Origin of the sequence: Marinobacter sp., assembly GCF_039977835.1 — a bacterium.
Classification (GTDB): domain Bacteria; phylum Pseudomonadota; class Gammaproteobacteria; order Pseudomonadales; family Oleiphilaceae; genus Marinobacter.
In genome coordinates this window covers 1-114414 of record NZ_JBDWCL010000013.1, presented here as the reverse complement: position 1 = coordinate 114414, position 114414 = coordinate 1, and the positions used below count along the sequence as shown (strand labels likewise).

General features: G+C 58.4%; 106 protein-coding genes and 2 pseudogenes (1 of these 108 only partly in view). 50 read left to right on the top strand and 58 right to left on the bottom strand.

What is annotated here, in order from left to right; all coding sequences use genetic code 11:
* Window positions 1-191 carry the 3' end of a lipocalin-like domain-containing protein gene (locus ABJM11_RS05745; RefSeq protein WP_348295956.1) on the top strand. It extends 910 nt beyond the left edge of the window, so 191 of the gene's 1101 nt are visible here — the last part of the coding sequence; the start codon falls outside the window, past its left edge; its stop codon occupies window positions 189-191.
* Window positions 192-206: 15 nt separating this feature from the next.
* Here the strand turns inward: ABJM11_RS05745 and ABJM11_RS05740 are convergent, their stop codons facing one another.
* The 6 genes from ABJM11_RS05740 to ABJM11_RS05715 form a co-directional block, all read right to left on the bottom strand.
* A complete protein-coding gene (locus tag ABJM11_RS05740) occupies window positions 207-932 on the bottom strand; it encodes a proteasome-type protease (protein WP_348295955.1) in 726 nt (241 codons plus the stop codon).
* Window positions 933-1024: 92 nt separating this feature from the next.
* Window positions 1025-1810 carry a transglutaminase family protein gene (locus tag ABJM11_RS05735; protein ID WP_348295954.1) on the bottom strand — a complete coding sequence of 262 codons (786 nt, stop codon included), beginning with the start codon at window positions 1808-1810 and terminating at the stop codon, window positions 1025-1027.
* Complete coding sequence (locus ABJM11_RS05730) at window positions 1807-2745, bottom strand: alpha-E domain-containing protein (RefSeq protein ID WP_348295953.1); 939 nt, start codon at window positions 2743-2745, stop codon at window positions 1807-1809. The genes ABJM11_RS05735 and ABJM11_RS05730 overlap by 4 nt, the downstream gene beginning before the upstream one ends.
* The gene (locus ABJM11_RS05725; RefSeq protein ID WP_348295952.1) at window positions 2739-4178 is read right to left on the bottom strand and encodes a circularly permuted type 2 ATP-grasp protein; all 1440 of its coding nucleotides are present in this window, start codon (window positions 4176-4178) and stop codon (window positions 2739-2741) included. The genes ABJM11_RS05730 and ABJM11_RS05725 overlap by 7 nt, the downstream gene beginning before the upstream one ends.
* A 206-nt stretch (window positions 4179-4384) precedes the next feature.
* Complete coding sequence (locus ABJM11_RS05720; RefSeq protein WP_348295951.1) at window positions 4385-5593, bottom strand: ammonium transporter; 1209 nt, start codon at window positions 5591-5593, stop codon at window positions 4385-4387.
* Window positions 5594-5755: 162 nt separating this feature from the next.
* Complete coding sequence (locus ABJM11_RS05715) at window positions 5756-6181, bottom strand: DUF1232 domain-containing protein (protein ID WP_348295950.1); 426 nt, start codon at window positions 6179-6181, stop codon at window positions 5756-5758.
* Window positions 6182-6288: 107 nt separating this feature from the next.
* On the opposite strand from ABJM11_RS05715, the gene ABJM11_RS05710 reads away from it, so the two are divergent.
* Window positions 6289-7044 carry a fructosamine kinase family protein gene (locus tag ABJM11_RS05710; protein WP_348295949.1) on the top strand — a complete coding sequence of 252 codons (756 nt, stop codon included), beginning with the start codon at window positions 6289-6291 and terminating at the stop codon, window positions 7042-7044.
* A 9-nt stretch (window positions 7045-7053) separates the two neighbouring features.
* Here the strand turns inward: ABJM11_RS05710 and ABJM11_RS05705 are convergent, their stop codons facing one another.
* From ABJM11_RS05705 to ABJM11_RS05665, 9 genes are all read right to left on the bottom strand, one after another.
* On the bottom strand, window positions 7054-7533 hold the full coding sequence (locus ABJM11_RS05705) for a DUF6231 family protein (protein ID WP_348295948.1): 480 nt from the start codon (window positions 7531-7533) through the stop codon (window positions 7054-7056).
* Window positions 7534-7563: 30 nt separating this feature from the next.
* On the bottom strand, window positions 7564-8892 hold the full coding sequence (locus ABJM11_RS05700; RefSeq protein WP_348295947.1) for a DASH family cryptochrome: 1329 nt from the start codon (window positions 8890-8892) through the stop codon (window positions 7564-7566).
* A gap of 91 nt (window positions 8893-8983) precedes the next feature.
* The gene (locus tag ABJM11_RS05695) at window positions 8984-9700 is read right to left on the bottom strand and encodes an ABC transporter ATP-binding protein (protein ID WP_348295946.1); all 717 of its coding nucleotides are present in this window, start codon (window positions 9698-9700) and stop codon (window positions 8984-8986) included.
* Window positions 9697-10440: an ABC transporter ATP-binding protein gene (locus tag ABJM11_RS05690; protein WP_348295945.1), complete on the bottom strand. Its 744-nt coding sequence runs from the start codon at window positions 10438-10440 to the stop codon at window positions 9697-9699. The genes ABJM11_RS05695 and ABJM11_RS05690 overlap by 4 nt, the downstream gene beginning before the upstream one ends.
* Before the next feature lie 13 nt (window positions 10441-10453).
* Window positions 10454-11431 carry a branched-chain amino acid ABC transporter permease gene (locus ABJM11_RS05685; protein WP_348295944.1) on the bottom strand — a complete coding sequence of 326 codons (978 nt, stop codon included), beginning with the start codon at window positions 11429-11431 and terminating at the stop codon, window positions 10454-10456.
* Window positions 11421-12293, bottom strand: a complete 873-nt coding sequence (locus tag ABJM11_RS05680) for a branched-chain amino acid ABC transporter permease (RefSeq protein WP_348295943.1) — start codon at window positions 12291-12293, stop codon at window positions 11421-11423. The genes ABJM11_RS05685 and ABJM11_RS05680 overlap by 11 nt, the downstream gene beginning before the upstream one ends.
* A gap of 100 nt (window positions 12294-12393) precedes the next feature.
* Window positions 12394-13653, bottom strand: coding sequence for an amino acid ABC transporter substrate-binding protein (locus ABJM11_RS05675; RefSeq protein ID WP_348295942.1), 1260 nt, complete (start codon window positions 13651-13653; stop codon window positions 12394-12396).
* Window positions 13654-13921: 268 nt separating this feature from the next.
* The gene (locus tag ABJM11_RS05670) at window positions 13922-15043 is read right to left on the bottom strand and encodes an alkene reductase (RefSeq protein ID WP_348295941.1); all 1122 of its coding nucleotides are present in this window, start codon (window positions 15041-15043) and stop codon (window positions 13922-13924) included.
* 75 nt (window positions 15044-15118) lie between these two features.
* Window positions 15119-15706 carry a TetR family transcriptional regulator C-terminal domain-containing protein gene (locus ABJM11_RS05665; protein WP_348295940.1) on the bottom strand — a complete coding sequence of 196 codons (588 nt, stop codon included), beginning with the start codon at window positions 15704-15706 and terminating at the stop codon, window positions 15119-15121.
* Window positions 15707-15795: 89 nt separating this feature from the next.
* On the opposite strand from ABJM11_RS05665, the gene ABJM11_RS05660 reads away from it, so the two are divergent.
* Together ABJM11_RS05660 and ABJM11_RS05655 are read left to right on the top strand one after the other, a co-directional pair.
* A complete protein-coding gene (locus ABJM11_RS05660; protein WP_348295939.1) occupies window positions 15796-16908 on the top strand; it encodes an S-(hydroxymethyl)glutathione dehydrogenase/class III alcohol dehydrogenase in 1113 nt (370 codons plus the stop codon).
* A gap of 51 nt (window positions 16909-16959) precedes the next feature.
* The gene (locus tag ABJM11_RS05655; RefSeq protein ID WP_348295938.1) at window positions 16960-17406 is read left to right on the top strand and encodes a thioesterase family protein; all 447 of its coding nucleotides are present in this window, start codon (window positions 16960-16962) and stop codon (window positions 17404-17406) included.
* Between the two features lie 16 nt (window positions 17407-17422).
* Here the strand turns inward: ABJM11_RS05655 and ABJM11_RS05650 are convergent, their stop codons facing one another.
* Complete coding sequence (locus tag ABJM11_RS05650) at window positions 17423-18106, bottom strand: type 1 glutamine amidotransferase domain-containing protein (protein ID WP_348295937.1); 684 nt, start codon at window positions 18104-18106, stop codon at window positions 17423-17425.
* Between the two features lie 319 nt (window positions 18107-18425).
* On the opposite strand from ABJM11_RS05650, the gene ABJM11_RS05645 reads away from it, so the two are divergent.
* The 4 genes from ABJM11_RS05645 (at window position 18426) to ABJM11_RS05630 (ending at window position 20364) form a co-directional block, all read left to right on the top strand.
* Window positions 18426-19091 (top strand): transporter substrate-binding domain-containing protein, encoded by a 666-nt coding sequence (locus tag ABJM11_RS05645; protein ID WP_348295936.1) that lies wholly within the window; start codon window positions 18426-18428, stop codon window positions 19089-19091.
* Window positions 19092-19103: 12 nt separating this feature from the next.
* Window positions 19104-19502, top strand: coding sequence for an MBL fold metallo-hydrolase (locus tag ABJM11_RS05640; protein ID WP_348295935.1), 399 nt, complete (start codon window positions 19104-19106; stop codon window positions 19500-19502).
* A 23-nt stretch (window positions 19503-19525) separates the two neighbouring features.
* The gene (locus ABJM11_RS05635) at window positions 19526-19831 is read left to right on the top strand and encodes an MBL fold metallo-hydrolase RNA specificity domain-containing protein (RefSeq protein ID WP_348295934.1); all 306 of its coding nucleotides are present in this window, start codon (window positions 19526-19528) and stop codon (window positions 19829-19831) included.
* A gap of 104 nt (window positions 19832-19935) precedes the next feature.
* Window positions 19936-20364, top strand: a complete 429-nt coding sequence (locus ABJM11_RS05630) for a hotdog fold thioesterase (RefSeq protein ID WP_348295933.1) — start codon at window positions 19936-19938, stop codon at window positions 20362-20364.
* Here ABJM11_RS05630 and ABJM11_RS05625 read toward each other — a convergent pair.
* Complete coding sequence (locus ABJM11_RS05625; RefSeq protein ID WP_348295932.1) at window positions 20329-21666, bottom strand: HD-GYP domain-containing protein; 1338 nt, start codon at window positions 21664-21666, stop codon at window positions 20329-20331. The genes ABJM11_RS05630 and ABJM11_RS05625 overlap by 36 nt on opposite strands.
* Window positions 21667-21857: 191 nt before the next feature.
* On the opposite strand from ABJM11_RS05625, the gene ABJM11_RS05620 reads away from it, so the two are divergent.
* Window positions 21858-22538 (top strand): hypothetical protein, encoded by a 681-nt coding sequence (locus tag ABJM11_RS05620; protein ID WP_348295931.1) that lies wholly within the window; start codon window positions 21858-21860, stop codon window positions 22536-22538.
* A gap of 9 nt (window positions 22539-22547) precedes the next feature.
* On the opposite strand, the gene ABJM11_RS05615 is transcribed toward ABJM11_RS05620, so the two are convergent.
* Entirely contained in the window at window positions 22548-23279 is a 732-nt protein-coding gene (locus tag ABJM11_RS05615) for a sulfite exporter TauE/SafE family protein (protein ID WP_348295930.1), read from the bottom strand.
* 101 nt (window positions 23280-23380) lie between these two features.
* Between ABJM11_RS05615 and ABJM11_RS05610 the strand changes: the two genes are divergently transcribed.
* Together ABJM11_RS05610 and rarD are read left to right on the top strand one after the other, a co-directional pair.
* Window positions 23381-23839 (top strand): YchJ family protein, encoded by a 459-nt coding sequence (locus ABJM11_RS05610; protein ID WP_348295929.1) that lies wholly within the window; start codon window positions 23381-23383, stop codon window positions 23837-23839.
* A gap of 57 nt (window positions 23840-23896) precedes the next feature.
* Window positions 23897-24787: an EamA family transporter RarD gene (rarD, locus tag ABJM11_RS05605; protein WP_348295928.1), complete on the top strand. Its 891-nt coding sequence runs from the start codon at window positions 23897-23899 to the stop codon at window positions 24785-24787.
* Between the two features lie 7 nt (window positions 24788-24794).
* Here the strand turns inward: rarD and ABJM11_RS05600 are convergent, their stop codons facing one another.
* On the bottom strand, window positions 24795-25148 hold the full coding sequence (locus ABJM11_RS05600) for a DUF393 domain-containing protein (protein ID WP_348295927.1): 354 nt from the start codon (window positions 25146-25148) through the stop codon (window positions 24795-24797).
* A complete protein-coding gene (locus ABJM11_RS05595) occupies window positions 25129-26508 on the bottom strand; it encodes a CHAD domain-containing protein (RefSeq protein ID WP_348295926.1) in 1380 nt (459 codons plus the stop codon). Before ABJM11_RS05595 ends, ABJM11_RS05600 begins: the two co-directional genes overlap by 20 nt.
* A gap of 229 nt (window positions 26509-26737) precedes the next feature.
* Here ABJM11_RS05595 and ABJM11_RS05590 point away from each other — a divergent pair, with 229 nt between their 5' ends.
* The 7 genes from ABJM11_RS05590 (at window position 26738) to ABJM11_RS05560 (ending at window position 35785) form a co-directional block, all read left to right on the top strand.
* Window positions 26738-28414, top strand: coding sequence for a methyl-accepting chemotaxis protein (locus tag ABJM11_RS05590; protein WP_348295925.1), 1677 nt, complete (start codon window positions 26738-26740; stop codon window positions 28412-28414).
* Window positions 28415-28517: 103 nt separating this feature from the next.
* The gene (locus tag ABJM11_RS05585; protein WP_348295924.1) at window positions 28518-29588 is read left to right on the top strand and encodes a TRAP transporter substrate-binding protein; all 1071 of its coding nucleotides are present in this window, start codon (window positions 28518-28520) and stop codon (window positions 29586-29588) included.
* The gene (gene potA / locus ABJM11_RS05580) at window positions 29585-30712 is read left to right on the top strand and encodes a spermidine/putrescine ABC transporter ATP-binding protein PotA (RefSeq protein ID WP_348295923.1); all 1128 of its coding nucleotides are present in this window, start codon (window positions 29585-29587) and stop codon (window positions 30710-30712) included. Before ABJM11_RS05585 ends, potA (ABJM11_RS05580) begins: the two co-directional genes overlap by 4 nt.
* Window positions 30705-31565 (top strand): spermidine/putrescine ABC transporter permease PotB, encoded by an 861-nt coding sequence (potB, locus tag ABJM11_RS05575; protein ID WP_348295922.1) that lies wholly within the window; start codon window positions 30705-30707, stop codon window positions 31563-31565. The genes potA (ABJM11_RS05580) and potB overlap by 8 nt, the downstream gene beginning before the upstream one ends.
* The gene (potC, locus tag ABJM11_RS05570; protein ID WP_348295921.1) at window positions 31562-32332 is read left to right on the top strand and encodes a spermidine/putrescine ABC transporter permease PotC; all 771 of its coding nucleotides are present in this window, start codon (window positions 31562-31564) and stop codon (window positions 32330-32332) included. Before potB ends, potC begins: the two co-directional genes overlap by 4 nt.
* Window positions 32329-33372, top strand: coding sequence for an extracellular solute-binding protein (locus tag ABJM11_RS05565; RefSeq protein WP_348295920.1), 1044 nt, complete (start codon window positions 32329-32331; stop codon window positions 33370-33372). Before potC ends, ABJM11_RS05565 begins: the two co-directional genes overlap by 4 nt.
* A 139-nt stretch (window positions 33373-33511) precedes the next feature.
* The gene (locus ABJM11_RS05560) at window positions 33512-35785 is read left to right on the top strand and encodes a GGDEF domain-containing protein (protein WP_348295919.1); all 2274 of its coding nucleotides are present in this window, start codon (window positions 33512-33514) and stop codon (window positions 35783-35785) included.
* Here the strand turns inward: ABJM11_RS05560 and ABJM11_RS05555 are convergent.
* The 5 genes from ABJM11_RS05555 to dctP form a co-directional block, all read right to left on the bottom strand.
* Window positions 35782-37194, bottom strand: coding sequence for an alanine/glycine:cation symporter family protein (locus ABJM11_RS05555; RefSeq protein ID WP_348295918.1), 1413 nt, complete (start codon window positions 37192-37194; stop codon window positions 35782-35784). The genes ABJM11_RS05560 and ABJM11_RS05555 overlap by 4 nt on opposite strands.
* A gap of 34 nt (window positions 37195-37228) precedes the next feature.
* Window positions 37229-37669 carry a universal stress protein gene (locus ABJM11_RS05550; protein ID WP_348295917.1) on the bottom strand — a complete coding sequence of 147 codons (441 nt, stop codon included), beginning with the start codon at window positions 37667-37669 and terminating at the stop codon, window positions 37229-37231.
* 32 nt (window positions 37670-37701) lie between these two features.
* Entirely contained in the window at window positions 37702-38985 is a 1284-nt protein-coding gene (locus ABJM11_RS05545; RefSeq protein ID WP_348295916.1) for a TRAP transporter large permease, read from the bottom strand.
* A 34-nt stretch (window positions 38986-39019) separates the two neighbouring features.
* Entirely contained in the window at window positions 39020-39613 is a 594-nt protein-coding gene (locus tag ABJM11_RS05540) for a TRAP transporter small permease (protein ID WP_348295915.1), read from the bottom strand.
* 108 nt (window positions 39614-39721) lie between these two features.
* Complete coding sequence (gene dctP / locus ABJM11_RS05535; RefSeq protein WP_348295914.1) at window positions 39722-40750, bottom strand: TRAP transporter substrate-binding protein DctP; 1029 nt, start codon at window positions 40748-40750, stop codon at window positions 39722-39724.
* A 183-nt stretch (window positions 40751-40933) separates the two neighbouring features.
* Here dctP and recC point away from each other — a divergent pair, with 183 nt between their 5' ends.
* The 4 genes from recC to ABJM11_RS05515 are packed head-to-tail and all read left to right on the top strand — an operon-like array spanning window position 40934 to window position 50860.
* Window positions 40934-44533: an exodeoxyribonuclease V subunit gamma gene (gene recC, locus ABJM11_RS05530; RefSeq protein ID WP_348295913.1), complete on the top strand. Its 3600-nt coding sequence runs from the start codon at window positions 40934-40936 to the stop codon at window positions 44531-44533.
* A complete protein-coding gene (gene recB, locus ABJM11_RS05525; RefSeq protein WP_348295912.1) occupies window positions 44530-48231 on the top strand; it encodes an exodeoxyribonuclease V subunit beta in 3702 nt (1233 codons plus the stop codon). The genes recC and recB overlap by 4 nt, the downstream gene beginning before the upstream one ends.
* Window positions 48228-50366, top strand: coding sequence for an exodeoxyribonuclease V subunit alpha (gene recD / locus ABJM11_RS05520; protein ID WP_348295911.1), 2139 nt, complete (start codon window positions 48228-48230; stop codon window positions 50364-50366). Before recB ends, recD begins: the two co-directional genes overlap by 4 nt.
* Window positions 50367-50401: 35 nt before the next feature.
* A complete protein-coding gene (locus tag ABJM11_RS05515) occupies window positions 50402-50860 on the top strand; it encodes an META domain-containing protein (RefSeq protein WP_348295910.1) in 459 nt (152 codons plus the stop codon).
* A gap of 11 nt (window positions 50861-50871) precedes the next feature.
* On the opposite strand, the gene ABJM11_RS05510 is transcribed toward ABJM11_RS05515, so the two are convergent.
* From ABJM11_RS05510 to ABJM11_RS05495, 4 genes are read right to left on the bottom strand one after another with little or no spacing between them, the layout of a single operon-like run.
* The gene (locus ABJM11_RS05510; RefSeq protein ID WP_348295909.1) at window positions 50872-51402 is read right to left on the bottom strand and encodes a YqiA/YcfP family alpha/beta fold hydrolase; all 531 of its coding nucleotides are present in this window, start codon (window positions 51400-51402) and stop codon (window positions 50872-50874) included.
* A gap of 21 nt (window positions 51403-51423) precedes the next feature.
* Window positions 51424-52440, bottom strand: coding sequence for an LLM class flavin-dependent oxidoreductase (locus ABJM11_RS05505; RefSeq protein WP_348295908.1), 1017 nt, complete (start codon window positions 52438-52440; stop codon window positions 51424-51426).
* A gap of 56 nt (window positions 52441-52496) precedes the next feature.
* Window positions 52497-54776, bottom strand: a complete 2280-nt coding sequence (locus tag ABJM11_RS05500) for an ATP-dependent DNA helicase (protein WP_348295907.1) — start codon at window positions 54774-54776, stop codon at window positions 52497-52499.
* Window positions 54773-56479: a VRR-NUC domain-containing protein gene (locus ABJM11_RS05495; protein WP_348295906.1), complete on the bottom strand. Its 1707-nt coding sequence runs from the start codon at window positions 56477-56479 to the stop codon at window positions 54773-54775. The genes ABJM11_RS05500 and ABJM11_RS05495 overlap by 4 nt, the downstream gene beginning before the upstream one ends.
* A gap of 69 nt (window positions 56480-56548) precedes the next feature.
* On the opposite strand from ABJM11_RS05495, the gene ABJM11_RS05490 reads away from it, so the two are divergent.
* Window positions 56549-57088 (top strand): glutathione peroxidase, encoded by a 540-nt coding sequence (locus ABJM11_RS05490; RefSeq protein ID WP_348295905.1) that lies wholly within the window; start codon window positions 56549-56551, stop codon window positions 57086-57088.
* A 10-nt stretch (window positions 57089-57098) separates the two neighbouring features.
* On the opposite strand, the gene ABJM11_RS05485 is transcribed toward ABJM11_RS05490, so the two are convergent.
* The 4 genes from ABJM11_RS05485 to ABJM11_RS05470 all read right to left on the bottom strand — a co-directional run bounded on the left by ABJM11_RS05485 (window position 57099) and on the right by ABJM11_RS05470 (window position 60696).
* A complete protein-coding gene (locus ABJM11_RS05485) occupies window positions 57099-57728 on the bottom strand; it encodes a metallophosphatase domain-containing protein (protein ID WP_348295904.1) in 630 nt (209 codons plus the stop codon).
* A complete protein-coding gene (locus ABJM11_RS05480) occupies window positions 57725-58540 on the bottom strand; it encodes a crotonase/enoyl-CoA hydratase family protein (RefSeq protein WP_348295903.1) in 816 nt (271 codons plus the stop codon). Before ABJM11_RS05480 ends, ABJM11_RS05485 begins: the two co-directional genes overlap by 4 nt.
* 122 nt (window positions 58541-58662) lie before the next feature.
* Window positions 58663-59718, bottom strand: coding sequence for an NAD(P)-dependent alcohol dehydrogenase (locus ABJM11_RS05475; RefSeq protein ID WP_348295902.1), 1056 nt, complete (start codon window positions 59716-59718; stop codon window positions 58663-58665).
* A gap of 102 nt (window positions 59719-59820) precedes the next feature.
* A complete protein-coding gene (locus tag ABJM11_RS05470; protein ID WP_348295901.1) occupies window positions 59821-60696 on the bottom strand; it encodes an AraC family transcriptional regulator in 876 nt (291 codons plus the stop codon).
* Window positions 60697-60845: 149 nt separating this feature from the next.
* Here ABJM11_RS05470 and ABJM11_RS05465 point away from each other — a divergent pair, with 149 nt between their 5' ends.
* From ABJM11_RS05465 to ABJM11_RS05405, 13 genes are all read left to right on the top strand, one after another.
* Window positions 60846-62336, top strand: coding sequence for a CoA-acylating methylmalonate-semialdehyde dehydrogenase (locus tag ABJM11_RS05465; protein WP_348295900.1), 1491 nt, complete (start codon window positions 60846-60848; stop codon window positions 62334-62336).
* A gap of 9 nt (window positions 62337-62345) precedes the next feature.
* Entirely contained in the window at window positions 62346-63512 is a 1167-nt protein-coding gene (locus tag ABJM11_RS05460) for an acyl-CoA dehydrogenase family protein (RefSeq protein WP_348295899.1), read from the top strand.
* Window positions 63513-63540: 28 nt separating this feature from the next.
* Window positions 63541-64320 (top strand): enoyl-CoA hydratase, encoded by a 780-nt coding sequence (locus tag ABJM11_RS05455; protein WP_348295898.1) that lies wholly within the window; start codon window positions 63541-63543, stop codon window positions 64318-64320.
* Between the two features lie 54 nt (window positions 64321-64374).
* Window positions 64375-65460, top strand: coding sequence for an enoyl-CoA hydratase/isomerase family protein (locus tag ABJM11_RS05450; RefSeq protein ID WP_348295897.1), 1086 nt, complete (start codon window positions 64375-64377; stop codon window positions 65458-65460).
* A gap of 47 nt (window positions 65461-65507) precedes the next feature.
* Window positions 65508-66401, top strand: a complete 894-nt coding sequence (mmsB, locus tag ABJM11_RS05445) for a 3-hydroxyisobutyrate dehydrogenase (RefSeq protein WP_348295896.1) — start codon at window positions 65508-65510, stop codon at window positions 66399-66401.
* 156 nt (window positions 66402-66557) lie between these two features.
* A complete protein-coding gene (locus ABJM11_RS05440; RefSeq protein ID WP_348295895.1) occupies window positions 66558-68207 on the top strand; it encodes an AMP-binding protein in 1650 nt (549 codons plus the stop codon).
* Window positions 68204-68620, top strand: coding sequence for a PaaI family thioesterase (locus ABJM11_RS05435; protein ID WP_348295894.1), 417 nt, complete (start codon window positions 68204-68206; stop codon window positions 68618-68620). The genes ABJM11_RS05440 and ABJM11_RS05435 overlap by 4 nt, the downstream gene beginning before the upstream one ends.
* Window positions 68621-68624: 4 nt before the next feature.
* Window positions 68625-69434, top strand: coding sequence for an alpha/beta hydrolase (locus ABJM11_RS05430; RefSeq protein WP_348295892.1), 810 nt, complete (start codon window positions 68625-68627; stop codon window positions 69432-69434).
* A 71-nt stretch (window positions 69435-69505) separates the two neighbouring features.
* Window positions 69506-70282, top strand: coding sequence for an ABC transporter ATP-binding protein (locus ABJM11_RS05425; protein ID WP_348295891.1), 777 nt, complete (start codon window positions 69506-69508; stop codon window positions 70280-70282).
* Window positions 70279-71001, top strand: coding sequence for an ABC transporter ATP-binding protein (locus tag ABJM11_RS05420; protein WP_348295890.1), 723 nt, complete (start codon window positions 70279-70281; stop codon window positions 70999-71001). Before ABJM11_RS05425 ends, ABJM11_RS05420 begins: the two co-directional genes overlap by 4 nt.
* A gap of 103 nt (window positions 71002-71104) precedes the next feature.
* On the top strand, window positions 71105-72319 hold the full coding sequence (locus tag ABJM11_RS05415) for an ABC transporter substrate-binding protein (RefSeq protein WP_348295889.1): 1215 nt from the start codon (window positions 71105-71107) through the stop codon (window positions 72317-72319).
* Between the two features lie 118 nt (window positions 72320-72437).
* Window positions 72438-73325, top strand: coding sequence for a branched-chain amino acid ABC transporter permease (locus ABJM11_RS05410; protein ID WP_348295888.1), 888 nt, complete (start codon window positions 72438-72440; stop codon window positions 73323-73325).
* A 2-nt stretch (window positions 73326-73327) separates the two neighbouring features.
* Window positions 73328-74323 carry a branched-chain amino acid ABC transporter permease gene (locus ABJM11_RS05405; RefSeq protein WP_348295887.1) on the top strand — a complete coding sequence of 332 codons (996 nt, stop codon included), beginning with the start codon at window positions 73328-73330 and terminating at the stop codon, window positions 74321-74323.
* Here the strand turns inward: ABJM11_RS05405 and ABJM11_RS05400 are convergent.
* The 6 genes from ABJM11_RS05400 to ABJM11_RS05375 all read right to left on the bottom strand — a co-directional run bounded on the left by ABJM11_RS05400 (window position 74320) and on the right by ABJM11_RS05375 (window position 81179).
* The gene (locus tag ABJM11_RS05400) at window positions 74320-76248 is read right to left on the bottom strand and encodes a hypothetical protein (RefSeq protein WP_407069969.1); all 1929 of its coding nucleotides are present in this window, start codon (window positions 76246-76248) and stop codon (window positions 74320-74322) included. The two genes, ABJM11_RS05405 and ABJM11_RS05400, sit on opposite strands and share 4 nt — an antisense overlap.
* A 134-nt stretch (window positions 76249-76382) precedes the next feature.
* The gene (locus tag ABJM11_RS05395; protein WP_348295885.1) at window positions 76383-77204 is read right to left on the bottom strand and encodes an ABC transporter permease subunit; all 822 of its coding nucleotides are present in this window, start codon (window positions 77202-77204) and stop codon (window positions 76383-76385) included.
* A complete protein-coding gene (locus ABJM11_RS05390) occupies window positions 77197-78126 on the bottom strand; it encodes an ABC transporter permease subunit (RefSeq protein ID WP_407069967.1) in 930 nt (309 codons plus the stop codon). The genes ABJM11_RS05395 and ABJM11_RS05390 overlap by 8 nt, the downstream gene beginning before the upstream one ends.
* A 4-nt stretch (window positions 78127-78130) precedes the next feature.
* Window positions 78131-79249, bottom strand: a complete 1119-nt coding sequence (gene potA, locus ABJM11_RS05385) for a polyamine ABC transporter ATP-binding protein (RefSeq protein WP_348295884.1) — start codon at window positions 79247-79249, stop codon at window positions 78131-78133.
* A 3-nt stretch (window positions 79250-79252) separates the two neighbouring features.
* Window positions 79253-80359 carry a polyamine ABC transporter substrate-binding protein gene (locus ABJM11_RS05380; RefSeq protein WP_348295883.1) on the bottom strand — a complete coding sequence of 369 codons (1107 nt, stop codon included), beginning with the start codon at window positions 80357-80359 and terminating at the stop codon, window positions 79253-79255.
* Between the two features lie 262 nt (window positions 80360-80621).
* Entirely contained in the window at window positions 80622-81179 is a 558-nt protein-coding gene (locus tag ABJM11_RS05375; protein ID WP_348295882.1) for a DinB family protein, read from the bottom strand.
* A gap of 212 nt (window positions 81180-81391) precedes the next feature.
* Here ABJM11_RS05375 and ABJM11_RS05370 point away from each other — a divergent pair, with 212 nt between their 5' ends.
* Complete coding sequence (locus ABJM11_RS05370; protein ID WP_348295881.1) at window positions 81392-82756, top strand: glutamine synthetase family protein; 1365 nt, start codon at window positions 81392-81394, stop codon at window positions 82754-82756.
* Between the two features lie 6 nt (window positions 82757-82762).
* Here the strand turns inward: ABJM11_RS05370 and ABJM11_RS05365 are convergent, their stop codons facing one another.
* Entirely contained in the window at window positions 82763-84280 is a 1518-nt protein-coding gene (locus tag ABJM11_RS05365) for an aldehyde dehydrogenase (protein WP_348295880.1), read from the bottom strand.
* 180 nt (window positions 84281-84460) lie between these two features.
* Here ABJM11_RS05365 and ABJM11_RS05360 point away from each other — a divergent pair, with 180 nt between their 5' ends.
* The gene (locus ABJM11_RS05360; RefSeq protein ID WP_348295879.1) at window positions 84461-85744 is read left to right on the top strand and encodes an FAD-binding oxidoreductase; all 1284 of its coding nucleotides are present in this window, start codon (window positions 84461-84463) and stop codon (window positions 85742-85744) included.
* Between the two features lie 94 nt (window positions 85745-85838).
* On the opposite strand, the gene ABJM11_RS05355 is transcribed toward ABJM11_RS05360, so the two are convergent.
* On the bottom strand, window positions 85839-86585 hold the full coding sequence (locus ABJM11_RS05355; RefSeq protein WP_348295878.1) for an NAD(P)H-dependent oxidoreductase: 747 nt from the start codon (window positions 86583-86585) through the stop codon (window positions 85839-85841).
* Between the two features lie 121 nt (window positions 86586-86706).
* On the opposite strand from ABJM11_RS05355, the gene ABJM11_RS05350 reads away from it, so the two are divergent.
* Window positions 86707-87624, top strand: a complete 918-nt coding sequence (locus ABJM11_RS05350; RefSeq protein ID WP_348295877.1) for a LysR substrate-binding domain-containing protein — start codon at window positions 86707-86709, stop codon at window positions 87622-87624.
* A 3-nt stretch (window positions 87625-87627) separates the two neighbouring features.
* Here the strand turns inward: ABJM11_RS05350 and ABJM11_RS05345 are convergent, their stop codons facing one another.
* Window positions 87628-88263, bottom strand: a complete 636-nt coding sequence (locus ABJM11_RS05345; RefSeq protein WP_348295876.1) for a glutathione S-transferase family protein — start codon at window positions 88261-88263, stop codon at window positions 87628-87630.
* Between the two features lie 147 nt (window positions 88264-88410).
* On the opposite strand from ABJM11_RS05345, the gene ABJM11_RS05340 reads away from it, so the two are divergent.
* Window positions 88411-89367: a YafY family protein gene (locus ABJM11_RS05340; protein WP_348295875.1), complete on the top strand. Its 957-nt coding sequence runs from the start codon at window positions 88411-88413 to the stop codon at window positions 89365-89367.
* A 4-nt stretch (window positions 89368-89371) separates the two neighbouring features.
* On the opposite strand, the gene ABJM11_RS05335 is transcribed toward ABJM11_RS05340, so the two are convergent.
* The 5 genes from ABJM11_RS05335 to ABJM11_RS05315 all read right to left on the bottom strand — a co-directional run bounded on the left by ABJM11_RS05335 (window position 89372) and on the right by ABJM11_RS05315 (window position 94190).
* Window positions 89372-90997, bottom strand: coding sequence for an NAD(P)/FAD-dependent oxidoreductase (locus tag ABJM11_RS05335; RefSeq protein WP_348295874.1), 1626 nt, complete (start codon window positions 90995-90997; stop codon window positions 89372-89374).
* On the bottom strand, window positions 90994-91632 hold the full coding sequence (locus tag ABJM11_RS05330; RefSeq protein WP_348295873.1) for a TetR/AcrR family transcriptional regulator: 639 nt from the start codon (window positions 91630-91632) through the stop codon (window positions 90994-90996). Before ABJM11_RS05330 ends, ABJM11_RS05335 begins: the two co-directional genes overlap by 4 nt.
* Window positions 91633-91709: 77 nt before the next feature.
* The gene (locus ABJM11_RS05325) at window positions 91710-92144 is read right to left on the bottom strand and encodes a hypothetical protein (protein ID WP_348295872.1); all 435 of its coding nucleotides are present in this window, start codon (window positions 92142-92144) and stop codon (window positions 91710-91712) included.
* A 109-nt stretch (window positions 92145-92253) separates the two neighbouring features.
* Window positions 92254-93021, bottom strand: coding sequence for a hypothetical protein (locus ABJM11_RS05320; RefSeq protein WP_348295871.1), 768 nt, complete (start codon window positions 93019-93021; stop codon window positions 92254-92256).
* Between the two features lie 158 nt (window positions 93022-93179).
* On the bottom strand, window positions 93180-94190 hold the full coding sequence (locus ABJM11_RS05315; RefSeq protein WP_348295870.1) for an AraC family transcriptional regulator ligand-binding domain-containing protein: 1011 nt from the start codon (window positions 94188-94190) through the stop codon (window positions 93180-93182).
* An 85-nt stretch (window positions 94191-94275) separates the two neighbouring features.
* Here ABJM11_RS05315 and ABJM11_RS05310 point away from each other — a divergent pair, with 85 nt between their 5' ends.
* The 4 genes and pseudogenes from ABJM11_RS05310 to ABJM11_RS22465 form a co-directional block, all read left to right on the top strand.
* A complete protein-coding gene (locus ABJM11_RS05310; protein ID WP_348295869.1) occupies window positions 94276-95889 on the top strand; it encodes an FAD-dependent oxidoreductase in 1614 nt (537 codons plus the stop codon).
* A gap of 5 nt (window positions 95890-95894) precedes the next feature.
* Window positions 95895-97082, top strand: a complete 1188-nt coding sequence (locus tag ABJM11_RS05305) for an L-lactate dehydrogenase (RefSeq protein WP_407069966.1) — start codon at window positions 95895-95897, stop codon at window positions 97080-97082.
* A 2-nt stretch (window positions 97083-97084) separates the two neighbouring features.
* Entirely contained in the window at window positions 97085-98743 is a 1659-nt protein-coding gene (locus ABJM11_RS05300; RefSeq protein ID WP_348295867.1) for an acetolactate synthase large subunit, read from the top strand.
* A gap of 684 nt (window positions 98744-99427) precedes the next feature.
* Window positions 99428-99514, top strand: a pseudogene (locus ABJM11_RS22465) (PEP-CTERM sorting domain-containing protein); the annotation flags it as partial.
* A 70-nt stretch (window positions 99515-99584) separates the two neighbouring features.
* Here the strand turns inward: ABJM11_RS22465 and ABJM11_RS05290 are convergent.
* Window positions 99585-100610, bottom strand: a complete 1026-nt coding sequence (locus tag ABJM11_RS05290) for a DUF2235 domain-containing protein (RefSeq protein ID WP_348295865.1) — start codon at window positions 100608-100610, stop codon at window positions 99585-99587.
* A gap of 167 nt (window positions 100611-100777) precedes the next feature.
* Between ABJM11_RS05290 and ABJM11_RS05285 the strand changes: the two genes are divergently transcribed.
* Entirely contained in the window at window positions 100778-102460 is a 1683-nt protein-coding gene (locus ABJM11_RS05285) for an NAD-dependent malic enzyme (protein ID WP_407069965.1), read from the top strand.
* Here the strand turns inward: ABJM11_RS05285 and ABJM11_RS05280 are convergent.
* From ABJM11_RS05280 to hmpA, 7 genes are all read right to left on the bottom strand, one after another.
* On the bottom strand, window positions 102457-103764 hold the full coding sequence (locus ABJM11_RS05280) for a short-chain fatty acid transporter (RefSeq protein ID WP_348295864.1): 1308 nt from the start codon (window positions 103762-103764) through the stop codon (window positions 102457-102459). The two genes, ABJM11_RS05285 and ABJM11_RS05280, sit on opposite strands and share 4 nt — an antisense overlap.
* An 86-nt stretch (window positions 103765-103850) precedes the next feature.
* The gene (locus tag ABJM11_RS05275) at window positions 103851-104336 is read right to left on the bottom strand and encodes a VOC family protein (RefSeq protein WP_348295863.1); all 486 of its coding nucleotides are present in this window, start codon (window positions 104334-104336) and stop codon (window positions 103851-103853) included.
* Window positions 104337-104360: 24 nt separating this feature from the next.
* Window positions 104361-105182, bottom strand: a complete 822-nt coding sequence (locus tag ABJM11_RS05270) for a YciI family protein (protein ID WP_348295862.1) — start codon at window positions 105180-105182, stop codon at window positions 104361-104363.
* Window positions 105179-106342, bottom strand: a complete 1164-nt coding sequence (locus ABJM11_RS05265; RefSeq protein ID WP_348295861.1) for a nucleoside hydrolase — start codon at window positions 106340-106342, stop codon at window positions 105179-105181. Before ABJM11_RS05265 ends, ABJM11_RS05270 begins: the two co-directional genes overlap by 4 nt.
* Window positions 106343-106592: 250 nt before the next feature.
* Window positions 106593-107543 (bottom strand): ribose-phosphate diphosphokinase, encoded by a 951-nt coding sequence (locus ABJM11_RS05260; protein WP_348295860.1) that lies wholly within the window; start codon window positions 107541-107543, stop codon window positions 106593-106595.
* A gap of 142 nt (window positions 107544-107685) precedes the next feature.
* Complete coding sequence (locus tag ABJM11_RS05255; protein WP_348295859.1) at window positions 107686-108939, bottom strand: HPP family protein; 1254 nt, start codon at window positions 108937-108939, stop codon at window positions 107686-107688.
* Between the two features lie 119 nt (window positions 108940-109058).
* Entirely contained in the window at window positions 109059-110240 is a 1182-nt protein-coding gene (hmpA, locus tag ABJM11_RS05250) for an NO-inducible flavohemoprotein (protein ID WP_348295858.1), read from the bottom strand.
* 249 nt (window positions 110241-110489) lie between these two features.
* On the opposite strand from hmpA, the gene ABJM11_RS05245 reads away from it, so the two are divergent.
* The 4 genes from ABJM11_RS05245 (at window position 110490) to ABJM11_RS05230 (ending at window position 112283) form a co-directional block, all read left to right on the top strand.
* Window positions 110490-110849 (top strand): NIPSNAP family protein, encoded by a 360-nt coding sequence (locus ABJM11_RS05245; RefSeq protein WP_348295857.1) that lies wholly within the window; start codon window positions 110490-110492, stop codon window positions 110847-110849.
* Between the two features lies 1 nt (window position 110850).
* Window positions 110851-111198 (top strand): antibiotic biosynthesis monooxygenase, encoded by a 348-nt coding sequence (locus ABJM11_RS05240; protein ID WP_348295856.1) that lies wholly within the window; start codon window positions 110851-110853, stop codon window positions 111196-111198.
* The gene (locus tag ABJM11_RS05235) at window positions 111195-111896 is read left to right on the top strand and encodes a helix-turn-helix transcriptional regulator (RefSeq protein WP_348295855.1); all 702 of its coding nucleotides are present in this window, start codon (window positions 111195-111197) and stop codon (window positions 111894-111896) included. Before ABJM11_RS05240 ends, ABJM11_RS05235 begins: the two co-directional genes overlap by 4 nt.
* 126 nt (window positions 111897-112022) lie before the next feature.
* Entirely contained in the window at window positions 112023-112283 is a 261-nt protein-coding gene (locus ABJM11_RS05230; protein WP_348295854.1) for a hypothetical protein, read from the top strand.
* 9 nt (window positions 112284-112292) lie between these two features.
* Here the strand turns inward: ABJM11_RS05230 and ABJM11_RS05225 are convergent, their stop codons facing one another.
* Together ABJM11_RS05225 and ABJM11_RS05220 are read right to left on the bottom strand one after the other, a co-directional pair.
* Window positions 112293-112979, bottom strand: a complete 687-nt coding sequence (locus ABJM11_RS05225) for a DUF2959 domain-containing protein (RefSeq protein ID WP_348295853.1) — start codon at window positions 112977-112979, stop codon at window positions 112293-112295.
* A gap of 129 nt (window positions 112980-113108) precedes the next feature.
* A complete protein-coding gene (locus ABJM11_RS05220) occupies window positions 113109-113903 on the bottom strand; it encodes a helix-turn-helix transcriptional regulator (protein WP_348295852.1) in 795 nt (264 codons plus the stop codon).
* 128 nt (window positions 113904-114031) lie between these two features.
* Between ABJM11_RS05220 and ABJM11_RS05215 the strand changes: the two genes are divergently transcribed.
* Entirely contained in the window at window positions 114032-114307 is a 276-nt protein-coding gene (locus ABJM11_RS05215; RefSeq protein ID WP_348295851.1) for a hypothetical protein, read from the top strand.
* Between the two features lie 2 nt (window positions 114308-114309).
* Here ABJM11_RS05215 and ABJM11_RS05210 read toward each other — a convergent pair.
* Window positions 114310-114414, bottom strand: a pseudogene (locus ABJM11_RS05210) (IS110 family transposase); the annotation flags it as partial.

The window sequence follows — 114414 nt, the reverse complement described above, 5'->3', positions numbered from 1 at the left end:
CCTCGGAACAAGGCCGGGTGCCTGTTGAGTGGCGTTTGACCATTCCCCGGCATGGTGTGGACCTGACGATCGCAGCGCCGCCCGGCAATTACTGGAATACCGGGCTTTATCCGTACTGGGAAAGCCCGGTTTCGGTCACCGGATCTCACCAGGGGGTGGGTTATATGGAACTGACCGGCTACAGCGAATAGATAGCGCGGGAGGCTTTACCGAATGACCGGGGGCTGGAGCCCGGAGACCAGTTCCTGGATGCCCTGGTGCCATTGCTGGCGGAGCTGATGGAAGTACTCGTTGTGTTCATCCACCTGGTCAATGAAACAGGGTTTCAGTTCGTTATTACGGTAGATCGCCACATCCAGGGGCATACCCACGGACAGATTGCTTTTCATGGTGGAATCGAACGAGATCAGCGCGCATTGGTAGGCCCGGTCCAGGGAGGACTGGTAATTCACCACCCGGTCCAGAATAGGTTTGCCGTACTTGGACTCGCCGATCTGGAAATAGGGGGTTTCTTTGGTAGCTTCGATGAAGTTGCCTTCCGGGTAGATGTTGAACAGCCGCGCTTCTTCGCCGCGAATCTGGCCGCCCAGTATCAGTGAACAACTGAAATCCACATGGTTGACCTTGCCTTCCGGGTTGTCGCGGTGGATAACTTCACGAATGGTCTTGCCAACAATTTCTGCGGTTTCGAACATGGACGCAGCGGAAAAAACGTTGGGCACTTCGGAGCCTGCGCGTTTCTCCAGCAGGCTGATCACGCTCTGGCTGGTGGCGAGGTTGCCGGCAGACAGAATCACCAGTTCCCGCTCCCCGGGCTGCTCGAAGACATGCATTTTGCGGAAGGTCGAGATCTGGTCAAAGCCTGCGTTGGTGCGGGAGTCGGATGCGAATACCAGACCATCGGCCAGCCGCATCGCCACACAATAAGTCATCGGGCTACCCTCGGGTGATTCGGAATTCGCCCAGTTTACCCCTTTCGCTGCAGAAAACATGGGGTGATGTGTCGTTTTTGCCGGGCTTTTTGTTACTGGCTCTCCCCCGCCCTGGTCACCCACGCCCGTGTCTGCAGATGCTCCATTCCGCCGCCGCTGCGGATACCTCGCACCGGAGCAGCATCCCGGTAATCCAGTCCCGTAGCCAGTTTGATATGGCTTTCTGCCACGTTCAGCAGGTTCACCACGTCAAAGGTTTGCCAGTTGCGGCCCAGCCAGGCCTCCGCCCAGGCGTGGGTGGCCAGATGATCCTCGCTGAATGTGTGGATATAACCACTGACGTAACGCACCGGAACCCCGATGTGGCGGCAACAGGATATGAAAATGTGGGTATGGTCCTGACAGACCCCGGCTTTCTGTCTGAAGGCTTCGGCGGCGGTGTGGGTCACGGTGGTGACGCCGGGGGTAAACTGTATGTGCTCCAGTATGCGGTTCATCATCCGGACAAGGCTGCGTTTGTTGGGCGTGAACTGGTTGGCAAAGGCTTTGATGGCCTTGTCGGCCTCCGTCAGCGGCGTGTGGCGCAGGAACACTTCCGGCGGGAAGGGAGAGTCGTCCCGGGTCAGGGGTTTGCCGGTGAGGTCTACCACTCCTTCGGCTGTCAGGGTAATTTTCGAGACGGTCTTGTCCATGGTCATCACCGTGACCTGGTTGCCGAAACCGTCGATCATCTGGCTGGTCTCGCCGGGGGTGCTCAGGTGCCATTCCAGAATTCGCTGTTGGGGCGTGTTGCGGGGTGTCAGCCGCAGGTACTGGATGCTGTTATGCATTGGCGCATCGTAGGAGTAGGTGGTGTCATGGCGGATGTTCAGTTTCATTGTTTCCACCCCATATAATCCTTCTGGATCTGACCGGAGATGCGCTGGATGCGAGCCAGGAAATCCGTCAGGTACTCGTGGAGGCCACGCTCTGCAATGTACTCCCGGTCGCCGTAGCGAATGTTGGCGTACAGACTGGTGGCCAGACGCCTGGCACGGCGGGCCTCACCGCTCTCGATCTGTTCCAGCAGGTCGGCAATTTCCTGCAGGCAGGCGTGGAGCGAGCGCGGAACATCCGGTTTGAGTATCAGCAGTTCCGCCACGTTCATCGGTTCGATGTTGTGACCGTAGGTATGCTGGTAGGCCTCGAAGGCAGCCAGTGAGTGCAGCAGGGCGGTCCATTCGAAGAACGATTGCGTGGGATGACCTTCGAGGGATTTGGTGGCCATGTGATGGCGTATATCGAGAACCCGCGCGGTGGTGTCGGCCCGCTCGATGAAAGTGCCCAGGCGCAAAAAATGGAAGGCATCGTTACGGAGCAGCGTGCCGTAAGCGGCCCCGCGGAACACATGGGAGCGCTCCCGGGTCCAGTCGAACACCCGGCTGGCGTTGGATTCGGTCACACCCGTGTGGTGCAGCTCCTTCAGTTCCATCCAGGCCAGGTTGATGCTTTCCCAGACGTCAGCCGAGAGGTTGCCCCGCACGTGCAGGGCATTGTCCCGGGCGCTGCGTATGATGTTGAACACGCTGGCGGGGTGACGGTCGTCCAGCAGCAGAAAGTCGATGAGATTCTGGGGAGTGATATCGTTGTACAGTCCGTCGAACACCTCGCGGGTGCCGGTGACCAGAAGTGGAACAGACAGCTGCTCCTCGCGGTCTTCGGGAACGTCAATCAGTGCCATGGTCAGGCTGACGTCCAGAAGACGGGCCTGGGTTTCGGCACGCTCCAGGTAACGGGCCATCCAGAACAGACTCGATGCGGCGCGGCTCAGCATTCGTCGCCCTCCAGTACCCAGGTGTCCTTGGTGCCGCCGCCCTGGGACGAGTTCACCACCAGTGACCCTGCTTTCAGGGCCACCCGCGTCAGCCCTCCGGGCACCATCTGTACTTTCTTGCCGGAGAGTACGAAGGGCCGCAGATCCAGGTGCCGGGGTGCCACACCCTCGTCCACAAAGGTGGGGCATGTGGACAGACTCAGGGTAGGCTGGGCGATGTAGTTGTCCGGCCGTGCTTTCAACAGCGTGCGGAAGTGGCTGAGCTCCTTTTTACTCGCTTTGGGTCCGATCAGCATGCCATAGCCACCCGCGCCCTGGGTTTCCTTGACCACCAGTTCTGGCAGGTGCTCCAGCACGTACTGCAGGTCCTTGGGCATACGGCACTGCCAGGTGGGCACGTTCTTCAGGATAGGCTCTTCATTGAGGTAGAAGCGGATCATGTCCGGCACGTAGGGGTAGATGGATTTGTCATCCGCCACGCCGGTACCCATGGCATTGGCCAGCACCACATGGCCGCTGCGGTAGGCCGCGTAGAGGCCGGGGACGCCGAGCATGGAATCCGGATTGCCAGCCAGGGGGTCCAGGAAGTCGTCGTCAATACGCCGGTAAATGACATCCACCTGCTGGGGGCCGACGGTGGTCTTCATGTAGACCCTGTTCTGGCGCACAAACAGATCAGCACCTTCCACCAGCTCGATGCCCATCTGGCGCGCCAGGAAGGCATGCTCGAAGTAGGCGCTGTTAAAGCGGCCTGGTGTCAGCACCACCACCGTGGGGTTGGGGTTCAGAGACGCGGCCCGGAGGGTTTCACCCAGCAATGCCGGGTAGTGTTCCACGGGCGCAACCGGCGCCTGGGCAAACAGCTCCGGGAACAGTCGCATCATCATGCGGCGGTTCTCCAGCATGTAGGAGACCCCGCTGGGGCAGCGGAGGTTGTCCTCCAGCACGTAGAAATCGCCATCGTTGTGACGGATCAGGTCGATGCCGGCAATGTGGGAATACAGGTTGCGCGGCAGCTTCAGGTTCTGCATGCCGGGCTGGTACTGGGGGTTGGCGAACACCTGTTCGGCGCTGATAACACCGGCGCGGATGATGTCAAAATCGTGGTAGATATCGAACAGGAAGCGATTGAGGGCCTGCACCCGCTGCCGCAGCCCGGCCTGCATGCGTTGCCAGTCGCTGGCGGAGATCACCCTGGGTATAAGGTCGAAGGGGATAAGGCGGTCTGCGCCCTGGTCTTCGCCATAGACATTAAAGGTGATGCCCAGGCGCTGGAAAAGGACATCGGCTTCGCGGCGTTTTTCGGCCAGCAGGTCCTCATCAGAGCTGATCAACCAGTCTTCCAGCATCCGGCAGCTGGCCCTTACCCGGTTATTCTCGTCGAACAGCTCGTCGTAAATACCCTCGGGTGGGGTTTGTATCAGCATAACCATGACCCTCTCCTGAACACGCCGCCCACCGGATGTGAGAAGTCGATATCCAGCTGTCCCCTGTGCTTGAAGGACTAGCAAAAGCCAGGCCACTCTGGCGGTGGTGCTCTTATTCTGGTCAGAGCGGGCTATTTAAGAAAAGGCCAGGAAAGAGAAAGTGTCAATAAAAGAGACTGTCAGCCGCCGCAGTGGCGGCTGACAGGCAGGGTTTACTCCAGGGATGTAGCGCCAATGCGGTGAATACTGACATCCGCACCGTTGAACTCTTCTTCCTCGGACAGGCGCAGCCCGGAGATGGCGCGGACAACACCATAGACAATCAGGCCGCCCACAAACGCCACGGCAACGCCGGCGATGGCACCGATAATCTGTGACATCAGGCTGACACCGCCCAGGCCCCCGAAGGCTTCCTGACCGAAGATGCCGGCCGCAATCGCGCCCCATACACCACAAACACCGTGCAGGGGCCAGACGCCCAGTACGTCGTCCAGCCGTTCGATTTTGTCCTGGGCCCATTCGAACATGTACACAAAGACAGCACCGGCAATGCCACCGGTTATCAGTGCACCAACCGGGTGCATCAGGTCCGATCCGGCGCATACGGCTACCAGGCCGGCGAGCGGGCCGTTGTGGATAAAGCCCGGGTCCTTGCGGCCGACCAGCATGGCTACGAGAACGCCGCCCACCATGGCCATCAGGCTATTCACTGCCACCAGGCCACTGATGCCGTCCAGAGTCTGGGCAGACATAACGTTAAAGCCGAACCAGCCCACGGTGAGAATCCAGGCGCCCAGTGCCAGGAACGGAATGTTGGAAGGGGCGAAAGCCACCACCCTGCCATTGCGGTAACGGCCCTGTCGCGCCCCGAGAAGCAGAACGGCAGCGAGGGCTATCCAGCCACCGACGGCGTGCACTACAACGGAGCCGGCAAAGTCGTGAAACGCTGCACCAAACTGGTTCTCCAGCCAGGCCTGGAAGCCATAATTGCCGTTCCAGATCATCCCCTCAAAAAACGGGTACACAAACGCCACAATCAGGCCAGAGGCAATCAGCATTGGGTAGAATTTTGCACGCTCGGCAATACCGCCGGAGACAATGGCGGGAATGGCCGCTGCGAAGGTCATCAGGAAGAAAAACTTGACCAGGTCATAGCCATTGGCGGCGGTCAACTCCGTGGCGCCGGCCATGAAGTGGCTGCCATAGGCAATGTAGTAGCCGATGAAGAAGTAGGCGACGGCGGAGATGCCGAAGTCGGTCATGATCTTGACCAGAGCATTGACCTGGTTCTTGTGGCGCACAGTGCCCACTTCCAGGAAGGCGAAGCCGGCGTGCATGGCCAGCACCATAATGGCACCGATAAGAATGAACAGCGTGTTGGCGCTTTCGGTCAGGGTATGTACTGCACTCGTGATATCCACGGGTTGGATGCTCCTGGTTATGCATTGATAGCGTGCACACCAAGCAAGGAGTGTTCCGTTATGAAGCAAAATCAGGAGGGGTAGTGGATTAGAGGATTTTTGCGCCCGATAAAAGGGCAACCGGAGAAGGATCCCGGTTTATCGCTGCCCTGATGTTGTGCGTCATTGGTGGCCCTGCACCATTGTGGTAGCCGTTTGTTCGGTCCGTTCCTTCCAGGCCGCATACCGAAGCAGGTCTGATTCGACGAAGGTCAGGCAGGCTGCCACCACGCCGGCGTCGTCCAGGAAACCAATTCCCAGAAGCAGGTCCGGAATCAGATCCAGGGGGTTAAGCACATAGATCAGGGCGCCGGCGATGGCCGCAATACTTTTCCACGGTACTTGCCGGTAATTTCCCCGCCAATAGTCCCCCAGCATCGAAAACATCAGGCGGATGTCAGTGCTGAAGCGGTTTAGCTTGCCGCTGTTCCGGACCTTGTCTTCGATGGCCTTCTGACGGCTCAGCAGGTCAGCCACATCATCGCGGCGAACCTTGCCGGCCTCGGTGTTCAACTGTTCGTTTGCCTTGCTTTCGCTGAAAGTAGCCATGAGCAGTTACCTGTATTGAAGTGCCTTTCCCGATCCATGATCCACCAAGGCTGCGGCAAAACCAAGGGGTTTGCGGGTTACATCCGGGTCATGGTTATACTGTGGGGATGGCCGATTACGTCAAAAACAATCCTACGTCTTTTCCCGGTGCCCTGTTGTACGAGGCCAGGGGACTCGAGCTGTTGGCAGAAACACTGAAAGAAGCCGGTGTCAGCAAGTTGCGTGTTCCGCAGGTAAAGTCGGTGTCGGAACGGCAACTGGTGATTCCACGCATCAGTCCGGCACCGGCAAGTGAGGCAGCAATGACAATGCTGGGGGAGGGGGTGGCGCGTATGCATGCCGTTCGTCAGCCTCAGTATGGGTTTGAGAGTGACAACATGATCGGGTTGTCACCACAGAAGAATCGCCTGACGGACGACTGGGGCGATTTTTTCCTGAAGGATCGCCTCGGTGTTCAGGTCGCAATGATTCGTAACCGGCAGGTGAGGAATGAATTCAAGGCCGTGCTTGAGCGGAAGGGCGATGTCCTGGCGCAGTTCCTGAACAGGTACTGTGAGCACCCCAGCCTGCTGCATGGCGACCTATGGTCGGGCAATGTGCTGTTCGACAATACCGGCCCCTGGATGATTGATCCGGCCGTTTATTACGGCGACCGGGAAGCGGACATCGCCATGACAGAACTGTTTGGTGGCTTCTTGGCCGCCTTTTATCGCGCCTATGATCGGGCTTATCCAAGAACAGAGGTTTACGATACCAAGCGGGCGATCTACAACCTCTACCACACCCTCAACCACTACAACCTGTTCGGGGCGTCCTATCTCGATGCGTGCAGGCGTAACCTGAGAGTAATGGAAGCGCTGTGATGGGGGTGGCTACCACCGAGCCTTGTCCCACATCTCCGGATTGGCCCAGTTGTCCGGATTGTTCCAGGCGCGTTTATGGTTGTAGCTGTCGATATTGTAGGTGTAAAGGGTTAACGTGTTGGTGCCATCCCCCAGATCTGCCTGGCGGCGAAAGCCCAGGCCAATGAAGTCGGTAAACGTCCATTCCGGACAGTTCGCCACCACTACAGCAATCTGGTGGGTGCCGTAGTTGCGAAGCTGACCCAGCAGAACTTCTCCCTGTTCATGGCTCAGATGCTCCAGCGTGCCGGTAACAAGTGCCAAATCCTGGGTTTCAGGGAGCGGGAAAGCATTGTTGGGCGCCTCGGGGTCCAGCGTTGTCATGGCCGATTCGCTGTGGTGGTGGCACCAGTGCTCACCCACCTGGCCAGCTACCTTGCCACAGACCACCAGAGTAGTGGGTTGGCAGGTGTCGATAATGCGGGCCAGGGCCTGGTGGGGAGTTGTCATGGTAGAGTGTGTCCTGTCGGGGGTGAGCCGTCAGTATCCCACTGGCCAGTCTGCGGCATCAACCAGGTGCAGACCAACCGGCTGGGCCGCGTTTCCCCGCCAGCGCTCCACAAAGTCTCCGTCGGGATCGAATTGCCGCGCCTGCTTTTCCAGGTTGAAGTGCCGGGGCCCCTTGGGGTCGGCACCGACTCCGGCCTGGTACTGCCAGTTGCCGTAATTGCTGGCAACGTCATAATCCACCAGTTGCTCTTCGAACCAGGCGGCGCCGTAGCGCCAGTCCAGTTCCAGTTCGTTCACCAGGCAACTGGCGACAATCTGTCGGCTGCGGTTACTGATGTAGCCGGTCTCCCGCAACTGATTCATGGCTGCGTTCACCAGAGGGTATTCGGTGGTGCCTGCACACCAGGCCTTGAAGCGATGGGGGTAGAAGGAGGCAGAGCGTTTTATCTGCTGGACCCCGTCCCGGCGAAACAGGTTAGAGCCGTGTTGTAGTGCGTACCAGTAGAAGTATTCCCGCCACAGCAACTCGAACCACAGCCAGTAGGTGGATTCGTTCCTGACGTGCCTTTTTTCATACCTACTGATGGAGTCGGCCACTTCCCGGATGGACAACGATCCGTTTGCCAGCCAGGGTGACAAACGGGAAGAGCCCTCGGTATCGTCCAGCGCATCGCGGGTCTCCTTGTAGGAGGCGATGTGGTGATTGACGAAGAGATAGTCGTGAAGGCGTTTAAGGCCCGCCGACTCACCACCGGTAAACGGGACAGGCTGTCGGGGTTCGGGAATGGCAGGGCATTCACCCCGGTTGTCTTCCGGGTAGCCGGGTGCCGGCGGCAGCGCCGTCAAAGTGCGTATGCGCAGGCTTCCGGAGTTGCGCTCGCCGGTCTTCTCAATCTGTTTGCGGAAACCGGAAAAGGTGCCTGGCAGACTCTCGATCGTCATTGGCAGAGCGCGCTCGGTGAACAGGCTGAGGGTTTCGAACTGATGGAAAACCGTCTCCGGAAGCCTGGCTTTGATAGCCTGCCATTCACCTGCTTCCCGTGTGCCTGGCAGGCGCGAGCGTATCACTCGCCCGATCCGGTGATTACGTACCAGTTCCGGGATCACCGCTTCGGGCTCACCGAAGGCGATGTGTAACCGTTGCCCCATTGACCTGAGGCTGCGTTCCAGCTCCATCAGGCTTTGCCACAGAAAACGCCAGCGGTGATCACCCATGGTTCTGCACTGGAATGGACCTGGTGCAAACCAGCGCGGGTTGACCACATACACGCAAAGCAGCATGTCCGACTTTGAGGCGGCCAGCAGGGCTGCGTTGTCATGGAGTCGCAGGTCCCGTGTGAACCAATAGAGAGTGGTCAAGATCAGAGAACCTCATCGAATAACATGGACGAGGAATAGTACGTTATGTGTGTGGTGATGGATTGGCACGACAAAATCGGAGTGGTTCGCCTCAGGTGCCGCCCATATAAATCGACATTAAATGATTGTCGTCCCGGATGTCCTCTTGGGTACCCGCAAATTTACGCTTACCACCTGCGAAAATATAAACACTGTCGGCGACGGGTAATGCTTCACGAATATTCTGCTCGACCATGATGACGCCGACCCCTCGCTCCTTGAGGCTGACGACTCTTTCCATGGTTTCATGGACCAGGGCGGGCGAGAGTCCGGCCGACGGCTCGTCAAGCATCACAAACACCGGGTCTGTCACCAGGGCCCGGGCTATGGCCACCATCATCTGTTCTCCCCCTGACAGTGAGCCCGCGGGGGTATTTCTGCGGCGCTGCAGGTTCGGGTAATCAGCAATCAAGGATTCAATGCGTTCTTCGATGAGCTGCTTGTTGTTTAGCGCATACCCGCCCATCCTGAGATTTTCCAAAACGGTAAATCTCGGAAACACGCCCCCGCCCTGGGGCATCATCACAATGCCCTTGGTCACCATGTTGTGTACGGGTAATCCGGTGAGCTCGGTATCGCCGAGTGAGATCCGTCCGGACCATGCAGGCAGGAGGCCGGCAATAGCCTTTATGACAGTGGACTTTCCGCTGCCATTGGGGCCGAAAATACAGGTAATCTGTCCCGGAGGTGCAGAGATGGTGATATCATGCACGATCTCCTGCTTGCCGTAACCGGTAACCAGATTGTCGACTCTCAGCTCGTTGCTCATGTACGCCCCAGATAGGCTTGTTGGACATTGCTGTCGTTGGCGATGGTTTCGAAATCGCCTTCCGCCACCACTTTGCCCTGATCCATCACCACAAGCCGGTCGCAGATTTCCTTTACCATTTCCATGTCGTGTTCGATGACCAGAAAAGTGATGCCGGTTTTTCGTAAACGCTGTATGGCGTCCAGAATTATCTGACGAATATTGGGGTGCACGCCGGCAGTGACTTCATCAAGCAAAATGACTTTCGGGTCCCGCACGCAGACCCGTCCGAATTCCACCAGTTTTTGCTGGCCGCCGGAAAGCTCCGAGGCGAGGTTGTCGACCACGTGGCTGATCTCGAGCATTTCCAGGGTACTTTCCATCCTCTCACGGGCACGTTTCCAGTCCCCTTCGACGGCGGCCGCCAGCAGGTTGTCCCTGACAGACATGTTGAGAAACAGGGAAGGAATCTGAAAGGTCCTGCTGATGCCGGTACGGGCGATTTTCCAGGTGGGCCAGCCAGTAACGTCGATTCCCTGCAAACGTATTTTTCCGGCGTCAGGCTTCTGTCCGCCCGCTGCAAGACTGAACAGGGTCGACTTACCGCTACCATTGGGGCCGATAACCCCAACCACCTCGCCTACGTCGACGGAGAGCGAAACGTCGTCAACGGCGGTAATCCCACCGAAATGCTTGCTAACCGACTCTATCGCCAGTGGTGAATACTCTGATGATTCGGCTTTGTGCGACGCAGATAACATCAGAAGACCTCTCCTAAAGTTTGCCGAGAATTCTGGAGATAAGTTCCCTGCCACGTCGGCGCCCCATGAAAAGGCTGATCAAGCCGTTGGGAAGGAACAGAACCACCAGCGCTATAATAACGCCGAGTATCGGCAGATAGATGACGGTGTCTCCGAACGTCGACCAGATGTAACGATTGGTGATCCAGAGCAATACCCCGCCAAGGGCCGGGCCCCAGACGGTTCCAAGCCCGCCGAGAAGAACCATGACGACCATCTGGTCGGTGATCTCGGGCCCCATGACGGAATATGGGTCTATGTAGGTTGTCCAGTATGCGTAGATGCTTCCGAAAAGCGCTGTGATTGCTGCCGATAGGGCAAAGGACTGGACCTTGACCAGGTTTGTCCTGATGCCCAGGGATTCGGCGGCCGGTTCGTCGTCCCGCAATGCCTTGATTCTGAATCCGAAGCGTGAGCGTTCGATTAGCAGCCAGACTCCGACGAAGCTGGCTGTCGCAGCGAACAGCATGAGGTAGTAGAAGAAAAACTCATTGAGGTAGGCAGGCAGCGAGAGCCCGGCAGTGCCTCCCGTAAAGTCGAGTACCGTGACCAGTTGCATCAGCATTTCGGCGAACGCCCAGGTTGCGATGGCAAAATAGGCACCCCTGAGCCGCATGGTCGGCCCGCCAATAGCGACAGCGACGGCGATGGAGAGAATGATCGCCGGCAGCAGGGTAACAAAGAATGAGGCGCCGAAATCGGACTGCATCAGGATAGCGGTGGTGTAGGCGCCGATACCGAAGAACGCCGAGTGCCCGAAGCTGATATACCCGGCATAGCCCCCCACAATGTTCCACGCACAGGCCAGCCCCGCCCACATTAGCGCACCGGTGGCAATTCTCAGGGTGTAAGAGTCAATAAAAGTGGGCAATACCGCCAGGGCGATCACAATGGCGCCGATCAGGAGTGTCCGGACGATGAGTTTTGGGGTCAGAACAGGTTTAGATGCCACGTCCCAGAACTCCTTTGGGTGCAACCAGAAGGGTAAGGTACAGGGTTCCAAAAACGATCAGTAAGGAATACCGCGCCCCAATATAGGTGGCGACATAGGCTTCAAGCAGGCCGAGAGCCAGGCCGGCCACCAGAACGCCACCCACTGAACCGAGGCCGGCGAGTACGGCGACAAAGAATGCAAAGAGCGTGTAGCGAACGCCAACGCTGGGGTTGACCGAATAAATGGTCGCAATCAGGACGCCGGCGGATGCGGTCAAAGCGGTATAAATACCATATACCCAGGCGGAAACCCGTTTCACGTCTACCCCCATCAATCCGGCATGGTCGTGGTTTTGCGCCAGTGCCCTTACGGCCATGCCAAAGCGACTCCTGTAGAGCAGAATGAACAGCCCCAGGCTGAACAGCAGCGCCATGAGAAAAGCAGACAGTCGCATCAGGGGAATCGTGATGGGGCCCAGGCTCAGGAATTGACCAGACAACACGGAGTCGACGCTGCGGCTGTTGTAGGACCATAGCCAGAGGGCACCCCCACGCATGAACAGGAAGATACCGAAAGTAAAGGCCAATGCCATCAGGTCAGGCCGCGCATACCGGCTGGTTCTGACATGGTAGATCAGCGGGCCAAGCCCACGACCGATCAGCAAAAAAAGCGCGAACACCAGGAAAATACTGATGAACGGGTCGATGCCGGCCAGGGTTACCAGCCAATAGGCAGTGTAGCCGCCGAGCATGGTCCAGCCCCCGACCGCAAAGTCGATCACGTGCAGTACACCGAAGGTCAACTGGAACCCGATGGTGAGGCAAATCAGGATTCCACCGATCAGAATGCCGTTTACAAGTGTCTGAAGGAAAAGGTCCAAGGCGGTGCTCCCAGTCCAGGCGTCATCCACGTGTTGTTACAGTCGCCGACAGACTTCCTCTCTCAGGAGAACTCTCGACGACTGTAAGTCCGGCTCGGTGTCAGGTAGAACCGGGGATTGGGTAAACGAGCTCTCCCTTGGACGCATTCTCCGGAGCCACTGGCACCACATCGCCACTCTTGATCTGGACGACAGCCGGCACTGGTTTGGTGTTGTTGTGGAAGTGACTTCCTTCCTTGGCAAACCCTACTGGACCGTAGAAGGTTTCAATGTCCGTATCTTCAATCGCCTTGGCGAGTTCGGCACGGGTTCCCTGGTCCCAGGGTGGCGCTTTTCCGAGCCGGCGTGCAGCGTCCTGCAGCACCAGCCCGCTGGCTGAGCAGGCTGCTTCGGTGTAATCCGGCCGTGTTCCCCACCGGGAAAAGGACAGATCTGAATAGTCGCTGGCGGTTCCGAACAGTTCATCCTTGTAAGGCAATCCTTCGGTCCATACGGAAACTCCAAGGATACCGTTTGACTCGCTTCCGGTTTCTTTAATGAAGGCTGCGGAGGTTACACCGTAGTGCATGATCAGTGCCTTGGGCTTGTAGTTCAGCGCCTTCGCCGTATTCACAAAATTGATAAAGACGTCTTCATGCCCGCCGACAGCGACAATATCCGGGTTGCTTGACTTCAGCTTGGATACAATGGCCGAGAGATCCGAGCCGGCAGGAAACAACTCGTAACTGAGGAGATCCAGCCCGGATTCCTCCACACCTTTGCGGAAGCCTTCCGCCGTTTCCTTGGAGAAGGGCTCATCAACCCCGATAACCGAAGCGGTTTTCGCACGGTCACCAAGGTTTTCCGCCAGCACCACCATGGATTTATCAGTGGTGAGATCCACCGCCGGAATCATGCCGAAATTGAACGCGGGTTTTGCCAGCCAGACATTCGGAGACTCCGCGGATCCGGAAATCATTGGCACCCTGTATTTCTGACTGATTGGTTGCACCGCGAGGGTCACGCCAGAGGTGTAGGGTCCGAACAGGACATCGACCTCGTCCTGGATGATCAGCCGTTCTGCGGCATCCGCCCCGGAAGCGGGCCGTGATTGGGCATCGCCATAGAACATTTCCACGGGATAGCGCTTTCCCTCAATCTCGATGCCTCCAAGCTTGTTGATTTCTTCCGCCCATAGATCGTAGCCCCGGCGTGTCAGATTGCCGCCGAAACGATTCGCGCCTGACAATGAAGTAACGACACCAACACGAATCTTGTGTTCTTCCGCGTTAACCTTCAGCGCTGGAAAACCAAGGGTCATTGCGCCGGTGCCGAGTAAAGAGTTCCTTAGAAACTTCCTGCGGGAAAATTTATGACTCATGAGCCTGCTCTCCCTCAATGGGTGCATTCAGTGGCTTGTTGTTAATCTGAATACGTCGTGCTGCCGCTCAGGAAATCAGCAAATGCAGTTATTCCAGATACATATTAATGGTTAGTCCAGTTTTCCGGCGATTTCAAACCGGATAATCAGTCATGTCTGGAGAATTTTGGTTTTTGGTGTGCGGAGAAAGGCGATGGAAGGAGGGCAAGTCTTTGCACAAGATGCCGCAACGCCGCCAGTGGAGGACGGCGTTGCGAGAGGAAAATCTTCAGGCGATGGTTTCAAGCTCTTTGAGAGTCGGGTAATCGGTATAGCCGCGTTCGTCGCCACCGTAGAAAGTGCTGTCGTCCCATTTGTTCAGTTCTGCATGCTGGCGAAAGCGCTCTGGCAAATCCGGGTTGGCGATGAATGGACGGCCAAAGGTAACCAGGTCACAACGACCACTGCCGATGCGCTTGCGGGCTTCTTCAGCAGTGTAGGCGCCGTTTGCAATATAAGTGCCTTGAAATCCAGCCTGAATGGCATCAATCACTGACACCGGGCGGCCATTCGCATGGTTGCCCTGGAAGGAGTCTTCCACGACCTCGATGTAGCTGACACCCAAAGCGTTCAGTCGCTTCGCGAATTCACCAAAGGTTTCTTCAGGGTCTTCGTCGTACATTGCATTGAAACTCCCGGTCGGGCTGACTCGAACACCGACATTGTCCTTGCCCCATACGTCGATCACGGCTTCTATGACCATCAGTGGCAGGCGCATTCTGTTCTCGACGGAGCCGCCGAATTCGTCGCTACGCTGGTTGCTGCCGCTCTTGAGAAACTGGTCCAGCAGGTATCCGTTGGCGGCGTGTACCTCAACACCATCAAAGCCGGCGGCTTTGGCGTTCAGGGCGCCCTGGCGATACTGCTCTACGATGTCTCCCATCTCGCTCGCTTCCAGGGCTCGGGGCTCGGGAACGTCCACCATACCGGAGTCGGCACTGATGAAGGTTTTGGCCCCCTCCGGTTTGATCGCCGATGGCGCTACAGGCTTGTTGCCATCGGGCTGCAGAGCCGTGTGGGAAATGCGGCCGACGTGCCAAAGCTGCATATGAATGCGACCGCCTGCCATATGCACCGCACTGGTCACCTTGCGCCAGCCCTCAATCTGATCTTCCGAGTGGATGCCTGGCGTGAATGCATAGCCCTTCCCCTGGGGCGAGACCTGGGTGGCCTCGCTGATGATCAGGCCGGCGCCCGCACGTTGTTGGTAGTACTGGGCATTCATGTCATTCGGTACGTCCCCGGGCTGACTGGAGCGGGAACGGGTCAGGGGCGACATCAGCACACGGTTGGGCAGTGTGAGAGTGCCGATATCGTGCGGTTGAAACAGAGCATCGTTTACATTGTTCATTAACCATTCTCCTACGGGATTACCAAGATTTAATTAGACCAGTCTACTAGAGACTTTGGAAAAAAAGGTGTGTGGTCAGCGAATACCAAGGCACTGATGGAAAAAGACCCGCACAAACCGCTCCATGGGCTCGATGGACTTCAGGACCTTGGCCCTGAGAATAGCGCCTTCCCAGCCGGACAGCAGGAAGCTGGCCACATCAGCGGGGTTGATGGACTTATCCACATCCCCCGCCTGCCGTGCTTCCTCAATGCAGCGTTCGAAGCGCTTTTCCCAGCCCTGGAATACCGTGTCCAGGCGCTTGCGGAAGGTCTCGTTCTGCCCCGCCAATTCCTGGCCAAGGTTGCCGATCAGGCAGCCGCGGGTGAATTCGCCGCTAGCCATGGACTCCAGTCCGCTATCGAAGTAGGCACGCAGACGATCCACGCAGGAGCGGCTGCTGTCGTTGAGGATCCGATCCAGTTTGGTGTCGTATTCCTGCGCAAAGGTGTCGATGACAGCCAACCCGAAATCGTTCTTGCTGCTAAAATAATGGTAGAACGACCCTTTGGGTACACCGGCAGTGGTCAGCACGGCGTTGATGCCCGTGGCACCAAAGCCTTTCTGGCCGATCAGGTCGGCACCGGTGTGGATGATGTGATTGCGCGTGTCGCTCGATGTCATGGTTGTTATATTAGACCGGTCGTCTACAATGCGTCAAACTCGTAAAACCCGAGACGTTTAATCCCGAATTTTTTTGAAGGAGTCTGCCAGTGATTAAATCCCGTGCTGCGGTGGCGTTTGCCCCCAACAAACCGCTGGAAATTGTGGAAGTGGACGTGGCTCCGCCCCAGAAAGGGGAAGTGCTGGTGCGTATCGTTGCCACCGGCGTGTGCCATACCGATGCCTACACGCTTTCCGGTGCCGATTCCGAAGGTAACTTCCCGGCCATTCTGGGTCACGAAGGCGGCGGTATCGTCGAAGCCGTCGGTGAAGGGGTGACCTCGCTGGAAGTGGGTGACCACGTGATCCCGCTATACACCGCCGAGTGTGGCAAGTGTAAGTTCTGCACCTCCGGGAAGACCAACCTCTGCGGAGCCGTGCGCGAAACCCAGGGCAAAGGCGTCATGCCCGACGGCACCTCCCGGTTCTCCTACAAGGGGGAACCCATCTACCACTACATGGGCTGCTCCACCTTTTCCGAATATACGGTGCTGCCGGAAGTCTCCCTGGCGAAAATCCCCAAGGAAGCACCACTGGATAAAGTCTGTTTGCTGGGCTGTGGCGTTACCACCGGCATTGGCGCGGTACTGAACACCGCCAAAGTGGAAGAAGGTGCAACCGTGGCCATCTTCGGCCTCGGTGGAATCGGTCTGGCCGCCATCATCGGCGCCACCATGGCCAAGGCGAGCCGCATCATCGCTATCGACGTCAACCCTGGCAAGTTCGACATCGCGAAACAGCTGGGCGCTACGGATGTGGTCAACCCCAAGGATTACGATAAGCCGATCCAGGAAGTCATTGTTGAAATGACCGACGGTGGCGTGGACTACTCCTTCGAATGCATTGGTAATGTGGACGTAATGCGTTCGGCCCTGGAGTGCTGCCACAAGGGCTGGGGCGAATCCATCATCATAGGCGTGGCCGGTGCCGGCGAGGAAATCCGCACTCGCCCGTTCCAGCTGGTGACCGGCCGGGTGTGGAAAGGCTCCGCCTTCGGCGGCGTCAAGGGGCGCACCGAACTGCCGGGCTATGTGGAAAAGGCGGAAAAAGGGGACATCCCCCTGGATGTGTTCATTACCCACAACATGCCCCTTGAGGACATCAACGAGGCGTTCGAGCTGATGCATGAGGGCAAGAGTATCCGGTCGGTTATTCATTTCTGAAATGGTTCGAACAAAGCCCCGCGTTAATGAGGCGGGGTTCAGGAGCAGTTGATGACCGCAGGTAGTTCTTTCCGCTTCCGTTTTCGCGTTCGCTACGGCGAATGCGATGCCCAGAGTGTTGTGTTCAACGCCCGCTATGCGGACTACGTGGACATTTCCGTCAACGAATACATCCGCACTCTGTTCGGGGATTACCAGAATTTGCTGGACCAGGACCTGGACATCCAGGTGGTGAGCCTGACAGTGAACTACCGGGCGCCGGCACGCTTTGACGATGTGCTGGAGGCGCGGATCAGGGTAGGGCGTCTGGGCAACACCTCGTTCACCCTGCATCTGGAGTTTGTCCGTTTCGGTGATGAACAAAGGGTCGCCGAGGCGGATATTATCTACGTACTGATTCAGCCATCCGAGATGGCAAAAACACCGATACCGGCGCACATCCGCGAAAAGCTTGAGGTGGGAGGCCCCGGCGTGCTCATCAGTCACGCCGGGGAATAGAAGCCCAGAATGGCGGTCAGCCTTCCTGAAGCGCCTGTACCACGGCCTTGGCCGCGCCTTCAGAGGACGCGGGGTTCTGGCCAGTGATCAGCTTGCCGTCCACCACGATGTGCGGTGCCCAGTCGTCTCCCTTGGTGTAGGTGGCGGTGTTTTCCTTCAGCATGTCTTCCAGCAGGAAGGGCACAACACTGCTCAGGCCTACTGCTTCTTCCTCACTGTTGCTGAAGCCGGTCACTTCGCGGCCACCCACAATATTCTGCCCCGGCTTGATTTCCACATTCTTGAACACGGCCGGTGCGTGGCATACCGCGCCGATAATCTTGTCCTGCTCATGGGCGGTCTTGATAAGGGCCATGGACTTGTCGTTGTTTACCAGATCCCAAAGCGGGCCGTGGCCGCCCGGGTAGAAGAGGGCGTCGTACTCGTTCATATCCACATCTGCCAGTTTTTTGGTGCTGGCAAGGGCTTCCTTGGCATGGGCGTCTTCCTGGAACCGGCGAGTGGTTTCCGTCAAGGCATCGTCTGTTTCGCTGTTGGGGTCAACCGGCGGCTGACCGCCTTTTGGCGAGGCGATGGTAATGTCGGCACCGGCGTCCCTGAACACATAATACGGCGCGGTGAACTCTTCCAGCCAGAAGCCGGTTTTATGCCCGGTGTCTCCCATCTGATCGTGCGAGGTAAGAACCATCAGTACTTTCATGCAATCTGTCCTTTTGATCGTTTAATGGGTTCGTTATGACTGCCTACAGAGTCTTTGTTGCGTCGACTGTGGCGGAAATCAACTGTTGTTGAACAGTCATTACGGGCATGAGCGACGATCAGATCCTGCGGATGTCACTTACTGTATATTGTCTATACTTTGGGAGATCATGGACAAAAGACTGAACCGGGATTCCGGTATACGGTTTTGCATTCACTTCATGGAAGGGTGAACCCCTGTGCGTCACGTTATATTCTGTTGGCTTGTTGGCCTTGTTTTCGCCGTTCCATTGGTTTCCGCCGCAGAGGACAGACTGACCGTGACCGTGGGCATCAATCACGCCCCACCCTATCGTGTGGTAACCGATGAGGGTGTTACCGGCCTTTATGTCGATATTTTCAATGAGATTGCGGACAGGATCGACTGGAAAGTGCATTACGTGGAAGCACCGTTTCGTCGCATATTACGAATGATGGAAGACGGCGATATTGACGTCATGCTTGGCCCCCTGAAAACGAACGAAAGGGAGGAAATGATGGCGTTCGTGGCCCCGGTTTTTCCGCCAGAACGAAAACTGTTTTTCTATTATCGTGATCAACACCGCGTAACGGAGTATGACGACCTGTATGGCATGAAGATCGGCGTGCTGTCCGGTGCCAGTTATTTTGAAAAATTCGATACTGACGACGAGCTCACCAAAGAGCCGATAGCACGTTACGAAAACCTGATGCGAATGCTCGAGATGGGGCGGGTAGATGTAGTGGTCGCCCCCGAGCTGGTGGGGCGTTACACCGTGGATCAGTTAGGCATCAATGCCTCAGAATCACCCTATCAGGTGCCGGGTGAGCATTCCTATATTGCCATCTCGAGAAACTTACACGTGCTCTCCTGGCAGGACCGGATAAGTGCCACGTTTGAGCAGATCAGAAAGGATGGCACTTACGACAAGCTCGTATCAGGCTACAGGAAGCACGCCAGTAAATGACGCCTGACCGGAATGACCTGTGGTTTTTGCCTCTGGGAGGAACCGGCGAGACTGGTGATCACCCATGCCCATGAGGATCATATCGGGGCTGTACCCTATCTCTGGCCGTTGTTGCAGTGCCCCATCTACACCAGCCGCTTCACAGCGGAAATATTGCGCCGAAAACTGGCCGAGTTTGACCTGCTGCATCGGGTGCCCATTCACGTTGTAGAGGTGGGCGACCGCAGGACGATTGGTCCCTTTGAGGTGGAGTGGCTGGCGTTAACCCATTCCATCCCTGACCCTAACGCATTGATGATACGTACGCCGGCTGGCCGTATTTTCCATAGCGGCGACTGGAAGCTGGATGACCACCCTCTCACCGGGCGCTATAGGCCATCCCCGGCAACGAGGAGGCCATCCACACACTGATCAACAACCTCCGAACCCTGGGCGTGACAGTGGTTACCGCAGAGGACGCAGGATTCCCGATTCACGCTTCCGGTCATCCTGCACAGGACGAACTCAGAGCCATGTATGAGTGGGTGCGACCGGCCGTGGCCATCCCGGTGCATGGTGAGGAGCTCCACATGCAGGCCCACGCTGATATCGCCAGAGGCTGTGGTGTGCCCAGACGACTGGTAGGGCGGAATGGCGACCTGTTCATGATTCGCCCCGTTCCCGGGATGCGACGCCAGATTGTGGAGACTGGCCGGCTGGGCTGGCAGAAGCAGAAGCAGGAGCTGGTGCGGGTTTTCTGATTGTCAGATGAAATCGTCGAAATTCCGATAGTCGTTCGCAGCCTACCTGTATAAACTCAAGTCTGTTTCAAGCGTAATAAACGATCTCAGGAGGTAGTACCCCCATGGCAATCTGGACCCGCAGTATTCCTACCCTTGAACAAATGGCCGAGGGCAGCAAAAACACCGCTGTTGCTACTATGGGCATTGAATTTGTGGAAATCGGTGATGACTACCTGGTCGGCCGCATTCCCGTGGATGAGCGCACGGTGCAGCCGTTCGGCATTCTCCACGGTGGGTCATCCGTCGTGCTGGCGGAAACTCTGGGTAGCATGGCTGCCAACTATTGCCTGCGTAAGGAAAACCAGATTGCAGTGGGGCTGGATATCAACGCCAACCATATCCGCTCTGCCAGCAGTGGCTGGGTCTATGGCACAGCCCGCGCCCTTCACCTCGGTGGCACTACCCAGGTATGGGAAATACGCCTGGAAAACGAGGAAGGCAAGCTTACCTGTATTTCAAGGCTCACCATGGCCGTCATTGACCGGGGCTGATACTTCCGGGGCCTTGCGGTTGAGGATGCCCTGTTCGATGAAATCCTTCATCACAATGCCGTAGCTTTCGTCCGGCACTTCCCGGGCAATCCGGTAGGGGTGCCCGGCGCTGTCCGGAGTCTCTTTCAGCAGGTCCACTTCGCGAAAGGTGGTCAGCGGGTGTTTGTCCGCGTCTCGCACCAGTAGTACCCGGGGTTTGAGTTTGCTGGTGGGGTGAGTGGCCACGACAATGCCCACCTCACCGTTGGTCATTTCCACGATGGAGCCGGGCGGGTAGACGCCGATCATGCGGATAAATTCCACTGCCAGGGCCGCATCAAACTGGGCGCCCTTGTTCCGGTGAATAATCTGCAGCGCCTCCATTGAGGCCCGGCCCTTGTCGTACACCCGGGAGCTGGTGATGGCGTCGTAGGTGTCCACGAGCCCCACAATTTTGGCAAACAATGGAATCTGGTGCCCTGCCAGGCCGCGTGGGTAGCCCTTGCCATCCATGCGTTCATGATGCGAATAGGCCACATCGACCGCCGCGTGCGCAAGTCGCGGCAGAGCCGCCAGCACATCACGCCCGAACGTGGTGTGTTTCTTCATAACGGCGAACTCTTCGGGCGTGAGAGCTCCCGGTTTATTCAGGATGTCATCGTCAATGCGCATCTTGCCCACGTCATGGAGCAGCCCGCAGAGGGCGACAGTGCGGATCTCTCCTTCCAGCAGTCCCAGGTGCTTGCCGAAGGCCGCGGACAGAATAGAGACGTTGATGCAGTGTTCGGCAGTGTATTCGTCCTTGTTCTTGATTTTGGTAAGCAGCAGCAGTGCGTTATCGTTCCGCAGTACGCTGTCCACACAGCTATCCACCACCTGGTGGATCTGGTTCATCTCCAGTGTGCGCCCCAGCCGCAGGTTGGACATGATGTTTTTTGCGGTGGCCTTGGCATCCGCGTAGCTCATTGTTGCCGCGGCCATTTCCCGATTGGCGTCGACCTTGTTGATGTAGGTGACTTTGCGCTTGGGAATGGAAGAGGAAGCTGTTGATGTATCCGGTGGCGCGGGTTTGCCTGTCCTGGTTTTCCGGCTTGCGGGCAAACGCTCCGGGGTTTCCGGCACAACCTGCACCCTCCCTTCGACAAAGACGGTCTCGCACTGTTGCTGTACAGCGAGCAGGTCTTCTTCGTTCTGGAGGATAAACCCCTGCAGCAGGAAGTCTGTTTCTTCCCAGGGCCGGTCCAGACGAACCACATGCATCCCGATCTGCAACTGGGATACTGGGATTTCTGTCTCTATGATGTCCTGACGGGCCGTGTGCATAATGCAGAATCTCAAACCGGGAATGACAAGCTGACCAAACGCGCCCTGGTCAGACTTTAAGCACTATGACTAAAGTATGAGTGAATGCCGCTTCAGTGTATCGCTTGATTTCTAAAACATTGTCAAATGCTGTAACAAAAAGCGATGCTTTGTAGTCGGGATTCGCGAATGTCAGACATGAAGAAAACGCTATGTATAACGGGACAAACAGCATTCCGATGTGGGGGCTGGCCATGGCCGCCGCGCTGACGCCGTTGATTACCATTCACACAACCTTCGCGGTGTCGATACTGGAAGGCCATGTTTCCTGGTGTATTCCCTACTGGGACAGCTGTACCAGTATCAGTCGCACGGGCCGATACGGCACGAGTTATTTCATCTTCAAGGGAACCATGCTGCCGGCGGCGATTCTCGGCATCCTGTTCTGGTTTCTGAACGGGCGCTGGCTACTTCAGCTGGGAGCCACCACCCGGGGCCGCCTCTGGATTCCCTGGCTGGGCTTTGTTGCCTGTGTGTCGCTGGCGGCCTATACCCTGGCGCTTGGCCATGAAGGAGACGGCTTCAACCTGATCCGGCGTATCGGCGTGGTACTCTACTTCTCACTCACTTACATTGCCCAGTTACTGATCAGTTCCGCACTCAAGGGGCATCCTCGTTGGCACGTTAGCGGCAAGCGCCTGCTGTGGTTGTGCGAGTTGGCATTGTCGGTGGGCATACTCTCGGTGATCCTGGACGCCGTGGTGCCAGGGGTTCATGACCAGATAGACGATGCCTTCGAGTGGGTGCTGGCATTACTGATCAACCTGCACGCAATCTGGATTGCGGTACTCTGGAAGCAAAGCCGTTTCCGGGCCCGCGTATGGGCTGAATAGGGGGGTGTGTTACAGCGATACCAGGCCACGAACCAGCGCCGCTGCCCCTGCTACGGCGGCAATGCCCAGAATGACCGGCCGCAGCCCGTCAAACGGCATGCGATTGACCAGCTTTCCGGAAAGCCAGAATCCGATCAGTACACCGGGAAAGGTAACCGCAAACAGTTGCAGTTCCCGGTGCCCCAGGTATCCGGATGCCACAAGGGCGGCAATACTGAAAAAGCTTGCTACCAGAAAGAATGCGGACATATTGGCCCTGACCAACGGGCCCTTCTGATTCTGGTAGATCAATGCAATGGGTGGTCCACCAACAGCGGTTATGGTCCCCATATAGGTCGAAGCAGCCCCGGCCAGAACGCTGTTACGAGCATTCAGTGCAGGCCGCAAACCGGCCACGCTGAGCAATACGCCAATCAGGATCAGCACGCCGAATACCAGCTCGAAGCCCTTGGGTGAGATCATCATCAGTGTGACGCCCGCCAGTACCATCCCGGCAACTCCGCCACCGATGGCAAAGCGCACTTCCCGTATCTGCAGGGCGCCCCGGTTTCGCAGCACCATAAAAACCGTCAGCACTACCGCGTTCAGTACCAGCGGCGCCGGCACCAATACGGGGCTGATGAGAAAAAGTAACGGCGCAGCCAGGGTTCCAATGCCATACCCGGCCACGCCCTGCAGACAGGAGCCGGCCAGCAGGGCGAGGTTAGCAAGGATAATCTGCAGCAGGGAAAGGTCCGTCACAATCAAGGGTCTCGAACAGGTGGATGAGTGTTGATATCACAGCGGCGGAATAACTAAAACTGTTAAAATGAACCAATTGTCCCGGTCAGGAGATTTGTCATATGGTTGCAGAGGTAACCCCGGAATCTTGCCCCTGTGGCAGTGGTGAACCGTACAGGACCTGCTGTGGACGTTACCATCAGGGCAAACCGGCACCAACACCGGAAGCACTCATGCGCTCCCGCTACAGCGCATTTGTGCTGAAACTGGTCGACTATCTGAAGTCCACCTGGCACAGCCGTACCCGCCCGCAAAGCCTGGACCTTGAGGAATCGCCCAGGTGGGCGTCATTGCAGATACTGTCGTCGGGCGTTTCCGGTAGCGATGGCAATGTCCATTTTCGTGCCATCTACCGGGCTGGAACCAGTTGGGGTTACCTGGAAGAAAAATCCCGCTTCGTGCTGGAGGACAAGCGCTGGTACTACGTCAGCGGCGACACCACCGAAGGTGTTCTCAAGCCCGGCAGGAACGAGCCCTGTCCCTGTGGTAGCGGCAAAAAGCACAAAGCCTGCTGCCTCTGATTCGCGCTTGTGTCATCTGAAGTGTGCTAGATTGACGCACCGGATCATGAGGAAGCTATGAAAACCGCCACACCCGAAGCCACCAAGGGCGTTCTGTACGGCCTTTCCGCCTATACCATCTGGGGCTGTTTCCCGCTGTATTTTGCCCTGTTCGCTGGGGTGCCTTCGTACGAGGTCCTTATTCACCGGGTTATCTGGTCCTGCGTCTTTCTGGTTGTTGTGGTGACGGTTCTTAAACGCTGGCAGCCGGTAAAGGTGGCGCTGGCACGCCCCAGGAAACTGGGTTTCGTATTCGGTTGTGCGGTTTTTATTGCGGTTAACTGGGGTGTCTACATTTACGCGGTGGAAACCCGCCACGTACTCCAGGCCAGCCTGGGTTACTTCCTCACGCCACTGGTGAACGTGGGGCTGGGTATGCTGGTGCTGCGGGAGACGATTTCCCGCGTGCAGGTTGTGGCTGTAGTGCTGGCTGCCGTCGCCATTCTGTATCAGTTGTTCCTGCTGGGCCTGGTGCCCTGGATAACCCTGGTGTTGGCCTTCAGTTTCGGCACCTATGGCCTGTTACGCAAACAGGTGGAACTGGATGGTCTCTCGGGCCTGTTTGTGGAAACCCTGCTGCTTCTGCCTGTCAGTTTACTGGTACTGGGATGGTTGGGCTCTGCCGGCCAGTCTCATTTCATGGATAGTACAGCCCTCGCGCTTCTCCTGGTCTCCAGTGGGGTGGTCACCGCCGTTCCGTTGCTGCTCTTTGCCGGGGCAGCCCGCCGGTTACGCCTGGCTACGGTGGGCTTTCTGATGTATATCAACCCCACGCTCCAGTTCTTTATCGCATTGTTTGTGTTTGACGAGCCAATGAGCGGAGAAAAGCTGCTGAGCTTCGTGATGATCTGGATAGCGCTGGGGCTTTACTCCTGGTCGGCGTGGGCAGGGCGCGCGCGTTCCGTGTGAAATGCGGTTACACCGCGCAGGTACCACAGGCGTATTTCCGCTCGTAGCGTTTGTCTGCCCAGTTCTCGTAGACACGCGCTGCCAGGGGGTAAATGCCCGGCCATAGTAATGGCTTGAAGCAGAATCCGAAGCGGGTGTGAGACCAGGCGCGCACGTTGGCAGGCAGGCCAATTACCCAGTTGCCGTCACCGGTCAGCAGGTGAAGCCTGCGCAACATCGCTTCGCGGTCTGGCAGCATGCCTTTGCGGTTTTTTTGGGCATGGATATCGGCAAAAACCAGGTCGCCCCGCTGCAGCTTTCTCAGGGTACCGATTTCCTTTGCGCACAAAGGGCACTGGCCATCATAGAACAGGGTGTCCATCAATACCTCCAAGGGTCAGTATTTCATTCCGCACGCAGGCCTTTTCTGAGGCCAGGCTCGATATCAGGTTATTCAGCCCTGCCACGGATACCCGCATGTCGGGTTCGGTGGCAATGCTGTTACAGAAGGTGGCCAGCATTTCGATCTGCACGTGCAAATCCTGGAAATCGCCGAATCGTTGCTGACGATGTTTCAGTTGCCTGAGCATTTCCCGGAATGCAGGTTTGTCCAGTTCGGCAAGGTAGCGAATACGCTTGAGTAATTTCCGCAGTCGGTGGTAATCGCTGTCGGCAGACTGCCCGCTCAGTTGGTGAGCCAGCGTGTTGTATTGCTGTATACGCTTGTTCAGTGCCTTCCGGATGTCTTCGGTGGCCAGTTTCCGGATTATTTTTTCAAAGTGGCGGGATGTAATGAGCCAGTGCCAGTCGCCCATATCATTCCGGTATTTACGGCCCGTCAGTCGTGTGGTGAGAGCATGGTGCTCAAGGTCCGCCAGATTACTGAAATAGCTTCTGGCGCCGGAGCTGGTCAGCCCCGCCTGTATGTCTTCGTCGAGTTGCCACCGCTGCAGATCTGCCAGGAACACGTGAAGGTCCCGGAGTTGGCTGGTGGCCCGGGCATGTTTTTTCAGAGTTTTCACCGCCCTGCGCAGATCGGTGTCGGCGTTGATTTCACAGACAGATTCGGCAATGGCACGGCTGCGTCGGACAGCGATACGGTACTGATGCAGGAACTCGTTGTTATAACCCTGGATTACACCGGTTTCGAGATCTTGCATGCGACTGTATTGGTGCTGAAGCGCTTCGGGGATTTGTTGCGTCGGTGGAGCACCTGTACTGCCCGGGGTCTTCCGGCGTTTACGGTTGAACTGCTCATAGCTCACGTCTCGGGGCGTGAGGAACTGCTCCAGCTGACCCTTTCCCCTTGCCAGTTTGTGCCAGTGATGGACGGGCAGCGCAACTTGCATGAAAGCGCAGGTGGGGAAGCTGTCCGGCGCATGTTTTAACAGATAGCTCGCCAGCCCCTCCAAAGCTGGGTTGTGTCCGATCAGGGTAATGCTTTCCGAGTCCTCTGCCTTGCGTAACCAGTCAACCAGCACTTTATAGTTGAAGGTATATAACCTGGGGTCTACGTGGGTGTACTGGCGCAGGTCTTCAGGTACCAGGCCGTGCAGGGTCTGCTGTGCACGGGTCGCTATGCTGCAGAATATCGGGCCATTCAAAATACCCGCCGCCTGTACAGCCTTGCTCATGGGCCCGAGCTGTTTCAGGCCACGGCTGTTCAGGGGGCGCAGATGGTCGGGCAGGCTGTTATCGGCCCAGCTCGATTTGGCATGTCGAATCAGATACAGGTATTTCATCTGTGTCTCTGGGCAGGCGCTAGGCCTTTAGTCTAAATCCTGTTCAAGCCATTCGCCCGTCTGCCGATAAACCTTCAAGCAATATATCCCGGGACGTTAACGAGTTACGGCGCGAAAATACAGGGATGCCGCCTGCCTGTTTACGTTCGTATTACAAACTGGAACACACCCCGATGCACCATTGTGGATAATTGCGCGGAGCATCCAACATTTTACGGAGTGATAACCAATGACCTTACTGAGCCGGCTACGTATTCGTTCCCGTCTGTTGCTGGGCGTGCTGGTGCCTGTACTGATTACGGCGGCGACCCTTGCCTGGATTACAGTCGCCCAGATCAAGAGCGCTGGTGAGGCCGAGCTTGAGCGGCTGGAGGCAAGCTTGCTCGACTCCCGTAAAGAGGGCCTGAAAAGCCTGGTGGATGCCGCCCGTTCCGTAGTTCTTGAGGCCAAGAATGATCCGGACCTGTCAGATGCCGAGGCCCGCGAAGAAGCACGTAATCGCCTGCGCTCCATAAGTTTCGAGGGCGGCAACTATGTATTTGCCTACGCCCGCGACCTGGAAAACCTGGCCTATGCGCCGGACCCGTCCCGGGAAGGGCCGACAACCAATCCGGATGTGCAAAAGCTGGTACGGTCGTTGTTCGATGCGGCAGAAGAAGGTGGTTTTTTCGGCTATGACTGGCCCAATCCCGCCTCCGGTGATGTGGAACCCAAAGTTTCCTTTTCTACCATCATTCCTGACTGGGACTGGATGATTGGCACCGGTGTGTATGTCACTGACATTGACGAAGTGGTTTCGGCCGCCCGCACAGACGTTGAACAGGAAATTGCCGAGACCCTGGGCTTTATCGTGATGGTAACCGTGGTTGTGGTAATTATTGCCCTGTTAATCGGCATCTTCGTGGGCCGTACCGTTACCAACCCGCTCAACAGGGTCATCGCCCTGATGAAAGACATTGCCGAGGGGGAAGGCGATCTTCGCCACCGCCTGCCGGATGAAGGTGACGACGAACTGGCCGAGCTGGGTCGTAGATTCAATGCCTTTATCGTGAAGATCCAGAACACCATTCGGGAAGTGGGCGCCACAACCGATCAGGTTGCGTCTGCCGCCGAAGAGCTCAGCCGTGTTGCTACGGAAACCCGCGCCTCGGTTCAGGAACAGGGCTCCGAGACTGACCAGATCGCCTCAGCCATCAACGAAATGGCGGCCACTATCCAGCAGATCTCCGGCAACGCCAACGAAGTGGAAAGCGCGGCTTCCGATGCCGATAAGCTGGCCAGGGACGGTGGCGAGACCATCGCCAATGCCCAGTCTTCAGTCAATCAGCTGTCGCAGGAAATTGACGCAAGCTCGACCCGTATCAGCAACCTCGCGGAGAAAACCGACGAGATTACACAGGTGCTGGATGTGATCCACGCGGTTACCGATCAGACCAATCTGCTGGCACTCAATGCGGCCATTGAAGCTGCCCGTGCCGGTGAGCATGGCCGTGGTTTCTCGGTGGTTGCCGATGAAGTACGTCAGCTGGCGAAGCGCAGCGCGGAATCCGCCGACCAGATTCGCGGCATGATCGATGGCTTTGTGACTGAGTCCCGCGCGGCGGTTGAGCGGATGGATGCCTCACGCACCCGTTCCACTGAGACAGTCGAGCGAATCAACCACGCCACCGATGCCCTGCGTACCATCGAGAAATCCGTAGGTCATATCCACGACCAGGTTACGCAGATTGCCACTGCCGCCGAACAGCAGAGCCAGGTTGCCGAAGAGATTAATCAGAACGTGGTGCGCATTGTGGATGCAGCGCAGCGTAGCGATACTGGCGTAACCCAGACCAACGAAGCAAGCCATGAACTGGCGCGCCTGGGTGAGAGCCTGCGTGACCTGGTGGGCCAGTTCAAAGTATAAAATGATTACTGTTGGCCGGTTGACGATTGGCGTGAGCCGGCCAGCAGGCTATGATGTGAGCCGACTGATCCAACTCCAATAAAAAACGGAAAAGGGCTCGCTTATGTTAACGTTCAAACCCCTCCTGACCTCACTGGCTCTGATGCTGAGCTTGACCAGCACTTCATTGCTGGCCCAGGAAACCTACACCATTCGCCTAGCTGAAACCTGGGGGCCCAACTCCCCGATTCTGGGCGAAACGCCGCGCAACATGGCAGCGATGGCCGAGAAAATGTCCGATGGCCGCCTGCAGTTCCGGATTGACTCTTCCAACAAGCACAAGGCACCTTTCGGTATCTTCGATATGGTGAAGGCGGGCCAGTACGATATGGGGCATACCGCGTCCTATTACTACAAGGGCTCGATTCCCAATGCCATGTACTTCACCACCGTACCCTTCGGGATGATTGCCGCTGAGCAATACGCCTGGTTCTATTATGGCGACGGTATGGAGCTGATGAAGAAGGTCTACCAGCCTCACGGCCTGCTATCGTTTCCTGGCGGCAACACGGGTAACCAGATGGGCGGTTGGTTCCGCGAGGAAATTGAGAGCGTTGAGGACCTTAAAGGCCTGAAAATGCGCACACCCGGATTTGCCGGCGAGGTAATGTCCGAGGTCGGTGTCGCCGTGACCAATATCCCGCCAGGTGAGCTTTACAGCGCACTGGAAAGAGGGACGATCGACGCTCTGGAATGGGTCGGCCCGGCACTGGATTTCCAGATGGGCTTCCATCAGATCGCGAAGTACTACTACTCGGGCTGGCAGGAGCCGGGTGCGGAAGTGCAGTTCCTGATCAACGAAAAAACCTGGAACAAGCTTCCTGCCGATCTGCAGGAAATCCTCAGGGTGTCCATGCGCACCGCCGCCTATGACATGTACATGCAGAGCATGCACGAGAGTGGCGTGGCCTGGGACCGCATGAAGGAAGATTATCCGGATGTGACCCACAAAACCTTCCCCCCGGAAGTTATTGAAGCGCTACGCGAGGCAACCGAAAAGCTGCTGAAGGAAGAAGCTCAGAAGGATGAGCTGGCCAAAGAGATCATTACCTCCCAGCAGGAATATCTGAAACAGGTACGTCAGTGGACGAACATCTCCGACAAGGCGTATCTGAACAGCGTTTCGGGTGAATGAAGGAAGCGCTCTTCTCGCTGAAGAACGTCTCCAAGGCGTTCGACGGCAAAACCGTGCTGGACTCGCTGGATCTGGACATTCTGGACGGCGAGTTCATCACGTTACTGGGGCCGTCCGGCTGCGGTAAAACCACACTGCTGCGGCTGATGGCAGGCTTCGAACTGCCGGACACCGGGTCGGTAACCCTCTCCGGCCACGACATCACCCATGCGGCCCCCGAACACCGGCCGCTCAATACGGTGTTCCAGAATTACGCGCTGTTTCCCCATATGTCGGTTTACGACAACGTCGCCTATGGCCTGAAAATGGAGAGGCGGCCAAAGGAGGAAATCCGCCAGCGGGTGAGCGATGTACTGGCCATGGTGCAATTACAGGACTTCGCCCGCCGCAAGCCACATCAGCTATCGGGCGGTCAGCAGCAACGGGTCGCCATTGCCCGTGCGGTCGTCAAGCGCCCGCAATTGCTGTTGCTGGACGAGCCCCTGTCTGCCCTGGACTACAAGCTGCGCCGCACCATGCAGGTAGAGCTGAAGCGCCTGCAACGGGAACTGGGCATTACCTTCGTATTCGTCACTCACGACCAGGAAGAGGCCCTGTCCATGTCGGACCGGGTGGTGGTGCTGAAAGACGGCGAAATCCAGCAGCTGGGTACGCCGCGGGAAATCTACGAGCGGCCCGCCAATCTCTTTACAGCGCGCTTTGTAGGCGAAACCAACCTGTTCCCCGGCTATCTGGCGGCGGTTGATGACGGGGCAATCACACTGGATATTCTGGGGCTGCGCCGTACCCTGCAGAAACCGGCGTTTACCGTGCGTGAAGGCGAGCAGGTCAATGTACTGTTACGCCCCGAGGATATCCGCGTGCTGGCCCCGGAAGACGACCACGGCCTGGCCGGCAAGGTTGTCGAGCGCAACTACAAAGGGAGTACCCTGGATTCGGTGATTCATCTGGAGGATGGCACCGAGGTTCTGGCCAGCGAATTTTTTGATGAAGACGACCCCACGTTCGACTACAAGCTGGGCGAGCCGGTGCGGGTCAGCTGGGTGGAGGGCTGGGAGTGGTTACTGCCAGTCGAACTGGAGCCGGTAAACGAAGAGGCGGAAGGGCTGGCTACGGATGCATAGAGTGTTACAGCAGCCTTTCAAAACCGCTGTGCTGGTTCTGGTCTGGGGTTGGCTGTTGCTCCTGGTACTTACGCCCAATCTGCTGGTGGTGGGGGCCAGCGTCATGACCCGGGATCCGGGTACTTTCCTGTCGCTGCCGCTGAATCTGGACAGCTACCGGCAACTGTTCGATCCCCTGTACCTGGACGTGTTCCTAAACTCCCTCTATATGGCGGGGGTAACCACGATTTTTTGCCTGCTGATTGGCTACCCCTTCGCCTGGGCCCTGTCTGGCCTTGGCAAGCAGCGCCAGACCCTGCTGATCTTCTTGCTGATCGTGCCGTTCTGGACCAACTCCCTGGTGCGCACCTACGCACTGAAGCTGCTTCTGGCCACCAACGGGCTGCTCAATAACGCCCTGATGGGCATGGGCCTTATCGACGAGCCATTGAAAATGCTCTATACCGAAGGCGCGGTGATTGTCGGGCTGGTGTACCTGCTACTGCCGTTCATGATACTGCCGCTGTACTCGGTGTTTGATGATCTCAGGCAGGAGCTGCTGATGGCTTCACACGACCTGGGGGCGGGTAAGCTTTCAACGTTTCTGCACGTCACCATTCCCCTGACCCTGCCCGGTGTACTGGCCGGCGTGATGCTGGTGCTGTTGCCGGCCATGGGGCTGTTCTTCGTGGCGGACATACTTGGTGGCTCGCGCAATCTGCTGGTGGGCAACGTGATCAAGAACCAGTTCCTGGACGCCCGTGACTGGCCCTTCGGCGCCGCGGCCAGCATTCTTCTGACGGTGGCCATGGCGGTATTGCTGTTTGCCCATCGCCTCAGCCAGCGGCGGCTGGGCGAGGAGGCTCAAGCGTGAATCGCTGGCTGCCGAAAACCTACCTCACCCTGGTGTATGTGCTGCTTTACCTGCCAATCCTGGTGCTGGTGGTATTCTCCTTCAACAGCTCCCGTACCGGCTACCGGTGGGGCGGGTTCAGTCTCGAGTGGTATGAGTCGCTGTTCAACAATCACGCCATGGTTCAGGCCATGTGGAATTCACTGTGGCTGGCACTGGCGGCGGCCACGGTGTCGACGATTATTGGTGCACTGACGGCGCTGGCCCTCCACCGCTATCGTTTTCGCGGCAAGCGCATGCTGCGGGGCATGCTGTTTGTGGTGATGATGTCGCCGGAGATTGTCCTGGCTATTTCACTACTGGCGCTGTTCCTGTTGGTGGGGCTGCAGCTTGGATTCGTCTCGCTGCTGTTGGCCCACGTAACCTTCTGCCTGCCGTTTGTGGTGATTACCGTTATGGCGAGGCTCAGTGGCTTTGACGAAAGCCTGCCCGAAGCGGCACGGGATCTGGGGGCCAATGATTTCACCATGACCCGCACGGTGTTGATTCCGGTTATCATGCCGGCGCTGATGGCCGGGTGGTTGCTGGGGTTCACGCTGTCGCTGGATGATGTCGTGGTGAGCACCTTTGTAAGCGGCCCCAGCTACGAAATTCTGCCCTTACGCATTTACTCGATGGTGCGTGTGGGCCTGAAACCCGAAGTGAATGCTTTGGGCACCCTGTTACTGGTATTTTCCCTGACAATGTTGATGCTGTCCCAATGGATACTGACAAGGAGCAAACGATGAGAAAACTGGCGCTCGCGGGCCTTGTGGCTGCCACCCTGACCGGGTGCAGTTCCCAGGAGGAACCAGGCGTACTGAATCTGTACAACTGGTCTGAATACATGCCTCAGGAGGTATTGGACCGCTTCGAGGAAGAAACCGGTATCCAGGTGGTGTACACCACATATGACAGTAACGAGGCCATGTACGCGCGGCTCAAGCTGCTGGACGAAAGCGGGGATTACGACCTGGCGTTGCCGTCCACCTATTACGTCAACAAAATGCGTAAAGAGGGCCTGCTGGAGAAAATTGATCATGAAAAGATTGCAGGCTTTGAAAAGCTGGACCCCGAGCTGATCAACCTGGAGATCGACCCTGACAACGAATACAGCGTTCCCTACCTCTGGGGAACCACCGGCCTTGCCTATGATGCCAACGACGTCGACGGCAGCGAAGTAACGGCGTGGGAAGATCTCTGGGACGAAGAATACGAAGGCCGGGTGATGCTTACCAACGACATGCGCGAGGTGTTCCACATCGGTTTGCGGGTTCTCGGTTACTCCGGTAACAGTACCGACCCGGACGAGATCGAGGAAGCCTATGAAAAACTGACCGAGCTGATGCCCTCGGTACGCACCTTCAACTCCGACGCCCCAAGGATGCCCTACCTGGAAGGTGAAACCGACATCGGCATGATCTGGAACGGCGAAGCGGTCATGGGTAACGAAGACATGCCCTCCCTGGAATATGTCTATCCGGAAGAGGGCACCATTGTGTGGCTGGACAGCTTCGTCATTCCCAAAAACGCCGGCAATCCGGATGCCGCTCACCAGTTCATCAGCTTTGTGATGCAACCGGAAATTTCCGCCCTGATCAGTGAGGACATTGGCTACGCGACCCCCAACCTGGCGGCCCGCGAACTGTTGAGCGAGGAAGTGGCCAACGACCGCACCAGTTATCCGACGCCGGAAGATCTCACCAACGCCGAGTTTCAGGAAGATGTGGGCGACGACGCCATGCAGGTGTACACCAGATACTGGGAGATGTTGAAGTCCGGGCAGTAACGGTATTGTCCAGTACATAAGCATGACAGGCTGATCGGTGCGGTAAAGATTCGTGTTTATTGCGCCCGTGAGAGCGTTTAATGACACGGGTGTTCTATAATGTATGCACTGTATCTTCAAGCGACAGGCGCCGTGCCGTATGCAGAAGCTGTCTCCTTCAAAGGCCGTCAGCCTGATCATCTTCCTCCTCTTGAGCCTTTCAGGTGTGCAAGCGGCTCACGCCGCCGTTGACCTGGAGGCGGGTTGGGAATATCGCTGGGGGGACTCTCCGTTTACTGATGACGGCGTTCCGGAGTGGGTGCAGGCTGGCGAACCGGAACAGTGGCAGGCAATCGGTTTCCCCTCCAACCCGCCAGGCAGAGAAGGGCATGAACATGTCTGGTTCCGGGTTACCTTGCCCGGCGGCGAATGGCAGGAGCCCGTCCTCTACATATTCAGCGTGGACCTGATTGTCCAGGTCTGGCTGGATGGCGAGAACATCTACCAGTTCGGTACGTTTGACCATCAGGGCAGGGGACGTTTCGAAGGCTGGCCCTGGCATGCCGTTCCCCTGCCTGAGGGCTTCGAGGACAAGCAAACATATTTCCGCGTCTTCTCCGATTACACCGATATAGGTTTGTGGGGAGAAGTGTCCATCATGGACAGGCCGGACCTTGTCCTTTTTATCCTCCGGAATTCCCTTGATGCGCTGGTGATTGCCGGCTTTTCCGCCCTTATTGCGTTGTTATCCTTGATATTTGCCCTGCTTCAGACAGAAAAGAAGAGCTTCGGCAGTATTGCTCTTTTTTCCTTTTCATCAGCGCTGCTGCTGCTTTCGGAGAGCCAGGCAAGCCAGCTGCTCTGGAAGGCGCCACTGGCCTGGGATTATCTGGCAGCCGGCTCTTACTACATGTTACCGGTGGCCATGGCCCTGCTTCTGGAGCAGTGGCTGACGGACCACCGTCCATGGCTGATCAACCTGGTCTGGAAGGTGCATCTGACGTATATGGTTACGGCCATCGGGATGGCGTTATCAGGGTTCGTGGATCTGTCATCCACATTTCCCGTATTCGATGCGCTGTTGCTGACCTCCCTGGTTATGATCGCTATTGTCATGGTCAGGCGGTTTCGCCACTTGCAGGTTGAGCAGCAGGTCATACTTGCCGCTTATGGCATCTTCTGCAGTCTTCTGGTGGTGGATATGGCCGTCGCTCATGGCGTACTTCCCTTTTGGAGGGTACCGGTCAGCTGGGGCACGCTGGTCTTTTCATTGTCAGTTGTGTTGATCTCATTGTGGCATTACGCCCGCACCCAGCAGGCCTTGCAGCAGCTAAACCTGTCGCTTGAGCAACAGGTTGCGGAGCGGACTGAAAAGGCGGAGGCCCTTGCTCGTCTTGAGCAAGCCAGGGTTCGCCTGCTGACCTTCGAGAATGAGAAAACCCGTGTTCTCAACGATATCATCGCGGAGTTACAGAATTGCATTACCCTGAACCAGACATTCGCGGTTCTGGCGCGCCGGCTTCCGGACCTCTGCAGTCCCCTCAAGGGAAGGCTTTACCAGAGGGTTGATGGCGGTCGGGCATACGTGCTGCTGACACGTTGGGGCTACGCGGGAGAGCCCGAGTCACCCGCCCGTATTGAAACGCCTGATGGCCCGCCGCCCCAGAATCAGATTCCGGCCCGTTACAGTGCGGAATCTGGCCAGTCCTGGTCGGAATGGGAAGAGGATGTGGGAGGGTCCCTGTGTCTCTGGATCAATATCCAGTCTGCGACACAGGGGCAGGTACCCATGGCTTTGCTGTTCGTCGAGGTGCCGGAGGAATTTGCGGGCGCTAGCAACGATTACGGCGCCGCCAGGCTTTTTCAGGCGCTGAGCCAGGGGGTACAGAAAATTGGTATTACTCTCTCAGGCATTGGCTTGCGCGAAGAACTGCACAAGTACTCCTATGAAGATGCCCTTACCGGGCTGAAGAACCGCCGCTATTTTGATCAGTTGTTTGAGCACGAGTCCGCCGTCGCACTTCGCAGTGACCAGCCGCTGTCTTTGCTGATTGTGGATATAGATCACTTCAAGCAATTCAACGACACCCATGGCCATGAGGCCGGTGACACCGCTCTGAAGGCAGTAGCGAGTATGCTCGCCAGACACTTCCGTGACAGTGATGTGGTGTGCCGCTTTGGTGGGGAGGAGTTTGTCATCATCATGGCGGGTTCCAATGCCAACGCCGCCTATGACAAGGCGATGGAGCTTGCCAGGGCAATCCGGCTGATGCCGGTAGAGCACGATGGCATCGACCTGGGGCCTGTTACGATCTCCGTCGGTGTATCGAGCTGGCCCGAATGCAGCGAGTCTCCGGATAGCCTGCTGGGACTCGCCGATCGGGCGCTATACCGGGCCAAGCAGGCCGGGCGGGACAGGGTAGAGGTGGCCTAATGCCAGATATTGCTGTCTATCTTCTCATGCAGTTCCGGGTAGTCCTTTGACTTGAAATGCGGCACCTCACCCTGTTTTCTTTGGGCAAGGTAGTCTCTGGTCAACTTAACCACCGTACCCGAAAGCATCACGATCGCTATGAGGTTAATCGTGGCCATCAGTCCCATGGAGGCATCGGCCGCATTGAAAACTGTCACTACAGCCTCGTAGCCACCCCATACCACCATTCCCAGTACTGCCGTGCGGAGCAGGGTAATGGCAATATTATTGTCACCGCCGAGATGAATCAGCGCATTTTCCGCATAGGTGTAGTTGGCCACAATGGAGGTGAACGCAAAGAACAGAATCGCGATGGCAATGAAGTAGGCGCCGAAATCTCCGATATGGCTTTGCATGGCATCCTGGGTGAGCTGAGTTCCGGTAACGCCGGAGCCTGGTTCCATGACACCGGACAGCAGTATCATTACCGCTGTGGCGGTACAGATAATAATCGTGTCGACGAAAACACCGAACCCTTGGACCAGCCCCTGCGATGAGGGGTGGTGAGGTGCCGGTGTCGCGGTTGCGGCAATGTTGGGGGCCGAGCCCATGCCCGCCTCGTTGGAGAACAGCCCGCGCTTGATACCGTTCAGCATCGCGGCCGTAATGGAGCCTGCCGCGCCGCCGGCGGCTTCTTCCAGCCCGAAGGCACTCTTCACAATGGTGAGCAGCACGCCTGGTACTTCCGTGATATTGATGGCCATTATGACCATGGCAATCAGAACGTAGATGCCAGCCATCAACGGTACTACCAGTTCCGCGAAACGCACGATCGAGCGCAGGCCACCAAAAATCACGACACCTGCCAGAACGGCAATAACGACACCCACCCAGAACTTGGGCACACCAAAGGCGCCCTCCATGGCATCGGCTATGGAATTGGCCTGTACCGCATTAAAAACCAGCCCGAACGACAGAATCAGGCAGACAGCAAAGATGCTCCCGGCCCAGGGCGCATTGAGGCCTTTGGTGATGTAAACCGCCGGACCGCCACGGTATTGCCCTTTGCCGTCACGGACCTTGTAGAGTTGCGCCAGCGTGCTTTCCGCATAGCCGGTGGCCATACCGACCAGAGCGACCATCCACATCCAGAAAATGGCGCCAGCGCCGCCGAGATAGAGTGCCACCGCGACCCCAGCCAGGTTGCCCGTACCCACGCGGGACGCGAGACTGGTACACAAGGCCTGGAACGGAGATATGCCGTGAACATCACTCTCGCGGGAGCCGCGAATGGCCCGGATCATTTCACCGAAATTGAGGAACTGCAGAAAGCCCAGGCGAATGGTGAAAAAGACACCGACGCCTAGCAGGCCATATACCAGAACATAGCCCCAGAGTATGGAGTTCAGAAAATCCACGATAGCGGTCATGGTTCGTCCTTAAACAGTTGTTTTCCTTAAACTCTTAAACCACCAAAACCGGGCACTTCGCCTTGGAAGCGACGCGGTGTGACACGCTGCCAAGCAGCATGCCGTCCTTGTCACTGTGAGTGCCCCGTGTGCCCACCACAATCAGGTCCACTTCTTTATCCTGGGCAAATTTGACGATAACACTGGAGGGGCGCCCGGCCTTGACGAAGCCCCGGATTTTTACCGCACCCTTTTCTTTTGCCTTCTCCTTGGCGTGGTTGACGATTTCCTTGGCGTAATCAGAGAGAACCTTGTCAGGGATATCCATGCCATCGGGACGCCCGATTGAAAGTGATGCCTCAAACAGGCTGTGGTGTTTATAGACACAGATCAGATAGATCTCGGCGTCCGTGAGCTTTTGTAGCGCAATGGCTTTGTCCACAGCTTTAAAGGATGACTTGGAACCATCAACGGCCACCAGGATTCTTTTGAACATATTCTTCTCCCTGAAATCGGTTTCAATAGCCTTTAACGGAACGCCAGGTCACGCAGGAACAACGCAATTTGTGGGAACGCAATGAGTAGCCCGGCAGCCGCTATCAACATAATGACAAACGGTGGTGTGCCGCGTATTACTTCCCAATAAGGGCGCTTGAATATGGCTATGGCGGTGAAGATGTCACAACCGAACGGAGGCGTGGCCGATCCGATGGCTACCTGCAAGGTGATCAGAACGCCCACCAGCACCGGGTCCAGACCAGAGGCAGCGATGGCCGGCGCGAAGATGGGTGTCAGCACCAGAATCACCACGATCGGATCAACGAACATACAGGCCACAAAGAAGGCGATACAGATGGTGATCATGACGCCGACCGGGCCCATATCGCTGACCCCGACCGAGTCAAGAATCGACTGGGGAATCTGGGCAAAGGAGATGATCCAGGAAAAGCCGGTGCCCACGGCGACCAGAATGAATACCACGGCGGTAATCAGACCGGTGGATTTTGAGATTCGATAGATGTCCGGGAGTTTCAGAGAGCGGAAAACCACGAATTCCAGCAGGAAGGCGTAGAGCACGCACACGGCTGCAGCCTCCGTCGGGCTGAAAATACCGCCGTAGATACCACCCACAATTATGACGGGGAAGAACAGCGGCCACAGCGCTTCACGGACGGCGACTCCCCGCTCTTTCCAGCCGGCCTTTTCCTCGGTGGGAACCTTTTTTACATGAGCATAGATCAGGCAATAAATCGAAAACATCAAAAGAATCATGATGCCGGGACCAATACCGGCGATGAAGAGCTCGGCAATGGAGGTCTCGGAGATAACCCCGTAAATAATGAAGCCGATGCTGGGAGGTATCAGAAAGGCAATATCACTGGAATTGATGATCAGCGCCAGCGAAAATGAGTCGGAGTAACCTGCCTTTAGCAGTTTCGGCCGCAGCGGTGAGCCAACAGCCACAACAGTGGCCTGGGTAGAACCGGAAACCGCGCCGAAGAGAGTACATGAAGTGGCGGTACTGATTGCCAGCCCGCCTTTTATGTGCCCGATAAACGCCATTACCATATGGATCAGGCGGTCGGCGGACTGGCCTCGGGTCATGATATCCGCTGCCAGAATAAACATGGGCACGGCAATCAGCGATGCGGGACGGATGCCTCCCATCATCTGCTGAATAAAGGTGCCCATCTGGCCGAAGCCATCAAACATCATCACAAAGCCGACCACCGCACCGGCAATCAGCGGAACCATCATCGGGAAGCCCAGTAGCAGCAGCCCGATCATGATCACCATCATTATAGTCGCCATGATTCTTTATCCTTTGTTTTTACAGCTGCAGGGGTCAGACCTCGGATTCGCTATCTGCGTAGCCGTCAATCACACCGGTGGATAGGTATACATCCTTGCTGGTGAAGTTCTTGATGGCGGTCAGCAAATACTGGATGCCAGTGATTGCGAAGCCTACCGGCGCCCAGATGTAGACCCACCAGATTTCAAACCCCAGTGCCGGGAGGATGCGTCCGCGGCTATAAAGAGTCTCAATGTACCCATAAGAGTGGTAGCAGAGGAAAAACATCACCACTGAGGTAAACAGGGCAATAAAAATCATCAGCACCTTGCGCCCCTTTACCGGGATGGCATCGTAAATCGCGGACATACGTATGTGGCGGCCATGGCGTGCCGCGTAGCCAATACCTGCGAATGTAATCAGAATAATAAGAATCCGGTTGATTTCACCGGAGAAAAACAGGCCTTCACCGAAGACAAAGCGTGCAATAACGTTGGTGCACGTATTGACAGCCATGAGTATCACGCCAACGGCTAGCATGATGGCTTCGGCTTTGGCGATGATTTCGTCAATGGTTCCCAGAAACCCGGGCAGGCCGGACTCGTAGGTGCCGGTATCGTCTTCTAGATCCGGGGAGTTCTCGGACATGGGCTCTGCTCCAGAACAGATTGCTCCCGACCGGTAGGAGGCCCCCGGCGGGGCGGGGTTAAAACAGATTCCCGCCGGGCAGGGCCGGCGGGAATGGTTCCTTCAGGTTCAGTTGCTCTGAACTTCCTTGAGGTCTTCCTTGAACTGGTTCAGCAGTTCCTTACCGCTCTCGCCAGTCATCTCGATAAACTTCTCCTCGACCTGCGGTGCGCGGGCCTTGAAGGCTTCGATCTGCTCGTCGTTCAGGCGGGTAACGGTCACTTCGTCGCTGGCGGCCTTGATCTTCTCAAGGGCTTCATCAGCGAGGCCGTCAATATGATCAATGATCTTCTCGAATGCATGGTCCGCCGCGTCCTGGACCAGCTTCTGGTCTTCCTCAGACAGGCCATCGTAGAAGTTCTTGTTGGCCATCATCGCCGTAGTAAACCAGCCATGGCTGGTGAAGACCAGATTCGGAGAAACCTCGTAAAGACCGCCGGACTCAATCCAGAAGATGGGGTTTTCCTGGCCCTGGATCATGTTGGTCTGCAGCGCGCCATAGACTTCACCCCAGGGCAGAGGTGTCGGAGTTGCACCAAAGGCGTCGTAGGTTTCCGACAGCAGCGGGTTAGTCATTACCCGGATTTTCTTGTTGTTGAAGTCTTCCGGCTTGGTTACCGGCTCGTCCACCGTCACGACCATTTCGCCTTCCGGATACATCTTCAGCAACTCAAGGCCATTCTTGGCATAGAGCTCCGGGAAGTCCTCGTTGATGGCTTCACTTTCACGGAAGAACTCGATCACCGTATCCATATCGGTCGGCATCAGGTAAGGAATGAAGAAAATCTGCGCTTCCGGAATCAGGGAGCCGGTAAAACCGGGGGACTGGTTAACAAAATTGAGGATGCCCGCCTGGGTCTGCTCCATGATGTCGTCGGATTCGCCCAGCTCGCCAAACCGGTAGACCTGAACGGTGTGGTCAGAGTTGTCCTCGATGTATTCCTTGAAATCGTAAGCGAATACGTCCTGAACGTCACCTTCGTACTCTTCGTGTGCATAGCGCCAGTTGGCCGCATTTACCGAATTCGCCGCTGTCATTGCGGCAAAGGCAAACGCAGAAAAACCTGCCAGTTTCTTGAACTTGCTTATGGTGCTCATTGCGTTCTCTCCGCTTATTTTTCTGCTGAAATGAACTGTTACATTTTATTAGACTGGCAAAACAATCCCGATTTCGCAAGAAATTGGCAAATTTACCTGGCGCCGGAAGCGACCCGTCCGGGCAGCCAGATCAACTTGTGATAGGCTTTCAATTCTTACCCGAAACTATCACACAGGGCAGGTATGCCAGCGACGCCAACCATTGAGCCCGGCTTTCACGCCATTCACGCCAATCACCTGGAAGACCTGCGCCGGGCGGTGGTCTGGATCGGCCGGCAGAGCCCCCTGCCACCACTGGAAAGCGAAACCTTCCTGGTGCAGAGCAATGGCATTGCCCAGTGGCTGAAGCTTGCCCTGGCCGAGGATCCACTCAACGCCGGTGTGGGTGGCGAAAATGGCGGCATGGGCATTGCCGCAGGGATGGATTTCCTGTTTCCCGCCCGCTTTATCTGGCAGGCCTACCGGGCAGTGCTGACCTCCGCAGGGGTACCGGAGCAGTCGCCCTTCGACAAATCCCGCCTGGTCTGGCGCCTGTTCCGTTTGCTGCCGGAGTTGATTGCCGGGAACGATGTCTTCGCACCCCTGCAACGATTCATGGCCGGGTCAGACACCGAAACCCGTCGTTACCAACTGGCAGGCAAGATTGCTGATCTGTTCGACCAGTACCAGGTGTTCCGCGCCGACTGGCTGGCCGACTGGGAAGCCGGCCACGACCGCCTGCAGATGGCAAGGGGGGAATACCGGGAACTGGACGAAGAGCTCCGCTGGCAGCCCGTGCTCTGGCGCAAACTGGTGGAAGATGTCGGAGAACGTGCCGGTACCAGCCGCTCACGAATACACACCAGGTTCATGGAGGCAGGTCAGAGGCTGACCGCCGCTGACAGGCCTTCCGACCTGCCACGACGTATTGTGGTTTTCGGTGTTTCTTCGTTGCCAAAGCAGGCGCTGGAAGCGCTATCGATTCTCAGTCGGGTGAGCCAGGTGGTGCTCTGCGTTCACAACCCCAGTGAATTCTACTGGGCCGACATTATCAGCGACCGTGATCTGCTCAACGCTGATCGCAAGCGGGGGCTTGCCCACCCGAAACTGGCACAGCTGACTGACCCTGATGACCTTCACCAGCACGCTAACCCTCTTCTGGCGGCATGGGGCAAGCAGGGGCGCGACTATATCCGCCTGCTGGATGAATTTGATAATCCCCAGAGCTACCAGGACCGTATTGCCACGCCGGACGGCCGTATTGATATCTTCACGGAGCATGGCGATCCGCAGCTGCCGTTGCTTCTGCATCAGATCCAGAACGACATCCGCTCACTCACCTCACAACAGGAGATGCTGGGGCAGGGGCGCACTCTGGACCCGTTCCGGGATGACTCGGTGGTGTTCCACAATGCCCACAGCCCCCAGCGGGAAGTGGAAATTCTTCATGACCAGTTACTGGCCGCATTCAACAGTAATCCGGAACTGCGACCCAGGGATGTGATTGTGATGGTGCCGGATGTGGATACCTACGCGCCCCATATCCAGGCTGTGTTTGGCCGGTATCCGTCATCGTCACGCCGCTATATTCCGTTCACCATCTCTGATCAGGGCCAGCGTCATCGTCAGCCTGTGCTGATTGCGCTGGATACCCTGATGGCGCTGCCGGAAAGCCGCTTTGGCGTCAGCGAGATCATCAGCCTGCTGGAAGTACCGGCGGTCAGGAGCCGGTTCGGCATTGCCGACGGCGACCTGCCCCTGGTGCGTCAGTGGGTGGAAGGCGCCAATATTCGCTGGGGCCTGCACAGCGACCATCGCAGCAGCCTGGATCTGCCCGATGGCCTTGAGCGTAACACCTGGCAGGCCGGCCTGCGGCGCATGCTGCTGGGTTATGGCACCGGCCGCGACACCCCCTGGCAGGGCATTGAGCCCTATGAGGAAATCGGTGGCCTGCAGGCCAGTGTGGCTGGCAACCTCTGCCGCTTTATCGACCGTCTGGAAGACCTCTGGCACGAACTGCGGGCGACCACGACCCCGTCAGGCTGGCTGGACCGGTTGCAGTCAATCCTGGAGCGTTTTTTCGACGACCTGTCCGACGAAGAGCTGCTGCTGGTCAACCGCCTGCGCCGGCAGGCGGAGCAGTGGCTTCAGGATTGTGACAGCGCCGGCATGGAGCAGGTGGAGCTGCCTCTCACTATTGTTCGGGAAATTCTGCTGGAAGGTCTGGAAGAAGGGGGCCTCAACCAGCGCTTTATGGCGGGCAAGGTCAATTTCGCCACCCTGATGCCGATGCGGGCCATTCCTTTCCGGTGCGTCTGTCTGCTGGGGATGAATGACGGTGACTACCCACGCTCCCGTCCACCGGTGGATTTCGACCTCATGGCTCTGGATTACCGTCCAGGGGACCGCTCCCGCCGGGAAGACGACCGCTATCTGTTTCTTGAAGCCCTGCTCTCGGCACGACAGCAGCTTTATATAAGTTGGGTGGGGCGCAGTATCCGCGATGACTCTGAGCGGCCCCCTTCGGTGTTGGTGAGCCAGCTACGGGATCATCTGGATGCGGTCTGGCAGGTAGAGGCTTCTGCCAAGCCAGCTTCCGCTGCCCTTACGGTTGAGCATCCACTGCAGCCGTTCAGTCGCGAGTACTTTCCGGCGGAAAACCGGGGCGCCGGTGAGGAGAATTCACCGGATGTGCACGAGGTATTGGCGGCCCGCAGGCTGTTCACCTACGACAGCGAATGGCTGAGCGCGCACCAGTCCCGGGACGCCGAAGTAGAGCAAACCGAGCTGCCCTACCTGCCCCCGGCAGACCCGCTGACCCTGGCCGAACTTGGCGCCTTCCTTAAAAGGCCGGTGGAAGTCTTCTACCAGCGTCGGCTGCAGGTACGGTTTACCGATGTTGAAAGCCTGGACACCGACAACGAAGCCTTTGCAATGGATGGCCTCCAGCACTGGCGGCTGGAAGACGAACTGATCCGACACGCGGTGATGAAAGCCGATAACGAGGAAGAGCTCGAGCACTGCGTCCAGTCCTCCCTGGCCAGCATGGCCCGCCGTGGCGAGCTGGGCATGGGGCTGACGGAGTATGCCCTGGCCCGGCAGCTGGAAAGCAGGATGCCGGACCTGCACAAGCGCTACCAGGAGGCCCTGGCCCTCTGGCCCGAAGCCATTGAAGAGGTGATCGGGTTCGAATACCACCATGAGCGTGGCGAAGAGACTCTGTCGATCAGTGACCGTATCGGGGATCTGCGCACCCGACCGGATGGCGGGCTCTGCCGGGTGGTGATCGCCAGTAGTAATCTTCTGGAGGGTGGAGGAAACTATCGTCAGCTGCGATTCCCGGCGTTGCTGGACCACTGGGTTACGCACCTGGCGGGGAACCTGCGCTTTGAGGCTTTCCACACCCTGGTCATCGCAAAGGAGGAACAACGGGTTGTAAATCTGTTGCCCATGGAGAAAGCCACCGCCAGCGACTGCCTGGCGACGATTCTGGATTACTGGATGCAGGGCCAGACACGGCCGCTGCCGGTTGAGTCGGGGGCAGCGTTCGCCTATCTGCGGGGCCTCTATCCGGCCAGGGGAGAGGGCCACGAAGACAAGGCACTCCAGAAAGCCGAGGAAGCCTATAACAAAGCCCTGGCCCGGGACAGGGGATATCTGCACAGGGCCTACCCCGAGTTCGGGCAGATGTTTGCCGTTGAGCAATTCCCGCAACTGGTGTCCGCTTTGTACGAACCTCTCTGGCATGCAGAGCAGGCCGGCCGGGCGAAAACCGGCAGCGCAAAAAGGGAGGAAACCGGATGACCGGGAGCGTTCGCACACTCGACCCGTTGACCCTGCCCCTGCGTGGCAGCCAGCTGATAGAAGCCAGCGCCGGTACCGGCAAAACCTTTACCCTGGCGCTGCTCTATGTGCGGCTGGTTCTCGGGCACCGCATTGCGGAAGAGCCCCTGGGAGAGGGCATCATGCCGCCGAACCTGCTGGTGGTCACGTTTACTGAAGCTGCTACCAAGGAGCTGCGGGACCGTATCCGGGCGCGCCTGACCGAAGCTGCCGCGCTTTTTGCGGCCAAACCTGAAACCGTGGACACCACCTCAGCGGTGAAAGACCCGCTGGTCAACCTCCGCAACGCCTGCCCAAAGGCGGACTGGCCGGCCTGTCGCCGCAAACTGCTGCTGGCGGCGGAATGGATGGACGAAGCGGCGGTTTCCACCATCCACGGCTGGTGTAACCGCATGCTCAGTGAACACGCCTTTGATAGTGGTAGCCTGTTCCGTCAGACCCTGGAAACCAGCCAGACGGACCTGCTGGACAACGTGGTGCGGGACTATTGGCGCACCTTCGTGTACCCCTTGCCACCGGAGTTGATGGGCGAGGTGCTGGATACCTGGAAATCGCCGGAAAGCTTGCGCCAGTCCGTTCGTAACCTGTTGCCACACGTGGACGCACTGCCTGTACCGGGGCGTGACCCCATGGCCGCCGCGGAAGCCGCCAAAACCCGACGTGAGGAGAGGCTGCGGGACCTGAAAGCACCCTGGCCTGCGTGGTGTGATGAGCTGGATGAGTTACTGGCGGAAACCGCAAAGCGCAAACCAAAACCATTGCACGGCGGCACTAAAAATTCCATCCAGAAGGCCGTGGACTGCCTACGGGAATGGGCCACCACCGATGCTGCCGAACCCCATGATTTCCTGTCCAGAAGTCGTCCCAAAGGCTTCGACACCCTGGGAGCCGACGCCTTCGCGGAAAAATGGACCGGCGATGACCAGCCGCCTCACCATCCGGCCATGGACGCCATCGCCGAGCTTAAACCTGCGCTGAAAGCCATGCCGGTGGCCAAACCGGATATCCTCAACCACGCTGTCTGCTGGATTGCCCGACGCCTGGACAGTGAAAAACAGCGCCTTGCCAGTATGGGTTTTGACGACCTGCTCACGCGGCTGGATGACGCCCTGGGCGGCCCGCAGGGCGCGCGGCTGGCCGACACCATTCGCCGCCAGTTCCCGGTAGCGATGATTGATGAATTCCAGGACACCGATCCGGTCCAGTACCGGATCTTTGACCGTGTCTACCGGGTGGCCGGTAACGATCAGGATACCAGCCTGCTGATGATCGGCGACCCCAAGCAGGCTATCTACGGTTTCCGGGGGGCTGACATCTACACCTATCTGGATGCACGCCGCGCAGTCAGCAGTCGCACCTACACACTGGGCACCAACTTCCGCTCCGCCGTGGTCATGGTGGACGGCGTAAACCGCGTGTTTGCCCGGGCCGATCAGTCATTACCGGACGGGGCCTTCATGTTCCGCACCGGTGACGACAACCCTTTGCCGTTCAACCCGGTGAACGCCAAGGGTACGGACCGGCAATGGTGTGTGCGCGGCAAGCCACAGGTGCCATTGACCTTCTGGACTCTGGCGGATGACCGGCATATCGCCAAGGAAGCGGGCCGGGAAGCCATGGCGGATGTCTGCTCGGCGGAAATTGCCCGTCTGCTCAACCTTGGGCAGGCCGGTGAGGCCGGCTTCGCGGCAGAGGGTCGTCCCATCGATCCGTTGCGGCCGGAACACATCGCCATCCTGGTGAACAAGCGCGACGAGGCGGGTGCTGTCCGGCAGGCCTTAAGCGCCCGGGGTATCCGTAGCGTGTATCTATCAGATCGTAATTCCGTGCTTCAGTCGGCGCAGGCGCTGGAGTTGCTGCAGTGGCTGCAGGCATGCGCCGAACCCGGTCAGCTGTCACTGATTCGCGCTGCGCTGGCCACACCCACCATGGGCCTGGCCTACCAGGATCTGGACCGCCTGCTCAACGACGAGAATGCGCTTGACCGGGAGATCGCCCGTTTCCAGGGTTACCGTGAGCTCTGGCAGCAGCAGGGCGTACTGCCCATGCTCAGGCGCCTGCTGATGGACTACGAAGTGCCTGCAAAACTGTTGGCGGGCCCGGACGGCGAACGCGGATTGACCGATATCCTGCATATTGCCGAACTGCTGCAGCAGGACAGCCAGCAGTTGGACGGTGAGCATGCCCTGATCCACCACTACACCGAGATGCTGCGGGAGTCCGAAGATGAGGATGAACACCGCACCATGCGCCTGGAAAGTGACGCCGGGCTGGTCAAGGTGGTGACTGTGCACAAATCGAAAGGCCTGGAATACCCGCTGGTGTTCCTGCCGTTCGCCACCGAATTCCGTGAAGAAAAGCCGAATCAGGCCTTCATCAAGTACCACGACGACGAGGGCAAACTACGGATATCCCTGGAACCGGATGACGACACCCTGGCGCGGGCCGACCGTGAACGGTTGGGTGAGGATATCCGCAAATTCTATGTTGCGCTCACCCGCTCCCGCCACGCCACCTGGGTGGGTGCCGCCGGCATCAAGGGTTGGCGCCGGAGTGGGCTGGGCCATCTGGTGGGCCAGACGGCCAACGACGAGGATACAGACCTGACGCCTTTCCTGCAGGCCGTGGCATCCGGAGAGCCCGCAATCGAGGTGGCCCCGGTGCCTGAGCCGGGAGACGATGTTTACGCAGGCGAAGCCGAGCCGGAGCTGGGCAGCGCCCTGGAGCCTACACGGGACGCAAGGGAGAACTGGTGGATTGCCAGCTATTCCGCGATTACCTATGGCGCACGCAGTGGTTTTGGTGACGACTTCGCGCCGGCCAGTGAAGACGCGGAGCAGGAGAACCTCCGTGAGGAAGATGAAGCTTCAGGCGCCGAAGTGGCCTCCGAAGTAAGCGCGCAAGGCCCCCTTTCCTTTAACCAGCACAGCTTCCCCAGGGGCGCCGGCCCCGGGACTTTCCTCCACGACATTCTGGAGTGGTGTGCTGAGCGAGGATTCCGCAAGGTAGCCGAGGAGCCCGCTGAACTCTACGAGTTGCTGGAACGTCGCTGCAAACTGCGCAACTGGAGCGACTGGGCGGATACCCTGAAAGCCTGGATGCACACACTGATTACCAGGGACATCCCGCTTCCGGACGGAAGAGGCGTCTGCTCGCTCGCGGGCCTGGACACCTACCGCTCCGAACTGGAGTTCTGGTTTGAAAGTCATCAGGTGAACACCCGCGACATGGACGAACTGGTTCGAGACCAGACCCTCAATGGCGAGCATCGCCCGGAAGCCCTGGAGACCACTTTCAACGGCATGCTCAAGGGCTTTATAGACCTGGTATTTGAACACGATGGCCGCTATTACGTGCTGGATTACAAATCAAACTATCTGGGCGAGAACGATCAGGCCTATGTAACGGATGCCATGAAAGGTAAAATCCTCGAGAATCGATATGACCTGCAGTACGTCATCTACCTGCTGGCGTTACACCGGCTGCTGAAGTCCCGTCTGCCGGACTATGACTATGATACCCACGTCGGCGGTGCAGTTTACCTGTTCCTGCGCGGGTGTGACGCGCCCCGTGCCGGCGCCTTTACCGAACGGCCGGGCCGGGCCCTGATCGAAGAGCTGGACCAGCTGTTCAGTGGCCAGCGGGAGACGGCGGCATGACGGGTGAGAGCGGATACATTCAGGACCTGTTCGACGCTCCTCCGGCGCAACCGGCCACCGCACCTGAAAACGTCACTGAGGCACTGGCTCTGCTCGACGACTGGGTGGAGCGCGAGTGGATCCGCGCCCTTGATCACGCCTTTGCCGCCTTTGTCTGCAATATTGTCAGTGAGCAGGGTGAGCAACCTTCGGCCATGCTGGCGTTGCTGGCGGCGATGGTCTCTCACCAGGTGGGACGCGGGCACGTGTGCCTCGATATAAAACACCTCTGCCAGTCTACTGAGCCCACTCTGGTACTGCCCCCGGAAGGAGTCGGGTCGCTCCCGGAAGGCAGCCTGCGGCCGGCGGAGCTGTTTGCAGACATCAGTGCAGACGAATTGCTGACCAGCCTCAGCAACAGCTGCGCGGTCGGTAATGGCGAGCAGTCGACGCCCCTGGTGCTGGATGGCCCGCGGCTGTACCTGCGCCGGTTCTGGCGTTACGAACAGGTCATTGCTGCGGGTATCCGGGATCGCCTTGAGCATCGTGCCGAATTGACGGACGAAGCCCTGCTGGCACGGGCGCTGGATACGCTGTTTGGACGCAGCCGGGAACCGGACTATCAGAAGCTGGCCTGTGCCCTGGCCGCCCGGAACCGTTTCAGTGTGATCACCGGTGGCCCCGGAACCGGCAAGACAACGACTGTAGTGAACCTGCTGGCCGCGTTGCAGTCGGTGGCCTGTGAAACAAATGCCAGCAGTGGAGTCAGCCCCTATCTTCGTATTCGCCTGTCAGCCCCCACCGGCAAGGCCGCCGCAAGGCTGAGCGAGTCCATCGGCGGCGCGGTTGACCGCCTGCCCCTTGAGAATCTGCCGGGGCGGCCCGAAAAATCCGCAATTCCCACCCAGGTCACCACTCTGCACCGGTTGTTGGGGAGCCGGCCTGGTTCGCGAAGTTTTCGTCACAATGAAGACAACCCCCTGCCACTGGATATACTGGTGATTGACGAAGCCTCCATGGTGGATGTGGACCTTATGGCCTCGGTGTTCGCGGCGTTGCCGGCAAAAGCTCGGTTGATCATGCTGGGTGATAAGGACCAGTTGGCGTCAGTGGACGCAGGCGCGGTACTGGGGGAGCTCTGCCAGCGCGCCGAAGAAGCGCATTATTGGCCCGAGACTGCCCAATGGCTGGAAGCGGTGACCGGCTGTCAGCTACCGCCGGAACTGACCGATTCTGACGGTGTGCCTCTGGACCAGGCGGTTGCGATGCTGCGCAAGAGCTATCGCTTTGATCAGCGCAGCGGTATCGGTGTGCTGGCCTCGGCCACCAATGCCGGAAAGCTGGGCGGGCAGTTGCTTGGTCAGTGCCGGGAGCAGGCTTTCGAAGACGTGGCGTGGTTGGCATCACTTGAGGACCACGCCCTCACCGGCAGCCCGGAACGTTTTTACAATAGTGGCCAGGGGCGCCAGATCAACGGCCAACCCGTTGAGCCTCCGGTGGGCTATGGCCATTATCTGCGCATTATCCGGAACCACCGCCCCGCCGCCGGCAGTGGAACTGACGCCAGCGAACACTGGAATGCATGGGCGAACGACGTGCTGAGCGCATTCAACCACTTCAAGGTTCTTTGCGCTCTGCGCCAGGGCCCGTTCGGCGTGGAAGGGCTGAACCGTGACATTGCCGAACGGTTGCGCGGCACCGGTCTTATCGAGCGAACCGAGGGCTGGTACGAGGGCCGTCCGGTACTGATCACCGGAAACGACTATAATCTGGGCCTGATGAATGGCGATATCGGTGTCACCCTGAGTGTGCCTTGGGATCGCAACGAGGCCGGGGCGTCGGTGGAAACGCTCCGGGTGGCGTTTCCTTCCAATGATGGCAGCGGCAGCATTCGGTGGATATCCCCCAGTCGACTGCAGTCGCTGGAAACGGTGTACGCCATGACGGTGCACAAATCCCAGGGATCGGAATTTACCCATGCCTGCTTGGTGATTCCGGACCGCCTGACTCCAGTGCTGACCCGGGAACTGGTGTATACCGGTATCACCCGGGCCCGCCACTGGTTGAGCCTGGTGGCGAGCCAGGAAGGGGTATTGAAAGCAGCCGCAGGGCGTGGGGTGATCAGGGCGTCAGGGCTGGCCGGGCTGCTGGCGTGAAGGGCCTTTGCCAGGCTGCAACAGGGAGGAGTGGAATGAGAAATTCAATGAAGACGGCAGGGTATGTGGCAATGCTGTTCGCTATGCTGGTGCTGGCCGGTTGCGTAAGTTCGCCTGCGACGGAGGCGCCGGGCAGGGATGTCGTGGCAATGCCGCTGACCAATACCTACTGGCAGTTGGTGAGCGTTGCCGGAGAGCCAGTGCCGGATACGGAGGGCCAGCAAAAGCCCCATATACTGTTCCTGGACGACGGCCGGGTAAGTGGGTTCAGTGGCTGCAATCAGTATATGGGTGACTACCGGGTAACCGGCGAACACCTGCTGTTTGACTCGATGAGCAGTACGCTTATGGCATGCCCGGATAACCTTACTGAAGAGTTGCTGTTTGCCGCATTCGCAAAGACCGTAGGCATCAACCTGGAAGGCATCGAGCTCCGGTTACTGGATGAGGCCGGAGAAGAGCTGGCGGTATTCGAGGCCACCCGAATGAAGTAGCTCGCTGTCTGTCAATTTGGAGACAGGCAGTCGGCCATGAAGATTCTGAATTCACTCACCAGGCGATCCAGACTGTTTTCCAGCCGGTGCCCGTCAGGCAATACCAGCAGTGGAAGCTTCTGTTCCCGTGCCAGTTCGATCACCGGCATGGGCAGCACCACATCATCGTCCCAACCATGAATGATCTGGGCATGCCGGGCCTGAATCCGCGGGCTTGACTGGGGATAGGCCGACATTGCCAGCGCCGGGGCCAGCAGGAAACAGCCCAGGACCGGCGTTTCTGCACTGGTGCGGGCACAGACCCAGCCACCCATACTGGACCCCACCAGAATGGTGCGTTCCGGGTGGGCTCCGGCTTCGGTCATGGCCTCTTTCATTTGCTGCAACCGTTCCATCGGCACTTTCGTACTGCGATGGTCCAGTGCCATAGCGGTGACTCCCGGGAAGGTTTCCGCTTCGGCTTTCAGAGCCTGCACCTTGGTGCCGCCGGGACCACTCTCCAGCCCGTGGGACAGGAATACGTGAATGTCAGATGTCGCCATGGTTACCTCCGGTGGGCAGGTTCAGTGTCGGGTTGCACCAAGAATATCCAGCGCGTGCCGGCGCTTTTCGGGGTCGTAAAGGTCTACGGTGAACATCAGTTCGTCCACTTCCACAGTCTGATGTAATCGCTTCAACTGCTTGCGAATGCTGTCCTCGCTGCCCAGTAATTGCAGTGCCAGGAAATCCTTTACGCTGGCCTTCTCACCGCTGTTCCACAGGCCATCCATGGATTTCACCGGCGGGCGCATCCACAACGGCTGACCCCGGAACAGCGACAGAATGCGCTGATAACTGGTGGTTGCCAGGAACTGCGCTTCCTCGTCGGTATCTGCCGGAACGGCCGGGACGGCCAGAATGACGTAGGGTTTGTCCAGTTGCGCGGAAGGCTGGAAGTTATCCCTGTAGGTCTGGATCGCTTCGCGGTAGAGCCGCGGCGCAAAATGGCCGGCAAAGGCATAGGGCAGCCCTCGCATGGCGGCCAGTTGGGCGCTGTAAAGGCTGGACCCCAGCAGCCAGATGGGCACGTTGGTGCCGGCACCGGGAATGGCTTTTACCGGCTGGCCCGGCTGAAGCGGGCCGAGTAATGCCTGCAGGCGGGCAACGTCCTCCGGGAACTGCTCTGCCCCCAGGCCTTCCCTGCGCAGCGCGCGGCTGGTAATCGGGTCAGTGCCCGGTGCACGGCCCAGGCCCAGGTCGATCCGTCCCGGGTACAGGCTTTCCAGTGTGCCGAACTGCTCGGCGATCACCAGGGGAGGATGGTTGGGCAACATGACGCCGCCGGAGCCCACGCGAAGGGTTCGGGTTGCACCGGCAATGTGGCCCACCAGCACCGCTGTTGCGGAGCTGCTGATCCCTTCCATGTTGTGATGCTCGGCCAACCAGAAGCGCTGGAATCCGAGGCTTTCCGCATGCTGGGCATAGGCCACGCTGTTGGCCAGGGTCTGGCCGACGGAATCGCCTTCGCGGACCGATGCCAGCTCCAGAAGCGAATAGGCTGGGGATTGTGCCGGGGATTGGGCGTTGGAAGACTGCGACATTGTATGCTCCGGTTCTGAACTATCCCGCAGCATAACAAAAACCGGCGGGCATGCCGCTATAAGGAGTGGCCGGTATTGCCGTCCGGCATCCACCAGCCAGGCAGTAACTGGCGGATGTCGGGGCGCAGGAAGCGGTCGTCAATCAGCCAGATCACACCCCGGTCTTCCGATGTGCGGATCACCCGGCCGGCAGCCTGGGCCACTTTTTGCAGGCCGGGGATCAGATACGTATACGCCTGGCCGGCACCAAAGCGCTGTTCCAGTCGCTGTCGCAGGATCTCGTGCCAGGCGTCAAACGGGGGCAGACCCAGGGTGGCCACGAAGGCGCCGATCAGGCGGTCTCCAGGCAGGTCGATGCCTTCGCTGAAGACGCCACCAAGTACCGCAAAGGCAACGCCGGAGTTGTCCTCCCGGAAATCATCCAGGAACGCGGTCCGCTCCTCGCCGGACATGCCCGGTTGCTGGGCCCGCAGGGGAATGTCCGGCGCCCGTTCGGCGAGGGCGTCGCGCACGCGGTTGAGGTAGGCAAAGCTGCTGAAAAAGGCCAGGTAGTTGCCCGGCCGGTCCCGGTACTGTCGGGCGATAATGTCGGCAATGGGCGCCAGAGAGCGTTCCCGGTCTGCCTGTCGGGTGCTGATCCTGGGTGTGAAGTGGACTTCCAGCTGTTCGGCCGAAAACGGGCCGGGCAGAGACTGGAAACAGGTGTCTTCAGGCATGCCCAGCAGGTCCCGGTAGTAGATGCCGGGTGACAGGGTCGCCGAGAACATCAGGGTACTGTCGGCCGCCTCGAAACGGGGCCTGAGAAAATCCGCCGGGATCAGATTGCGGATGGCCAGTTGTGCCTTGCCACGACCGGGCCTGACCAGTTCGCACAGGGAATGATCACCAAAAACCTCAGCCAGCCTTGTAAAGGCGAGGCTCTCGAACATCAGTTCCTGCAATGCCAGATCCGGAGGGTTGTCCGCCAGGTAGTCGGTAATGGCAGAGACCAGACGGTTCAGGGCGCCGGTGAGTGAACCGGGCACGTTATCCAGTATCACCGGTTCACGGCGGATCTCCGGGGCATGGTCGCGGATGACCGATTGCCAGGCCCGGGAAACACCATCCAGTTTGGGTTTCAGGGCCTTGGGTGCCTGCTTACGAATCCTGAGCAGGCGCGCCTGGCTCAGTTCCACCGAGTACATGCCCCGGGCCCGGTCCACAAGGTTGTGGGCTTCGTCAATCAGCAGGCTGGTCTTCCAGTCATTCTGCCGAACCAGTGCGTGAAGCAGGGCGGACTGGTCGAACATGCGGTTCACATCGGCCACTACCACATCACACCAGCGGGCCATTTCCTGGGCCAGGAAATAGGGGCAGATACCATGGTTGCTGGCAATGTCGGCCAATACCGGTTGAGTCAGGGCGCCGGTGTGGCTGGCCGCTTCCGCCCGGGCCTCCGGCAGTCGGTCGAAGAAGCCTTTGGCCAGTGGGCACGAGTCGCCATGGCAGGCTTTGTCCGGGTGTTCGCAGGCGTGGTCCTTGGCCACCAGTTCCAGGGCCCGCAATGGCAGCGATTCGGGTTGTTTATCCCGCAACAGATGCACGGCATCCACCGCCAGGTGGCGGGCGGTGTTGCGACTGGTGAGGTAGAACAGCCGGTCCTGTGATGCTGCCGGCATGGCCATTAGCGCCGGGAACAGGGTGCCCAGGGTTTTACCCAGGCCGGTGGGCGCTTCCAGCAGTAACGACTGATTGCGCAGGGAGTTCTTGTAGACCGTCTCCGCCAGGACACGTTGCCGGGGGCGGAAGTCAGGGAAGGGAAATGTCAGCCGTCGCAGGGCCAGGTCCCTTTTTTGCCGATGACTGGCCTCCTGTTCCGCCCAGCCGCTGTAGATTCCGCATAGTTGTTCCAGTTCCTGCCAGAGGTCGTCGGCGCTGGCCGTTTCGCTGACGGGGGTTTCCTTGTCCTTGCCCACATCGTAATAGATCAGGGACAGCTCAAGGGTTTTGAGTTTTTCCTGACGGCACAGAAGTGCCCCGTAAACCCTTAGTTGCGCCCGGTGGAGGGTGCGCTGGGCTTCCCGTACCCGTGACAGGTCGCCACGGTGGGTCTTTATTTCTTCCAGCCGGCCGGCAATCGGGTCGTACCCGTCGGCACGACCACTGACCATCAGATTGCCGCACTGGCCGGCCAGTGCAACCTCGCTTTGATACCTTGGCCCGCGACGTGCCTGCACGGCGCCATGGCCGGCAATGCCTTCTTCCGACGTGGGTGCCGGCGTGTAGCGCAAGTCCAGGTCACCTTTACGGGCCGCGAACTCGCAGAGGGTTCGCACCGCAACCCTGAGGTCGTTCATTCCGCCGCCCCGTTCCAGCGAACATAGCAAACGGACACGGGAATGCCGTGTTCCACGCAGAACTCCAGCCAGCGGGTCTGGTGATCCTGCAGCCGGTCGCCGGGGCCTTTCACTTCGATCATTTCGTAGCGGCCGTTCGGATCAGCATGGCCGGGATGGAAGCGGATCAGGTCGGGGAATCCGCTGCGGTGCTCCCGCAGGTTATCCAGCAGGCGCCGGAACATCAGCTCCAGGTGGTGGGCGGGAATACACTCAAGGGCCAGATCCAGTAATTCCTCCGACAGCACCGGCCATATCACGAAGGGTGAGGCGATACCCTGTTTCTGTCGCCAGGTGTTGCGAATCTTGGTTTTATACTCGTCGGTGGCCAGGCTGCTCAGGTACTCGTCAAAAAGTGCTTGCCGCTGTGCCACAAAATCTTCCCGGTACAGATCCACCGGTCCGGTGTGGAATGGGTGAAAGAAGGCCCCGGGCACGGGGGCAAATACGGCAGGCCAGCACAGCAGTCCGAACAGGCCGTTGATCAGCGTATTTTCTACATAGGCAACGGGGGCTTCCGGCTGAGCCAGGTGTTCCATGGTCACCCACTCCACCGATTGGTCCTGCGGATTGTCCAGCTCCAGGGTAAAGGCTGTCAGCACCGGGCGTGTGGATGGTGGAGGCAGGGTTTTGCCCAGTTTTTTGGCCAGGCGTGACTGGATGCGTTCAAGACCTCTTTCTTCCGCGCCAAACCTTGTCTGCTTACCGGCGGCTATGATTAGCTGCCAGGCTTCGCGGTATCGCTTCAGCCGTTCCATCAGGCGCAATTGCCGCAGGCGGGCCTCACGGTGGCCGCTCTGCTCATAGGCGGCCAGTGCCAGCTCAGTGTTCCTGCCACGCTCCGCCAGCTTGCCGAGTTCAAACAATAAGCGGCCGCGTCGACTTTCCAGCCAGGAGTTGTCGGAGGCGGCCGGCACGTCCTGCCAGACGGTTTCCGGTGCTTCGCCGTTGTCCAGGCGTTCGCGGCAGTGATGCATGACCAAATAGCGATCCACATCGTCGCGCTCGTCAAAGGCGCGGGATTCGGCAGAGAGGGGGACCTTTTCGTATTGTTGGTGACCCAGCTCCACCAGCACGAAATCGGACCAGCCCTGGCGCAGATTACCGAAGAACATCAGCCTCAAGCGATCAAACAGGGCCATGTGGTTCAGCCGGATTACCCGGGTGGGCAGGCTTGGCAGCCAGTGTTTCACGGGAGCGGGGGCTGGATGCAGCGGGATCAGTGTGTCCTTCAGTAGTCCCTTGGCGGCAGCGGCCGGCAAGCCAGTCGCGGAGATCCGGGCCGCCAGGTCAGGGCGAAGTTCGGCAAGGGTGAACAGGCGAAAGACCTCAGCCAGGGAGATGTCGGGGGCGTCATCAATCCAGCCGCTGCGCGACAATCCGCTGGCGGCGTCAGCCACCGGGATGCCTAACTCGGGATAGCTAAGCTTTTCCACCCGGAACAACTCGCCCGTGCGCATCACCAGCCGCGCCAGCAGTGCCCGCTCCGGCTGGTTCAGCGCCAGCAGGCTGTCTATGTGCCCGGTTTCTTCTACGGTCAGCAAATCACTGTGGTGCCGGCGTACCCAGCGTACGACTGTCTCGAAGTTTTCGAGATAGTACAGCGGATTGTCCAGGTCGGCGGTGCCGGGAATGGAGGAATCTGGAGCTGATACGGGCGTCATAGAAACTGTTTTGCTGGCCGGAGCGTAAGCATAGAATGATCACTGATGATGCCCTATGGAGAAGCCGATATGCGAGCCCTGATTGCCGTGATTTGTATCTTGTCCTCAGCGTCGGTGATGGCCGCTGAGTGCCCGGCCTTCCTCAATCATGACCTGCGAAAGCTGCATTCGTCGGATTCCGTCAACCTGTGCGACATCGCCGCCGGTAAACCCATGCTGGTGGTCAACACCGCCAGCCGCTGTGGCTACACCGGGCAGTTTGAGGGGCTCGAAGCCCTGCACAAGGAGTACAGCGACAAGGGCCTGGTAGTGGTTGGGTTTGCCAGTGATGATTTCCGCCAGGAGGCGGCTACCGAGGAAGAGGCTGCCAACGTCTGCTTCGTTAATTTTGGCGTCAGTTTCACCATGATTGCGCCCTCGGCGGTGACCGGAGGCGAAGCCAATCCGGTATTCCGGGCCATCAACAGCCAGAGCAGTCAGCCCCGCTGGAACTTTCACAAGTATGTGCTGAATGCCCGGGGCGAGGTTGTGGATGCGTTTCCAAGTCGTATCAAACCGGATGCCCCTGAACTTCGCAGTGCCGTTGAGCGGGTCGTTGCGGACCGCTGAGCCGGAGCTCTCACAGGTCTACGACGATTGGCGGATTCAGCGGTTTGAAACTGCCGTCGCAGGTGCTGGCATTAACGAACAGGCAGTCATTCAGATTGAGATGACCATGGCTCTCATGAATATGTCCGAACACGTGCATTTTCAGCCGTAACCGCTCCAGTTCCCGGGTCAGGTCGTCGCACCCGACCGACTGGGAGTGTGTGTCTGTGATTACTTCGTCAAGAATGCCCGCTGGAGGGCCGTGGGTGATCAGGACATCGGTATCGCCAGGAATCTGTTCCCATCGCTCGGCGATGGCCGGGCCGCGCGCGAGGTTGAAAGCCCAGTCGAAGAACACCGGTGTCCAGGGGCTGCCCCAGAACTTCAGTCCCTCTATCTCAGCACCGCTGTCGCGCAGGTAAATAGCGTTTCTGATCAGGGCTTCTGCCTCCGCCGGTTCATCCTGCAGGCACCAGTCGTGGTTGCCGGCAATCAGGATCTTGTGGCGGTGCGGCTGTTCGGAAAACCAGGCGTCCAGGTCTTCCAGTTCCTCAAGGGTTCCCACGCCCAGGCAGTCTCCGGAGTGGATCAGGATGTCGCCGTCCGGCACCTGTACCTGGCGGTGCATGCTGTGGGTATCCGATATGCAGACCAGTCTCATGAAGGCTCGTCGGGTTTGTCAGGGTTGCTGGATTTATTGAAAGCTCCGTGTCGTCCGGCGCCGCCGGCGAACCGGCCGGCGCCTTCGATAGCTTCTTCAAAGACCACAGGATAGCCCCCGGCACCTTCCGCGGCCAGGGCATCGGACATTTTCATATCCCATTGGTGAATGGCGGAGTACCGGTCGGCGCGCAGGCACTTCTGGGGGAAGCCGGCGATGTCCGCAGCCAGTGCTTCTGCAGCAGGTCGGGCCTGGCCATCCGGTACAATCCGGTTGACCAGGCCCATGGTTTTGGCTTCATCAGCGTTGACGGGGCGGCCCGTCAGGATCATGTCCATCGCATTACCGTGGCCGACGATCCTGGGCAGGCGCACTGTGCCGCCGTCAATCAGAGGTACACCCCAGCGCCGACAGAACACACCGAATATTGCCGTTTTCTCCGCCACTCTCAGGTCGCACATCAGCGCCAGTTCCAGGCCGCCGGCAACCGCATATCCGGATACAGCGGCAATGACAGGTTTCGACAACGCCATGCGGGATGGGCCCATTGGGCCCGCAGCGGTGCCTGTGGCTTCAATGTCGTTGCGCCGTTCCGGGTCGCCGACGGCTTCCAGGTCGGCACCCGCACAGAAATTGCCGCCTTCGCCCCAAAGCACGGCCACTTTCAGTTCACCATTCTGTTCAAAGTCGGTAAAGGCCTGGTGCAGGGCGTTCGCGGTTTTGCGGTCAACGGCGTTACGTTTATCGGGGCGGTTTATAACAATGGTAACAACAGCGCCAGTGGTTTCAGTGTAAACGGGGGGGCGTGTCACAGGGGGCCTCCTGGTGGTTATTGTTATCGGGTCTGAAAACCAGAGATACTGCTGTGTACTCTGCAAGATAACCACACCAGGCCGGGTAGGCAAGCCGCCAGCGGGGCTGGCGGCCTGTTTCATCAGGCGGCTTTAAGGGTTTTCATGTCAATCACGAAGCGATACTTCACATCGCCTTTCTTCATGCGCTCGTAGGCTTCGTTGATATTGTTGATATCGAGCATCTCCACATCACAGGTGATGTCATGCTCGGCGCAGAAATCCAGCACTTCCTGGGTTTCCGGCATACCGCCGATCAGTGAGCCGCCCAGCACCCTGCGTTTCATCACCAGGGCGCCGGCCTGCAATGCAGGGTCGACTGGCTCCAGCAGGCCAACCAGGATGTGGGTGCCGTCGTACTTCAGGCAGTTCAGGTACGGGTTCAGGTCGTGCTGTACGGGTACCGTATCCAGCATGAAGTCGAAGGCCTCCGCGGCCGCTTCCATCTGGTTCTCGTCAGTGGAGATGATCACATGGTCCGCGCCCTGCTTCTTTGCCTCGGAAACCTTGGCTTCGGAACGGGTGAAGATGGTGACTTCCGCACCCAGTGCCTTGGCGAATTTCACGCCCATATGGCCAAGACCGCCCATACCTATGACGCCGACTTTATCGCCGGCCTTCACGCCGTAGTGGCGAAGGGGGGAGTAGGTGGTAATGCCGGCGCAGAGTATGGGGGCGGTTGAGGCCGGGTCCAGCTTTTCCGGAACCTTGACCACGAACCTCTCACTGACCACCACGTTGTCGGAGTAGCCGCCATAGGTGATGGAGCCGTCGTGGCGATCTTCGCCATTGTAGGTGCCGGTCATGCCCTCCAGGCAATACTGTTCCAGACCGGATTCACAGGCTGAACAGCTTCGGCAGGAATCCACCATGCAGCCAACACCTACCGTGTCACCTACCTTGTAGCGTGTTACGTCGCGGCCGATAGCGGTAACCCTGCCGATGATCTCGTGTCCCGGCACTACCGGAAATTCAGTCATGCCCCAGTCATTCTGGGCGAAGTGGATATCGGTGTGGCATACGCCGCAGTAATCAATCTCGATGGAGACATCGTCCGGGCGCGGCTCGCGACGGTCAAAACTGAAAGGTGCCAGCTTCGAGCCTGCGGATTTGGCTGCGTAAGCTTTCGTATTCGCCATGGTCAGTGTGTCCTTCATTGCCAATGAGTGTTCGAAGCCATACGCACTAGTTTCGGGCTGGGTTCAGATTTTCAACCATAAACGCCACGCATTAACAGAATGTTAGTGACGGTGAGTGTGCCGGTAATCGGTGGGAGACTGGCCCATGACTTTCTTGAACAGGCGCGAGAAATAATAGTTGTCATCATAGCCAAGCGTACTGCTGATCTGAGTGAAGGAGTGGTCGGTGGTATCCAGCAACTGACAGGCCTGCTCCACTTTCAGGTGCAGGAAATGCTGTATCGGGGAAACCCCGGTGAGCGCCCGATAGCGGGTGGCAAAATGGGCGGGAGAGAGGCCGGTCAGGTCCGCCAGCTGGCCGAGAGTGATGCGTTCGTCCAGATGTTCCCGCATGAAGTTATGGATGATGTCCAGGTCCGGCTGCTGGGCATGGCCGGCTTCGCCAACGCTCAGAGGAACGGCTGCCAGCAACTGCCGCAACCGGTTGGCCACATGCACCAGGCCGGGGGTGCGGAAACCGGTTTGCCGAACCGACAGCAAGCCGTTGAAATCCACCAGTAACCGCGGCTGCCTCCCGATGTGCTGAATGCATATGCCGTCTGTAAACCCCATGTGTTGGCGGAAATTTTCCGCCAGCGGTCCGGCATAATGCACCCAATGGATTGTCCATGGGTTCTCCGGTGCAGCGGTATATCGGTGGGCAGCCCCGGCGGGTATCAGTACCAGATCACCGGCCCGGACCACGCAGGGTTCGTCCTCCACGCTCAGATAGGCTTCACCTTCCGTGCAGTGAATCAAAAGATCGTCGTTGTGGTGCTCGCGGTGCATGTGGTGGCCCGCCGCCCGGCGATAGTGGCCAAAGGCCAGGGGGTAAAGATCGCGGGTCAGGGGGTGCCGTGACAGGCTGCGTATTACCGGGTCCGGAATGACGTAGCGGATGCTGTCTGGCGGCACCGGCCACTGGGAGGTTCGGGTCATAATCGTTGCCTGCATTCCTGATGTATCGAAAGATAATCCATCATGGTCGAAACTTAGTCAATCATGAAGCGGCGGACGGCTGTGCTAGGATCGATGACAACCTGAGGGCATAAGACCCCATTCCTACAACAATGACAGGGAACATTGCTATGAAAAACGTACCCCTTTATATCGCTGGTGAGTTTGTCGAAAGCCAGACTGACCAGTGGATTGACGTTACCGATCCTGCCACCAATGAGGTGATTGCCCGCGCACCCTGTACCACGGACGCGGAAATGCGCCGTGCCATCGATAATGCCGGTGAAGTGTTCAAGGCGTGGAAAGAGACGCCGGTTTCCGAGCGTGCCCGGGTGATGATGCGTTACCAGGCGCTGCTGAAAGAGCATCACGACGAAATCGCCGAGATTCTGTCCAGTGAAACCGGAAAGACCTTCGAAGATGCCAAGGGCGATGTCTGGCGCGGCATTGAGGTTGTGGAACACGCGGCCAATATTCCGTCCCTGATGATGGGTGAAACCGTTGAGAACGTGGCCCGTGAAATCGACACCTATTCCTACACCCAGCCTTTGGGTGTGTGTGCCGGCATCACGCCGTTCAACTTCCCGGCGATGATTCCGCTGTGGATGTTTCCGATGGCCATTGCCTGCGGCAACACCTTTATTCTCAAGCCGTCCGAACAGGACCCGCTGACGCCCATGCGCCTGGCCGAGCTGTTTGAGGAAGCCGGTGCCCCCAAGGGCGTGCTGCAAGTAGTTCATGGTGGCAAGGAACAGGTGGATGTGCTGCTGACGGATCCGGCGATCAAGGCGGTGTCCTTTGTCGGTTCCGTACCCGTGGGTCGCTATATCTACGAAACCGGTACCCGCAACATGAAGCGTGTTCAGAGTTTTGCCGGCGCCAAGAACCATATGGTCGTGCTGCCGGATGCCGACAAGGACCAGGTCGTGAAAGCACTGGTAGGTGCGTCTGTGGGCGCCGCCGGTCAGCGTTGTATGGCGATTTCCGTAGCGGTTTTCGTGGGTGAGGCCCAGCAGTGGATTCCGGAAGTCAAGGAAGCCCTGGCGTCGGTCAAGCCGGGCGCCTGGAATGACAAGTCTGCCAGTTATGGCCCGATCATCAGCCAGAAAGCGAAAGAGCGGGTGGAATCACTGATTACCCGCGGTGAGCAGGAAGGTGCCAACCTGCTGCTGGACGGTCGTAACTGCACCGTTGACGGCCTGCCGGACGGGAACTGGGTTGGCCCCACACTGTTCTCTGGCGTCAAGCCGGACATGGACATCTACAAGGAAGAGATTTTCGGCCCGGTACTGTCCTGCATGGAGGTGGATACTCTGGCGGATGCCATCGCTCTGGTGAACGACAACCCGTATGGTAACGGCACCTCCATCTTTACCAGTTCCGGTGGTGCGGCACGCCGCTACCAGCATGAAATCGAAGTAGGCCAGGTGGGTATCAACGTACCCATTCCGGTGCCCCTGCCGTTCTTCTCCTTCACCGGCTGGAAGGGGTCCTTCTACGGTGACCAGCATGCCTACGGCAAGCAGGCGGTGAAGTTCTACACCGAGACCAAGACTATTACTGCCCGTTGGTTCAGCAGCGACGCGGTTGCTGAAACCAACTTCTCCATCCGCATGCGGTAAGGAGAACCCATGAATTTTGATCTGACAGAAGATCAGCTGGCTTTCCGCGAGGCCGCGAAGGCCTTCGCGGAAAAGGCCATGGCGCCCCACGCGGCGAAATGGGATGCGGACCATGTGTTCCCGGTGGAAGTGATCCGAGAAGCCGGCGAAATGGGCTTCTGCGGCATCTATACCCCGGAAGCCCAGGGTGGCATGGGGCTGTCACGACTGGATACCAGCGTGATCGTGGAAGAGCTCGCGGCTGCCTGTCCTTCCACCGCCGCCTACATCACCATCCACAACATGGCGACCTGGATGGTGGCGCAATTTAGCAACGCCGACATCCAGAAACAGATCGCCCCGCGCATGGCCAGCGGTGAATGGCTGGGCTCCTACTGCCTGACCGAACCCGGTGCAGGCTCCGATGCCGGTAACCTGCGCACCAAGGCCACCCGGGACGGCGACAGCTACCTGCTTAGCGGCAGCAAAGTGTTTATCTCCGGTGCCGGCGCCACCCAGATGCTGGTGGTGATGGCCCGGACTGGCGCGCCGGACAGCGGCCCGAAGGGCATCAGTGCCTTTGTGGTGCCTGCCGACAGCGATGGCATCCACTACGGTAAGGCCGAGGAAAAAATGGGCTGGAACAGCCAGCCTACCCGCCAGATTACCTTTGAAAACGTGCGTGTGCCGGCCAATAACCGGCTGGGTGAGGAAGGCCAGGGCTTCATGATCGCCATGAAGGGCCTGGACGGCGGCCGCCTGAATATCGCCACCTGCTCGATCGGTGGCGCCCATGCCGCCCTGCTGCGGGCCCGCAACTACATGCACGAACGGGAGCAGTTTGGCCAGTCCCTGGCGGGGTTTCAGGCGCTGCAGTTCAAGCTGGCGGACATGGCCACCAACCTGGTGGCCGCCCGGCAGATGGTTCGTCTGGCCGCCTACCGGCTCGACCAGGGCGACAACGAGGCCACCCTCCATTGCGCCATGGCCAAACGCTTTGCCACCGATGCCTGCTTTGACGTGTGCAACGAGGCATTGCAGCTTCACGGCGGTTATGGCTACATCCGCGAATACCCGCTGGAACGTTATGTCCGCGATCTTCGGGTACACCAGATACTGGAAGGCACCAACGAAATCATGAGGCTGATCGTGGCCCGCCGGCTGCTCGAGCCGGGTGTTGCCGAGGCTATCCAATAACAGCATCGAATAACAGGTGAGAACTCACATGAGCGAACTGATTCAGCTGGAAAAACGCGACCACACCGCGATTATCACCATCAACAATCCACCGGCGAATACCTGGACGCTGGATTCCCTGAAAGCACTTGAAGAGACCATTGAGGCATTGAACGCAGACCGCAATGTCTTCGCACTGGTGGTAACCGGCCAGGGCGAGAAGTTTTTCTCCGCTGGCGCTGATCTCAAGAGCTTTGCCGACGGTGATATTGCCAATGCCGAATTAATGGGCAAGGCCTTCGGGCGTGCCTTCAGTGCCCTGAGCCGTTTCCGCGGCGTCTCCATTGCGGCCGTGAATGGTTACGCCATGGGTGGTGGTCTGGAATGCGCCATGGCCTGCGATATCCGCATCGCCGAGGAGCATGCCCAGATGGCCCTGCCGGAAGCCACCGTGGGCCTGCTGCCCTGTGCCGGTGGTACCCAGAACCTGCCCTGGCTGGTGGGTGAAGGCTGGGCCAAGCGCATGATTCTGTGCGGCGAGCGCATCAAGGCGGACAAGGCGTTGAGCATAGGCCTGGTGGAAGAGGTGGTGCCATCAGGCGCCGCCTTTGACAAGGCCCTGGAGCTGGCGGAAATGGCTGGCAAGCAGAGCCCTTCTTCCGTGGCCCGTTGCAAGACGCTGGTGATGAGCGCCCGGGACGGCCGCAGCCACGACGACGGCTGGCGCATGGAGCGGGAACTGTTTGTCGATCTGTTCCGCACCGAAGACCAGCGAGAAGGGGTGAATGCATTCCTTGAAAAGCGCACACCGGAATGGAAGAACCGATAAAAAGCACGGGTGAGAAAATACCGATAAACCGGGCCGGATTAACGAGTTAATGGTATGAGCAATCAAGCAGTCATTTTTGAAGAACTGGAAGCCGCCGACGGTAAGCGTATTGGTGTTGCGAGGCTGAATACGCCTCGCTCCATGAATGCCCTGTCGCTGGAAATGATTCACCTGCTGAAACCCAGGCTTGACCAATGGGCAGCAGACGACTCCATTGGCGCGGTCTGGCTGGAAGGCGAGGGCGAAAAAGCCCTTTGCGCCGGTGGTGACATAGTGGCTTTATATCGGGATATGACCGAACCGCGTTCGGACAGTCGTGCTGTCAGTGAAGGGGATACCTTCTTCGCCGACGAGTACGAACTGGATTACCAGATACATACCTACCCGAAACCGTTCATCGTCTGGGGCAACGGCCTGGTGATCGGTGGCGGGCTGGGCCTGATGGTGGGAGGCTCTCACCGCGTGGTAACCGAGCATACGCGAGTGGCAATGCCGGAAGTGAGTATTGGCCTGTACCCGGACGTAGGCGCGGGCTGGTTCCTGAACAGGATGCCGGGGCGACTCGGGTTGTTCCTTGGCCTTACAGGTGCGCGAATGAATGGCGCGGACGCCATTTTTACCGGGCTGGCGGACCGTTTCATCGGCCACGATATGCGTGACGAAGTGAAGCAGGAATTGCAGCAGTCCGGCTTTGGCAGCGACGCCCATGCTGCCATCAATAAAGTACTGCGCCGGTTTGAGGCGGGCTCCCGGGAGGCGATTCCCCAGGCCGTGGTGCGTGAGCATTTCGACGTAATTCAGGCCCTCACCGACGGCGATTCGCTGGTGGACGCGGTGGACAATCTGGGCCAGTACGCTGGCGAGGACCCGTGGCTGATCAAGGCTGCCAAAACCGTCTCCGCAGCGTCGCCGGCTTCCCTGACCCTGACCTGGAAGCACTATCACGACACTTTGCACGACAGCCTGTCCCAGGTGCTCGACAAGGAGCTTCGGATATCAAAGCGCTGCCTGAAAATGGGGGAGTTCGCCGAGGGTGTACGGGCGCTGCTGATCGACAAGGACCTGAAACCACGGTGGCACTTCCCGACACTGGAAAGCGTGGACCCGGCGTGGATTGACCGGTTCTTTATGGAATCCTGACGAAAACCGAACAGACCCATCCTGATCAAACAACGGAGAACAATAATATGGCGACTATCACGTTTATCGGTCTTGGTAATATGGGCGGCCCCATGGCCACCAATCTCGTAAAGGCGGGCCACAATGTGACGGTGTTTGACCTGTCTTCCGAGGCGGTAAAAACGCTCACCAACGAAGGTGCAAAATCTGCAGCAACCATTCAGGAAGCGGTCGAAGGTGCCGAGGTGGTGATTTCCATGTTGCCCGCGGGGCAGCATGTGGAATCGGTTTACCTGGGTGACAACGGCCTGTTAAAGAACCTGCCATCGAGCACCCTGGTGATCGATTCATCAACCATTGCACCAGAGACAGCAAAAGGTGTGGCCGAAGCGGCCGTTGCCGCTGGCATTACCTTTATGGACGCACCGGTTTCCGGTGGTGTGGGTGGCGCAAAGGCGGGCACCCTGACGTTTATCTGTGGTGGTGAGGCAGACGCGTTCGAGCGCGCCAAGCCGATTCTTGACGGTATGGGCAAGAACATTTTTCATGCCGGCCCCCACGGCGCAGGGCAGATCGCCAAAATCTGCAATAACATGCTGTTGGCCATTCTGATGAGTGGCACCAGTGAAGCCCTGGCTCTGGGCGTAAAGAACGGGCTGGATCCTGCCGTGCTGTCGGAAATCATGAAGCAGAGTTCTGGTGGTAACTGGGCACTGAATGTCTATAACCCCTGGCCAGGGGTTATGGAAAACGCGCCAGCTTCACGCAACTATGAGGGTGGCTTCCTGGTCAACCTGATGAATAAAGACCTGGGGCTGGCGCTGGACAACGCCGTCAGGAATCATGCGCCGGTTCCGATGGGATCACTGGCCCGCAACCTGTTTGAGCTGCACGCCAGCGAGGGTAACGGCGGCCTGGATTTTTCCAGTATCCAGAAATTCTATTACCGCGAGCAAAGCTGAGCAGTCAGCGCCGTCGTTGTTCTCCCGGCGGGTTTTACCCGATCCACCGGGTACCGGAGGCGTTTATTTTTAGCTAAAAGTTTACCTTTACGTAAACTATAGCCTGTGCTAAACATTGAGGACAGAAATCGTCCACAACAATAAAAGGACTGGATCATGAGTCTCCCGGATTACCAATCGGTCTATGACAATTTCGATCCCGCCAGCCTCGAAGCCGAGATTCTGGAGGGTAGCCTGGACGCAGGACTGAACGTCTGTACTGAAATCTGTGACAAGTGGGCGAGTGACCCCCAGAGGGTTGCCCTGCATTATGAAAAAGCAGACGGCGGTTCCGGCAAACTCACCTTTGCCGAGCTGAAAGAAAAATCCGCCCGCTTTGCGAATTACCTGAAGTCCCGGGGTATTGGCAAAGGCGACAGGGTCGCTGCTCTGTTGCCCCGTAGTCCCGAGTTGCTCATCGTTATCGCCGGCACTCTGAGGGCGGGCGCTGTCTACCAGCCTTTATTCACCGCGTTCGGACCGGGAGCCATTGAATACCGCTTCGAGCGTGCTGATACCAAACTGGTGGTCACCGATCCGGTCAACTATCCCAAACTGATCGAAGTAAAAGACTGCGCGCCGGTGGTGTGCGTGAACGCCGCCGAAGTCAGCGGTGAAATCCCGGACTTCGACAAAACCCTGGCGGACCAGTCTGACCAGTTCGAGCCGGTGCTGATCAAGGGCAGTGATCCGTTCCTGCAGATGTTCACCTCCGGTACCGTGGGCAAGTCCAAGGGTGTGGCGGTGCCGGCCAAGGCACTGCTGGCGTTCTACGTTTACATGAAGTACGCCATAGACCTGCGGGACGACGATGTGTTCTGGAACGTGGCCGACCCTGGCTGGGCTTATGGTCTGTACTATGCCGTGGTTGGCCCGCTGCTGATGGGCCACGCCACCCACTTCAACCCGGGTGCCTTCACGCCGGAAACAACCTACGACATGATCCGTAAATACGGGATCACCAATCTGGCCGCCGCACCTACGGCCTATCGCTTGCTTAAAGCCAACGACCATGTGTTGCCAGAGGGTGAAAATCTCGGCCTGCGGGTGGCCAGCAGTGCCGGCGAGCCGCTGAACCCGGAAGTGGTGAACTGGATCGAGAGACGGCATTTCTGCCCGGTAAAGGACCATTACGGTCAGACTGAAACCGGCATGACTTGCTGCAACTTCCATGGACTTGATCACCCGGTGCGCCCGGGCTCCATGGGCTATTCCTCTCCGGGCCACAAAGTTGTTGCCCTGAACGAGAAGAATGAGGAAGTGGGTGAAGGCGAAATCGGCCAGTTGGCGGTGGATGTCAAAGCCTCGCCCCTGTTCCACTTTGATGGTTACACCTGGGGGGAAAAGGACCCGTTCGTAAACGGTTACTACCTCACTGGCGACATGGTGGTGAACCACGGTGATGGCTGCTTTTCCTTCAGCGGTCGCGACGACGACATCATTACCACGGCCGGCTACCGTGTTGGCCCCGCTGACGTGGAAAGCACCCTGCTGGAGCACAAGGCCGTTGCGGAATCCGGTGTGGTGGCCAAGCCTGATGAAAAGCGGGGCTCTATCATCAAGGCCTACGTAGTGATCAAGGCCGATCAGGAGCCGGATAACGAAGACGACCTGAAGGACGAGCTGCAGGAACTGGTGCGCCACCGCCTGTCTGCCCACGCCTACCCGCGGGAAATCGAGTTCGTGGACGAGCTGCCGAAGACGCCCAGTGGCAAGATCCAGCGATTCGTTCTGCGCAACCAGGCGAAGGAAGAGAAGCAGGGATGATTGTTACCTTCGAGGAACTGCAGGCTTTCCTTGCCGAGCAGTTTCCCCAGGGTGCCCGCTACGGCACCCTGGAGAAGCTGGGTGATGGCTGGGCGGAAATGAAGCTGGAGGTGGACGACGAGCACCTGCGCCCGGGTGGTACCGTTGCAGGCCCCGCCATGATGGGCCTGGCAGACGTGGCCCTCTATGCCGCGCTGCTGGGGAAAATCGGCCTGGTGCCGCTGGCGGTTACCAGCAACCTGAACATCAATTTCCTGCGCAAACCAGTGGCCCACAGCCCGATCAGAGCTCACGCCAGGATGCTGAGAATCGGCAGAGCCAGTGGTGTGGGCGAGGTTTATATCCACTCCGATGGCCTGGAAGATCCGGTCGCCCATGCCACCATCACCTATGCCATCCCGGCGAAGCGGTGATGCCATGAATGTCAGTGACATTGCCGTCCCGCTGGAGGATGGAGTCAGGGTTCAGGCGCGGCGCCTTCGTCACGAAAAAAGTGCCGGACCGGTGTTGGTATTCCTCCATGAATCCCTGGGTAATATTGCCCTGTGGAAGCAGTTCCCCCGCCGGCTGGCAGAGGCCACAGGCCTGGATGCCCTGGTCTATGAACGTCAGGGCTACGGTGCTTCCAGTGACGAACCATTGCCACGCCCCTATGACTACCTGGAGCAGGAAGGCAGGGTGTGGCTGCCCCGGCTGCTGGATGCGCTGGAGATCGACGAGGTAATCCTGGTGGGGCACAGCGACGGCGGGTCGATCGCCCTGATTGCAGCTGCGGTATTGGGTGACAGGGTGAAAGGTCTGATTACCATGGCGGCTCACACCTGGGCAGACCATCTTACCCTGGCCGGTATCCGCGATATGGGGCGGCGCTATACAGAAGAGGGCATCCGCGAAAAACTGCTTCGTCACCATGGCGAGCGCACGGATGCATTATTCAATGCCTGGCAGGAGGTATGGCTGGATGAGGGGTTCCAGCGGTCGATGAATTTTGCGCCCTGGCTGGACGCCATCCAGTGCCCCGCTATGATCATTCAGGGGGAAGAGGATGAATACGGAGTTCCAGACCAGGTAACCCGTATCGTGGAGGGTATCGGAAGCCAGGCAACGCCGGTGTTCATGCCCGAAACCGGCCACTCGCCGCATCTGCAGCAGCCAGAGAGGGTGCTGTCGCTGATTTGCGACTTTCTGCGAGCAGAGATTGATCAAAAAAGTGCGAATTACAGTTGACGTTTACGTAGACGTCAATCTGCTCTGTGGTTAGTATAAATGCACAACAATAACAAAAGGTAGAATGGCTCATGAGTGACCCGTTCGTTCTGGAGACCCGAAACCTCGTCAAAGAGTTCAAGGGCTTTGTTGCGGTCGATGACGTCAACCTGAAGGTGCAGCGTGGCCACATTCATGCGCTTATCGGCCCCAATGGCGCAGGCAAGACCACCGTCTTCAATCTTCTTACCAAGTTCCTGATTCCTACCCGCGGAAAGATCCTGTTCAAGGGTAAGGACATTACCTCCATGAAGTCCGCTGCCATTGCCCGCGAGGGTGTGGTCCGTTCCTTCCAGATTTCCGCCGTGTTTCCACACATGACTGCGCTGGAGAACATCCGCGTGGCGCTGCAGAGCTTTGAAGGTAACTCCTTCCGTTTCTGGAAATCCGGCGAGTCGCTGAACAAACTGAATGACCGCTGTATGGAACTGCTGGACAGTGTGGGCCTCACCGAATTTGCCAACACGACCACCGTTGAGCTGGCCTATGGCCGCAAACGTGCTCTGGAACTGGCTACCACTCTGGCCATGGAGCCGGAGTTGATGCTGCTGGACGAGCCCACCCAGGGTATGGGCAGCGAAGACGTGGAGCAGGTTGTCGAGCTGGTCCGTAAAGCCGCCCAGGGCCGAACGGTTCTGATGGTTGAGCACAACTTGGGTGTTGTCAGCAAACTCTGCGACCGGGTGACTGTTCTGGCCCAGGGCTCGGTGCTGACCGAGGGCGATTACCAGGAAGTCTCTGAAGATCCCCGGGTACGTGAGGTTTACATGGGCGGCAGTGCGGCCACGAAGCAGGAGACAGCGGAATGAGCCCGGCTCCCCATAAAGAATACGAACAGCTGCGCATCTCTGGCCTTCACGCGTTTTACGGTGAATCCCACATCCTCCACGGCATTGATATGGAGGTTAAGCGAGGAGAGCTGGTCACCCTTCTGGGCCGCAACGGGGCCGGCCGCAGCACTACCCTGAAAGCCATTATGAATATGGTAGGCCGGCGAACCGGTTCGATCATGATCAACGGTGAGGAGACCATGTCCTGTGCGCCTCACCACATAGCAAGGTTGGGAGTCGGGTATTGCCCCGAACACCGGGGCATTTTTTCCGGGCTTAATGTCATGGAAAACCTGACTCTTCCACCCATCGTCAGAAGCGGCGGCCTGGGGCTGGAGGAAATTTTCTCCATGTTCCCGAACCTTTATGAGCGCCGCACCAGCCAGGGTTCAAAGCTCTCTGGCGGGGAGCAGCAGATGCTGGCCATGGCCCGGATTCTGCGGACCGGCGCCAATATGCTGCTGCTGGACGAAATTACCGAGGGTCTGGCCCCGGTGATTGTTGAGAAGCTGGGCGAGGTTTTGGTCAAGCTCAAGAAGAAGGGACTGACCATCGTCCTGGTTGAACAGAATTTCCATTTCGCCGCACCCCTGGCGGACCGTCATTACCTGATGGAACACGGCCAGATTGTGGAGGAGATCAGTGCCGACGAACTTGAAAGCAAGCAGTCGACGCTGGACAGATACCTGGGGGTCTGATTCCCGGGTTCGAAAGTGCAAGAGAGCGCAGTAGAGAATGCAACAAAAGCAACAAGAACGATTTCCGAAAACCAACGCAACGAACAGTAGCGGAGAAACAACAATGACAATTACCAAAAAGCTTCTGACATCAGCGATTGCATCAGCCATGCTTGTGGGCGGTGCCCAGGCTGCAATATCCGACAACACAGTAAAGATCGGTTACCTGGCCGATATGTCCGGTACCTACCGTGACCTGGCCGGCCCGAACGGCGAGGCTGCCCTGCGAATGGCTATCGAAGACTTCGGTGGCAAGGTCAATGGCGCGAAGATTGAGGTATTGACCGCCGACGACCGCAACAACCCGGACCAGTCATCCAGCACGGTTCGCCGCTGGCTGGAAGATGACAAGGTCGACCTGGTCGCAGGCCTGGTTGCTTCATCTGTCACCATTGCGGTCACCAAGCTTCTGGACGGCAGCGATACCCTGGGGATTGTCTCCGGTTCGGCGGCCTCAAGCATCACCAACGAACACTGTACCCCAAACCACATCCACTACGTGTATGACACTTATCCGCTGGCGAACGGTACCGCCAAGGCTGTTGTTCAGGAAGGCGGCAAGAGCTGGTATATCCTGACCGCAGACTACGCGTTCGGTCATGCCCTTGAGGGAGACGTCACCCGGGTTGTGGAGGAGAACGGCGGTGAAGTCATCGACACCGCCCGTCATCCCTTCCCGACCTCGGATTTCTCATCCTACATTCTGCAGGCGCAGTCCTCAGGGGCCGACGTGGTTGCCCTGGCCAATGCCGGCGCCGATACCACCAACGCCATCACCACTGCCGGTGAGTTCGGCCTGACCCAGAGCGGCCAGACACTGGCAGCGCTGTTGCTGTTCCTGACAGACGTTCACGCACTCGGCGCCGAAACGGCCCAGGGCATCCAGCTCACCACCGGCTGGTACTGGGATCTGAACGATGAGACCCGCGAATGGTCTGACCGCTTCATGGAAGAGACCGGCGTACGTCCGACCATGGTTCACGCAGGCATCTACTCCAGTGCCATGCAGTACCTGAACGCCGTCAAGGAAACCGGTTCGGATAAAGCCAGCGATGTTCGCAAGCAGATGATGGCCACGCCCATCAACGACATGTTTGCCAAGAACGGCACTATCCGCGAGGACGGCCGCATGGTGCATGACATGTATCTGGCAGAAGTGAAGACACCGGCAGAGTCCGAGAGCGAGTGGGATCTGTACGAGATTCTCCGCACCATCCCGGGAGACGAGGCCTATCGCCCGCTTTCCGAGAGCAAGTGCTCGCTCGTTTCAGGCAACTGATGTACTGACCGACGAGCCGCCCCGCGCTATCCAGTAGTTCTGGCGGGGCGGCTGCTGACCTGCAGACACGCAATTCGCCTTTGCAAGTCGAACATGCGCTGCTTTTGGAGTTTGTAACATGACCGAGATTCTGGGAGTCCCCACGGCCGTGCTGTTTGGCCAGTTACTGCTCGGGATTATCAATGGCTCGTTCTATGCCTTACTGAGCCTTGGGCTGGCGGTTATTTTCGGCCTGCTCAAAATCATCAATTTCGCCCATGGTGCCATGTACATGCTGGGCGCCATGGTCACGGTTATCATGTTCGACGTTATGGGCATCAACTACTGGGTGGCGCTGTTCCTCGCACCTGTGGTGGTTGGATGTTTCGGCATGCTGATCGAATACTTCCTGTTGCGGCGTATTGCCGGCCAGGATCATATCTACAGCCTGCTGCTGACCTTTGGTGTGGCGCTCATGATCCAGGGCATTCTTACCAACATCTATGGTGTCTCCGGCATGCGCTATTCCATGCCGGAGGTCTTCCAGGGCGGGTTCCGGCTGGACTTCATGTATCTTCCCTACTACCGGGCCTGGATCATCTTTGTGGCGCTGCTGGTTTGCTTCGGCACCTGGTTCATGATCGAGAAAACCAAGCTGGGTGCGTACCTGCGGGCAGGTACTGAAGACTCCCAGCTTATGCAGGGGTTCGGTATCAACGTACCGCTGCTGGTAAGCCTCACTTATGGTTTCGGGGTTATGCTGGCGGCGTTCGCCGGGGTGCTCGCAGCGCCTGTCTACTCTGTTAATCCCGTAATGGGGTCCAATATCCTCATTGTGGTGTTCGCCGTTGTGGTTATTGGTGGCATGGGTTCCATTGCGGGAGCCATCATTACCGGTCTTCTGATGGGCATTATCGAAGGCTTTACCAAGGTCTTTTACCCCGAGTTTTCGTCTGCGGTCATCTTCCTGGTCATGGTGGTTGTACTGCTGATTCGCCCTTCGGGCCTGTTTGGTAAGGAGGCGTAATCATGAGCAATTCTGAAAACCAGAGCGAACTCCAGGCGACAATGATGAATGACCTGAAAGCGGACCAGCGCAGGAAGATGATCCTGAACCTGGTCATCCTGGCTCTGCTGATCCTGGCCCCGGCCGTGATCTACGCCACCTTCCTGATGAAAATCCTGTGTTTTGCGTTGTTTGCGGTAGCCTTCAACCTGCTGCTGGGTTTTACCGGGCTGTTGTCCTTCGGTCATGCTGCGTTTCTGGCGGCAGGCGGTTATACCACCGGCTACCTGTTATCGAGTTACTCGGGGCTGACGACGGAAATGGGCATCATCGCTGGTACTGCAGCCGCTACGGTGTTGGGCGTGTTGTTTGCCATAGTGGCAATCCGGCGCCAGGGCATCTACTTTGCGATGATCACACTGGCCCTGGCCCAGCTTGTGTATTTCGTGTTTGTCCAGGCGCCGTTCACTGGCGGTGAAGATGGCCTGCATGGGGTGCCACGGGGGCACCTGTTCGGCATCATCGACCTGGAAAACAACGTGGCCATGTACTATTTCGTGCTGGCCGTGTTTATCGGCGGGTATCTGCTGGTACAGCGCATCGTCAACTCCCCCTACGGGCAGGTTCTGAAAGCGATCAAACAGAACGAACCGCGTGCCGTGTCCCTGGGCTACAATGTCGACCGCTACAAGATGATTGCGTTCGTGATCTCGGCAGGCCTGGCGGGCCTGGCAGGCTCCCTGAAAACCGTGGTGTTCCAGCTCGCTTCCCTGAACGACGCCCACTGGCACATGTCCGGCGAGGTCATTCTGATGACCCTGCTGGGCGGTACCGGTACGCTGCTGGGTCCCGTGGTAGGGGCCACCTTCGTGGTGAACCTGGAGTACCAGCTTTCACAGGGGCCGCTGGGTGACTGGGTAGACCCCATCCTCGGCGCCATCTTCGTGCTGACGGTAATGGCCTTCCGCTCGGGTATTGTGGGGGAGATCCAGAACTTCATGCGGAAGAATATGAGTTAGTCACCGGCTGCCCAACTGCCATACCCCAGCTCCATAACCCTGGCTACATCTTCCTCAGGTATGGCAGTGAGATCCCCCAGTTCCAGGGTGTCGTAGTGGAAGGCATAAAGGCGAGAAGTAAATTCCGCAACGGGCAGGGAAGCTTCGCCACGGATCTCTCCGTGGCCTCTTGTTGAGCAGGTGATGCCCTGGCCCCAATCCTGGCCGCTGTCATTATTGGGGTTGAAGAAGTACACCCGCATCTCGTTCGTGGGGCTCAGGGCGACACGCTGGATGGTAATGGCGTGGCGGCCGACGAAGCGGGCGGCACTGTCGGTGACGGCAATGCCGGCGGGCTGGTGGTGAATGACCGGCAGATTGCCGTTGTAGTAGGGGTGATAACTGGCATAGAAGTGTCGGATAAAACCCTCGTAGTCTTTTACTTCTCCGGTGTGGATGTCGGCTACCACCTTGAAACCATGACTGACCCACCAGCCATAGAATTCCGGGTTGATCCAGCGGTGGGCGTCGTCGTCTCTGTCTTCACAGCGGCGCCACATTTCGCCGTAAAGGCGATCCAGGTGGGGAATCAGGATCAGCGACACGGGGTCCACATCCACCGGAGTGTCCTTGACCAGCCCTGGCTCCAGGTTCCTGGACGACACTTCCCAACCTTCAAAGCGGCCCAGTACCTCATTATCCCTGGCTGCCCAGGCAAGCACCTGGAGCAGATAGTCCGCCTCATTGGCCGCCCACATGGACAATCCGATGGCAGACTGACAACTGGGGTTGTTGCCCTGGCCCACGCCCAGGGGTTGTCCCAGCAGGTTGAGCACACCCGCTAAAAGGAACACCCTTGGCGGCACGGCATCGCCGAAGGCTTCGATCAGAGCCTGGCTGGTTTCGGGCGAAAGTTTGAGTTTGATCTGCCGCCAGAGCGCCTGGGCCACCGGCGGGGAAAACAATGACCCACGCTCAAGCATCATGGTGAGGCCATAGACAGCCTGACAGGTCTCGGGAAAGATGGCTTCATCAATCAGTGCGTCCACGAGCTGGTTGTAGCAATAAAAATCATCGAGCCCTGTCATGGTCAGCCCCATGGCAGTGGGGATCAGCTCCTCTTCGTCGCTGGTACGCAGGAACCTCAGAAATACCGCGTGGTAGGGTGAAGCAAGCCCGGTGTCATGCATGTTGCGGGCAAATTCCGTGGCTTCGGCTGACAGCTCCACATCGTCCATTTTGGTAAGGCGCAGCTGATAGACATCCAGGCCAGGGTCTTCCTTACTGCCGGGCGTGGGCGCAAAAAGGGCGCGGACCAGCCGGGTGGCATCGGCGGTGCCAGTGGTTTTCAGCTCAGGGTCATACAGGCATTTGGCAATCTGGCCGATCATGTCGCAGATGCTGTCCACCTGTACCGGCCCCTGCTCCAGGAGTCGCCATACCTCAGCCACCAGGCTGTCGAGCAGGCTTTCGTAACCAAGATGCGAAATCAGGTACTGGTAAAGGCCCTGTACGACGATGCCGAGCTGCTTCGGGCGTTCCCTGTCGGCCTCGGTGAGCGTTCCCGACAGCAAGTCGAGGTTCAGGGCCATGACCTGGGTGAGGAAGTGCCGGGCCTGTTCGGAGGAAATGCCACGATGAAAATAGTCGCCACGAACAACCGCCAACAGGCGGATTTCGCTGATGGCCTCTACCACTGTGGTTACGGCACCCGCCTCACGCAGGGAGTATTTTGCCAGCGCAGGCTGCAGGATACCGGGTGTGGACCAGTCGCTGGTGCCGAAAATGCCCGCCGACTCCAGTGCCCGAACCCGACGGTACAGCACATCAAAGCCGCCCGGCATCGTCATCAGTAACCGTGCCCGCTCCAGCAGGCTTAGGCTGGAGGCGTTGGGCGACATGCTCCGGGCGCGGGCGAAGTCCGCAAGCGCCATATCAAACTGCATCGAGGCCTGAGCGATATCCAATGGTCAGCTCCTTTTGTGGTATCCCGCCCTGATCAGGAAAGATCGGCGTGCCGCCACTGGCAGTGTAGTTGCACCGGAGCAAGAAACGAAGTGACCAATGACCGGACGTGTGTTTATTGTCTGGCGCAGCGCCGTCTCTCGGCCCGCCACATCAGATACCATGCAACAAATGCAATCAGCGACACCGCCAGAATGATCAGCGCAGCCAGCGCATTGATTTTGGGGGACACGCCCATGCGCACCGACGAAAACACCACCATGGGCAGGGTGGTGGCCCCTGGGCCGGAGACGAAGCTGGCGATAACCAGGTCGTCGAGCGATAACGTGAAGGCCAGCAGCCAGCCAGATATCAGTGCCGGCATGATGACCGGCAGAGTGATCACGACGAAGGTCTTCAGCGGTGTGCAACCCAGATCCATAGCCGCTTCCTCCATGGAGCGGTCGACCTCTCGCAGGCGGGCACTGACCACCACCGCTACATAGGCACTGCAGAAGGTGGTGTGGGCAATCCAGATGGTGGCCATGCCCCGGTCTGCCGGCCAGCCGATGGTTTGCGCCATCTGCACGAACAGCAGCAACAGCGACAGACCGGTGATCACTTCCGGCATTACCAGCGGCGCACTGACCATGCTGGACAGCAGGGTGCGCCCGCGCATGCGCTTGAACCGGGTCATCACGAAGGCGCACAGGGTGCCCAGGCATACCGCCATGCTGGCGGAGTAGAAGGCGATCTTCAGGCTCATCCACACGGCAGACAGGATTTGTTGGTCCCGGAACAGCTCTCCGTACCAGTGGGTGGAAAATCCCGCCCATACCGACACCAGTCGTGAGGCATTGAACGAATAGACGATCAGCACCAGCATCGGCAGGTACAGGAACAGCAGGCCCATAACCAGCATCACCTTCGAGAAACTGAACGGCGGCGACTTAACCATTCTTTTCCATCTCCCGGGTCTGGAGCCGGTGGAACAGCACGATGGGGATCAGCAGCAGCGCCAGCATGACGATGGCAAGGGAGGATGCCACCGGCCAGTCGCGGTTGTTGAAGAACTCTTCCCACAGCACCTTGCCTATCATCAGGGTATCCGGCCCGCCCAGCAGCTCCGGAATCACGAACTCACCCACGGCGGGAATGAACACCAGCATGGAACCGGCGATAATGCCTGCCTTCGACAGCGGCAGCGTGATGGCCCAGAAGGTGGTCAGGCTGCGGCAGCCCAGGTCGGATGCTGCTTCGAGAAGGCGTACGTCCAGCTTTACCAGGTTGGTGTAGATGGGCAGCACCATGAACGGCAGGTAGGCATAGGCGATACCCAGCACCACCGCGAAGTTGGTGTTCAGCATTTTCAGGGGCTCACTGATCACACCCAGCCACATCAGCAGGTTGTTCAGCAGGCCCTGGTTGCCGAGGATGCCCATCCAGGCGTATACGCGGATCAGGAACGAGGTCCACGACGGCAGCATCACCATCAGCAGCAACACCAATTGCATCCTGGCCGAGGCGCGCGCCATGGCATAGGCCATGGGATAGCCGATCAGCAGACACACCAGGGTGGAAACAAACGCGATCTTGACCGAGCCCCAGTACGCGGCGATGTACAGGCTGTCGGACAGCAGGAACAGGTAATTGCCGAAATTCACCACCACCGAGAAGGTGTTGTCCACAAAGGTAAACACCGGCTGGTAGGGCGGAATGGCCATCACCGCCGAGGAGAAGCTGATCTTCAGCACCAGCGCGAACGGCAGCAGGAAGAACAGCAGCAACCACAGGAAGGGAATGCCGAACACCACCCGACGGTGGAACAGCACGGCGCGTACCCGCTCCCTCAGAGGGATGGACGTCAGTTCTCGGGCCACGGCGTCAGTTCCACAGCAGGATGGGGCTGGAGGCTTCCCAGGACACGAACACCGTATCGCCCCAGGTGGGCCGTTCGCCACGGCGTTCCACGTTGGCCATGGTGGCCTGTACCCGCTTACCGCTGGCCAGCTTCACATAGTAGCAACTGATGTCCCCCAGATAGGCGATGTTGTCGACCGTGCCACGGCTCCAGTTGGTGTCTCCGGCCGGCTTTTCACTCGAGATGTAGACTTTCTCCGGGCGCAGGGCAACCAGTGTGGCGGTGCTCTCCGCCGGGGTGCTGACGCCTCGGTCAATGAACACCGGGGCGTCCAGGGCGGTGCTCTCCAGTGTAATACTGTCGGACTCGTCCTCACGGATACGGGCCTCGAAGATATTCACGGAGCCGATAAACTCGGCGCTCATGCGGCTGTTTGGGCTTTCGTAGATATCGATGGGGGATCCCACCTGGGCAATGCGGCCCTGGGCCATGATGGCAATACGGCTGGCCATGGTCATGGCCTCTTCCTGGTCGTGGGTGACCATCAGGCAGGTGGCGCCCACCTGTTCCAGGATTTCCACCAGTTCCAGCTGCATCTCGGTGCGCAGTTTCTTGTCCAGTGCGCCCATGGGTTCGTCGAGCAGCAGCAGTTTTGGGCGTTTGGCCAGGGAGCGGGCCAAGGCCACACGCTGCTGTTGGCCGCCGGAGAGTTGCTGGGGCTTGCGTTTGGCAAAGCTCTCCATCTTGACCAGTTTCAGCATGGCCTCGACCCGGTCGCGGATGTCGCTCTTGGGCAGCTTGTCCTGCTTCAGCCCCATGGCAATGTTCTGCTCCACCGTCATATGGGGGAACAGCGCGTAGGACTGGAACATCATGTTGGTGGGTCGCAGGTATGGGGGCAGGGCGGTAATGTCCTGGCCATCCAGTACCACGCGCCCGGCGTTGGGCGCCTCAAAGCCCGCCAGCATTCGCAGCAGCGTCGATTTGCCAGAGCCGGAACCACCCAGCAGGGCGAAGATTTCACCCTTGTGGATGTCCAGGCTCACATTGTTCACGGCCAGCGTGCCGTCGAATCTCTTGGAGATGCCCTGAATGCTGAGTAGCACCTCCGCTTTCGCGGAGGCGCTGTTGCCGTTTTCCACCCCTTAACGACCAGACTTCACGTTGGTCCAGGTGCGGGTCATCAGGCGCTGGGTGTCCTGGGGCCGACCTTCCATGATGTACAGCTTCTTCATCACCTCATCGGTGGGGTAGATGCTGGTGTCGCCGAGGATTTCGGCATCAACAAACTCGTTGGCGGGCTTGTTGGGGTTGGCGTACCAGACGTAGTTGGTCACGTCCGCGATGATCTCCGGGCGCATCAGGAAGTTCATCAGCTTGTGGGCGTTCTCCACGTTGGGAGCGCCAGCGGGAATGGTCATCATATCGAACCACAGCACCGCGCCCTCCTTGGGGATGGTGTAGCGGATCACGTTGCCGTTGCCGGCTTCCTCGGCGCGGGCGGCGGCCTGCAGGATGTCGCCGGAATAGCCGGCGGCCACGCACAGGTCACCGTTGGCCAGATCGGCGATGTAGCGGGAGGAATGGAAATAGGTCATGTTCGGGCGAATGGCTTTGATCACCTCCCCGCCTTTCCTGATGTCGTCGGCGTTGTTGCTGTTCGGATTCAGGCCGATGTAGGCCATGGCCGCGCGCACCATTTCCTCGCCCGAGTCCAGCATGGCAATGCCACAGCCGCCGGCCGCCAGCTTGCCGGTCACTTCCGGATCAAACACCAGGGCCCAAGAATCGCTCGGAGCGCTGTCGCCCAGGATTTCCTGGATACGGCCCTCGTTATAGCCATAGCCGTTGGTGCCCCAGAGGTAGGGCAGCGAGAACTGGCTGCCCGGGTCCACCTTTTCCAGATCGTCCATAAGATCCGGGTTCAGGTTTGCCATGTTCGGCAGTTTGGTGTGGTCCAGCGGAACAAACGCCTGGGCGGAAATCTGCTTGGCTACATAGTGGTTGGAAGGCACTACCAGATCGTAACCGGAACGGCCGGAAAGCAGAGCCGCCTCAAGAATCTCGTTGCTGTCGTAAACGTCGTAGATCACCTTGATGCCGGTTTCCGCGGTGAACTTCTCCAGCGTGTCTTCGGCAATGTAATCGGACCAGTTGTACACACGCACTTCTTCCGCGGCAAAGGCAGAAGACGCACCCAATGACACAGCAATAGCGGCGGCAAGGGCCGCAGGCTTACACAACTTCAACATCGGTGTTGTCCCTCACTGAAAAGGGATGGATACAAAGCGTGCAGGACGCACGCGTTCTTGTGCGGGTCTTTCACGCGATATGTATCACGAGAATGCAGGGTGCGCTACGAAATTTTTATGAGTGGGGATTGGGGGTTGTGCCTATTCCGGCTTTTTACCGTTGGTGAGGCGACCGTCCGCCCATTGCATACCGTCCCCAGTACTCCGGTGCCTACGCATTCACTTTCCGGAATCGCACCAGAGAGGAACGTCACCCAGTGAATCAATGTGTATTCGAACATCCTGACTCCTCCTGCGGAATCAAGGCCAATAAATCCGTTACGCCAACATCCACACCCGCTTGGGAGAGCAGCGTAGAAGCCTGGCCCCGGTGGTGGGTCTGGTGATTGAAGAAGTGGAGCACCAGATTGGAAAGGCGCATATTGAACGCCACACCCTTGATGTTGTGATAACTCAGAATGTAGCCCAGATCCGCATCTGCCAGCCCTGAAATCCAGTGGAGGATCTGTTCATCCATCCATTGGCGGTGCTTATGCAAACCGCCAAAGTCCTCAAAAAGAACCTGATCCAGGCTGGCCGGGGCTGGCAGCTCTGCAATCGGGCCCAGGGCCTTTGAGCTTGCAGGGTGCGTAGCGAACCGCTTTAGCCAGATAGTGTCGGCAACCACGATGTGGTTTAACGTGCCGAGGATGGAACCGAAGAAGGCATTCCTGTCCTCAGCAAGAGCTGCCTGGCTGAGCTTGCTGGCGGCCTCGTAGACTTTATTGTTCATCCACTGATTGTAGGTTGCCATCAGTTCGAAATGTTGTTTCATGCTCACTCCTCATCGGAATCCAATAAGTGCCGATCTCATTTATCGATTAATCAAACTAGGCAGCGAACCCTGACAGGTCAATACGTTTCGCGTTGCCGGTAGCTTTACGGTATATGCCTATCTTGCAAAATCCCCGGGAAAGCAGGATAAAGGAGCCTTGAAACCCCCTGTGCCGGCCCCTCGCCACAGGCCTGTTTGAGTTCTGGAAGGCTTACCTTATGGGTTCTGGTTTTGCGAGTACTGACGCATTCCTTCAGGCGCACCCCGAGCTGCAGTTTATCGACCTGCTGATCCCGGATATGAACGGTATTGTCCGCGGCAAACGCGTGGACCCATCAACCCTGCGCAAGGTGTTCGAGCGTGGCATTGCCATGCCTGCGTCCATTTTTGCCCTGAATATTCAGGGCACTACCGTGGAAGAGACCGGCCTGGGCCTGGATATTGGCGAGGCGGACAGGGTGTGCCTGCCCATAGATGCCACTCTGACCATGGAGCCCTGGCAGAAGCGGCCTACGGCGCAATTGCTCTTGACCATGTACGAACTGGATCGGGAAACGCCGTTTTTCGCGGACCCCCGCGTGGTGCTGCAGAACATCGTCAAGCGTTTCGAGGAGCTGGGGCTGACCCCGGTTGCCGCCTATGAACTGGAGTTCTACCTGATTGACCAGGAGAATCTGGCCGGTCGGCCACAGCCGCCGAAGTCGCCGATCTCCGGTAAGCGTCCGGCAGGTACCCAGGCCTATTCTATTGATGATCTGGATGAATATGCGGAATTCCTGGCGGATGTGCTGGATGCCGCCCGTGAGCAGGAATTGCCGGCGGATGCTCTGGTGGCGGAATCCGCACCCGGCCAGTTCGAGGTGAACCTGCACTATGTGGATGATGCCGTGCGAGCCTGCGATCACGCCACGCTGCTCAAGCGCCTGATAAAAAATATGGCCTACGACCATGAGATGGATACCACCTTCATGGCCAAGCCCTATCACAACCAGGCCGGTAGCGGCATGCACCTGCATGTAAGCCTGGTGGATGATGAAGGGCGCAATGTGTTCGCTGGCGAGGCGGAGGAACCCAACGACATGCTGCGCTGGGCAATTGGCGGCCTTGTGGCCACCATGAACGACGCCATGGCGCTGTTCTGCCCAAACATCAACTCCTACCGACGATTCAGCCCGGAATACTACGTGCCCAGCGCGGCCACCTGGGGCGTGGACAACCGCACTGCGTCCCTACGCCTGCCTGGCGGAGATCCGGACGCTTTGCGTATCGAACACCGGGTCGCCGGTGCAGACGCCAACCCCTATCTGCTGATGGCGGCGGTGTTGGCGGGCATTCACTACGGTATTTCCAACAGGATTGAGCCACCGCCGGTGACGGTGGGAAATGCCCACGAACAGCATGATGCAACCCTGGTGAACAACCTGAGGGATGCTCTGAGGGAGCTCGGCCAGTCAGCAGTGATGGCGGATTATCTGGGCAACCAGTTCCTGGATGTGTTCGTGGCCTGCAAGGAACATGAATTGAACGAGTTCGAGATGACCATCTCGGACCTGGAATACCTGTGGTATCTCCACACGGTATAGCCCCGCCTATTCGATCACCAGCCAAGTGGACTTGATTTCGGTGTACTTGTCGAACGCATGCAGGGACTTGTCACGGCCGTTGCCGGATTGCTTGAAGCCACCGAAAGGCGCGGTCATGTCACCGCCATCGTAATGGTTGATCCATACGCTGCCGGCCCGCAGCGCCTTCGCCACCTTGTGGGCGGTGTTGATGTTCGAGGTCCACACCGCCGCCGCCAGACCATAGATTGAATCGTTGGCAATGGAGATAGCTTCCTCGGCCGTGGTGAAGCCAATCACCGACAACACCGGCCCGAAAATTTCTTCTGATGCGATGCGCATGTTGTTGGTCACCCCATCAAACACCGTGGGCTGAACAAACAGGCCGCCGGTGTCTTCCATCACGCGGTTGCCGCCTTCCACGAGGGTTGCCCCCTCGGACTGGCCGATACTGATGTACTCGATGATGCGATCAAGCTGCGCCTGATCGACGATGGCGCCGCAGGTCGTTGCCGGGTCGAGGGGATGACCGGGGCGCCAGGTTTTCAGCGCTTCGCAGATCAGGTCGATGAACTCGGCACGAATGCTTTCTTCCACCAACAGCCGGCTGCCGGCGGTGCATACTTCGCCCTGGTTGAAGGCGATGGCAGTGGCCGCCTCGGCAGCGGCTTTCTTGAGGTCCGGCGCATCCGCGAAGACGATATTGGGGCTCTTGCCGCCGGCTTCCAGCCATACCCGTTTCATGTTGGACTGGCCGGCGTAGATCATCAGCTGTTTGGCTACCTGGGTGGAGCCGGTAAATACCAGGCAATCTACATCCATATGCAGGGCCAGCGCCTTGCCTACCGTATGGCCATAGCCGGGCAGTACGTTGAATACACCGGCAGGAATGCCGGCTTCCTCCGCCAGGGCGGCCAAGCGAATAGCCGTGAGGGGAGATTTCTCGGACGGCTTGAGGATCACCGAGTTTCCTGTGGCCAGGGCCGGAGCAATTTTCCAGGACGCCATGATCATCGGAAAATTCCAGGGCACGATGGCGGCGACAACGCCCATGGGCTCGCGGGAAATCATGCCGATCTGGTCGTGAGGTGTGGCGGCCAGTTCGCCGTACACCTTGTCGATGGCCTCGGCGGTCCATCGGATGGCTCGTGCAGCTGCCGGTACATCCACTGCGCGGGCGTGGCCGATGGGTTTGCCCATGTCGAGGGTTTCCAGCAGGGCCAGCTCATCGCCACGGGCTTCGATCAGTTCAGCGAAACGAATAAGAACAGCCTTGCGTTTGGCGGGGGCCAAGTGGCTCCAGGTACCGCTCTCGAAAACCTTCCTGGCGGCGGTCACAGCAAGGTCGGCATCGGCCTGATCGCAACTGGCAACCCGGGTCAGCTCCCGCCCGTCCACGGGGCTGATGCAGGAAAAGGTCTCGCCACCAAGCGCCCATTGGTAATGGCCGTTCACATAGGCACGGCTTTCAAAGGTGAGCTGGGTTGCAGCAGCCTGCCAGCCGGCCTGATCAGTGGGGGTGGTGGAGCGTTCGGGGTGACTCATGGCGGGCTCTCAGGCAAGGGAATTGAGCAATCATAGCAGTACTTTTGTGGGCAATCGCGGCCTCTCATATAGGTAGAAGAACGTGTCTTCCCGAATGTGGTGCGCTGGCATAGACTGACCGCGGCAGCCACTGTGCCCGTTGCTTTCTGATCAGTCCGTTACCCTGCATGGCGTCACATTATGATCGAGTTCCCGCCGGTTCCTTCCTATTACGCAGCCTCGGCCAATCCGGCGCCGCGACGCCCTGCCTTGCAGGGCTCGTGCGAGGCTGATGTGTGCGTGGTGGGCGCCGGTTATACTGGTTTATCCACCGCGCTGTTTCTGGCGGAGTCTGGTTTTCGGGTAGTAATGCTGGAGGCTGCCACCGTCGGGTGGGGCGCGTCCGGGCGTAATGGCGGCCAGATCGTCAACAGCTTCAGCCGTGACCTGGATACGATAGAGCGCCAGACCACGCCGGATCACCTGCGCCTGCTGGCGGACATGGCCTTTGAGGGCAGCCAGATCATCCGCCAGCGCATACGGGATTATCGCATCCGGTGTGACCTGAAAGAGGGCGGCATATTCGCTGCCCTGAACCCGCGACAGCTCAATCATCTGGCAGCCCAGCAGGCCCTGTGGCGCCGGTTCGGCTATGAAAAGCTGGAACTGCTGGACCGGGAAGCGATCCGTGCCGGCGTCAGCACCGATCGCTACGTGGGCGGCGCCATCGACCACACCGGAGGACATATCCATCCGTTGAATCTGGCTCTGGGCGAAGCGGCTGCCCTGGAATCCCGGGGCGGGGTCATTCATGAGCACTCGGAAGTCACACAGATTCTTCCCGGCCAGCCTGCGACGGTGAAAACCCGTGACGGCGAGGTCAAAGCTCAGTTCGTGGTGCTGGCGGGCAACGCCTACCTCGGCGGGCTGGTCCCGGAGCTGGGCGCCAGGTCCATGCCTTGCGGTTCACAAATCATTGCCACCGAACCGCTGGATGAAGCTGTCGCAAAACGGTTGCTCCCAGAAGACAACTGCGTGGAAGACTGCAACTACCTGCTCGATTACTTCCGCCTGTCCGGCGACAAACGCCTGATCTACGGCGGCGGCGTGGTATACGGTGCCCGCGACCCCGCCAACATAGAGCGGCTGATCCGTCCCAACATGCTGAAAACCTTCCCGGAACTGGCCAATGTGAAGATTGACTATGCCTGGACCGGCAACTTTTTGCTCACCCTGTCGCGCCTGCCGCAAATGGGCCGGCTGCACGACAACGTGTTCTATTCACAGGGCTGTTCCGGTCACGGGGTTACCTTCACCCATGTGGCGGGCAAAGCCCTGGCGCTGGCGATCGAGGGGCAGGCTGACCGCTTCGACGCCTTCGCCAGCCTGCCGCACTATCCGTTTCCCGGCGGACGGGCGTTCAGGGTGCCGCTGACCGCGCTGGGTGCCTGGTACTACGGGTTGCGGGATCGGTTGGGGGTGTGATGGTTCAGCTGGCGCCCTTCTGCGTCGCACTTGGCAGAGCCGTCCATGGCGGCTTTGTGGAAGCGTTGCCTGTGGGCGCGGAGCTCTGCCTGGGTTACGAATCGAGCCGATGGAGCCCGGGCCTGAAGCCTTCGTTGTGACACATTTGAGCCGTAGCAGAAGCAGAGTATCGGGTCTCCTGAAGTCGGGTCACCAGTGCATCCACCCGCTCCTGTGCGTCCGCCACGGAAGCTGCCAGTGCGTCGCCGCCTTCCTCCTGATTCTCTACGGCGATGCTGTGGATGTCGGTTATACCAATGAATTGGAGCACGGTGGTCAGGCCAGGTTCAAGATGATTCATGTGCGCCAGTTCGCCTCCGGGCTCGAATCCGGCGCCACCGCGGGAGGAAAGAATAACCGCGTGGCGGGGGCGGTCTGCAAGCAGTGGTGTGAAAGGCGCTTCGGGCGTTGACGGGTCGTACTCCACGGTCCTGCCCATGCGAACCACCTGGTCCACCCAGGCCTTGAGGGCCGCGGGCATGCCGAAGTTATACAGTGGTGCGCCAATAACAAGAATGTCCGCTGCCACCAGTTCGTCAATCAGCTGGTCGCTCTCTGCCAGTGTGTCGTCCATCCAGGGCCGGTGACGCTCTGGTGGGGTGAAGGCGGCCTCTATCCATGGTTGATCGATGAAGGACGGAGGCGTACCGCCAACATCCCTGTAGGTCACCGTGTCATCAGGGCGGCGGGACACCCATTGGCGGACGAACCGGTGAGTCAGGCTGCGGCTGTGGGAACCGTGTTCATGAGTGCCGGCACGGCCGGGGCGAGCCGAAGCGTCGAGTTGCAGAATGTGAGTCATGTGAATCTCCATTTGATTGTGAGAAAATTCATCTGTTGTTAACAGTGAATTAAGCCTAGAGTCATACTCTAAGGCTCACAAACGATGATTTTTTGCTTCTATAGATGAGGTGAGTTCATTCATGAATTCCCGTCGCCTGCCTTCGTTGTCTGCCCTGCGAGCCTTCGAAGCTGCTGCCCGCCATGAGAGTGCCAAGCAGGCTGCCCAGGAACTGTCGGTGACCGCCACGGCCATCAGTCACCAGATTCGCGGCCTTGAGGAAGCGCTGGGAGTGGCCCTGTTCATTCGCAAGCCCCGCCAACTGGTGCTGACGCCCCAGGGGCGGGAGTTGCAGGAGGTTCTGCGTTCGGCTTTTGACAACATTGGTAATACCATCGAGCGCCTGAAGGCAGTGCCCTCGAGGCAGGCGGTCACCCTGTCGACCACGCCGGCCGTGGCCGTGCGCTGGCTGTTATCGTGGGTATGCATGTTGCGGGACACCCATCCGCATATTCATCTGCGTATTCACGCCTCGCATGAAGCGGTGGCTCTGGATGGTGTTACCGCGGATCTTGCCATTCGCTACGGCGATGGCCATTGGCCGGGCCTGGTTGCAGAGAAACTGTTTGATAACACCTTCATACCGGCCTGCAGCCCCCATCTGGGGCTGACAAGGGTTGAGGATCTGCCAGAGCATCCGCTGATTCATTTTCGGCCCCAGCAGGTTTCGGTGACGCCGGTGGATTGGGCCGGCTGGCAGAAGCAGATGGGGGTAACGGGGCTGGACGTCAGCGCCGGGCTGGTGTTTTCAGACGAGACCCACGCAATCTCCGCCGCAGTGGGGGGGCAGGGGGTGGCGCTGATGAGTCGGCCGCTGATTGAAGACGAACTGGCCGATGGGCGGCTGGTGCAGCCCTTCGGCCCGGAACTTGCGGGGAAACCCTTCTACCTTGTTTACCCGGAAAGCCGCCGGCAGGACCCGGCGATACTGGCTATCCGCGACTGGGTACTGGGTGTCCCTGGTGGGTTGTGTCCGGTATCGACGACCGTCGCTGTCTGACCGTCAGGCCGTGGCAACGTTCATCTGCTCCGCCAGGGCGTCGTCCAGCTTATTGGCACGTTGGGCAGCGGGCCTGCTTTCCGTACGCTGGATGTAGTCCCGGAAGACCTCGTTTTGCGGGATGTTCTTCTGCATTGTTTCCCACCAGAGGTAACTGCTCACCAACACATCCGCCGCAGTGAAGTGATCGCCGCAGATATACGGCCTCTGGCCCAGTACCTTCTCCAGCGTATTGATACTGTCTTCCACCCTGCCACAACCGACGGCCTGTACATTGCTGCTGTCGATTTGCCAGCCATAGGCCAGTGCGCTGGTGGCCATCTCGAAGGGGCCCGCCATGAAGAACAGCCAGCGGTAGTAGGGGCCGCGCTCCGGAAATTGGGGTGATGGCGCCAGGCCCTTGTCCGGAAACTGGTCCGCCAGGTAGGCGCAGATCGCCGCCACCTCGGTCACAACCGTGTTGCCATGTTTGATGGCCGGCACCTTCCCCATCGGGTTGATGGCCAGGTATTCCGGGGTTTTCATATCCGGGCCGAATTCCATTGTCTCCACCGTGTAGGGAGCGCCGACTTCTTCCAGCATCCAGCGCACAACCCGGCCGCGTGACATGGGGTGAGTGTAAAACGTGAGTTCCGACATGCTGATCTCCTTTTCGAGCCTGTTTTTTCAGAGGTTTGTTGACTGCGAGACCAGATTAATCTGGTAATAGGTGAATATCTGTCCTAAATAAATGCGAAACTGCATTTTTATGGTTGGTTGCCGGAAACGGCAATCAGGAGGATGGCAATGTCTGGTCCCACGACTCGCGTGTTAACCGTGCTGGAGCTGCTACAAACCCACGGCCAGATCAGCGGTGCTGAGCTGGCGGAGCGGCTGGGCGTGGATCGGCGTACCATCCGGCGCTACATCACCGTGCTTGAGGAACTGGGCATTCCCGTGATGACAGAGCAGGGACGCTACGGCGGTTACCGGCTGGTGGCGGGCTTCAAGTTGCCGCCAATGATGTTCACCGACGAGGAAACCCTGGCGGTGTCCCTGGGGCTGCTGGCTGCCCGTCAGCTCGGGCTGGCGGATGCTGCGCCGGCCATTGACAGTGTGCAGGCAAAACTGGAGCGGGTAATGCCCGCCAACCTGAAGAAGCGGGTGCGCGGTGTCAGTGACACCACCCGGGTGATTCTGCCCCGGGGGGAGCCCAGCCTGGACGACCACGCCCTGCAAACGCTGACGGTGGCCACGGAAGCCATGCGTTCGGTGGGGTTTACCTACCACTCTCCAAACCATGGCGGGATCGACCGCAGCGTCGACCCCTACGGATTGGTGTTCCGACAGGGGCGCTGGTACGTTACCGGCTTCTGCCATCTCCGTCAGGCCATGCGTTCGTTCCGGCTGGATCGCATCAGCAATGTCCAGCTGCTAACCGCCACTTTTCAGCGGCCAGCGGATTTCGATGCAGCGGATTTTCTGAGTGAGAGTTTTTTGTCCTGGGGCCGAACCCACGAGGTCTCCCTACTGCTGCACACGGATCGTGAGTCCGCCGCAGCTGTGTTCGATTTCCACTCATCCTGTGCGGATGGATTCGAGCAGCGTGATGACGGCCTGCTGCTGACCACCCAAACCGACAGCTTCGAGTGGTTCGCCTGGTGGCTGGCGCAGCTCCCGTTCCGGTTTACCATCCTCAAGCCGGATGCCCTGAAAGATGCGTTGCGGGAGCATGCGACGCAGCTGCTGGAATGTTGTGAGTAGAGGCTTAGCCCACCAACATTTTCTTCGCCAACGGCAGTCCCTTGAAGCCACTGACTGCCACGGTGGCGAGTAAGCCGCCTATCATCGCCCCCGCCACTCCACAGGTCATCACATCCTGGCCGGTAAGGTACAGGCCGGGAATGCGGGTTTTGGGTTTCAGCCAGTCCTGTTCGAAGCGGTCCGGGGTGTGGTTCAGGCCGTAGATCTCGCCCTTACTGTAACGGCAGAAATAGTCCGTGGACAGGGACGTGGACAGCTCGTAGTAATCCACCTTGCCTTCCAGTTGCGGAAACTTCTCATACAGTTTGGCCAGCAGTCGCTGGGCATAGGCTTCCTTCTTCGCTTCATACTCCGCTCCGCGCTTGCCCCAGGTTTCATCTGCCCAGTCTTCATACCAGTCGTAGGGTCCTGGGGCAACGATCTCGATAGTGGCGCGGCCGGGGTAGCGTGCGGCAAAGCTTGGGTCTTTGGCGGACGGGAAGGAAATGTACGTCAATGGAATATCCGTCTCATCCGGCGTGGCCATAAAATCGCTGACCTGCTTCTCGTAATCGGCACCCGGATAGATCCAGTAGTTGGTTTTGGGCAGTCCCAGGTTTTCGGCAGTATCCTGCAGTCCGATGTAGAGGCAGTTGCTGGCCATGGAGCGTTCCACGGTTTTCAGCTTTTGCTGGTAATAGTCCCGGTGTGGCGCGGGTACCGGCAGCAGCTTGTCAAAAGTGTTGAAGACGCCGGCGTTGCTGATCACTAGCGGGGCGCGAACGTCTGTGCCGTCGGTCATGTGCACACCCACGGCTTTGCCTTTCTCGATCAGGATTTCCTGCACATCGGCGTAGGTAAATACCTCGCCGCCGCTCTGCTGGATAACGGGAATGATGGTCTTGGCCATTTCCGACGCACCGCCGACGGGGTAGTAACCGCCGTAGAGATAGTGGCGCGCAATCAGGGCGTGAATGATAAAGCTGGATTCCGCCGGCGGTAGGCCGTTGTCGCCCCATTGACCAGTAAGCACGGCAATCAGCTCCTGGTTACCGGTCAGGCCTTCCAGTACCTCACGGGTAGGCCGGTTCAGGAACGAAGGCGCAGAGCGGTTAACCAGTTTGCGCAGGGGGCCGGCTGCGAGGTCAGGCAACACCTTGCCAATCACCAGACCGGGCATGGCCTTTGCCACTCGCTTCAGGTAATCAAGATAGGTGTCGATGGCTGCCTCCTCACCGGGGAAGGCTTTTTTCAGCTCTGCTTTGAAATTGTCCGGCCCGGCGACCAGGTCCACATGGCGGTCGCCAATGAAGATGCGGTCAAAATGGCTGTCCATGGGCGCCCACTTCAACTGGCCGTCGGTGATGTGGTCAAACAGGCGCTTGGTCAGGGTGTGATCTGCACCGACATCACCGATGTAGTGAACGCCTACATCCCATTCGTACCCATTACGGTCGTAGCTGTGGGTGAAGCCGCCGGCGGTGTAATGCTGCTCGAATACCACCACTTTTTTGCCCAGTTTGCTCATGCAGGCGGCGGTAGCCAGCCCGCCGATGCCGGAGCCGATCACGATGGCGTCGTAGGGACCGTTCAGGCGATTGGCGCGGTAACGATGGCCGACACGGATGGTGCTGGGTTTGGGGCTGCTCATGGTGAGGTGTCCTTGAGTTGTTGCTCGTTATTTGCAAGTGAGCCTTCCAGCAAAAGGGTAACAACGCCTTCTGCAAGATGCGGTTCAGCTTTGGCACTGGGCAGGTGGCCATCAATGGTGAGTTGCGCAAGCCCGTGTACCAGTGACCAGGCGGCAGCGGTCATCAGAGATAGGGGAATGGGCTTCACGTAACCCACCTGCTGGGCCCGGGCAATGGTGTCTTCCAGCACCTGGAACGCGATTTTGCCGGCCACATCCAGGCGAGGATGAACGCCTCGGGGTAACACCCGACCGCCAAACATCAGCCGGTAAAGGTTGGGTTCGTCCTGTGCAAAAGATACGTACACCAGGCCAATATCTACCAATGCCAGCCGCGGGCTGGACTGATCCACCGTCTGCAGGCGCTCCCGCAGGGACTCAAAACCGCTAATGGCCAGTTCTGCCAGCAGGCTTTCCCGGTCGATAAAGTGCCGGTATAAGGCCGGAGCGCTGACTCCGAGCTGCTTTGCCAGAGCACGCAGGCTGATGGCAGCGTCGCCATGTTCCCGCAGGGTTTCCAGGGCTAGTTGGTGCGCTTGATGAGGCAAATCGCCATGGTGATAGGTGGCTTTCAGTGGGGTTGGATTTCGGGGCATAAGTTATCACCTGTAACATTGTTACAGGTGATAACATCACGATATAGGGCGGTTTGTCAAATGAATTGTTTGGGTGGTTATTCGGCCGTAATCGTCGCCATCACCAGCTTGCCATCTTTACGGATCGGGCCGTCTTCTTTCGCTCCCAGGGTGTATTCGAAGATACCGGTTTTCATGCCGCCGTCTTCGCTGTGAACCATGAGCATCAACATATCACCGGAGGCAACGTCCTCGGTGAGTATGGCAGCCACATCCATGTTCTTGCCTTTCTTGAGCGGGGCATGGCCCACCACGGGACCGGGTTTCATGGCTTCATCGGTGCGGTGTATCACCAGCCAGCCGTTCTTTTCGGCCATCACTTTTTTGGCAGTGACGGTGCCATCAGCAACAGCCTGGTTGTCGCCCCACACGCCAACTGTCGAATGGTTGCCCGCGAGGGCAACGCTGGAGGTCAGAGCGGTGGAAACCAGGGTGGCGGTCAGAAATGCTGTGATCTTTGCGTGCTTGCTCATTGCCTTCTCCTTGTAGTCGATTTTCCCCATCCATTTGGTTGTTTTAAGATGGGCTACAAGAGGCTACGGGCGAGACGATCATATAGTTGCAGTCACTGAAAGATTATTTTCAGAAACCGCCAGGGCGTGCCGTCAGGGAGATTACCCGACGCTCCGTAAGATTGACGGGCGGTTCAAGCACCTCCGGGTAGTGTTCTTCCACCAGGTTGCCAATGAGCCCGGAACGGCTGGCTTCCGGCAACAGTTTACTCAGGAGGCGGTGCAGATCGGCTTCCTCGGGGGAGATGTAGAGCACGTGGTCCGTGTCGTACACCAGGACCAGATTCTGCTCAACATCCAGTTTGGGATGTTCTTGCCATTCCTTGGCCATTTCCTGGGCCCCTCTTGGGAGGTAGTCAATCCCCCGGTTGCCAAAAGCCAACATGTCGTAAAGGCGTCGCCAGTCCCCCGGCACCCCGTATACAGGGAGATTATTCGCCAGCCAGATCCCGTAATCACGCCATGATATCCCCATGCCGGCCATAAGGCCCAAGGCACGGAAATCCTCGAGGGTTTCTACATCGTTGTAGCGATGCTGTTCATCCCTGGGAATGAAGAGAATGCGCTGGTTCATCAGGTTGTCGGTCATGGCCACCTCCACGGGCAGGAAGTGCTCGCTGCGGTGGGGTGTTTGACCCAGCATCATGGCGGTGATCTGTCCATCTTCCAGCATCCGTTCCATGCGTGTCATCGGCACGTTCGATACCTTTATGATTTCAACCTCATAGCCCTCCGCTTCAAGTACCTGGGTCAGCAGGTCCGAGAGGTAGTTGAACTCATTAATGCCGCCAAGCCTCAGTGTCAGGCGCTCACCGGCAGTGGCAGGCATGATCATCATGCAGACGGCTATCACTGCAAGCGCACTACACCAAAGGTATTGCTGGATGGATGTGATATTGGGGGACGTCAAAGGATACCTGAATTACTGATACGCAAGGTGATGCTTCAAGCCTAGCTGAGGGCATGTCCGGCGGCAACCTGATTCGAGCGCAATCATCACTGGCTGGCTTTTCGCCAGCGCACCGGGGGCAAGCCTGTCCAGCGCCTGAAGGCCCGATAGAAGGTACTTACTTCCGAGAAACCCAGTGACTCCGCGATCTCCGGCAAGGAGGCGCTGGTGTCAGCCACCGCCTGTAATGCCCGTTCCCTGCGTAGGTCGTCCACCAGGCCATCGAAGGTCTGCCCCTGTTGCCGGAGCCGCCGTGCCAGTGTGCGCTCACTGATGCCCAAGGCTTCCGCCGCTTCTGCACGGCGCGGCAAAACCGGGCCCAGCCGGGCAGCCAGCCACCGACGTATTTCCGGAACGGATGCACTGTTCATGGAAAGTGCGGCCAGGCGGGCCTTGGTGTAGCGCGTGTGCACCTGTGCCAGTTGCGGATCTGCCTGGGGCAGGGGCTGATCGAGAACGGCGTTATCCATCAGTACTCCGCTGAACGCCTGCTCGAATTCGACCGGGCAATGGAAGGCGGCCTGGTACCCCTGCAACGGGCCCAGCCGGGGCTGGCTGAACTGTACTTTCGACGGCCGCATCCGGGTCCCGGTTACCCAACTGGCAAAGCCGACCACCGCGGCCAGTACCGCTTCGATCTGGTGGGGGCTGAAGGCCAGCTTTCCCTGCCGTGGGTGATAAACCAGCCAGGTGGCAGATTCACCGGCAAGCACCTGGAAACGGCCACCATCGGAAATCAGTCGCTGGAACCGCTGAACCATCACCACAGCCTCACGCAGGGTGGCGGCAGACTGCAGGGCAAAGCCCACGCCACTGATGCTCATCGGGGTGAATTCCGCGCCTACTTTCAAGCCAAAGCCGGGGTCGCCGGTGCAGCGCTGTGCTGCATGCCACAGCCGCGTAATGTCATCGATGGGCCAGCGCTCTTGTTCCTGCGCGGCTGCAGGTATGCCAGCCGTAGCCAGCAGGGTGTCCGCGCTCACCGACAGGCGTTCCGCTGCCCCAACAACCGTATTCACCCAGCCAAGGGAAACGGTGGCCTCTAAAGTCAATTTCACTGGCCTCTGAAGTCAATTTGTAAGCCATGGTACCGGTATATCTTGGAGCCTGACAACATCGCTTTATCAATCTCGGGTGGGCGTTATGGCCAAGGTGGTTGCTTCAGACATTCTTGTGGTTGGCGGAGGGTTGGCGGGTATCGTTGCTGCTCTTGAAGCCCTGCGAGCCGGTAAGACGGTCACCCTCGCGGACCGGGATACCGCTGAGCGCATGGGCGGCCTGGCTCTATGGGCCTTTGGCGGCATGATGCTGGTAGGTACACCCCTGCAACAACGCATGAAGATAGCGGATTCCCCGGAGATTGCCATGGAGGACTGGCTAAGCTTTGGTGAGCTGGCCCCCAACGACGAATGGCCTCTTCAGTGGGCCCGCTACTACGTTGAGCATTCCCGCACTGAGGTCTACGACTGGCTGAGCAAAGAAGGGATTAAGTTCCTGCCTGCCGTCAACTGGGTGGAGCGTGGCCGCTTCGGTGACGGTAACCGTGTGCCCCGCTATCACGTGATCTGGGGTACCGCCCGGGAGCTGGTTCGTTGCCTGCTCGAGGCACTCCACCGTGAAAACAGCGCCGGCAAGCTTACTGTTCTGCACCAGCACCGGATCGTTGCACTGGACCACGAAGGCGGCAAACTCACCGGCGCCCTGGCAATCAATGAGGCAAACCGCGAAGAAGTCCGGCTGACGGCATCAGCGGTAGTGTTGGCCACAGGTGGCGTCAACGGCAGCCATGACGAGTGTCTTGCCAACTGGCCCACCGATCGCCCCCGGCCTGCCAGCATGCTCAACGGCGCACATCCTTATGCGGACGGCTATCTGCATCACTGGGTTGCTGATTGGCTGGGTGGCCAGATAACCCACGCCGGGGAGATGTGGAATTACGCAGCCGGTTTCCCGCATCCGTACCCGCATTTTCCCGGCCATGGGCTGTCCACCATTCCCTGCAAGTCCGCCCTGTGGCTGAACCACCGGGGCGAGCGCATCGGCCCGGAACCTCTGGTGACCGGGTTCGATACTCACTGGCTGTGCCAGCGTGTGGCCGAGCAGGAAAAGCCCTGGACCTGGCACCTGCTCAACTGGCGTATCGCCGCCAAAGAGTTTGCCATTTCCGGTGCCGAGCACAATGCCCGCATCAGGGACAAACAATTCCCCCTGTTTGTGAAAGAACTATTGCTGGGTAATCACCCGCTTGTTCGCCAGATGCAGCGTGAAAGCCGTGACTTCCTGGTGGCGGATACCCTGAAAGACCTGGCCGGGAAAATGAACGCCCTGACCTGTTCCCATGACATCGACGCAGCCACACTCCAGGCCACCGCCGATGCCTTCGATACCAACTTTACTGCCGGTACTCAGTTGCACAATGACCCGCAGATCCGTCTGATCCAGCACGCCCGGGAATGGAAACCGGACCGACTGCGTACCTGCAAGCCAGCCCCGCTGCAGAAGCCCGGTGCCGGGCCCTACATTGCCACTCGCATGCAACTGATCACCCGCAAAAGCCTGGGTGGCCTGCAAACCGACCTGCAAAGCCGGGTGCTCGATGCCAGGGGCGTTCCCGTGGAAGGCCTATACTGCGTGGGAGAAGCGGCCGGCTTTGGTGGCGGTGGCGCCAACGGCAAACGTTCCCTTGAAGGCACCTTCCTGCCCGGCTGCATCATGACCGCACGGGCAGCGGTGCGATCCATTGTTGCAGGAGGCTGATGCCCATGAACCCCAAGTATGGTTACCCGGCCACCGCCGAAGACTACCGTGAAAAGGCCCGGGCGCGCTTGCCCGGATTTCTGTTCGATTACCTGGACGGCGGCGCGACCAATGAGCAGACCCTCCGTGCCAACGAAGCCGATTGGGCAAACATACCGCTGCGCCAACGGGTTCTGGTCAATGTCGATCGGGTAGATACGCAAGCCACCCTGGCCGGGCAGGCCTGCGCCATGCCGGTGGTGCTGGCGCCCCTGGGGCTGGCTGGCATGATGGCGCAGCGCGGCGAGGTACAGGCGGTGCGTGCTGCCAACGCTGCCCGCATTCCCTTTACCCTCTCCACCGTTGGCATTTGCCCGGTGGAGGAAGTGCAGGCTGCCGCCACAGAGGCCGCCTGGTTCCAGCTCTACATGATTCGCGACCGCGCCCGGGTCAAAGCCCTGCTGGAAAAAGCCTGGGGCGCCGGTTGCCGCACACTGGTGTTTACCGTGGATTTGCCCCTGCCGGGCATGCGCCATCGGGACTTCCGCAACGGCCTGGCCAGCACCGGCCCGCGTTCCAAACTACTGAAGATCCAGCAACTGCTGTCACGCCCGGGCTGGTTATGGAAGGTCGCCGTGCGCGGTGGCCCTCTCAGCTTTGGCAACCTCAGTGATGCACTACCGGATGCAGGCAATCTTGATGCCTTCAAAGAGTGGATTGATACCCAGTTTGATCCCACGGTCACCTGGGAAGACATTGAATGGATACGTGAGCACTGGCAGGGCAAGTTACTGCTGAAAGGCATCCTGGACGTGGAGGATGCCCACCGGGCTGTTCAGGTCGGAGCGGACGGCATCGTGGTATCCAACCACGGCGGTCGACAGCTGGACGGCGTTGCCTCTGGCGCAGGCAAGCTGCCGGCCATTGTCGACGCTGTGGGCTCGCAGACAGAAATTCTCGTGGATGGCGGTGTTCGCAGCGGAACGGACGTGTTTCGCGCCCTGGCCCTGGGCGCCCGCGGCGTGATGATCGGCCGCCCCTGGGCGTATGCACTGGCCGGCGGCGGTGAAGCCGGGCTGACAAGATTGCTGGCAAGCTGGCAGCAGGAGTTGCGGCTGGCCATGACCCTGACGGGCGTCACCCGAATTGCCGATATAGGCACCGACCAACTCGACAGACCCCATAAACCTGAACTCCCGAAGGCTGGAGAATAACAATGACAAACGGCGCACAAGCTCTGATGAAAACCCTGGTGGATGCCGGTGTGGAAGTCTGCTTCAGCAACCCCGGCACCAGTGAAATGCACTTTGTGGCAGCACTGGACGACGAGCCCAGAATGCGTGCCGTGCTCGCGCTGTTCGAAGGCGTGGCCACCGGCGCCGCGGATGGCTATGCCCGCATGGCCGACAAGCCCGCTGCCACGCTGCTACACCTGGGCTGCGGACTGGGCAACGGGCTGGCGAACCTGCACAACGCCCGTAAAGGCAAGGTTCCGGTAGTGAACATCGTCGGCGATCATGCCACCTACCACGTGAAATACGATGCCCAGTTGCAGTCGGATATCGAAACCGTGGCCCGCAACGTATCCCCGGGGTTTGTTCGCACGGCCAGGAGCACAGAAACGCTGTGCCAGGACGCCGCCGAGGCCATCGCTGCGGCACGCACCGCACCTGGTCAGGTCGCTACTCTGATTCTGCCTGCCGACGTGTCCTGGGGGGAGGGCGGTGATCCCAGTGCACCTCTGGCGCCACCCGCACCGGCACTTGCCGATGATGCCACCGTGGAAGCCATCGCCGCCGCCATCCGCTCCGGTAAGAAAACGGCCCTGCTGATGGGCGGGCATTCGTTGCGGGAGTCCAGCCTGCTGGCGGCGGCGAAGCTTGCTGCTCATAGTGGGGTTATATTAATGGCCGAAACCTTCCCGACCCGCATGGAACGGGGTGCAGGCCTGCCACCGGTTGAGCGTCTGGCGTATCTGGCGGAACTGGCCACCGTACAACTAACGGATATTGAACACCTCATCCTGGTTGACGCCAAGGCACCGGTTTCCTTCTTCGCCTATCCGGGCAAGCAGAGCTATCTGGTACCGGACACCTGTGAAGTCCACACGCTTGTGACGCCAGATCAGGACATCACCGGCAGCCTGAACAAACTCAACGAAGCCCTCGGCGCCAGCCAGGCCGACCCCAGGCTGCAGCCGGCCAAAAGACCCGATCGACCGAGAGGGAAGCTCACTGCGGAAAAGGTCTGCAAGGCGGTCGGCCACCTGATGCCCGACAACGCCATCATCGTCGACGAAGGCATCACTTCCAGCCTTATGCTCTCAGTCATGACTGAAGGCGCGCCAAGGCACGATCTCATCACTCTCACCGGTGGTGCCATCGGCCAGGGCCTCCCCAACGCCGTGGGTGCTGCGGTTGCCTGTCCCGACCGGCCAGTACTGGCGCTGATCGGCGACGGCACCGCCATGTACACCATTCAGGCGCTGTGGACCATGGCACGGGAGCAGCTCAACGTTACTACCCTCATCTTCAACAACGCCTCTTATTCCGTGCTGAGTATCGAACTGGACCGGGTCGGAGCGGAGAAGGCGGGCACCAAGGCCAAGTCCCAGCTTGACCTTCGGGGGCCGGTGCTCAACTTCGCCGAAATGGCCCAGGGTATGGGCGTGCACGGAGTGAGCGTAGACACCGCCGAAGACATGGCAAAAGCCATGGAGTATGCCCTCAGCATGCCGGGGCCGCACCTGATCGAAGTGATGATTCCGGAGTCACTGAGCGGCGTTAAACGCAGGATACTGCCGTGGATGCTGCGCGCGCTGCCAAGCCTGCCGCTGTCGGTTACCAAGGCATTGAAGCGGAAATTGGCTCCTTGACCTAGACCTACAAATCCTGCTTTTCAGGATTTGTAGGTTTGCTGGGCGCCCCTCGAAAACCAACTGAATCAAGTTCGGAGACCCGTATCAGCGCTATCCGCCACTCATTAGTGTCCACATAATTTACACATATTGCTTTTTTCAGTTTTTGAAATTTGCAATATCGTTATAATTCAGTATCTTATAATTTTGGTTCTATATTTGCTTATACCTCTGTGCATTAATTCAAAAAGCAGAGAGAGCATTACGATGATCAAACGTATTACATCGGTATTTTTCCTGGCCTCAACCATTTCCCTGACCGCCAATGCAAGCCTAATTGGAGATACTGTTCGTGTGGGGCATCATAATCCTGGCGAGGTTCTCGGGACCGACATCACGATTGGCAGTGGAGAGACATTTGCTCCAGGGTATACTCCCGATAATCCACTCTATGTAGCCAGCTTTACGGGCAATTCCGTACTTGTCGATTATCAGCTTTCGGAAACCTATAACAGCCGCTCGTTTAATGGCCTGGTTGTATCCGGCATTGACTCAATCCTGACGGACTTCAATATATCGACCAACTTCGTTGGCTGGGACGACAATAACTTCGCCTTCGCAGAGGGCGTTTTGTCGTTTAACTGGAGTGGTTTGTCATTTACAAATGAAACTTACTTTGATGTGAGCTTCAGCACCCAGCCTGTAAGCGTTCCTGAGCCAGCTACACTAGCCCTGTTTGGCTTGGGTTTGGCCGGTATTGGCCTTTCCAGAAGGAAAAAAGCTGCGTAATAGGCATACGAGCCCTGGTCTGATCCGGGGCTCTGTTATTTACGGAAAGCCCATCCGCTTAATCCGAATGTCACTCAGGCCAGATTGGCGGCCACTCCCCATTGCGCTCCGCAAACCGCTCGATCGGCTCACTCTGATACCCGCTGTTGTAACGTGCTCTTACGCTCGCATGCACCCAGGTTCTGATCTCGTTCAGTGGAGGTATCTCCCGCACAAGTTTTCCCAGTAGACGGTATTTTCCCTTGTACTCGTCATGTTGGTCGGCGGTGCTGGGGGTGGTAGATGGCAGAGTGTTGTTAAAAACGAGCTTCTGCTTTATGGCTTCGTTCGCCATCCACAGCAGGGGGATATCGGCCAGAGTGCGGCCCTGTTTGTCCGGTCCATAGCCGCCACCGACATCGGAATGGGCCCCGGCGAACCATACTTGCTCAATATCGGTTCCGACTCGGGGTTCCCAGAGAGTTGGCTCGAAGTCTTCCCGGTGCTCATCCAGTGCGAGGGCGTGCCGTGCCGTCCTGATATTGCTGCCGATTTCGCGGTCGTAGAACAGATCCTGGTCCTTGATCAGGCCGAAAAAGGTAAAAGGTAAACCCAACGCGCCGACGGTGTCCCATACGCCAACGAACTCGATGGGTGTGCGTTCCTCCACGGCGAACTGGCGCTTCCACTTCATGGCGTGGTCACTGTTGGCTTTGTGCTTCTTGGTTTTATAGAGCCTGAACGCGTTCTGGATCAGGTAGGCATTTTCTTTTCGCAGAACACTGCAGTTGTTGATCATGCCGCATAGGCTGCGGGCGGTGTAGGCGCCCCGGCTGAAGCCGAACAGGAAAATATGATCTCCGGGTTCGTAGTTGTGAACCAGAAAGCGGTAACCGTCCATCACGTTCTTTTCGAGGCCGTGGCCGGTAGCACCGGCAAGGATCTCATCGTGATAGGAGCCAATACCCCAGTCGTAAAAAACCACCTGCTCAACGCCGTTGCTATCCGATGGGCGAATGGCTCGGGCGAACTGCAGAACGTTGGTGGGAAAGTCTTCGCCGATGTTTACTTCCGGCCGGTTCCAGGTGCCGTCAAAGCAGATCGCGATGCGTTTCATGTCGCTGACCTCCCGTTATCAGGGTCCCCTTATTACTATAGTCAATCCCACGGTCTGCGGGTCAGGTTGAAATCGACATTAGCGACTATTCTTATAAGAACGTTTTCCCTGAACGACACAACCCTGGACCTGGTTCTTTCATTCACCGCCCGAGTTACGAGGTGATTATGGACACTATGGAAAAACGCCCCCTGTACATACCCTATGCCGGACCCAGCCTGCTGGAGATGCCGCTGTTGAACAAGGGCAGTGCCTTCACCCAGAGAGAGCGCCTGGACTTCAACCTGATAGGCCTTCTGCCGCAGAACGTGGAGACCATCGAAGAGCAGTCGGAACGCGCCTACAGGCAGTATCAGCTATGCCAGACTGATCTCGACCGGCACATCACATTGCGGGCGATTCAGGACGATAACGAAACCCTGTTCTACTACCTGCTGGAAGATCATCTGGAGGAAATGCTTCCGATCATCTATACCCCGACCGTGGGCGAGGCGTGTGAGGAATTCTCCAACATCTACCGCAACCATCGTGGTCTGTTCGTGTCATACCCGGACAGAGAGCACATGGACTACCTGCTGCGCAGCGCCACCAAGGAAAAAGTAAAAGTTATCGTCGTCACCGACGGCGAGCGGATTCTGGGCCTGGGTGACCAGGGCATTGGCGGCATGGGGATTCCCATCGGAAAGTTGTCGCTGTACACCGCCTGTGGTGGTATCAGCCCCGCCAACACACTGCCCATCATGCTGGATGTGGGCACCAACAATCAGGCATTGCTGGATGACCCGATGTACATGGGATGGCGCCACAAGCGCATCGGCCAGAAAGAGTACGATGCCTTCGTCGCCGAATTCCTGGAGGCTGTGAAGCGCCGCTGGCCCAAGGTTCTGGTGCAGTTTGAGGACTTTGCCCAGAACAACGCGATGCGCCTGCTGAATCAATATCGGGAGACTGCCTGTTGCTTTAACGACGACATTCAGGGTACGGCTTCGGTTTGCCTGGCCACGCTGTTGGCCGCTTGTAAAACAAAGGACGAGAAGGTCAGTGAACAGACCGTCGTTTTTCTCGGCGCAGGATCTGCCGGCTGTGGCATCGCCGAACAGATCATCGTCGCCATGACCAACGAAGGCCTGTCCGAGCGGGAAGCACGGGAACGCATTTACATGGTCGACCGTGACGGCCTGTTGACCAGCGATATCAAAGGCTTGCAGGATTTCCAGACGGCCCTTGCCCAGGCTCCTGCGCGGATAAAAGACTGGTCGGGCCGGGAATTGCTCGATGTGGTGAATCAGGCGAAGCCCACGGTGCTGATCGGCGTCTCTGGCCAACATGGACTGTTTACCGAGGAAGTGATCAAAACAATGCATGCCGGCTGTTCTCAGCCGCTGGTAATGCCGCTATCGAACCCCACCTCCCGGGTGGAGGCCACGCCCGCTGACATTCTGGCCTGGACCAACGGTGACGCTCTGGTGGCCGCCGGCAGCCCGTTCAAGCCGGTGGAGCTCAACGGCAAAACCTACCCCATCGCCCAGTGCAACAACGCCTATATTTTCCCGGGCATTGGCCTCGGGGTTATCGCCGCCGGTGCCTCCGGGGTGACCGACACCATGCTGATGGCCGCGTCTGATGCCCTGGCCAGACAGGCACCCATCGTCCAGCAGACCGGCGAGCGGCTGTTGCCAGACCTGGCCCGTATTCAGGAAATCAGCCGCAACATCGCCTTCGATGTGGCGCGCCAGGCGCAGGAAGACGGCGTGGTCGCCCTGCGCTCCGATGACGACACCCTCCGCCGGACCATCGAGCGCAATTTCTGGCGCCCGCAGTACCGGCGTTACATCAGGCGTTCAATCTAAAGCCACGTCAGGCCAATGCTGATAACAATGCCGGTAATGATCAGCAGCATCAGGCAGTAGCCCATGATGTCCTTGGCTTTCAGGCCGGCAATCGCCAGCACGGGCAGGGCCCAGAAGGGCTGCAGCAGGTTGGTCCAGGCGTCACCCCAGGCAACAGCCATGGCGATTCTGGGAATATCGGCTCCCAGCTCCTGCGCTGCTGGCAGCATAACCGGGGCCTGCACCGCCCACTGGCCGCCGCCGGAAGGTACAAAGATGTTCACCAGCCCCGCGCTGATAAAGCTCCAGAAGGGCAGGCTTTCCGCACTCGCAATGGAAACGAAACCGCTGGAAATGCTGGCAGCCAGGCCGGAGGCTGTCATAACCCCCATTATGCCGGCGTAGAAGGGGAACTGGATAACAATCCCCGAGCCTCCTTTCACGGCCTGGTTCAGGCTGTCCAGCAGGCGTTTCGGTGTCTGGTGCAGGATGATCGCAAGGAACAGGAACATGAAGTTCACGATATTCAGGTTCAGACCGCCGCCATCAATGAAATACTGGAAGATGAAGGCGATGCCGCTGAACCCGATCAGCCATGCCAGTGTCCTGCTATTTTCGACATGGTCCGCCGGGCGGTTGATGACCACGGCTGTGTCTGGCTCGTCGTCCAGGACCTCCGGGTCGGCATAGACACTTTCCCTTTCCTCGGGCAGCATCAGCCGGTTCACCAATGGCACGATTATGAACAGGGCGATCACGATGGCCAGGTTGAAGAACGCGAAAATGGTGTCCCCGGTACCAATGACGCCAATCACATCTTCCGTGAAGTGACCATCGGTGGCGATAACCAGAGGAATGGAGCCGGCCAGCCCGCCATGCCACACGATGAAGCCGGAATAAGCACTGGCGATCAGGAGCGGATAGTGAACACGAATCTGGCGCGCCAGAGCCTTGGCGAACAATGCGCCGACCACCAGGCCAAACCCCCAGTTGATCCAGCTGGCGATCAGCGCCACGAAGGTCACCAGAATGATCGCCTGCCCCGGGGTACTGGCGAGGGATGCAATCCGGTTCAGAATGCCGCGAACCAGCGGTGTGCTGGCCAGCATGAAGCCGGTGACCAGTACCAGCAGCATCTGCATGGAGAAGGTCAGCAGGTTCCAGAAACCATCGCCCCACATTTCAATCACCGCCATCGGGCCATGGCCCTCAAAGACCATGGCCGCAATGAACGACAGCAGGGTGAGGATGATCACGAACAGGTAGGGGTCTGGAAGATACTTGTCCACCAGGCTGACCAGGGGTTTCGATGCCCTATCTAACATAGCGTTCTCCACTGTTATTATTGAATCCTACTCAGCTTAGCAACCGATGCGGAAAACGCACTGCCGATACAGTCAGGGCGCCAGTATTAACCCCGACGTGCTGCCTCAATAGCTGCGATGTCGATCTTTCCCATTGTCATCATGGTCTCGAATGCCCGCCCGGCGGCTGCCGGGTCGGGATCAGCTATCGCTTCCATTAATGCTGCCGGCGTAATCTGCCAGGACACGCCCCACTTGTCCCGACACCAGCCGCACGCGCTTTCTTCGCCGCCGTTCTTGACGATCGCGTTCCAATAGCGATCGGTCTCGTCCTGGTCGTAGGTGGCAACCTGGAACGAAAACGCCTCGCTGTGAGTAAACGCAGAGCCGCCGTTGAGCCCAAGGCAAGGGATGCCCATAACGGTGAACTCCACGGTCAAGACATCCCCTTTGGAGCCGGCTGGATAGTCCCCGGGTGCGTGATGCACTGCATCAACCGATGAATCAGGAAAAGTCTCGGCATAGAAATGCGCAGCCTCTTCGGCATCGCCGTTATACCAGAGGCAGATAGTGTTTTTTGCTCGCCGGCTCATGGTATGTCCCCCTGATGTTGTCACTTACTGGCACTGCTCAATTTCGTTGCTGATCATCCACTGAATGCCAAAGCGGTCCGTGGTCATTCCGAACCGGTTTGCCCAGAAAGTCTGTTCAAAAGGCATGATCACCAAACCCTCTTCGGACAGTGCACGGAAAACACGTTCCGCCTGTTCGGTATCTTCATACTCAAGGTGGATCTGGGCACCCTGCGGCGGCTGGTAGCAGTCTCCCGCCATATCGGCCCCCATGAGCCGGCGGCCGCGAATATTCAGGGAAGAATGCACCACGCGGTCATGCATCTCTGCCGGCACATCTTCTGCCGCTGGTGTTTCCCCATAGGTAATCACCGCTTCCAGGTTGCCTCCGGTCACCTCAGCATAGAATTCCATGGCTTCCCGGCAGTTGCCTCCAAAAGCCACATGCACATTCATCTCTTGCGGCAGTTTTTGCTGGGCACGATGTTTATCCAGCGCCGGGGTGGGTTCGAAATCCTCGAGGGTGAAATAGCGGCGGAGTTCAAGAGTGACATTGCCGCCCGCATCCTCCCTGGGCCACTGTTTCGCCCAGTCTATGGCGTCTTCCAGGGAATCCACCTCGAGCACGCTGTAGCCGGCCAGCAGCTCGTTGGTATTGTCGAAGGGCCCGCTGATAACGGTCGGTTCGCCGTTGCGGAACTGGATACGGCAACCCTCGCTGGTGGGCCGCACGCCATCGCCACCGACGAAAACGCCGGCCTGGGTCATACGTTCATTGTAGTCCGCCATCGCACCCAGGATATCTTCTGAGGGCAGTACTCCGTTCTCGGTGTCGGCATCGGCCTTGCGCATCAGCATGTATTTCATATCGTCGCTCTCCAGTGATTGTTGGTGATTTCACTGGTAAGTCGTTCAGGATTGTTTGAAATCGACAGCGGGGAGGAAAATTTTTGGGTGGGGGGATCCTGCAATCCATGGCAGTACAAAACATTGGCAGGACCATCGTGCTTATCGGTAGCGGTTGGCTCAATCAGCAGTGACGGCATGCGGCTGAAAGGGAAGAACAGCGTTGGGTCACGCCGCAGGCTGGCATTGACTTCAGCGCAGGCAAACCGGGCCGGCTCGGCAACAAACATCGCCGCCATCAGATCGAAAGGGTAGAAACCCTCCCGGCCAATATCAGTCTGCCAGTACCGCAGCCAGGGCTGTGTGCGGTCGGCCACCCAGCGGCCACCTTCTCCCTGGGAGGCGATACTGGCCAGGTCCTGTTCATCAATTTCCACCTTGCGGGCAGCCTCATAGGGGAGAAGAATCAGTGGAATATCCTGTTCGAGGATCACACGCACTGCATCCGGATCCTGAGCCACATTGAAATCCCGGAAAACCGGCCCGTGACCGAGCAGGGTGCCTTCGCCACTGCCTTCGGCGGGATGGAAAATGTGCCCCGGCCGGCGGCCCATCACCGCGATGATCTGCTCAACCCTGTCCCGAAGATCCGGCCGCGCCTGCAGTGCAGCCGCGATATTGGTCAATGGGCCAAGGGCCACAATGGTCAGCTTTTCAGCGTACAGTGCGCCAATCAGCGCTCGCTCCGCGTCGGTTTCCCCGTTGGGCATTTTCGTCAGGGATGCGCCTGCACCCCGGTATATCGGCACCGGGTCGTGCTGCGGCTGCAGCCTGGATACCAGGGCCCGAGCGGTGGTATCGGCGGTTTCCAGCGGCGCATTTCCGAAGACGGTAGATACACCAGTGATGGCCACGTCGGTCTTGCGGATCAGGTGCCAGATAGCAAGACAGTCATCCGGATCAACCCGGGCACCTTCCCCGCAGGCAGGATCTGTATCCACCCATATTCGGTCGGGCGCGGCTGGCAGGTCAGAGGGCGCGAGCACCGGTAGAGGTTCAGAGAACTGCTGGCCGGTTCTCCAGGTTTCCACCGGCAGGGCAAGCGTCAGGCCGAACAATGCCAGCAATCCGCCCAGACCCCATGCCGTTCGCGCCAGTATCCGTCGAAATCTGTTATTCATGCCCGCTCCTCTCATTTTTTGCGTTTCAGAGGGCATCGCAGCAATATATTTTCTAGTGGTCGTACGCAATAGACCCTTGCCGACACCTCAACCGGTGCTTCCCATCTCAGCGAATGCTTCAGTTATGGTCGGTGGAGACGTGGGACGCGCATTTCCTGACCCTCCGATAGGCAGAGACTGTTTGTTGGCTCTGTTCCCTGTCTAGTCGGATTGGAACATGTTAAATCGACACCGCGTTGGAGTGGGTCTTTCAGTCCGTATGCAGCTCCCGAACGGCCTGGGCAAACAGCCCTGCAACAGGAAGGGTAGTGATCTGGCTTTGTTCATCCGGTGCTCGTTGCGGTGTCACGCTGTCTGTAATAAACAGCTGATCCATCGCCCCCGCGCGGTAAAGCTGCTCCGAACCGGGCCCGAACAGGGCATGGGTGATCACTCCGAAAACCCGGGTGGCGCCCTTGTTCTTGCAGGCCTCGGCAGCGCGCAACAGGGTGGTGCCGGTGGCCACCATGTCGTCGACGATGATAGCAACCTTGCCGGTCATATCCCCGACCACGGCATCACCGGTTACCTCGCCGTCTCTGCGGTGCTTTTCCAGGAAGGCGGTGGGTGGCTGTTCGCCGGCGGTTTCCGCCCAGGCGTCCCGGAACAGATCCACACGCTTGGTGCCACCGGCGTCGGGGGAAACGATAACCACCGGTTCGCTGCCCGCACGGTCCATAAGAGAGTTGACGAACAGGCTATGGGCATCCAGGTGCATGGTGCGGCACCGGAAGGCGTTGTCGAAGGCACCACGGTTGTGAACTTCCAGTGCCACCACGCAGTCCACCCCCATGGCTTCGAACAGTTGCGCCACGTAGCGCGTGGTGACTGGGTCCTGGCTTTTGCCACGGCGGTCCTTGCGGGCATAGGCCAGATACGGCAACAGAGCAGTGACGCGTTCCGCTCCTGCGTCTTTTACCGTCGCGACGAAAAACAGCAGGCGCAGCAACTTGTCGTTAACGCTCAGGGTTTCCTCGCCAAACAGGGAGTGGAGAACGTAAACGTCCCGGCCCCTTACACTCTCCAGTGGCCGGGACTTGTGTTCGCCGTCATCGAAATTGCGATCCTCATGGGCGGCCAGGCTGATGCCGAGCTCTGAGGCCACGGCATGGCCAAAGGCCTGGCTACCTTCCAGGGCAAAGAGAACCGGCTTGCTGCTCATATCGTGTCCTTGATGATGTTTGTTGGGTGCGCGCCGTCGCGGAAGCGCCGGATAAAGCCCTCGGAGTTTTCGATTGGCCGTGTCATCCGCAAAGTGAAGCATGGCCAAAGATTGCTGACAAGCGTTGAATCAGGCGCTCCGCTTACGCGGGATGGGCTTCCTCGGTGGCAGTGGTGTGAGCAGGGGCTTTGATGTCATGGTTGTAGAGGGCCGCAATCAGGTCGGACTGAGTGACCATGCCGACAAGTCGGCGCTCATGATTGATCACAGGAATATGATGAAGCCCCCTGTCAGACAGCAGCGGTACCAGGGCAGCGATGTGATCGGTATCGCGCGCGGCGAATACGTCTGTTGCCATAATCTGGCCAACCACCTCCGGCTTGTCCGAGCGGGCAAAAGGCGACGTTTTACGAAGAAACGCCTGAACGTCTTCCGCAAAGGTGCGGTACGTCTTGAGATTGGCGCGCTGCAGGAAATCCACCAGTGAAACCACGCCGATAATCCGGTGGGCCTTGTCCACCACTGGAAGAATCTTGACCTTGTGGTAACGCAATAAGGCCCAGGCCTCTTCCAGCCCGGTGCCGTATTCGATGGTGATCAGGTCGGTGGACATGATGTCTGCGCAGGTCACTTCCCCCATCCGGCGTTTGTAAGCAATGCTCTGCGCCATGCTGTAGAGCTGGTTCAGGTCCTGTTCACTGACATCCAGGAAGGAAGAGTACTCGCCCAGTGCCTGGTGCAGGTCGTCAGGGCGAATGCCCAGGCGTTTCATCGGGCTCAGGTCGTTATGCTTGTGCACAGGGTCGTGTTCCGTTACTGGTCGCGCGGGGTACGGCTTCCGAAGCCAGTAACGGTTGAGCAGAATGGCGATCCCCAGCATGGCCAGCACGTTCAGGCCGACAGGGTAGAGCACGAAGTCATAGCCCAACGGCTGGTCGCCGGCAGCGATAACAGGCACCAGAGCCGCCGCTCCGCCAGGAGGATGCACGCACTCGAATATGTACATCACAAACAGGCTGACGCCGACCGTAGCAGCCGCCGCCAACGCAAGATCCGGCACCCACTGTGCGCAGACCACGCCGATGGTGGCGGGCACAAGATGACCTCCGACAAAACACCAGGGCTGGGCGAGCGGGCTGTTAGACAGCGCGAACAGTAGAATCGCCGAGGCACCCATAGAGGCAACCAGCACCGGCCAGTGGGGTGTGGATGAAAACTGCTGGCTGATCAGGATAACGGCGAGTATGGCAATGGATGCCGCAATGCCAATCTTGAGCCGCTCCGTCAGCGGGGCAGCGGCGAGCGATTGGCCGCCATGGGGCCCGATTCCTATAAGCTGCTCAAACCTGAGGAGGAGGGACCGCCCGCCCGTCCGGTTTTCTGTTTTGTCTGGCATAGCTGATCAATTGTGTTGGCCGGGGCCCGGACTCGGAGTGGATTCTGCGTGCTCTAAATTGGTGCGGCATCATACACCAATACGCCACGGAAAGAAGCACCAGCCCAGCGATACAATTCTCACCCGGCCTCCAACGCCTCCGCTGGCCCGAAGAACTCGTAATGGACCTGGTTCGCAGGAATACGAAGCTCTTTAGTAATCTTCCATACCGACTGCATGAAAGGTTTTGGCCCCAGGAAATAGAGATCTACGTCGTGATCGTTCGGCAGCAGCCCGGACAGGGTCTCTGCGTTGATCAAACCTTCGCCATGTGCAGTGTCACCCGGCAGCGGTTCACTATAGATATAGTGCTGCCGGACATTCTCATGCTGCTCTGCCATTTCGTCGACATGGCGCCGAAAGGCGTGAACACGGCTGTTCAGGGCGCAATGAATGAAGTGGATTTCGCGGTCGCTGATGGCTGTGGCCTCCAGCATGCTGATGGCGGGTGTGATACCCACGCCTGCCGTCAGGAGCACCAGTGGCCGGGAGTGGTCTCGCAATGTGAACTCGCCGGATGGTGGTAGCAGGTCCAGTTCACACCCCACTTCTACATGGTCGTGAAGGTAATTCGAGGCAACGCCACCAGGTTCACGTTTAACACTTATGCGGTAGTGGCCGGCTCCGGGTTCACAGGAAAGCGAGTAGGTGCGCCGCAGTGGCTGGCCGCCGGCCTCCATCAGCACAGTGAGGTACTGCCCCGGGTGAAAATCCATGATCTGGGCGCCATCGACCGGCTCGAAGTAAAAGGAACAGACCACCTCGCTTTCGTGCTCCTTCCGTACCACGCGGAATCTGCGTGGGCCACGCCACCCGCCGGGCTGGGCTTCTTTGGCCTGATAAACCTCCTCCTCAGCATCAATAAGCATGTTTGCAAGATGCTGGTACGCCTCGGCCCAGGCAGTGACTACGCCTTCGGTAGCCGCCTTCCCCAGCACTTCCCTGATGGCTTCCAGCAGGCATTCACCTACAAGCGGGTAGTGTTCCGGACGAATATCCAGGGCGACGTGTTTCTGTATGATCGTTGGCAGTGCATCGGCCAGGGCATCCAGCTGGTCGATGTGTGAGGCGTAAGCCAGAACGCTGTTGGCCAGTGCGCGAGGCTGGGTGCCCTGAACCTGATTAGCCTGGTTGAAGTACGCAGTTACTTCCGGGTACCTCTGAAACAGGATTTCGTAAAACCGGGTTGTCACTTTTTCGCCATGCTGCTGTAGCGCGGGAACGGTTGCTTTAACCGTGGTAATAGTCTCCGCTGATAACATATAACACCTCTCTTGTAACACCGCTCTCGAATCAAATGATTCCTGCCGCAGAATCAACATTGTTTCTGTCGTTCAACCGCGGGCCAACGCAGGCCGGCAGAAGTATCCGAAGGGGGCGCAAGGTAACACAGTTAAAAGTCATTTAATATACATCTATAAAGGGGGGGGTAACTTCGGTCCACAGCGAAGCATTCGCATTAAACTAAGTCGCACAATAGGCCTTCAAAGCAACGGTGCAGGAGGCTTCCAATGCGCATAGTTTGTGTCATTCGCTATCAGATAGATCCCTTCCAGAAAGAGCGTTTTAAAATCTATGCCGAAAACTGGGGCGACATCATTCCGCGTTGCGGCGGTGACCTGATCGGCTATTTCTTGCCCTCAGAAGGCACGAACGATATAGCCTGGGGCCTGATCGGGTTCGATTCTCTTGCAAGCTACGAGGAGTATCGCCATCGCCTGAAGGCGGATGAGGCCGGGAAAAGGAACTTTGCGCTCGCTGAATCCCAGCGTTTCATCCTGCGGGAGGAACGCAGCTTTGTGGAAGTAGTTGAAGGTGCTCTGAATAAACCCTCAACACTTTGTCGTTCTGGCTTTGCAAAGGAGGCTTAATATGTTGGCAGTGATATTTGAGTTGGAGCCGCGCTCGGGGAAAACCGCCCAGTATCTTGATGAAGCAGCCGGGTTGGCCCCACTGTTAGAGCAAATAGAAGGCTTCATATCCGTTGAGCGTTTCGAAAGCCTCGTGCACCCTGGCCGGGTGCTGTCTCTGTCATTCTGGCGAGATGAAGCTGCTATAGAACGATGGCGGAACATGGAGGCTCATCGTCATGCCCAAGTTAAGGGACGAAACGAGATTTTCTCCGATTATCGATTGAGAGTGGCAGAAGTTGTGCGAGATTATGGGCTTTCTGACCGAACAGCCGCGCCCAAAGATTCAAAGGCTCACCATAACCCGTGAATACTAACGAAATTGCCCGAATCGCGTCATTAGTGGGAGTTCCCGCCCGCACTACCATCTTGCTGGCACTGATGGATGGCCGGGCATATACCGCCCATGAGCTGGCGAGAATCGGAGGGGTTACTCCTCAGACCGCCAGTGGTCATCTATCGCTTCTGGTCGAGGCGGGGCTACTGGTTTTTCTGAAACAGGGACGGCATCGCTATCACCGCCTGGCGTCCCAAGAAGTGGCGGCAATGCTGGAGGGTATCATGCAGGTCGCCGCCTTAGGTCGGAAAACGCCAAGGATTGAGACTGGCCCTCGCAATCCCGGAATGAGACGGGCAAGAATGTGTTATGACCACGTTGGTGGTCGCCTGGGTGTTGCTATTGCAGACCATTTGGTGGCCGAGCAAGCCATTATGCTTGAACCTGATGTCGGGGTTCTTACAGACCGGCTCCAGACAGTGTTGGCGCCTATTGAATTGTCGTTCGACCAAACCCATGCTGCCAGCTCCCTCCCATTGTGTCGCCCATGTCTTGACTGGGGTGAGCGTCGGTTCCATATAGCTGGCCCTTTGGGGCAGCGCATCTGCAATCACCTGCTAGATAATGACTATCTGCGACGGCGTGAGGCAGGCCGGGAACTGAAAGTGACTGCCAAGGGTGCTACAGCCTTGTGCCATTGGCTGGGTGCGGAACGCTGGAGCGAGGTGTGATCGAGGTGTTGAACTCCGCGACACTATGCGGAAGGGTTGAAAGAAACCTCTCATGCCCTAAGGTGTAATTGTAGAGCACGATAAAACACCAGACATGGACAGCAACATACCAGTAGGAGACAGACAATGGTAAACACGCGCGAATGGAAGTCTGACCGGGAACAGTACGAGGCAGCCTGGGCCAAGTACCAGGACGTGGCGGAACGGATTGATGCCGCCTACGAAAGCCTCGACAGTGGTACCCAGGACCAGGCCCCCGCCCAGGAAGATCTGGCTGAGTTACAGGAAGCCTGGAAGGAACTGGAGACTGCCCGCGAGCGGCTTGGCAAATATATGAACCAGTTTCACGAGAACCAGATGACGCAGGGCAAGACGGTCCGCGGCTAGGCCGGACGGTTATCCGCCGTTACGAAAACGCCGGATAAAGTCCTCGGACTCAGCAATCGACTGCTCCATATTGCGAATCAGCGCATCCACGTCCTGGCGAATATTCACCAGCTCGTTCTCCAGCGAGCCGATCGCCTGGGCGTTCAGGTTGTGCTTGAGGTACAGCACCTGGTCCTGAAAGGCCTGCAGAACCGGGTCCATGCGCTCTTCCGCTTCGTGCATACGGCTGATCAGCTGGCTGTACTGGGTGCGGGTCTCATCAAGCTGCTGTTCGCTGCTGCGGCGCAGAGAGGCGCTTTCATATTCATCAAGCTCATCGTCCCATTCATCAAACAGGGCCTCAGCAACGTCTTCCACTTCTTCGATGCGCTCGCGAACATCTTCTGCGCTCGACTTGCTGTCTTCGTAGGCATCGCTGATTTCGGCGTACTGTTCCTTGAGCTCGGTATCCGGCGTGTCCACAACGCTCTGGAAGCGCTCCAGCGATGAGCGGAAGGTTTCCTGGGCTTCGTTCTGGCTGTCCCGCGCGTCCTCCACCCGGTCTACCAGAATGTCCCGCTTTTCAAACCCGAGCTTTTCCATGGTGTCGTAATACAGGGATGAGCACCCGCCAAGAAGCGTGACACCGATCAGCAAAAGCCCCAGCCGACGGGCACCGGTAAGCGTTATTGAACGGGCAGTGGCAGGGTTGGACATAAGGTGGTCTCCGGTTGGCATGTGTGAGCGGCTCTGGGAAGTGAAGCATGACGGGGAGGCGCTGACAAGCATGGATGCGCATCGACAATCAGAGCTTGGCTGTTCTACGCAATCCCGGGCAGTGCAATGTCACAAATTCCTCATTACTTCTGCGGTGTGGGCATCCATCGGGAAGAAGGTTTCGATAACCATTTCAGAAAGGGAGATATCCACCGCCGTTCCAAACACCGTTGTCGTACTCAGAAAGGACAGTTTGCCCCTGGCGGTTTCCAGCTCGAACGGAACGGCAATTCCTGTCCTGGCAGGGGTGTCGTGCTCAGTGTAGTGGCGCGCCTCATCCGGCGCAGGATACGCCTCAATTTCCCCCAGCAGTTTTGCCAGTGCAGGGTCCGCCGTTAAATCAACCTGATGAGTCAGCCGGTCGACAACATGGGCCTTCCACTGCCTGTAATTCGCCACTCTGGGAGCTAACCCGTCGGGGTGCAGGCTCAGGCGCAGGACATTCACCGGGGGCGTCAGAAACGCAGGGTTCACACCCTCCAGAAGGAAGTACGCCGCCTCGTTCGCCAGCAGAAGGTTCCACTCCCGGTCCACCACCAGTGCAGGGTGGGGCTGGTGCCCCGAGATGATGAGTTCAACCGCATTTCGCGCGGCCGCCATGTCCGGCTCATCCAGTGACCGTTCGCAATACTCGGGCGCAAACCCCGCCAACGTCAGCAGCCGGTTGCGCTCCCGTGGTGTAATTTTCAGTTCATCGGCAAGGCGCAGCAGCATGCGCCGGCTTGGCGATGAGCGCCCGGATTCCACAAAACTGAGGTGACGCTGGGAGATATCCGCATCAACCGATAGTTCAAGCTGACTGAGGCGACGGCGTTGGCGCCAACTCCGAAGCAGATCACCGATTGAGACAATTGTATTTTCCATCGCTAAAAATTAGCACGCCCGTGGGGGTTGTTCTATTACCTCCCACGTAATCGACGCTAGTTGCCCGCGAGACATATGCTCACCTTGAACCGTCAACAACGAGTCAGACGACTTTCAAGGAGCACACCATGGATAATTCCCGTTCCCTGTTTTCCCAGAAAAACCTGTTGCTAGCAGATGCTGCCACCTGTCTGATGATGGGGTTATTGCTGACGTTTGGCGCTGGCTGGCTGGGTGAATTCCTTCATCTGCCACAAGCGTTGTTGTTCTACGCCGGGCTGATTCTTTTCCCCATCGCCTTCTTCATGGTCTTTGTCGCCACAAGAGGCTTCATTCCCGCTGCTGGCGTGCAGTTCATCATTATCGGCAATGTAGATACCATCTGTCCTGACGATCTGCAATGAGCTCACGCAGCCCATTGCGGGTCGTACCGGGTTTGGTGTTTAAGCACACCATAAGCGATCTGAACCAGCTTTCTCATCGCGGCCCCAAGTGCGCTCATCTTTGACTT

Bases quoted from the DNA above. Each gene is read 5' to 3' on its own strand.
- ABJM11_RS05740 (WP_348295955.1), bottom strand. From the start codon at position 932: ATGACTTATTGTGTGGCGATGCGGCTGGCCGATGGTCTGGTATTCGCA.
- ABJM11_RS05735 (WP_348295954.1), bottom strand. From the start codon at position 1,810: ATGAAACTGAACATCCGCCATGACACCACCTACTCCTACGATGCGCCA.
- ABJM11_RS05730 (WP_348295953.1), bottom strand. From the start codon at position 2,745: ATGCTGAGCCGCGCCGCATCGAGTCTGTTCTGGATGGCCCGTTACCTG.
- ABJM11_RS05725 (WP_348295952.1), bottom strand. From the start codon at position 4,178: ATGGTTATGCTGATACAAACCCCACCCGAGGGTATTTACGACGAGCTG.
- ABJM11_RS05715 (WP_348295950.1), bottom strand. From the start codon at position 6,181: ATGGCTACTTTCAGCGAAAGCAAGGCAAACGAACAGTTGAACACCGAG.
- ABJM11_RS05710 (WP_348295949.1), top strand. From the start codon at position 6,289: ATGGCCGATTACGTCAAAAACAATCCTACGTCTTTTCCCGGTGCCCTG.
- ABJM11_RS05705 (WP_348295948.1), bottom strand. From the start codon at position 7,533: ATGACAACTCCCCACCAGGCCCTGGCCCGCATTATCGACACCTGCCAA.
- ABJM11_RS05695 (WP_348295946.1), bottom strand. From the start codon at position 9,700: ATGAGCAACGAGCTGAGAGTCGACAATCTGGTTACCGGTTACGGCAAG.
- ABJM11_RS05690 (WP_348295945.1), bottom strand. From the start codon at position 10,440: ATGTTATCTGCGTCGCACAAAGCCGAATCATCAGAGTATTCACCACTG.
- ABJM11_RS05675 (WP_348295942.1), bottom strand. From the start codon at position 13,653: ATGAGTCATAAATTTTCCCGCAGGAAGTTTCTAAGGAACTCTTTACTC.
- ABJM11_RS05670 (WP_348295941.1), bottom strand. From the start codon at position 15,043: ATGAACAATGTAAACGATGCTCTGTTTCAACCGCACGATATCGGCACT.
- ABJM11_RS05665 (WP_348295940.1), bottom strand. From the start codon at position 15,706: ATGACATCGAGCGACACGCGCAATCACATCATCCACACCGGTGCCGAC.
- ABJM11_RS05655 (WP_348295938.1), top strand. From the start codon at position 16,960: ATGACCGCAGGTAGTTCTTTCCGCTTCCGTTTTCGCGTTCGCTACGGC.
- ABJM11_RS05650 (WP_348295937.1), bottom strand. From the start codon at position 18,106: ATGAAAGTACTGATGGTTCTTACCTCGCACGATCAGATGGGAGACACC.
- ABJM11_RS05640 (WP_348295935.1), top strand. From the start codon at position 19,104: ATGACCTGTGGTTTTTGCCTCTGGGAGGAACCGGCGAGACTGGTGATC.
- ABJM11_RS05630 (WP_348295933.1), top strand. From the start codon at position 19,936: ATGGCAATCTGGACCCGCAGTATTCCTACCCTTGAACAAATGGCCGAG.
- ABJM11_RS05625 (WP_348295932.1), bottom strand. From the start codon at position 21,666: ATGCACACGGCCCGTCAGGACATCATAGAGACAGAAATCCCAGTATCC.
- ABJM11_RS05620 (WP_348295931.1), top strand. From the start codon at position 21,858: ATGTATAACGGGACAAACAGCATTCCGATGTGGGGGCTGGCCATGGCC.
- ABJM11_RS05610 (WP_348295929.1), top strand. From the start codon at position 23,381: ATGGTTGCAGAGGTAACCCCGGAATCTTGCCCCTGTGGCAGTGGTGAA.
- rarD (WP_348295928.1), top strand. From the start codon at position 23,897: ATGAAAACCGCCACACCCGAAGCCACCAAGGGCGTTCTGTACGGCCTT.
- ABJM11_RS05600 (WP_348295927.1), bottom strand. From the start codon at position 25,148: ATGGACACCCTGTTCTATGATGGCCAGTGCCCTTTGTGCGCAAAGGAA.
- ABJM11_RS05595 (WP_348295926.1), bottom strand. From the start codon at position 26,508: ATGAAATACCTGTATCTGATTCGACATGCCAAATCGAGCTGGGCCGAT.
- ABJM11_RS05590 (WP_348295925.1), top strand. From the start codon at position 26,738: ATGACCTTACTGAGCCGGCTACGTATTCGTTCCCGTCTGTTGCTGGGC.
- ABJM11_RS05585 (WP_348295924.1), top strand. From the start codon at position 28,518: ATGTTAACGTTCAAACCCCTCCTGACCTCACTGGCTCTGATGCTGAGC.
- potA (WP_348295923.1), top strand. From the start codon at position 29,585: ATGAAGGAAGCGCTCTTCTCGCTGAAGAACGTCTCCAAGGCGTTCGAC.
- potB (WP_348295922.1), top strand. From the start codon at position 30,705: ATGCATAGAGTGTTACAGCAGCCTTTCAAAACCGCTGTGCTGGTTCTG.
- ABJM11_RS05565 (WP_348295920.1), top strand. From the start codon at position 32,329: ATGAGAAAACTGGCGCTCGCGGGCCTTGTGGCTGCCACCCTGACCGGG.
- ABJM11_RS05560 (WP_348295919.1), top strand. From the start codon at position 33,512: ATGCAGAAGCTGTCTCCTTCAAAGGCCGTCAGCCTGATCATCTTCCTC.
- ABJM11_RS05555 (WP_348295918.1), bottom strand. From the start codon at position 37,194: ATGACCGCTATCGTGGATTTTCTGAACTCCATACTCTGGGGCTATGTT.
- ABJM11_RS05550 (WP_348295917.1), bottom strand. From the start codon at position 37,669: ATGTTCAAAAGAATCCTGGTGGCCGTTGATGGTTCCAAGTCATCCTTT.
- ABJM11_RS05545 (WP_348295916.1), bottom strand. From the start codon at position 38,985: ATGGCGACTATAATGATGGTGATCATGATCGGGCTGCTGCTACTGGGC.
- ABJM11_RS05540 (WP_348295915.1), bottom strand. From the start codon at position 39,613: ATGTCCGAGAACTCCCCGGATCTAGAAGACGATACCGGCACCTACGAG.
- dctP (WP_348295914.1), bottom strand. From the start codon at position 40,750: ATGAGCACCATAAGCAAGTTCAAGAAACTGGCAGGTTTTTCTGCGTTT.
- recC (WP_348295913.1), top strand. From the start codon at position 40,934: ATGCCAGCGACGCCAACCATTGAGCCCGGCTTTCACGCCATTCACGCC.
- recB (WP_348295912.1), top strand. From the start codon at position 44,530: ATGACCGGGAGCGTTCGCACACTCGACCCGTTGACCCTGCCCCTGCGT.
- recD (WP_348295911.1), top strand. From the start codon at position 48,228: ATGACGGGTGAGAGCGGATACATTCAGGACCTGTTCGACGCTCCTCCG.
- ABJM11_RS05515 (WP_348295910.1), top strand. From the start codon at position 50,402: ATGAGAAATTCAATGAAGACGGCAGGGTATGTGGCAATGCTGTTCGCT.
- ABJM11_RS05510 (WP_348295909.1), bottom strand. From the start codon at position 51,402: ATGGCGACATCTGACATTCACGTATTCCTGTCCCACGGGCTGGAGAGT.
- ABJM11_RS05505 (WP_348295908.1), bottom strand. From the start codon at position 52,440: ATGTCGCAGTCTTCCAACGCCCAATCCCCGGCACAATCCCCAGCCTAT.
- ABJM11_RS05500 (WP_348295907.1), bottom strand. From the start codon at position 54,776: ATGAACGACCTCAGGGTTGCGGTGCGAACCCTCTGCGAGTTCGCGGCC.
- ABJM11_RS05495 (WP_348295906.1), bottom strand. From the start codon at position 56,479: ATGACGCCCGTATCAGCTCCAGATTCCTCCATTCCCGGCACCGCCGAC.
- ABJM11_RS05490 (WP_348295905.1), top strand. From the start codon at position 56,549: ATGCGAGCCCTGATTGCCGTGATTTGTATCTTGTCCTCAGCGTCGGTG.
- ABJM11_RS05485 (WP_348295904.1), bottom strand. From the start codon at position 57,728: ATGAGACTGGTCTGCATATCGGATACCCACAGCATGCACCGCCAGGTA.
- ABJM11_RS05475 (WP_348295902.1), bottom strand. From the start codon at position 59,718: ATGGCGAATACGAAAGCTTACGCAGCCAAATCCGCAGGCTCGAAGCTG.
- ABJM11_RS05470 (WP_348295901.1), bottom strand. From the start codon at position 60,696: ATGACCCGAACCTCCCAGTGGCCGGTGCCGCCAGACAGCATCCGCTAC.
- ABJM11_RS05465 (WP_348295900.1), top strand. From the start codon at position 60,846: ATGAAAAACGTACCCCTTTATATCGCTGGTGAGTTTGTCGAAAGCCAG.
- ABJM11_RS05460 (WP_348295899.1), top strand. From the start codon at position 62,346: ATGAATTTTGATCTGACAGAAGATCAGCTGGCTTTCCGCGAGGCCGCG.
- ABJM11_RS05455 (WP_348295898.1), top strand. From the start codon at position 63,541: ATGAGCGAACTGATTCAGCTGGAAAAACGCGACCACACCGCGATTATC.
- ABJM11_RS05450 (WP_348295897.1), top strand. From the start codon at position 64,375: ATGAGCAATCAAGCAGTCATTTTTGAAGAACTGGAAGCCGCCGACGGT.
- mmsB (WP_348295896.1), top strand. From the start codon at position 65,508: ATGGCGACTATCACGTTTATCGGTCTTGGTAATATGGGCGGCCCCATG.
- ABJM11_RS05440 (WP_348295895.1), top strand. From the start codon at position 66,558: ATGAGTCTCCCGGATTACCAATCGGTCTATGACAATTTCGATCCCGCC.
- ABJM11_RS05435 (WP_348295894.1), top strand. From the start codon at position 68,204: ATGATTGTTACCTTCGAGGAACTGCAGGCTTTCCTTGCCGAGCAGTTT.
- ABJM11_RS05430 (WP_348295892.1), top strand. From the start codon at position 68,625: ATGAATGTCAGTGACATTGCCGTCCCGCTGGAGGATGGAGTCAGGGTT.
- ABJM11_RS05425 (WP_348295891.1), top strand. From the start codon at position 69,506: ATGAGTGACCCGTTCGTTCTGGAGACCCGAAACCTCGTCAAAGAGTTC.
- ABJM11_RS05420 (WP_348295890.1), top strand. From the start codon at position 70,279: ATGAGCCCGGCTCCCCATAAAGAATACGAACAGCTGCGCATCTCTGGC.
- ABJM11_RS05415 (WP_348295889.1), top strand. From the start codon at position 71,105: ATGACAATTACCAAAAAGCTTCTGACATCAGCGATTGCATCAGCCATG.
- ABJM11_RS05410 (WP_348295888.1), top strand. From the start codon at position 72,438: ATGACCGAGATTCTGGGAGTCCCCACGGCCGTGCTGTTTGGCCAGTTA.
- ABJM11_RS05405 (WP_348295887.1), top strand. From the start codon at position 73,328: ATGAGCAATTCTGAAAACCAGAGCGAACTCCAGGCGACAATGATGAAT.
- ABJM11_RS05400 (WP_407069969.1), bottom strand. From the start codon at position 76,248: ATGCAGTTTGATATGGCGCTTGCGGACTTCGCCCGCGCCCGGAGCATG.
- ABJM11_RS05395 (WP_348295885.1), bottom strand. From the start codon at position 77,204: ATGGTTAAGTCGCCGCCGTTCAGTTTCTCGAAGGTGATGCTGGTTATG.
- ABJM11_RS05380 (WP_348295883.1), bottom strand. From the start codon at position 80,359: ATGTTGAAGTTGTGTAAGCCTGCGGCCCTTGCCGCCGCTATTGCTGTG.
- ABJM11_RS05370 (WP_348295881.1), top strand. From the start codon at position 81,392: ATGGGTTCTGGTTTTGCGAGTACTGACGCATTCCTTCAGGCGCACCCC.
- ABJM11_RS05365 (WP_348295880.1), bottom strand. From the start codon at position 84,280: ATGAGTCACCCCGAACGCTCCACCACCCCCACTGATCAGGCCGGCTGG.
- ABJM11_RS05360 (WP_348295879.1), top strand. From the start codon at position 84,461: ATGATCGAGTTCCCGCCGGTTCCTTCCTATTACGCAGCCTCGGCCAAT.
- ABJM11_RS05355 (WP_348295878.1), bottom strand. From the start codon at position 86,585: ATGACTCACATTCTGCAACTCGACGCTTCGGCTCGCCCCGGCCGTGCC.
- ABJM11_RS05350 (WP_348295877.1), top strand. From the start codon at position 86,707: ATGAATTCCCGTCGCCTGCCTTCGTTGTCTGCCCTGCGAGCCTTCGAA.
- ABJM11_RS05345 (WP_348295876.1), bottom strand. From the start codon at position 88,263: ATGTCGGAACTCACGTTTTACACTCACCCCATGTCACGCGGCCGGGTT.
- ABJM11_RS05340 (WP_348295875.1), top strand. From the start codon at position 88,411: ATGTCTGGTCCCACGACTCGCGTGTTAACCGTGCTGGAGCTGCTACAA.
- ABJM11_RS05335 (WP_348295874.1), bottom strand. From the start codon at position 90,997: ATGAGCAGCCCCAAACCCAGCACCATCCGTGTCGGCCATCGTTACCGC.
- ABJM11_RS05330 (WP_348295873.1), bottom strand. From the start codon at position 91,632: ATGCCCCGAAATCCAACCCCACTGAAAGCCACCTATCACCATGGCGAT.
- ABJM11_RS05325 (WP_348295872.1), bottom strand. From the start codon at position 92,144: ATGAGCAAGCACGCAAAGATCACAGCATTTCTGACCGCCACCCTGGTT.
- ABJM11_RS05320 (WP_348295871.1), bottom strand. From the start codon at position 93,021: ATGATGATCATGCCTGCCACTGCCGGTGAGCGCCTGACACTGAGGCTT.
- ABJM11_RS05310 (WP_348295869.1), top strand. From the start codon at position 94,276: ATGGCCAAGGTGGTTGCTTCAGACATTCTTGTGGTTGGCGGAGGGTTG.
- ABJM11_RS05305 (WP_407069966.1), top strand. From the start codon at position 95,895: ATGAACCCCAAGTATGGTTACCCGGCCACCGCCGAAGACTACCGTGAA.
- ABJM11_RS05300 (WP_348295867.1), top strand. From the start codon at position 97,085: ATGACAAACGGCGCACAAGCTCTGATGAAAACCCTGGTGGATGCCGGT.
- ABJM11_RS05290 (WP_348295865.1), bottom strand. From the start codon at position 100,610: ATGAAACGCATCGCGATCTGCTTTGACGGCACCTGGAACCGGCCGGAA.
- ABJM11_RS05285 (WP_407069965.1), top strand. From the start codon at position 100,778: ATGGACACTATGGAAAAACGCCCCCTGTACATACCCTATGCCGGACCC.
- ABJM11_RS05280 (WP_348295864.1), bottom strand. From the start codon at position 103,764: ATGTTAGATAGGGCATCGAAACCCCTGGTCAGCCTGGTGGACAAGTAT.
- ABJM11_RS05275 (WP_348295863.1), bottom strand. From the start codon at position 104,336: ATGAGCCGGCGAGCAAAAAACACTATCTGCCTCTGGTATAACGGCGAT.
- ABJM11_RS05270 (WP_348295862.1), bottom strand. From the start codon at position 105,182: ATGAAATACATGCTGATGCGCAAGGCCGATGCCGACACCGAGAACGGA.
- ABJM11_RS05265 (WP_348295861.1), bottom strand. From the start codon at position 106,342: ATGAATAACAGATTTCGACGGATACTGGCGCGAACGGCATGGGGTCTG.
- ABJM11_RS05260 (WP_348295860.1), bottom strand. From the start codon at position 107,543: ATGAGCAGCAAGCCGGTTCTCTTTGCCCTGGAAGGTAGCCAGGCCTTT.
- ABJM11_RS05255 (WP_348295859.1), bottom strand. From the start codon at position 108,939: ATGCCAGACAAAACAGAAAACCGGACGGGCGGGCGGTCCCTCCTCCTC.
- hmpA (WP_348295858.1), bottom strand. From the start codon at position 110,240: ATGTTATCAGCGGAGACTATTACCACGGTTAAAGCAACCGTTCCCGCG.
- ABJM11_RS05245 (WP_348295857.1), top strand. From the start codon at position 110,490: ATGCGCATAGTTTGTGTCATTCGCTATCAGATAGATCCCTTCCAGAAA.
- ABJM11_RS05240 (WP_348295856.1), top strand. From the start codon at position 110,851: ATGTTGGCAGTGATATTTGAGTTGGAGCCGCGCTCGGGGAAAACCGCC.
- ABJM11_RS05230 (WP_348295854.1), top strand. From the start codon at position 112,023: ATGGTAAACACGCGCGAATGGAAGTCTGACCGGGAACAGTACGAGGCA.
- ABJM11_RS05225 (WP_348295853.1), bottom strand. From the start codon at position 112,979: ATGTCCAACCCTGCCACTGCCCGTTCAATAACGCTTACCGGTGCCCGT.
- ABJM11_RS05220 (WP_348295852.1), bottom strand. From the start codon at position 113,903: ATGGAAAATACAATTGTCTCAATCGGTGATCTGCTTCGGAGTTGGCGC.
- ABJM11_RS05215 (WP_348295851.1), top strand. From the start codon at position 114,032: ATGGATAATTCCCGTTCCCTGTTTTCCCAGAAAAACCTGTTGCTAGCA.